Origin of the sequence: Microcoleus sp. Pol1C5, assembly GCF_036701115.1 — a bacterium.
In the GTDB taxonomy this organism is placed as follows: domain Bacteria; phylum Cyanobacteriota; class Cyanobacteriia; order Cyanobacteriales; family Microcoleaceae; genus Microcoleus.
The window spans coordinates 1-114,011 of sequence record NZ_JAUBQE010000014.1 but is presented as its reverse complement, the minus strand read 5'-3'; the positions used below and the strand labels follow the sequence as shown (position 1 = coordinate 114,011).

The following is a 114,011-nucleotide window of genomic DNA, read 5'->3' as shown; positions in this document are numbered from 1 at the left end:
CCTGCATCTATTGTTTGAAATTAGTCATTGCCGCTGGAATTAGAGAAGTGTTTTACGAAACGACTTTTAACAGTGGAGAAAAAGCAGCTTTGAGAGATACTTTTATCAGTGAAGGTATTGTTGAGTTAAAACAAATTCAGCTATCTGAAGATACAGCAAAAAAGGCGGCTTTGTTTTTGTTGCATCCTACATCTGTGTCCAAAAAATTAGTAGAGGAGCAATCCTCCCCGTGGTTATGAAAGCCACAGGAAATAACTGTGCTGTGCCCCTATAAATGATTTTTATTTGCTGGCGATTTGTAGGGATACGGCATTGCCGTATCCTAAATCCCGCGCGATACAAATGATATTTATTTTACGCTTTGTAAACACACAGCACTGCCGTGTCCTTACACCAAACAGAGATGGCAATTAACTAAAAAACTGCCTGAAAAATTGTGAATACTCTGTAGTTCAATCAATCAAATTCATTCACCGCTTGCAAATAGTCGATCGCGGCATCTATCCTCGAAGAATACTTAAAAGCAAACTGATCGAACCAATATCCCTCATCGGAATTTTTATCCAACTTTTTCAGCCAAACCTGAGCTTGCCTAACTTTCTGCCTGCGCGTTTGTACGTCCAACTGTGGTTCCGCGACTTTTTCTGCGGGTTGCGGTTGCAGTGAAGCGACCTCCTGAGCTTTATTTTGCGCTTCGTGCTCAGCCTTAAGCGGTTGCAGTGCAGCCACTTCCTGAGCTTTATTTTGCGCTTCGTACTCAGCCTTAATTTGAGCTAAATCCTTATCCAAAGGACTAGCATACAAATTTATATCTGATGTTTTAAATGTTGGATTTGACGGCGCTTGTGCTTGCGCCGGCGCCTGACTTTTCAACTCAGCAATTTTTTGAGATGCTTGATACTCTGCCTTAAGTTCACCTAACAGGCGCTCGATCGATTCCATAACTTAAACCCCCTAAAAAATGCTGCTGGGCTAACTGGCCCCAATATAATCACGGAAACTTCGCCCGCCTCCTCAATCAGTTATTGCATTCAGCAATACCTCTGTCAGGGTCATTCCTTCAATATCATCCATCGTGACAGTATCAACGATATCGAATTTAGCCCCGGCGCTTTGCAGTTCGTCATCCAATATTTTGAGAAACTTAGTAGCTTCCGGCGCATCCCCTACTTGAATGAAAGAAATCGCCAACTCTTCATCTCGATCGAGCTTCCGAGAAGCCTCTATAATAGTTTTCATCACTTCTTTGCGATCGTCCGGTTCCCCGTCCGTCACCACTAATATTGTTTCCCCATTTTGCTTGGTCTTACCGGATGCTTTGCGATCAAAAAAACTGTTCAGAGCGTCTTGCAGCACTGCACCTAAATTCGTAGTTCCCGAAGGTTCGTTTTCTTGGAAAATTTGCACGACTTTAGCTGATGTTACGTTGTCGTAGCGCTTGAAGCGACCGGAAAACACATAAACTGTTATGCCATCAGGATCGAGTTCTTCGCATTTATTCGCTAATGCGATCGTCGATTCTTGCATGAGCGCCCACCGACTTTTACCGCCCATCTGGTCTTTTGTGTACATACTGCCGCTTTTGTCAATGATTATGGTATAATCGCGGTTCTGAAGCATAAGATTTTTCCTGTTAATTAAGGTTTTTCCAAAAATATCAAAACCAGCGAGCAGAAGCTGTTGAGCTTTAGTTGCTCGCTGCGTTTTTTTACTTAATTTGCGATCGCAAATACCCGAATTTAAGCTGCAACTAAAGCATCTTTAAGTGGCTTCCAGCTAAAAGCTCGATCGCCCCCCATCTCCACTGCTATTTTAACTCGCGGTTCTAACGTCGGCAAAACAGTCAAATACTCAATCTCCTGACTCGACAAAATTTGCCCTTCAATAATCCACAGCACCAATCCTTTTGCTTTCGGTGGCAAATTGTCTAATTGAGTTTGCAAAATCGGTGGCACGTAGTACGTATAACCCACAGCCGCTTCGTTGCCAGTAGTTTTCTTGCCCAAATGCGGCGGCCGCACGCCGTGAACCCCCGTTAAATACATCGCCAAATCGCCCAAACCCCGCGCCGAAATCGTGTGCCCACCGTAGCCCGCAGCCCTCAGCCTGCGGAGGTAGCGCCCCTCAAATCCTCCCTCTAAAGGAACGTACAGGGCCAGCGACCCCGACTTTTCCAAATCCCGAATCAGATCAGATCCCGTCGTAATCAGTCCCATAAATTTGTGTTTCCTGCTGTATCAAAATTTGGTCGATCGCTGCTTGCGAGCTGGAAATATTATAAATCTTAAAGTTGAGCCTAAAAATTCTCATCCCGGCCTTGACAAACGGCAAACACTTCATGTACTATTGTGAATTGTCGCCGTAAAGGATACTGAGTAGTTTGCTGCTCAAGTCCTGGCACAAACAAGCAAGACCGAGACAAAACTCGGAGATAGAGTCGGTAAAAAGCCGCGAATCTCAACCCTTGCAAGACTTCCACAAGCTCGCTCCCAAATTTAAAACTCAAATTTTAAACACCGAGGAAGGCTGTTGGTTGATAACAGTTAATTGCAGGAACACTGAAATAAATGTTTCTGCACAAGAGCAAGCGGATTGACGTAAATTTCGCAATCCGAAACCTCTTGCGTAAATAAAAGGAAAAAAATCCGTGTCTGTAGGCATTCTTGGCACTAAACTAGGCATGACTCAAGTGTTTGACGACCAAGGGAGAGCAATCCCTGTCACCGTCATACAAGCAGGGCCTTGTACAGTAACTCAAATCAAAACAAAACAAACTGACGGCTACGGTGCCGTTCAAGTTGGATACAACGAAGTCAAACCAAAGGCTCTCAACAAGCCAGAACTAGGACACCTTGCCAAGTCGGGGGCGAATCCACTGCGCCACTTGCAGGAATACCGATTGGAAGACACCAGTTCATTTGAATTAGGTCAACAACTAAAAGCAGATACCTTTACACCGGGACAAATAGTAGATGTCATCGGTACAAGCATCGGTAAAGGTTTTGCAGGTTTTCAAAAGCGCCACAACTTTAAACGAGGCCCGATGTCTCACGGTTCCAAGAACCACCGCGAACCTGGATCGATCGGACCTGGAACTACTCCGGGTCGCGTTTATCCCGGCAAAAGAATGGCAGGACGTATGGGCAACGTTCAAGTCACCGTCCGCAAACTAACAATTGTCCGGGTGGATACAGAGCAGAATTTGCTGCTAATTAAGGGAGCAGTTCCCGGCAAAGCTGGCGCCTTAGTCAATGTTGTGCCTGAGAAAAAAGTAGGACGTTAGTCAGTAGTCATTAGTCAGTAGTCAGCAGTCAGTAGATAGTGGTTGGCCGTTAGTAGCAAGCAATAACTAAGAACTAAAAGCTGAAAACTAAGAGCTGAAAACTAAGACCTGAGAACAGACAACAGACGACAGACAACTAACAACAGACAACTAACAACAGACAACTAACAACAGACAAAGGACAAAAGATATGGTTAACTGTGTAGTCCGAAATTGGCAAGGCGAAGAAGTTGGGGAAACAACTTTAGAACTGCGCGTAGCCAAAGAAGAAAATGCGTCTCACATCGTTCACAGAGCATTGACGCGGCAATTGAATAATGCCCGTCAAGGAAATGCTTGCACCAAAACTCGATCGGAAGTCAGAGGCGGTGGCCGCAAACCCTGGCGTCAAAAAGGCACCGGCCGAGCCAGAGCAGGTTCAATCCGTTCTCCGCTGTGGCGGGGCGGCGGTGTCATCTTCGGGCCAAAACCGAGAGACTTTGAAGTCAAAATGAACAAAAAGGAACGCCGTCTCGCTTTGCGGACAGCATTCCAAAGTCGCACCGAAGACATCATTGTGGTTGAAGAATTTGCAGAGCAATTTCCGAGACCGAAAAGCAAAGAATTGCTGAGTGCGATCGCCCGCTGGGGCATCGAACCCGATACAAAAGTTCTGTTAATCTTGCCAGAACCGCAACCAAACGTCTACTTATCAGGACGCAACATCGAATTAGTAAACGTCATCTTGGCAACCTCCCTGAATGTTTACGACGTTCTCGCGGCTGACAAAATTATCGTCACATCTACAGCCATAGCTAAAATTCAGGAGATTTACGGTGAGTAAAATCGACCCCCGCGACTACGCAGATTTGATCCAGCGTCCGATTCTCACCGAGAAAGCTACCCGAATGATGGAATTAAATCAATTCACATTCGACGTAGCCCCCAAAGCGACCAAGCCTCAAATCAAAGCTGCAATCGAAGAACTATTTAAGGTCAAAGTCATCGGCGTCAACACCCAAAACCCGCCGCGTAAAAAGCGTCGAGTTGGCAAATTCGTTGGCTTTAAACCTTGTTACAAGCGAGCAACCGTAACTCTGACCGACGGAGACTCGATCCGCAAACTCCTATTCCCAGAAGTTTAGCCAATTTTGGATTTTAGATTTTAGATTTTAGATTGCGGTTAACTGGTGAAAATACCAAACCCAGAAAGTTACCAAGTTAACTGATAATCCCAAATCTAAAATCCAAAACCGCCAAGTCCTTGCATCCCAAATCTAAAATCTAAAATCTAAAATCGATTATGGGCATCCGTTCTTACCGACCTTATACCTCCAGCACCCGAGAACAAACCGTCTCGGACTTTGCTGAAATTACCAGATCAGAGCCAGAAAAGTCTCTAACCAGCAATAAGCACACCAAACAAGGCCGCAACAACCGAGGCGTCATCACCTGTCGCCACCGGGGAGGCGGTCACAAACGGCTGTATAGAGACATCGACTTCCGCCGCGACAAACACAGCATTCCCGCTACCGTCAAGGCGATCGAATATGACCCCAATCGCAACGCCCGCATCGCCCTCCTGTTCTACAAAGACGGCGAAAAACGGTACATCCTGCACCCGCTCAACTTAAACGTCGGTACAGTAATTGTCTCAGGCCCAGACGCGCCGATCGAAATCGGTAACGCCCTCCCCCTGAAGAACATTCCCCTCGGTACCAGCATCCACAACGTCGAGCTAGTACCTGGAAAAGGCGGACAAATCGTTCGCTCCGCCGGCTCTAGCGCTCAGCTAATGGCAAAAGAAGGTAGCTACGTCACCCTCAAACTGCCATCCGGCGAACAGCGCAAAGTCCGCGCCGACTGCTACGCCACCATCGGTCAAGTCGGCAACACCGACGCCAGAAACATCAGCCTCGGCAAAGCAGGTCGCACCCGCTGGAAAGGCCGCAGACCCACCGTTCGCGGTAGCGTCATGAACCCGGTAGACCACCCGCACGGCGGCGGCGAAGGCAGAGCTCCTATTGGACGTCCGGGGCCTGTCACTCCTTGGGGTAAACCAGCATTGGGTGCAAAAACTCGACGCAAAAACAAGCGCAGCGACGCTTTAATCGTCCGGCGCCGCCGCAAAGCTTCCAAGCGCGGCAAGGGCGGCAGACAAAGCTAGTCATCAGTCAGCAGTCTTCAGTGCTTAGTTATTAACTGCTAACTAATGACTGAGGACTGATGACCAATGACTGCTTAATTCTGACTAATGACTCCTGAATTACTAAAAAAATCATGTCTCGATCGCTAAAAAAAGGCCCCTTTGTCGCAGATGCTCTGATGACAAAAATCGAAAAACTCAACGCCGCCGGCCAAAAACAAGTAATTAAAACTTGGTCGCGCTCTTCCACAATCCTGCCCCAAATGGTAGGTCACACGATCGCCGTTCACAACGGCAGACAGCATGTACCCGTCTACCTCACCGACCAAATGGTAGGTCACAAACTCGGAGAATTTTCCCCCACTCGCACCTTTAGAGGTCACGCGAAAAGTGGTGATAAAAAGGCGAAAAGATAGCCGAATTAGGTGACAGGTAATAGGTAGTCGGAAAAAAAATTACCAATTACCAATTACCTTTTGCCCAATTACCAATTACCAATTACCGAAATCGAAATGGCTATAGATACCACATCCGAAATTAAGGCGATCGCCCGTTACATCCGGACATCCCCCTTCAAAGTGCGCCGAGTCCTCGACCAAATTCGCGGCAAAAGCTACCAAGAAGCGCTGATTTTACTCGAATTCATGCCCTACCGCGCCTGCGAACCAATTGTCAAAGTTTTGCGATCGGCAGTAGCCAACGCCGAACACAATGCAGGATTGGATAAATCCAAGCTGGTAGTTTCTCAAGCTTACGCAGACCAAGGCCCAGTCCTCAAACGCTTTAGACCCCGCGCTCAAGGTCGCGCCTACCAAATCCGCAAGCCAACCTGTCACATTACCGTAGTAGTAGCTCCGCTCGTAGAAAACTAAACCAGGGAAAAACGTAAGAGGTAATAAACAGCTTAAAGTTGAAAAAAATGGGTAATCACCAATTACCAATTACCAATTACCAATTACCAATTACCAATTAACTCATCAACTATTATGGGCCAAAAAATACATCCAATTGGTTTTCGCCTCGGCATTACCCAAGAGCACCGCTCTCGCTGGTTTGCCGATCCCAAAAACTATCCAGAACTCTTGCAAGAAGACTATAAAATTCGCAAGTACGTTCGTAAAACCCTCAGCAATGCTGGCATTTCCTCGGTCAAAATTGAGCGGAAAGCCGATCAAATCGACCTAGAAGTGTTCACCGCCAGACCAGGCGTTGTCGTAGGCCGCGGCGGAGCAGGCATCGAAACCTTGCGCGTCGGTTTGCAGCAGCAACTCGGTAGCAACCGCCAAATCCGCATCAACGTCGTCGAAGTCCAGCGAGTAGACGCCGATGCCACACTGATCGCGGAATACATCGCTCAGCAACTAGAACGGCGCGTATCCTTCCGCCGAGTCGTCCGCCAAGCAATCACCCGCGCCCAAAAAGTCGGCATCCAAGGCATCAAAATTCAAGTCAGCGGACGCCTCAACGGCGCAGAAATCGCTCGTACCGAATGGACACGGGAAGGAAGAGTCCCCTTGCACACCCTGCGGGCCGACATCGACTACTCCTACTGCACTGCTCAAACCATCTACGGTATTCTGGGCATTAAAGTTTGGGTTTTCAAAGGCGAAATTATTCCCGGACAGGAACAAGAGGCTGCACCAAATGCAGCAGTGCCCCGCACAAAACAAAAGCGCCGCCGCCAGAACTTTGAAGATCGATCGAACGAAGGCTAGCTAATTGTTAACTGTTAGTTGTCATTTGTTAAGTGTGAGTTGTTCCAAACCAATTAGCAATTAGCAATCACCAATTACCAATTACCAATTACCAATTACCCAACTCCCAAAGCCATGTTAAGCCCTAAAAGAACGAAATTCCGCAAACAACAGCGCGGGCGAATGAGCGGTATTGCCACCCGCGGCAATACAGTTAGTTTTGGCGATTTCGCGCTCCAAGCCGTCGAACCCGCCTGGATTACTTCCCGCCAAATAGAAGCCGGACGCCGCGCCATGACCCGCTACATCCGCCGGGGTGGCAAAATTTGGATTCGCATTTTTCCCGACAAACCAGTCACCGAGCGCGCAGCAGAAACCCGGATGGGTTCTGGTAAAGGCTCACCAGAGTTTTGGGTGGCCGTGGTCAAACCGGGCAGGGTAATGTTTGAAATTGGCGGCGTAACTGAAGAAACTGCCCGCGAAGCAATGCGTTTGGCATCTTTCAAACTACCAATTAAAACCAAGTTCATCACTCGCGAAGAAGGCCAGTCATAGCGAAGAGCGAAGGTAGAATTAGGTCTGTATTAATCAGCATTTTAAACGGCTACAGCAATTTAAAATCTGGCTTTCATAACTTTTCTTTCCTTCGACCTTCAGCCTAAGAGACAATTCTGTCTTCTGTCATACCGCTCGCTAACGAGAAAGCACACAATTATGTCTTTGACCAAGATTAAAGAAGCTAGAGAATTAAGCGATGCTGCTGTAGCAGAGCAAATTTTAGCCGTCAAGCGCCAACTAATGGAATTGCGGCTCCAGCAAGCTACCGGCCGCATGGAAAAGCCTCACCTGTTTAAGCACGCCAAACACCGGCTAGCTCAATTGATGACAGTTGAACGCGAGCGCCAAATCGTTGCTGAGAAAGAAGCAGCAGAAAAATTAGCCGCATCTAAACAGGTAGCACAGCCTGCTGCAACCGCAGCAGCCGAGCCGACGATCGCACAGTAGCTAAAAAAAAGTCAATTGCACAACAAAAATAGGTAGCTATGGCAATTAAAGAACGAGTTGGCGTAGTAGTCAGCGACAAGATGGATAAAACCGTCGTGGTAGCAATCGAAAACCGCTCCTCCCACACCAAATACGGCAAAATCGTAGTCCGCACCAAGCGCTACAAAGCTCATGACGAAGAAAATCAGTGCAAATCTGGCGATCGCGTTCGCATCACTGAAACTCGCCCCCTGAGCAAAACCAAACGCTGGACGGTTGCTGAGATTTTTGGGACAAAAAATGGCTAACAGTTAATTGCCACATCGCGATCTCCCGATCGAAAATTAACAATCAACTAGCAGTCAAAAGTCAACAGTCAACAGTTAACAGTCAATAGTTAACACTCAACAATCACCATGATTCAACCCCAGACATACCTCAATGTCGCCGACAATAGCGGAGCCCGCAAACTGATGTGCATCCGCGTATTGGGAGGCGGCAACCGTCGCTACGGCGGAGTCGGCGATGTCATCATTGCCGTCGTCAAAGATGCCATCCCCAATATGGCCGTCAAAAAATCAGATGTCGTTCGGGCTGTCATTGTCAGAACTCGCAAAGGTCTGCGCCGCGACAGTGGCATGAGCATTCGTTTTGACGATAACGCCGCCGTTATTATCAACGTAGACGGCAACCCCAAAGGCACTCGCGTCTTCGGTCCCGTAGCCCGCGAATTGCGCGACAAAAACTTTACTAAAATCGTTTCCTTAGCCCCGGAGGTACTTTAAAATGTACGGAAAAAAGGGTAAACCAACTAGCGAACCGCAGCGCTACAGAATGCACGTCAAAGCAGGCGACACCGTGCAAATAATTACTGGCAAAGAGAAAGGAAAAGTCGGAGAAATCTTAAAGACATATCCTAAAGTCAGCAAAGTAGTTGTTAAAGGTGTAAACATCAGAACCAAGCACGTCAAGCCCCAGCAAGAGGGAGAGTCAGGGAAAATACTCACGTTTGAGGCTCCCATTCACAGCTCAAATGTCATGCACTATTCCGAAAAAGAAAAAATAGCTAGCCGCGTTTGCTATACATTTAGCGAAGACGGCCGGAAACTGCGACAGCTCAAAAAAACTGGAGAAATCATCGATAAATAGTGATTTGTTATCAGTCATCGGTCATTAGTCCGCCTTCTGACAAGTGACTTTTAAACTCATAACTAACAGCTAACATCGGTGGGACGGACAATCGACAAATTCCCTGACCAAGCCCAGGGACAGTTAACGAAACACAAAAACTATGCCGGACAAACTCAAGGTTCTTTATCAAGGAAAAATCGTTCCCACACTGATGGATCAGTTTAAATATACTAATATCCATCAGGTTCCCAAACTCGTCAAAGTCACAGTGAACCGCGGTTTGGGAGAAGCATCTCAAAACGCTAAGGCACTGGATTCGTCGATCAACGAAATTGGCATCATCACCGGGCAAAAACCAGTGGTGACGCGGGCGAAAAAAGCGATCGCAGGCTTCAAAATCCGCAAAGGAGTACCCGTCGGCGTTATGGTGACGCTGCGCGGCGATCGGATGTACGATTTTCTCGATCGGCTGATCAACCTCGCACTCCCCCGAATCCGCGACTTCCGCGGCATCAGCCCCAAAAGCTTCGACGGGCGCGGCAACTACAGCTTGGGTCTGAGAGAACAGCTAATTTTTCCAGAAATAGAATATGACCGCATCGATCAAATTCGAGGCATGGACATTTCAATTATCACCACAGCAAACACTGACGAAGAAGGACGCGCCTTGCTTAAAGAAATGGGAATGCCGTTCCGGGACAACTAAGCACTAGAGTAAGAAGCAAAAGATGGCAGCTAACGATACCATAGCAGATATGTTGACGCGCATTCGCAATTCTTGCATGGCGCGCCACCAAACAACGCAAATTCCAGCTACAAAAATGACCCGCAGCATCGCCCAAGTCCTCAAAAGTGAAGGCTTCATCGGCGAATTTGAAGAAGCAGAAGAAGGGGTCAAGCGACATTTAGTGCTTTCTTTAAAGTACAAAGGTAAAACTCGCAAGCCCATTATCACGGCACTGAAGCGAGTCAGCAAACCAGGACTGCGCGTTTACTCGAACCGTAAAGAATTGCCCAGAGTATTAGGCGGAATTGGCATAGCCATTATTTCTACCTCCAGCGGCATTATGACGGATAGAGAAGCTCGACGCCAAGGTTTGGGCGGTGAAGTGCTTTGTTATGTTTGGTAGTCATTAGTCATTAGTCATTAGTCACTGGTCGTTGGCAACAGACTCAAAAATCAATCACTAAGGACTAATAACTAAGCACTAATAATCAAGGACTAATAACTAAAAACAAAGGACAAAAAACTATGTCGCGAATTGGCAAGCGTCCGATTAGCATTCCCACTAAAGTCACCATCACCCTAGACGGTCAAAAAGTAGCCGTCAAAGGCCCTAAAGGTGAACTTTCCCGAGTAATCCCAGCCGAAATCCTCATGGGAATTGAAGGCGAGACTTTACTCGTTACCCGCCGAGACGAATCTCGCGTCGCCAGACAACTGCACGGCTTGTGCCGCACCCTAGTCGCCAACATGGTCGAAGGTGTATCCCAAGGTTTTCAGCGGCGTCTCGAAATTATCGGCACAGGTTATCGGGCACAGGTTCAAGGACGGAACCTGATTTTAAACGTCGGTTACAGCAAACCCGTTGAAATGCCCCCTCCAGAAGGCATCACAATGGCAGTTGAAGGCAACACCAACGTCATTGTCTCCGGCATTGACAAAGAACTCGTAGGCAATACAGCAGCCCGCATCCGCGCAGTGCGTCCGCCCGAAGTCTACAAAGGCAAAGGCATTCGCTACAGCGGCGAAGTCGTCCGGCGCAAAGCTGGTAAAACAGGCAAAACAGGTAAGAAGTAACAATGAAGCTTACTCGCAAAGAATCAGTCCAGCGCAGACACCGCCGTGTTCGGCGCAAGGTGTTCGGCACAGCCGAACGTCCCAGACTAGCGGTATTTCGTTCAGAGCAGCATATCTACGCTCAAGTAATCGACGATACCGCCCAGCACACTTTGGCCGCCGCGTCAACCCTCGATCCCGAATTGAAGTCAACTCTCAGTTCTGGCGGCAACTGCTCCGCGAGCGTGCAAGTCGGTCAGTTGATTGCCAAACGCTGTTCCAGCGCTGGCATAGTCAAAGTCGTATTCGATCGCGGGGGCAACCTCTATCACGGTCGTGTCAAAGCCCTCGCAGAAGCAGCTCGCGAAGCGGGGCTAGACTTCTAGAGGGGGTAATGGGTAGCGGGTAATGAGTAATTAAAAAGTAAAAAGTCAAAAGTTGAAAGTTAAAAGGCAAAATCCAGATTTCTTCTATTTTTACTTTTTACTCAAACAATTACCAATTGCCGATCGCCTTTCACCAATTACTAATTCCCACAGGACAAAACTATGGCAGAACAAAAAGAACAGCGCAACAAGAAAAAAAGCAGCAGTAACAAAACACGCGAAAAAGAATCCGAATGGCAAGAACGGGTCGTTCAGATCCGGCGCGTTACTAAAGTAGTCAAAGGTGGTAAAAAACTTAGCTTCCGCGCCATAGTCATTATCGGCAACGAACGCGGTCAAGTTGGAGTAGGAGTCGGCAAAGCTAGCGACGTAATCGGTGCCGTTAAAAAAGGCGTCGCTGACGGCAAAAAGCACCTAATTGAAGTCCCCCTCACCAAATCTAACTCCATCCCTCACCCCATCAACGGTGACGGTGGCGGAGCTAAAGTCATGATGCGGCCGGCCGCTCCAGGAACCGGGGTAATTGCAGGGGGAGCAGTGCGAACAGTTCTCGAACTAGCAGGAGTCCGCAACATCTTAGCCAAACAGCTAGGTTCTGGAAATCCCTTAAACAACGCCCGAGCCGCAGTCAATGCCCTCTCCACCCTCCGCACCTTGTCCGAAGTTGCTCAAGAGCGCGGAATTCCAGTAGAAAATCTCTACGGTTAGGGCACGCGAGAATGGGAAACTGTAAGTTTTGAGTGTTAAGTGCTTGCGGTGAAAATAAAAAAATCCGCAACTTAAAACTCACGCACTCAAAACTACTGCGTACCCGCTCTCTAAATACCAATTACCAATTACCAATTACTAAAACTATGAGATTGCAAGACGCCCGACCCAAAGCAGGCTCCCAAAAGCGCCCCCGACGCTTGGGCAGAGGTATTTCTGCCGGTCAAGGCGCGAGCTCCGGCAAAGGGATGCGCGGTCAAAAATCTAGAGCCGGTAGCGGCACTAGACCGGGTTTTGAAGGAGGTCAAAATCCTCTCTACCGCCGTCTCCCCAAGTTGAAAAGCTTCCCTCTAGTGAACCGGAAAGAGTACACTACCATTAATGTAAGTAAATTAGCATCACTGCCAGCAAACACAGAAGTTACTCTCACCTCTTTAATGCAAGCGAAAATTGTCAATACTGACAACGGGCCGCTGAAAATCTTAGGAGATGGCGAACTGAATGTACCTTTGCAAGTGCGCGCCTCGGCTTTTACCGCAGGTGCTCGCACCAAAATTGAAGCCGCCGGCGGAAGTTGCGAATTAGTTGCGTGAAGATTTGGGGTTTGAGAGTTTGTCCTAATCTCAAATCCTCAAGCTTGCTATCAGAAAATGATTTAGTCGAAAATCGCAAATCTAAAATCCAAAATCGTAACTATGGACGTTAGTAGAGAAAAAGCGCCAACTGCACAAGAGACGTTCATGCAGATGGCTCAAGCTGCTGGTTTGCGGGGCCGCATCCTCGTAACCCTTGGCTTACTGATTTTAGTACGCCTGGGTGTCCACTTGCCCGTCCCCGGCATCGATCGAGTCGCCTTTGCCCAAAACGTCCAAAATAGCCCTTTAATTGGCTTTTTGGATTTGTTCTCAGGAGGCGGCTTGTCAGCTTTGGGGATTTTCGCGCTGGGGATTTTGCCCTACATTAATGCTTCAATTATTGTGCAACTTCTAACTGCGGCTCTGCCAAGCTTAGAAGACTTGCAGAAAAATGAAGGAGAAGCAGGGCGGCGCAAGATTTCTCAAATTACTCGCTACGTTTCTTTGGGCTGGGCAATTCTGCAAAGTATTGGCATTGCGATTTGGGTCAGCCCTTTTGCTCAATCTCCATCGCCTTTATTCATAGCACAAACTGCTTTGGCTCTGACAGCCGGCTCAATGTTTGTAATGTGGATATCGGAAGTGGTGACGGAACGAGGTATCGGGAACGGAGCGTCGCTACTGATTTTTATCAATATTGTGTCGGTATTGCCGCGCTCTTTGGGACAAACTTTTGAATTGGCTCAAAGCGGGGACACGCAAGTTGTAGGCCGTGTAGTCGTTCTGCTGCTGGTCTTTTTGGTAACGATTGTCGGGATTGTTTTTGTTCAGGAAGGTACTCGCCGCATTCCGATTATTTCGGCCCGTCGCCAAGTCGGTCGCAAAGTATATCGGGAGAGCCGGAGTTATCTGCCCCTGCGCTTGAATCAAGGCGGAGTGATGCCGATTATTTTTGCATCTTCGGTGTTGATTGTGCCTTCTTTCCTCGCTCAGTCTCTCAATAACCCGTTTTTGGTTCAAGTTGCTAATGTTTTGAGTCCGAACGGCCCTGCCCCTTGGGCTTACGCGCTGTTTTATCTAACTTTGATTCTGTTCTTCAGCTATTTCTACGCTTCGTTGATTGTCAACCCCGTAGATATGTCTCAGAACTTGAAGAAAATGGGCGCTAGCATTCCTGGAATTCGTCCGGGTCAGAAAACCAGCGATTATGTGGAGAAGGTTTTGAACCGTTTGACTTTCTTGGGAGCGATTTTTCTAGGTCTGGTGGCAATTGTACCAACTGCTGTAGAAAGCGCGATCGGTGTGCAAACTTTTAGAGGTTTTGGCGCAACTTCCCTACTGATTCTAGTAGGTGTGGCGATCGAAACTGCCAAGCAAATTCAAACTTACGTCATCTCCCAACGATATGAAGGAATGGTGAAGTAATCGCAATGAAATTGATTTTTATGGGGCCTCCAGGGGCGGGAAAAGGAACTCAGGCTCAGATATTAGCCGCTCACTGGAAAATACCCCACATTTCTACGGGCGATATCCTGCGCGCCTGCGTGGTTGCCAAAACTGCCTTGGGTCTAAAGGCGAAAGCCTACATGGATGCTGGTGAGTTGGTTCCCGACGAGTTATTGAGGGATATCGTGCAAGAACGCATGAATCAACCAGATGCTAGTGCTGGTTGGATTCTGGACGGCTTTCCCCGCACTGTGGCACAGGCAGCGTTTTTTGACAAACTGCTTTGTGATGTTAGCGGTGCTGGGGGAAGTACGTCTGGTAAGGACTGCGATCTCAGAGCTGTCAATTTGGAGGTGCCTGACAACATTTTGGTGGCTCGCCTGCTGTCGCGGGGCCGCCTCGATGACAATGAGGAGACGATCCGCCGCAGGTTGCAAGTTTATCGCGAGCAAACTGAGCCTTTGATTGAGTTTTACAGCGCCCGCCAACAGTTAGTTGCGGTTGATGGCGATCGCGACATGGAATTAATCACCGCAGAACTGCAGCAAGCTCTCTCTGGCGACTCTTGAACCCTCTCAATACAGCTTGTTACTCACAAGCTTTTGCTAAGATATGTTAACTAGGAGCTTTTTGTGCTATCAGGTTTTGTGAGGGTTGCTAGAGACCGGATTGAACTCGATACTAATTGCCACAACTTTACTCAAGTAAAGCTAAAACAAGCGGTTGGTTGAGTATTAAAGTCGATCGAGTCGCCCGAATTATTGCCCCCCGTTCGCGTTTGACTCCTACCAGTAAATAGGTTTTGAGACCAACGCCGGGACACTCCTAGTTAATCAAATGTAGAGTTGAGGTAAATACCAAATTGTCTAAGCAAGATTTAATTGAAATGGAAGGGACAGTGACGGAATCCCTGCCCAATGCGATGTTTCGCGTTGACCTAGATAATGGGTTTAACGTGCTGGCTCACATTTCCGGCAAGATCCGCCGCAACTACATCAAAATTCTGCCTGGCGATCGCGTCAAAGTCGAATTGACTCCCTACGATTTGACCAAAGGCAGGATTACTTATCGCCTTCGGAAAAAATAGGCTTAGATAAAACTTTCTAAAAACTAATTCTAAGTTTAATTTAGAGAGAATTTGGTAAAAAGCTTCAAATTTATGCTATAATGCTACGTTTGTAGTGTTGCCGAGAAGGGCGTCAACAACCCACCGGTGTACCGGGTTAAGTCATTGTTACACCGTAAAAGTATCGCTCGGCCAACACTCTGGCGCAGGCGAACTTTACCCAGCAATGGGAGTGGGTGCAAGCGGGCTCCTTCATGAAACAACCCGCACTTTATACAATTTAATCGAGGAGAGGCCTACACCTTGCCCAGCCTCTCCTCCCACCGCTCTACGGGCAGTCCCAGCGTGCCTGCTCTCCGGTAGAGCGGGGTTCTCCAGGCAGGAAGAAAGATGAAAGTTCGAGCATCTGTCAAAAAAATTTGTGAGAAATGTCGCGTCATCCGCCGTCGCGGTCGAGTGATGGTGATATGCACTAACCCGAAACACAAACAGCGCCAAGGTTAGAAAAAAAAGGAAGATTGGGCAATGCACGCAGGTGCATCCTAATTGAACATTGTAGCCAAATAGGAAAACTAGGGAGACAAAAAGTGTGGCACGGATTGCCGGGGTAGACCTTCCACGCGATAAGCGCGTCGAAATAGGTCTGACATACATTTACGGAATAGGCTTGTCGCGGGCCCAAAAAATTATCGCTGCAACAGGCGTAAATCCTGACACTCGCGTTAAGGATTTAACAGAGGCCGACGTGACAGCTCTGCGGGCTCATGTAGAAACCACATACCAAATCGAAGGAGACCTCCGGCGCTGGGAGTCAATGAACATCAAGCGCCTGATGGACATCGGAACTTATCGCGGTCGGCGTCACCGTTTGGGTCTGCCGGTGCGGGGACAACGAACCCGTACCAACGCCAGAACCCGTCGTGGCGTCCGCCGAACAGTTGCGGGCAAGAAAAAGGCACCTTCCAAGAAGTAACATCTTTTTTGGAAAAATACGCTGGGGGCTGCTGGCTCCTAGCGCTTCGGGACATTAGTTGAGAGAAACGTTAAAGAGACTAATATGGCGCGACAACAAACAGGCAAGAAATCTGGTGCAAAAAAGCAGAAACGGAATGTACCCAATGGGGTAGGCTACATCCAGTCTACCTTTAACAACACGATTGTAACTATTACCGACCTCAACGGCGAAGTGATATCCTGGGCATCGGCAGGTTCCAGCGGTTTTAAAGGAGCTAAGAAGGGAACTCCCTTTGCAGCTCAAACAGCAGCAGAAAGTGCTGCCCGCAGAGCCAACGACCAAGGAATGCGCCAAATAGAAGTAATGGTGAGCGGGCCTGGAGCAGGTAGAGAAACTGCAATCCGGGCGCTGCAAGGGGCGGGACTGGAAATCACCCTGATTAGAGATGTTACCCCAATTCCTCACAACGGCTGTCGCCCTCCCAAGCGGCGTAGAGTCTAAAACGATTTGAGATTTTAGATTTTAGATTTTGGATAATGGCTAACTGCTTAAAGTCAAAAACTAATGGTTCTAACTGTTGCCCCGTCCATCCAAAATCCGAAATCCGTTCAGGGGTATGCTCTGCAATCTAAAATCCAAAATCAAAAATCCAAAGTGGAAAAGGGAGGTCACTCCGTGGCGCAGTTTCAAATTGAATGTATAGAGTCTAACACTGACAAAGACCGCAGTCAGTACGGAAAATTTGTCCTAGAACCGCTCGATCGCGGTCAGGGAACAACTGTTGGGAATGCGCTTCGGCGAGTTCTGCTTTCAAATTTGGAAGGAACAGCAGTAACTTCAGTCCGCATCGCGGGTGTCAATCACGAGTTTGCCACGATCGAAGGGGTACGTGAGGATGTTCTAGAAATTCTCCTGAACATGAAAGAGGTCGTCCTCAAAACTCATTCTCAGCAGCCGCAAATCGGTAGGTTGCGGATTGAGGGGCCTGTCACCGTTACGGCCGATCGATTCGATTTGCCCTCAGAGGTGGAATTGATCGATCGATCCCAGTACATTGCAACTCTCTCCCCAGGTTCAGTTCTGGAAATGGAATTCAGAATTGAAAAAGGCATCGGATACAGAGCAGTAGACCGCAGTCGGGATGATGGATCGGCTTTGGATTTTCTCCAAATTGACGCCATCTTTATGCCGATTCGCCGAGTCAACTACAGCGTTGAAGATGCTCGGGTAGGCGGTACGGTCGAAAAAGACCGGCTGATTATGGAAATCTGGACTGATGGCAGCGTGACTCCTCAAGAAGCTTTGAGTCAATCTGCCAACATCCTGGTAGATTTATTTGCACCTCTCAAAGACATCACCCAAGATTCTCTCAAACCAGAGTATCCAGGTGAAGCCGATCCTACTAGCCAAATTCCGATCGAAGAATTGCAGTTGTCCGTCCGGGCTTACAACTGTCTCAAGCGGGCTCAGATCAACTCAGTCGCAGACTTATTGGATTATACCCAAGAAGACTTGCTCGAGATCAAGAACTTCGGGCAGAAGTCTGCCGAAGAAGTGATTGAAGCTTTACAAAAACGCTTGGGCATTACCTTGCCACAGGAAAAATCAGCTAAAAGTTAATCAACGGGTAACGGGTAAAAAAGTTCTGAATTTTAAGTAGGTGAGTTTTTAAGTTAAAGAAATCACCGCTCAAAACTCGCGGACTATCCCGGCACCCAATTACCAATTACCAATTACCAACTGCTATGCGTCACCGCTGTCGCGTTCCCCAACTCAACAAACCGGCTGACCAGCGCCGCGCCCTGCTGCGCTCGCTGACCACCGAATTAATCCGCCACGGTAAAATTACTACCACTCTCGCCCGCGCCAAAGCGCTGCGCCCAGAGGCGGACAGAATGATTACCCTGGCAAAAGATGGCTCCTTGGCCGCTCGCCGGCAAGCTATGGGCTTTATCTACGACAAACAGTTAGTACACGCCTTGTTTGAAGCAGCCCAAGAACGGTACGGCTCGCGCAACGGGGGCTACACCCGCGTAGTGCGAACTGTCCCCCGTCAAGGAGACAATTCCGAAATGGCGATCGTTGAACTGGTTTAATTCAATTTTGGGTTGGAGATTTGTGATTTATGACTGACAATCCAAAATCCCCAATCGAAAATCCCCAATCGATACAGCGCGTTGCTCTAGTAATCCAATACCTCGGCACTAACTTTCACGGTTGGCAGCGACAGCCGAACCAGCGTACAGTACAAGAAGAAATTGAAACAGCAATATCGACTGTTCTGGAACGCCCGGTAACGCTGCACGCTGCTGGGAGAACCGATGCGGGAGTCCACGCTGCTGCTCAAGTAGCGCATTTTGATGCCCACGGCCCAATTCCGGCTCACCGCTGGGCAAGCGTTCTCAACTCTCGACTGGCAAAAGATATTTTAATTCGAGCTTCGGCAAAGGTGGAACCTACCTGGCACGCTCGGTTCTCAGCCAGTTGGCGGCGCTATCGCTACACCCTTTATACAGATCCGACCCCTAATTTGTTTGTGCGTCCTTTTGCTTGGCACTGCTATCACGCCCCTGTGGATGAATCTTTGATTCAGAAAGCTTTGACACCGCTCATCGGGCGGCATCACCTGGCTGCTTTTCACCGCGCGGGCTCAGCCCGCCCCCATTCCTGGGTGGACGTACAAGCGGCAGAGTGTCACCGTTCTGGGCCTCTTATCTATATTGAGGTTCAGGCGAGCGGGTTTCTATACGGGATGATGCGGCTGCTGGTGGGGTTGCTGGTGCAGGTGGGTCGCGGGGAAAGGCCGATCGACAATTTCACAGATATCTGGGTCAACGAACGCCGAGAAATGGTAAAATATGCCGCTCCCGCTCAAGGTTTGTGCCTGCTGCGGGTTGGCTATTCAGAATTTCCCTTTCCCCCAGAGGTCTGGTACGACACTCAGCCAAAATTAGTCATTAGTCATTAGTCATTAGTCATTAGTCATTAGTCATTAGGTAACTACTAATAAAAAACTAAGGACAACTAACAATTAAAAACTGACAACTGACAACTGACAACTGACAACTAACAACAGTTAACAGTTAATAGACAACTAACAACAAACAATGAACAAAACTTACGTCCCTACTCAAGACTCCCTAGAGCACAAGTGGTACGTGGTCGATGCCGCCGACCAGCGGCTGGGCCGTCTGGCAACTGAAGTTGCCATGTACCTCCGGGGGAAACACAAACCGACTTACACTCCTTCTATGGATACCGGCGACTTCGTAATTGTCATCAATGCCGACAAAATCGCTGTTACTGGCAAAAAACGTACCCAGAAAATCTACCGCCGCCATTCTGGAAGACCGGGCGGGATGAAAACAGAAACTTTTGCCAAATTGCAAGCACGTTTGCCCGAAAGAATCGTCGAAGAAGCTATACGGGGAATGCTGCCTCACACTTCTCTGGGCAGACAACTGTTCACTAAACTGAAGGTGTACGCTGGCCCCAACCACCCGCACCAAGCTCAAAAACCAGAAGAATTAATTGTTCACACGATTCCGGGAGGAAATGAGTAATGCAAGCAACAGATACATCGGGTCGCGCTGTTTACTGGGGTACCGGCCGCCGCAAGCGTTCCGTAGCGCGGGTGCGCTTGGTTCCCGGCACTGGCATACTGACTGTCAATGGTAAAGAGGGGGATTTGTACCTGCAATTCAACCCTACTTATTTGGCTCTCGCCAAAGCCCCTCTGGAAACTTTGGGTCTGGAAAATGAGTACGACATTTTGGTAAAAGTCGAAGGCGGTGGCTTGACAGGTCAGGCTGATTCGATTCGCTTGGGTGTCGCTAGAGCACTTTGTCAATTAGACCCGGACAACCGCAAGCCTCTTAAGACTGAGGGCTATTTGACTCGCGACCCGCGGGCCAAAGAACGGAAAAAGTACGGTTTGCGGAAAGCTCGCAAAGCTCCTCAATACTCGAAGCGGTAATCGAGGTTCGGCAACGGATTGTGTAACGGATGTAACGGATGTAATGAAAGTTCGGCAACGGATTTTTTAACGGATGTAACGGATGTTCGGATTGACGGATTGAGGGAAGAAGGAAAAAGGAAGAAAGAAAAGGCAAGAATCATTCAGATTTTATCTGCCTTTTTTTCAAGTTTATTTCCGATTCCTGATTCCGGGTTCCAAAAGGTATAAGACAAAATTGGTGCTGTTGTTGGTTTAGAAGTCCTGCGGCAGCTAAAATGGTTGTAAAGTCAAAAATTAGAGAGTAAAAAACAATGGCAAAAGATGGCATTCACCCTGAGTGGTATCCCGAATCTCAGGTTTATTGCAACGGGGAACTGGTGATGACTGTGGGTTCAACTAGACCAAAGCTTCAAGTTGATGTCTGGTCGGGAAATCATCCTTTTTATACTGGCACTCAGAAGATTATTGATACTGAAGGTCGTGTCGAGCGTTTTATGCGGAAATACGGCATGACCGAGGTAGAAATGCCGAAGGCAGATGCTTCCTCTGGGCCGCTGAAAATGGAAGATCCCAAAGCAGATGCTTCTAAGGCTGCTGCTAAAGGCAAAAAGAAGAAGTAGCCGGATTGTCATTTGTCCGCAGTTTGTTGAGAGTAGTTCTTTCTACTGGCAACTTACCGCCTTCGGATTTTAGATTTTAGATTGAAGACTTGCTAAGGCTGGCAGTTGAGTTCGATCGAGTTAAGTTCGATCGACATCTATCCTAACTGCTCTTGAGTTCTAAAATCTAAAATCTAAAATCTAAAATCGATCCGCCCTCGGATTGGAGAGTTTAGATTGAAGACTTGCTATGCAGGCAGTTGAGTTCGATCGAGATTCTATCCCAACTGTTCTTCAAATCTAAAATCTAAAATCTAAAATCTAAAATCTAAAATCGATTGACAAAGGACAACTGACAATGGCTGAATCTTATTTGCTGGATAAATTGAAGTCGGTAGAGCAAACTTTTAATGAGTTGACTCGCCGCATGGCTGACCCGGATGTCGCTAGGGACAATCAAGAGTTTCAACGGGTAGCAAAAGCTCGATCGTCCTTGGAGGAAGTGGTCGATACTTTTGCTCTGTGGAAAACTACTCAGGAAGATTTGGTGGGCGCGCGACAGGTTCTCAAGGAAGCCGCGGGCGATCGAGATATGCAAGAAATGGCTGCGCTGGAAGTTCAGGAACTTGAGGCGAAGCTGGAGAATTTGGAAAGTCGTTTGAAGGTTTTGCTGCTCCCTCGCGACCCGAACGATGATAAGAATATTATGTTGGAAATTCGGGCGGGTACTGGCGGAGATGAGGCTAGTATTTGGGCTGGAGATTTGCTGCGACTGTATTCCCGTTACGCTCAAACTCAAGGCTGGCAGGTGAAGTTGGTGAGCGAGTCGCTGGCGGAAATGGGCGGCTTTAAAGAGGTGATTCTGGAAATTACAGGCGACAGTGTTTACAGCAAGCTGAAGTTTGAGGCTGGGGTACACCGGGTGCAGCGGGTACCTGTGACTGAGGCTGGCGGCCGGGTGCATACTTCTACGGCGACGGTGGCTGTGATGCCGGAGGTTGATGATGTGGAGATTCACATCGATCCGAAGGATATTGAGATGAGCACGGCTCGATCGGGCGGCGCTGGCGGTCAAAACGTGAACAAGGTGGAAACTGCTGCGGATTTGTTTCACAAGCCGACGGGAATTCGGATTTTCTGTACTGAGGAGCGCAGTCAGTTGCAGAATAAGGAGCGGGCGATGCAGATTTTGCGGGCTAAGCTCTATGAGATGAAGTTGCGGGAACAGCAGGATGAGGTGAAGTCCCGGCGTTTAGCTCAGGTTGGTACTGGTTCGCGATCGGAGAAGATTCGCACTTACAACTATAAGGACAATCGGGCTACGGACCACCGTTTGGGGGAGAATTTCTCGCTCAATAGTGTTTTGGAAGGGGATATTGAGGGGATTATTCAAACTTGCATTTCTCAGGATCAGCAGGAACGTTTGGCTGAGTTGGCTGCTTCTACTAATTGATGGAGTGATGGGGGACTAGGCGCATTGTTTGCTCAGCCTCAGTTCCCTTGTTACGCGGGAGATATGGTTGAGTAGGGCTTCTCACATTGCATCGGCGATCGCCACTGGATATTTGATATGTTCGAGGTCGTATTGTACAATGACTTCTAGGGGTGCTAGAATTTGCTGGTTTCGACAACTGGCAATTGCTGCGATCGCCTCTTGTTCCCATCTGGCAAATAGTCTGTAGCTGAAAAAAGAACTGCATTTTTGTCCTTTCTTGTTCAGGTAAACAACTATTACCTGATGTTGTTTGGGGTAGACTTTGACTATGCGGTTGACGGGCATTCTCAAGGCTTCGGCTGCTTCTATTTTGGAGATTTGCCAGCATTGGGGTTTGAGCCAACCGGAGGCTGTAAGGCTTTGACGGGTGCGGCTTGTCTTGCTAGTTTTTTGAGTGCGTCTGTTGGTCATTGGTATTGCTCCCCAATCTGCTTTCACTAAAATTAAAGTTTTAAATATATTTAAAATCCTATCTGCTAAAAGTTCTGCTGTCAAGCAAGACAGACAAATTTGTTGGTAGACAAGTAAACTAGGAGTTGTGGTTATCTGGTGACTGATACTGTGGACGCAGAAGCTAGGAAAAAACTGAGTGAGGTTGTTAAATTAGCGCGGGGCTCGATGAGTCTGACTGCTTTTGGCAAGCTGTTGGGAGTTTCTGCTGCTTCTGTCTTGTATTGGGAAAAGGGGCAGGTACTTCCAGATACCAAAAATTTGACTCAGATTGCGACAAGAGCAGGATTTACGATGGAAGAGCTCATGGCTCATCTTGAAGGCAAGCCGGTGCAGGAACCTGTAGATACTAACGATCTGCTTAAAAAAATTCAATGTATACCAATTAGTGAGTTAGCCGTGGTTGGTAGAGCCGTGATGGATAGACTCGCGGCGGCGGCTGAGTCGTCTGGGAAATATAGTTGATGTATCACTTCGTAAGTAGACTGGTAGATACGGTTGAGTAACCTTCGAGTCGTGAACATCCAAAATAGACAAAAACTTAGTGAAATCATCAAAACAGCGCGCGGAACAATGAGTCAGCGAGCGTTTGGTAAGCTTTTGGGCGTTTCCGCTACCGCTGTTCAGCTTTGGGAAAGGGGCGATACGGTTCCTGATACTGAAAACTTGGCTAAGCTCGCTGCAAGAGCTGGTTATTCGCTGGAAGAGTTTCTCAGCTTTTTGGATGGCAATCCAGTCTCGCAAGCCCCAGAAATTAAAAATATTGTCAAAAAAATTCAGTTTTTGCCTCTGAGTCAGGTGGCGCTAATTGGCAAAGCTGTAGCGGATAGATTCGCTGCATCGGCTGAAGCTGCTGGGAAATGAGTATTAGATAAATTTATCTGTAAACTAGGAGTTGTGTTTATCTGACGAGTAATACTGTGGACGCCGAAGCTAGGAAAAAATTGAGCGAAGTTGTGAAGCTAGCGCGTAGCGACCTGAGTTTTAGCGCTTTTGGTAGGTTATTGGGAGTCTTTGGGGCTGCTGTTCAGTATTGGGAAAAAGGACAGGTTATCCCCGATATGGTGGCGGATGTACGCGGATAAATGTTGACAGGAGGTAGGGAGAGGGTGTGAGAGAAAGTATTTAAGCGGGATTTGGTATTACTTAACAATCGCCCTATCTAAGCTTGTTTTTCTTAAGTCTACTCTAGCTAAATTTACACCTCTTAAATCAGCACCTGTTAAGCAAACATTGCTTAAATCTGCATAACTCAGATCTGCACCTTTGAGATTAGCATCAGATAAATTTGCTCCTGATAAGTTCGCCCTCACAAGTTGCGATCCACTCAAATTGCTGCCACTCAAATTTGCTGCTGGCATCTGTGCTGCCATTAAGTTTGCTTTGCTTAAATTAGTGCCGCTGAGGTTAGCCAAATTTAATTTAGCATAACTCAAATCAATGTTTTCCAAGCAAAGTTCGCTCAATTGCGCGCATCGCAAGTTAGCATTAATAAAAAACCTGTCTCCAATCGCATAACGGCGCAAAAATTCGTCAACTTCCAGCCGAATTAAAACGGGTTCGCAAGTATTTTGGTAGCACCAGGATGTCTCCAGCAAACTGGCGGCTGCTTCAATTGCTACCTTGTCGCATTTAGGGAGCACCAAACTATTGCACCCATCCCACTCACCGTTGAGCATGAATGCCATCTCAGAAGCTGCTGCACTTGAGTCGCATAGCAAAACGGTTTCGGGTTTGGGTTGCAGCCCATTCATTAAGATGATCAAGCTGTTGTTTTTCACTGTTGATTCAGGATTTGTGCGTCTTTCTTAATTATAGGTAAAAATATTGAAAACAGTATGCACAAATTCGCTGCGGCTTCAGAGAATGAATTAATTGTGTTTGGTGCAGCCAGACCAGGATACCGCGATGCAGAAATTGCTCGGTGGATTGAATTTATGCAGCGGCATAATATCAAGCAAGTTTGCTGCTTGCTTGCTCAGACGCAACTCATCCGCTACACTGATTTACTGGGAACATATAGGAAAATATTTGGGTGCGATCGAGTTTGCTGGGCACCGATTCCAGACTTTGAATTGGTCGATCGCGATATTTTAATCGATCGAATATTGCCGTTTTTGGAATCTGCAAATAGCAAAGGCGAACGGGTTGTAGTTCACTGTTCTGGGGGGATCGGACGTACAGGACAGGTTTTGGCTGCTTGGTTGGTCAGCGGGCGGGGATTGTCTAACAAACAGGCGATCGCAGCAGTAAAAAAAACTGGCAGAAATCCCTATGAAGCAGCGATCGTAGCTTGTTTGAAAGGTCGAAACCCCTGGCTAGTCGTTGAAAAAGTTAATGCTCTCTTAGATGATTGTCGCCTTGCGAGAAATGATATATAGCACTATAGCAACTATATATATGTCCCAATTGCGTAAGTCCTAAAAGATTTAAAAGACTCGGCTTCCTGCGATCGAACTCAGGCATCGGCTAAATGGGTATTTTGGCTCTCACCGTTAGCCAATCCGCTGGCGTTTTTGCGAAGATTAGAGAACAAATAACGCAGTTATAGCAGCGCAAGATCCTTGAAGCAACGGCGCGTTAACTCGATTCTTGCAGATGCGTCATTTTCGTTGCGGATGTCAATGTTTGTAGCAAAAAAGTAAACGTTTTTATCTTTTTCTAAATAACCTACATACCAGCCAATTTGAGACTTTGTTTGTTCTCCAAAGTTTGCCCAGCCTGTCTTTGCCCTAATTGTGTAATCGGGAGTTTTTTCAACAATTATGATGTCTTTAACTAGAGACAGCGATCGCTCGGAAAAGGGTAAGTCGTTTTTGTAGAGACGGCGGAGAAATTGAATTTGCTCGTTGGGTGTGATTCGCAGTTCTCCCTCTAACCAGAATTTGTCAATATCGTCTTTGTTACCGATTTTTTGGTTGCCATAACCGACTTTAGCTACCCCTTTTTGCATTTGCTCGTGTCCGACTCGGCGGGCGAGAACTTGGTAAAACCAAACGGCGGAAAGTTTTATGGCTTCTCTCATATTCAAGTCTCGATTCCATGCGGGAATTTGCCTTTGAATTCCATCCCAAGTTAGAACGGCAATCTCATCTGAAATCACCCCTGTTTCTAAGGAAATCAGAGAGTTGACAATCTTAAATGTAGATGCAGGTAAAAAAGCTGTGGCGTTACGCTGCGGGTTGTGTTGATAAAGCCGATCGCTATTCAAATCGTAAATCGCGATCGAGCCTTCCACTCCTAGCTCTTGAAAGTGCCGTCCAAAATTAATTGTCTGAGCCAAATCTCCTCCGCTAGGTGAAGATTTTGGCACTAGAGGCGGCATGGTTAAGGCTGATTGCGGCGGCTGAACTAAAACTGAAATAGTGCAGCCTAATACAATTAAAATAACAGCGATCGCACGATATATTCTGTTCATAAACTTCAATAATTTAGCCAAATCACAGTTAGTAATGTTACAGGGGCATCGACTTGCAAGGTGCGTCAGACTGAGGCTGTGTACAAAACAATTAGAGTTTGCTGCTGAGGCACCCTACAATATATGTGCTCATTGCCTAAATCCTTAACTATAAAACTGCCATAAAAGTTAAGGCGACCAAGCAGCTTAACTGAATCGCTAAGCTCAATAGTCGAAACTTGGGATCGAGGCCAGCGATGTGAATCACTGAATGTACCAGCCGAAATAAGATGTACACAACAATCAGCAAATCTACTGCTGTTCCTGATACACCCCTAACGGTTAGAAGAAAAACAATTCCTAAATACAAAGGCAGGTTTTCTATCAAGTTGGATTGTACTCGAAATAGTCGCCAAAGCAAGCTGTCATCGTTCTGTGTGCCGAAATCTTTTACAGATCCACCCGCAGATAGATGCCGAATCCTGACTGTCAGCAGCATGACAACAACTGCGATCGTCCACAAAATGAAAATTGCTAAACCCCAGAGAGGGAAAGTCATATTTGTCGGTTCACTGTGCATCATCTTTCTACCTTGCGAAACTGCGGTTAAGACTTTAGAAAAGTTATATCAAATCCTGTAGCATGGGAATTGTCAAATCCAGCCAACAGTCAACGCTCACCGACAGTGTAACCGGAATTGATCTAATTCATCTGTATTAATCTGTCCTCATCTGCGGTTAAAAAAAGAGAATGTATAAACCGCAGATGACAAGAGATTGACGCAGATTCACGCAGAGGTCGAGAGGTGGAGAAGAGAGATATGAATAATTCGGATATTCTGAGTGTTTTCCGAAATGGATAGAGCCCCTACCAAGCTCAAAGCAGCATCTAACCGACAAGCTGACGCTAACTAGAGTGCGATCGCATCTCCTGAGTGTCAATTCCCGCCGCTAGCAACCGAGCGTTTACAGATGGTTTTCGGCAAGACGATCGCACCATTGTATCGAGCAGATGTTCGATCGCACTCGGTAAACTCTGGCAAAAACCAGTGTGTACGCGTGATGTCTGAACGATCGTGCTGCGGGGTGCTACGAGCCAGTGAAAGCGCTCTCTGTGGGGAAGTTGACCGATCGCACCAGATTCCTTGCCGCCTGCACAAATGATGGGAATGACTGCTAGGTGATTGCGAATCATTTCCAGATCCAACGTTGAGTCGATCGCCATCAAGCGCTGTTCATCTATTTCGATACGGGCATCGAGGAATTTTTTCGTACCGCAGGAAACGATCGCCCCCACATTGATAAACTCCTCGCGCTCAACTTTGGGAACGACACGGATAATGGCGTAATCATAAAGAAATCGATCTGGCACTAATCGCTTCCTCCAAAAAAATATGTGGTGATTCTAGCCGATTTAGCAGGTACTCAATATAAGCATTGCGATGTTGGTTGCTATCGCTGAAAGGAGAATCTCCCACCAGCCAAGCATCAGGAATTAGTTTAATGATATTGTGAATGATGTCAGGGGTTAGCGTTTGAGTCATCTTTGAATTTGCCGCTTCCAGGGTGCTGGCAAAACGCAGCAGAACGTGGTCTTTGATTGGGGGGAAACGATCGCGGCTGCGCGAGAGATAATCTTTCCAGGTGTGGTGGAAGTAGAGGGCCGCACCGTGATCGATCAGCCAAAGCCGGCGGTGCCATACGAGCATATTTGCATTGCGCGGCGTGCGATCGATGTTAGTCACAAAAGCATCGAACCAGACGATTTCTGAGGCCAAATCCGCATCGGACTTCCCCGCTATCGGGTCAAAAGTGATGGAGCCCGGGAGATAGTCGAGGGCGAGGTTGAGGCCAGCACTGGCTCGGATCAAGTCTTGAATTTCCGGGTCAGGCTCAGTGCGAGCCAGTTCGGGATCGAGTTCAACAAAGACGAGTTCGGGGATTGGGAGTCCGGAAGCGCGAGCAATCTCTCCCGCCACTAGCTCCGCGATCAGAGATTTGGCTCCCTGGCCGGCACCGCGAAATTTGAGCACGTACATACCGTCATCATCTGCTTCGACGATCGCCGGCAGCGATCCGCCCTCGCGCAAGGGAGTGACATACCTGGTAGCAATGACTGTTCGCAAGCTGGGACTCATGCTATTTTCGATTTGAGATTTGAGATTTTCGATGGGAAATCACTCATTTTATGAGGGTTTGGAGCGCGGACTTACAGTTGGATTCTTTCTTTTAACTGGGACTGATGTTAAGTAGTCTCTAATTATTTTTGCATTTGTTGGCTATTGCAGGCGATCGAAATCGAGATTTCAAGGGTTGGGCGATCGGCTACAAAGCCTTCAATTACCGCATCGGCACGCTGAGGGAGTATTTCGTGTTTCCCAATGCCAAGCTTGTTCTGAATGATTTGTACGGGATGGAACCCAAAATGCTGTCGGCTGTTGAGGTAGATGTCACAGGATTAAGAGTTTTTTGAGCCTATTATGAACAGCCTTCTATATACTCAACTTCAGGAAGTTTACCCGAACGGAACCTATCTACACGATTTTTGCTAGTCTCAAAAATTATGCGGTAGTTTTTGTCAGCGGCATCTTTAGGTACAAAAGTTAGATATTTTCCATTGTCAGGTGGGCGGCTTACATAAGGGTGAGGCGTTGCTTTAATTTGCCCAGGATATAAAGATAAAATTCGGTTTTCATTATCCCCGATTCTAGCTCCTTTGATGGTGGTGATGAGCTTGCTGCTAATATCCACTCTGGCAATGCGACCGTTTGTTATCATAAAGCTAATTCCTTTTGGCTCTCCTTTTGGTTGGACGTAGGAACACAGGTATTCGTCAATACCACCACTCCCACTTCTAATTAATCTAATCCCACCTGCTTTTGACGCTTCATCAACTGTCATACGTACCCGAATTGGCCCTATTCCATTAATTGCTAGTTTCGAGCGCTCTGTTAGTTTCGATTGAGCGCTAACTGATGTTACCAAAATCAAAAAAATGACTGCTGTGCCAATTAGTAGTGCGACCAACTTTGAACTGTTTAACTTTCCCATTGAGTGCTCTTCCTCGTTGATATCTGTAAATATTTATTTAATTCTGCTGTTATCTGAATATCCTTCGCCAGTCTACTGATTTATTGTGTACTTGTTCGCGGGAAATAGTCGCCTGACTTTTGCTCGCTCGATTCTCCCCTTGGGCCTTAGAAACCCGTTTTTAGGTTGCGGGATGCCGCCCCTATCTTACAGCGCAGACACAATCAATGGTGGTATTTTCGCAGGGCTTTTCTCCGCGTCCAAGAATCCCCAAGCTATATTTGTTTGTACGCGATCTTCCCAACGCAAAGAGCTTGTTCATCCTCCCATCCAATTGTGCGACTCAGTGATGCAGGTTTGTTTGAGTTATAGCTTTTCTGGGCGAAACAACCAACTGAAAAGAGATGTTGGCTCAATTATCCCAGCTAGTGCAGAGGTTAGAACAAAAGCCAGTGCTAGAATTGGTAAGAAAGCAGAGAGTTTGTGCGAGTTTTTATTCACAGTTAACATAAGTTCGGGAAGGAAGCGACTGTCAACCTTGGCGGATTCTCTTGTCACCATGACTAATGTATTACCAAACTTGTTGCCGATCGCCACCAACACCCCAATTATGGGATAACCCAACCCAAATCCCAACACCCGCGCCATGCCCCAAATCTCGAAGAGTGCGTAGGCGTGAGCCGGGGCGGAGCCATCGCTGCCTCTTGTATGCCCGCAACCCACACCTCTTAAGTGGCGTTCACCCAGTTAGCCTCAAATTAACAGCCGTTTTGTGCAGATGTCCGCTCAATACCCCACTAAAAATGATGAAAGAAGACACTATCGAAATTGTTGGTTTTCACGCACATATTTACTTCAACCCAGATAATCGCGATGTTGCAGCGCGTGTACGCGAAGGATTGACTCAGTTTGAGGTGCAACTAGGGCGTTGGCATGACAAACCCATCGGCCCCCACTCCCAAGCCATGTATCAAATTGCATTTTTACCCTCGCAATTTGGGAAAGTCGTTCCTTGGTTAATGCTGCATCGCGAGGGGTTAGATATTCTCGTCCATCCCGAAACAGGCGATGATCTAGCAGACCATACGAAACATTCTTTGTGGCTGGGAGAAAAACTAGAGCTGAATCTCGAAGTTCTGCGGCCTAGAACAGCCAACGCGAGTTTCTGAGCGATTACTCCGTAAAAAGTAGCAGTTATTTTGTCATCACCGTGAGCTCCCATGCCAACGCTCTGGTTGCGAACACCCGATCGATTGGGATGCAGTACCCCAAGCTTTAGATCGGGATATGGCGCTAAAAGCTATGGTTTTTTATGGCAGTTCTTCCCGATACAAAGGTCTTTTCTGGGAAGTCTTAAAAAGAAAAGCTCTTCTACCAAGTAAAGTATAGCTACCAGAGAATTTCAAATAGCTAGTTTTGATGGTGCACCTGAGTTGAGGATACATCGATTCATCCCGCTTTCCGAGGTGGACTAAGCATAAAGTTTTTGTAACGATTCCCTACCTAATGATGTTGCATAGCAAAGTTGGAACGATGCTAAAGATTGCGCGATTGCTGCCGTAGTAGCTCTAGGCATTGCAGCTATTTGTTGAGCGGGAGCGGGTGCACTCCCTAGTTTTTGGGCAATGTTTGGCGGTTGTATGCCCGCTAAAGGAATTAACCTGACGAGTGATGCCGTTAATTTGAGGTTTGAGACAAATCATGGCAGTTGGGGGTAAGCTAACCTTCATTCGTTAACTTGCTTTGGAGTTCAATTAACGTATCACGTAGTTAAGTCATTATAGATAGCCGTTGGCTATTGGTAATTGCCCGACTTAGTAATAAGCCGGGCGCTCATCAAGCTGTCCGACGGTATGAGTTAGAAGCGTCTAGGCTACCACTGCTCAATCTTCAACAATGGCGTTGTTGAATGTAACTGTGATGTCAGCATAATCTCCGCCCTCATCATCATTATTAACCCTTTCAGAATGGGAAGCATTCTTACCGCGCGGAACCAAAACAACAAAATCTCTCTGGCCATCTAGATCGCCTGTACTTTCGCTGGTTCCTTCAAAAAGTTTAGCAGTTCCATTGACTCGGACATCTCCATTATCCAAGGCCTGAGCGACTAAAGTAAGTTCAACGCGGCACTCTCCTCCCCATCGACACTCGAGAGAGAGAACATTTTGAGGTACGGAATCAGAGAGGATAGTTTCCCGAACGAGAGAGGCATTGCCATATTCATTCGACCCGAATGTCTCATCATCAACTCCAGAAATATAACCCGATGCGGTTAATCGCCTTGCCATGACTAATCTCCTTAATTTACAGCAGATTCCACATTTATGAAGTATACCCGCCTATAGTTAGCTCGCCGTAGGGACACGGCAGTGCAGTGTCCCTACACTTCACAAACCTGGAATACGCTGTAACTCTATGTGCTTTCTATCGAAATTTCTTTTACTCAACAGAGTAATAAACCACCACTCGCTCTACACCATTAATCCTAAACCTGCATCCATTTACTTTGTTAGGCTAAGTAAATCAGGAAAAAATAGAAAACTCAGAAAAGGTTTTTAGCTCACAATAGTTGTAGCGATCGCCAAATAAGCGTATCGTTAGTGTAGTATCGCGGTTGGATTTCGTGACGGGAATGTACGAAACAAAGCGTTCTCTGAAGCTGGCACAAAAGCTAGAAATATCGAGTTTATGCTGCCAAGTCGGACAAATAGGGCTTACAAGCGAACTCATTCAGATTTAGGAACTACTAAGCTTAGGAACTACTAAGCGTTTTTTATTAATGCGCCTAAAAGAATGGTCAATCTTTGCCGCTCATTAAGTACGGTTTTCGACAAAACTTTTTAGCTTAGAAGCGTTCCTCACTGCATTTCCCTCTCCGTCGTTGTTGAAGTAGACGAACACACTTCGCCCCTGACTTTCCCACTCATGGATGCGATCGGCCCACCAATGCAAATCATCATCCGAGTAGGAGCCACCGTAGAGATTGTTGGCGTCGGGGCCGTGGAGGCGCACATAGACGACTGACCCCGTTGCGCGCAGAATACACGGAAGGTTAGCCCCGCTCATCACGCAGTAAGCCGCTCCAGAGCGTTCCAGCAGCGAAAATACCTCTTCTGTGTGCCAGCTTGGGTGTCGGAATTCGACAGTTACTTTGATCCAGCGCGGCACCTGTTCTAGAAAGTAGGCTAGGCGGACCGAGTCGCAGCCAAACTGGGGAGGGAGTTGGACGAGCAGAATACCCAATCGTGAACCCAAGCATTGAAGTCCCTCACTCATCCGTTCCAACCACTTTTCGGGCGAGTAAAGACGCTTAGAGTGCGTTAGACCACGCGGCGCTTTTACCGTCATCAGAAATCCTTGGGGGAGGCGCTCTCGCCAGTTAGCGAAGGTAGTGTTTGGTGGCCAGCGGTAGTAGGTGCTATTAACTTCGACGGTTTGATAGTGCTGGATATAGCAATCTAGCCTAGAGCGCGGCGGTAGGTGGTGGGGATAAAGCACACCTTCCCAGTGGTCGTAACTCCAACCTGAAGTGCCAATATGAACACTCATCGCCTTTTTACTCCAATGCAGATTGTGTTTGTGTTTGAATTTAAGTTTAGTCGGCTGTCATCGCTACCGCACTCTATCAATCAGGTGACAATAGAGAGAGCAAGTTGAACTCTTAAGGGATCTTTTAAACGCTGAGCCTGACTTTACTGCTTTGGGCGATCGTTTCAGGCTTTTCTCTGTTGATTTTTTTGGGCTGGTTATGCAGATTTTCAGCATGAGTAATTAGCCGCTTGAGTTAGTCATATCCTAGATCTAATAGCCTTGTGGCTTATGAGAAATTTTTCTCTATATGTTCCCCAAGTTGACTCATGAAAGTGAAGCGACAATTCTTTGATAATATGGAAGCGATCGCACTCATAGTTAAATTGTTGGAGAGGTCTAATAGGGGAGAGCCTCTCACTTTTGGATGAAGCCAAGCTAGAAATTGGAGTTAGGACTTAGGAGCTAGGAGCCTGGAAACAGGAGTCAGGAGGCAGAAGAAGTATTTTTACAAATATGAGATGCTCCCTAATAGGGAAAGCGCCGATGCAACGCAGATGGTTTTCAATATAGGAGAGTGAATGCCTATCATTCAAATTTAATGACTGATGACTGATGACTAAAAGGACACAACAATGTTGTGTCCCTACGGAATTTTGCCAAATCTTGCTTTGAGACAGTCATTAGTCATCAGTCATTAATCAACTAATAACTCATGACTAACCACTAATCAGTTGTACTAACGTGGTCGATTCTCTCTAATTGCCAGAGAATTTGGTTGCCTTCGCGCCGCACCCGCGAAACTACCCAATTTCGCCAAACCCAGTTGTCTCCACGACTGGTGACAGCGCTGGCATTTACATCCATCAAATCAGCCAGTTCAGAACTGGTAATCAAGTAGCCTTTCGTCGCAACCTCGTCGGCGATGTGCAACGTTTCGATCAGATTGCGGAGGTCTTGAACCCTCACCTCGCGGGGCAAGTTCTCCAGGGTATCGGCAGTTGAATCCATCATGGTAGAGTGGGAGATCGGAAGGTCAGAAGTTATGACATAGGATTCTATCGTTTTGTTACCAGTTGTGTCCGTTTCTTCCCAAACAATTGTGTTTTCCGAACCTAGGGGCGATGTGACCGCGCTGACAAAAGTGTCCGCCTGAGTCTCGCCTACAGTTGGTTTGCGCTGTTGCAGTTCGGGAGTGAGATTGTGCGAGAAACTGCGGGCGATTTCATCGCATCTGTCGTTGTAGAAGTCCCCGGAGTGGCCGCGGACGTGTTCCCACTTGATTTGCCGGGAATTCAGCTTGTCTAGCAGATGCCAGAGGTCTTGGTTGACAACATCTTTTCCGGTTGAGGTTTTCCAGCCCTTATTTTTCCAGCCTTGAATCCATTTAGTGATGCCGTTTTTAACGTATTCGCTATCGGTGTAAACGGTGACTGGTTCGGTTTGACCGGAATTCGCAAAAAATTCCAGCGCAGCGACGGCGGCCTGCATTTCCATGCGGTTGTTAGTAGTTTGGGGTTCTCCACCCCCAAGTTCGTGACAGTTGCCGTCGGCGAAACAAACTACTGCACCCCAGCCACCTGGGCCTGGGTTGCCGGAACAAGCGCCGTCTGTGTAGAGGCTTTTGATTTTGGGAGTTGTCATGAGCGAATTAATTTGTTATTTAGGGGTAAGTTGTTTGCAAGTGCGATAATTAAGGCAATTGAGATAGTTTTAGTTACTGCTATGAAAAATGCCAACTTAAAGATTAAAAAGGTTGCGCTATTTATTTGTCCGTTTTCTTTGTTAATTTTTAATACTTTCGCGCAAGCACAGCCCATAGTGCCTGCTGCTGACGGTACGGGTACTGTTGTCACCCCCAGCGGCAACCGCTATGATATCAACGGTGGCAGTTTGTCGGGAGACGGCGCGAATCTTTTTCACAGTTTTGGGCAGTTCGGCTTGAATGAAGGTCAAATTGCTAATTTTCTGACAAATTCGGCTATTCAAAATATATTAGCTCGAATTGCTGGCGGGGACGCTTCGCTAATTAACGGTTTAATTACTGTCACGGGCGGCAATTCTAATCTGTTTCTAATTAATCCTGCGGGGATTGTGTTTGGCCCGAACGCGAGTTTGAATGTGCCGGCGGCTTTTACTGCAACTACTGCTACTGGTGTCGGTTTTGGTTCTAATTGGTTTAATGCTGCGGGTACAAATAATTTTAGCGCCTTGGTGGGTACGCCAAATGCTTTTAATTTTGGTGCGGGTGTACCGGGAAGTATTGTTAATGCTGGCAATTTAGCTGTGACTCCGGGGCAAAATTTGGCTTTGCTTGGCGGTACGGTTGTTAGTACCGGGCAGTTGTCGGCTCCGGGCGGGCAAATTACTGTTGCTGCGGTTCCGGGATCTCAGGTTTTGCGAATTAGTCAGCCAGGGCATCTGTTGAGTTTGGAAATAGCAACTGGTGGGAATGTTGGTAATTCTCAACAGACTTTGAATCCTATTTCTTTGCCGCAGTTGCTGACAGGTACGGGGCAAGATCAGGCGGCTGGTGTTGCGGTTGCTGATGACGGTTCTGTAAGGCTTGTGGGTTCTGGTTTGCAGGTGAATTCTGGGGATGTGGCGATTGCTGCTAATGTGTCTGGGCTTCCGCAGTTGAATGCGGGAAGTGCGAATTTATGGGCTGCAGAAAATCTCACGTTAGCGGGTGCTAGGCTGCAAATTACGGGGAATTTGAGTTTGCTGGGTGGGGATGCGGTGCGGGTCAGGGACAGCGCCCAGAATCCTTTTTTGGCGCAGGCTGGGGGGAATTTATACATTCAAGCCGATCGCACTATTGATATTCTCACTCAAAATGCGATCGGCGGCTCATCTCTTCCCCCGCAATTCCAAAGCGGTGGCAATTTGAGTTTGGTTAGCAACGGTATTATTTCGGGGGATTCTCACTTTGTTTCGAGGGGCAATTTCTCGGTGCGGAATTTGTCAGGAATGCCGGGAAATTTCGTGAGTTTATTTGACCCGATTATCAGTTCGGAAGGAGATGTTTTATTGGGAGATTATACTGGTGTTTCGCTGAAAGTCGAGGCGAAGGGGAGCATTGTTGCCGAGGATATTACAATTACCGGCCCTGATATTGCATTGGGTAGGGAAAATGTGAATCCCGACGATCCAGATATTGCTATTTTAACCAGCAGTCCCGCATTAATTTTGCGGGCGGGAGTGGCAAATTTGCTAAATCCTGTTAGTAACAGTTTAGGTGAAGATTCAATTTTTACAAATCCAATTTTATCAAACAATTTGATTTCAGTTGAAAATATTTCAGCAGGTGGGCCGGTAATTTTGTCAGCGCTGGGAAATATCGCAACTAGAGATATTAATGGCGGTCAAATTAGTCTAGAAAGTAGGGAAGCAGAAGTGCTAGTTGGGGGCAGATTAACGTCTAGTTCGACAATTAATATTCAAGCTAATGACAATATTATCTTGACAAGTGACATTTCTCGTGCTGATATCAACGGCAGTATTAGTCTGAATACTGTTCGGGGTAATATCGTCACAGGCTCGATCGATACTGGGACTTCCGGGGCGATCGAACTTAGAGCTTTTGGCAATGTGAATTTTGGGACTTTGCAGGGTTCTAAAGTTGATATTACCAGTAACTCCGGAGCATTGGGAGTTTTGACTGATGCCAATCTCATTGTTCCTAATACTATACCAGTCAATATTACAGCAACCGAGAATATCAATTTGACAGCTTTTAGGGACTTAACGGTTGGCAATCTAACCGCTGCGACTGTCAGTGCTAGCAGCAGCAATGGGAGTGTTAATACGGGTGCGATCGCTACTTCGGGAGATGTCAGAATTGTAGCCGGACAGGACATCAGCACAGGGGCAATAACTGTTAATCCTGTCGCCACAAATCCAGTTAATCCCATCATTCCCGTAGTCAATCTGGACGCCATAAATAATATTAGTGTTGATTCGATCAATGCTCCGGAGGCTACGATTGCTTTGAGAGCGACCAGCAACTTAAATTCAGGGAGTTTGCTGGGGGGATCAGTGGAACTCAAGAGCGATCGCGGAAATATTGCGATCGGTAATACTACATCTATTGGAAATATTAATATAATAGGATCGGGAAATGTAAATTCGGGGGATTTGCTGGGAACAAGAGTTAATGTAAATAGCTCTTCGGGAAGTATGGATATTGGAAGCGCTACAGCAACCGAAAATACTGTCAATTTAACAGCACCGCTGGATGTCAATTCAGGGGATTTGCGAGGAGTTGGAGTTAATGTAACTAGCAATTCTGGAAGTATTAATATTGGCAATACGGATGCTACAACAGGAAATGTCAATTTAACTGCACCGCTGGATGTGAATTCAGGGGAGTTACAGGGAGTTGCAGTTGATGTCGCTAGCACCAGGGGAACCGTCAGCACTGGTAATATAAGTGCTGTTGAAAGTGTCGGAATTTTAGCTGGCAACGAAATCCGAATTGGGCGAATAAATGTTAATCCTGTTGTTAGGGCCGATCGCACTTCTACAGTAAATCTTAACGCTCAAAATGATATTAGTGTTGCATCGATCGATGCTCCGGGCAGTAATGTTGAAGTTGCAACTCCGGCTTTAGTGCGAGTGACGGGTAGTTTTGACCAAAACGGCACTCCTGTTAGCATCTCGACTCTTGGCGACACTCAACCCGGTACAGTTACGATCCGCCACGGCGGCGGCGATGCCACTCCGCCGACGCCTTTTGCGGTGGGAGATGCGACGACTAACGGTACTGCTGGGGCGATCGCCAGTAATCCTGTGGGTACGATTACTCAGGGCCGATCTTTCATAAATTCTTACACTCAAGGCAATAGTGCGATCGTCACGACAAATCAACCCGGTACAAATCAACCCGGTACAAATCAACCCGGTACAAATCAACCCGGTACAAATCAACCCGGTACAAATCAACCCGGTATAAATCAACCCGGTACAAATCAACCCGGTATAAATCAACCCGGTACAAATCCTCCCGGTACAAATCCTCCCGGTACAAATCCTCCGCCACTATCGCCAAGCGGTAGATTTCCATTAGATAGAAACCGGGTTTTTCCCGATCGCAACCAACCCTTTAGTCGCGAACAGCGGCAGAACCAAAACAGAATATCGCGAGATATAGGAAAACCCGGACAAAGGATGCCCCCCGAAAGAATGCACTCTCCCAGAGAAATGAGAAATTTCCTCAATTCAAATATCAGAGATTCAGTTATTCAGTCAGCATTTCGCGGTGACATCGGCAGGAATTTGGAAACCGGCAATGTATCGGCCGCTTTGTCTCTAGTGGATCAATCTTTCAGCCAAGAATTCGGGGAATATTTAGGCATCAACATCAGCGACGAGTTGGTATCCCCAGAGGAAATTAAAACAAAGTTAGCATCCGTGGGCGCACAAACCGGCACAAAACCCAGCTTAATTTATCTATTCTCACAGCCCGAAGAATTAAATTTAATGCTGATCACTTCTTGCGGTGAAGTGGTTCACAAAAGTGTGCCAGCTGCGAACCGGGCAGAACTGCTGAAAGTTGTCACTCAGTTCCGGGATGAGATTACCAAACCGGGGGTGCGGGCTACTACGAGTTATCTACCATCTTCCCAACAGCTTTATAAGTGGATCATTGCGCCTTTAGAGGACAGTTTGAAAAACTGCGAAACGGATACTATTTCCTTTGTTGTCGATCGAGGTTTGAGAGGTATGCCTTTTGCTGCTTTGCACGACGGACAGCAATTTTTGGTAGAAAAGTACAATCTCAGCCTGATGCCCAGCATTAATTTAACAGAGACTCGCTACGTCGATCTCAGAAATTCTCAAGTTTTAGCAATGGGTGCCTCGGAATTTTCCGAGTTGAATCCTTTGCCTGCAGTTCCTGCTGAAATAGCAGCTATTTCCCGAGAGTGGCCGGGAGTTAGTTTTCTGAATGAGGATTTCACTTTGGAGAATTTGAAGCGACAGCATCAAAGCCGGCCTTTTGGCATTATTCACTTAGCTACTCACGGCGAATTTCGACCTGGATCACCGAATAATTCTTTTATTCAGTTGTGGAATAGTCGGCTGCGACTGGATCAATTGCGGGATTTGAGATTGAATGATCCGCAGGTGAATATGTTAGTTTTAAGTGCTTGCCGGACTGCGGTGGGAGATGCACAGGCGGAGTTGGGTTTCGGGGGTTTGGCGCTGCAAGCGGGGGTGCAAACGGCTTTGGGAAGTTTGTGGTACGTGAGTGATGAAGGTACTTTGGGATTGATGAGTGAGTTTTACCAGCAGTTGAAGACGGCGCGAATTAAGGGGGCGGCGCTGCGACAAGCGCAAATTGCGATGTTGCGGGGAGATGTGCGTTTGGAGGGTGGCCGATTGCGGGGTTTGAGTCGGGGTGAGGGGGTGGAGTTGCCGGCTTCGCTGCAAGGGTTTGCGGATTTAAAGTTGTCGCATCCTTATTATTGGTCGGCTTTTGTGATGATTGGGAGTCCTTGGTGATTGGTGATTAGTGATTAAGTAAGTCGAGGGAAATATTTAGAAGTATGTAACGAAGGATTAAGTAACTTGATAGGAGTTAAATTGAACAGGTTCTGTAGTATACTTTCCTTTTTCTGCTCTAACTTCTACCCCATGAATTACAGCAGAAGCGAGCTCTAATTCATCCTCAAACATTTTTCCGGCTAGTTGATTTTTTTTGATATATTGCCACTGCCATTCAATTGGATTCATTTCTGAACAATATTTAGGCAAAAAGAAGATGTATTAACCCAGAATTTCCTACTTCGACCATAATTGTTGTTGGACTTTGCCGACATCGGTGTATCGGACCGTTTTCATTTTCATAGCGACACGGCGATTGCGCTGCTGTTCAAATAATCCTAAGACGCTACCAAAAAGCAAGTCTATGCGAGTCATCATCCAGCGAGTAAAATCATCTCAAGTCGAAATAGAAGGTCAAATTGTCGGCAAAATTGGCCGCGGACTTAACTTGCTTGTAGGTATTGCAGACACCGACACCGAAGCAGAACTCGATTGGATGGCTCGCAAATGCCTAGAATTGCGTTTGTTTCCCGACTCTGCCACGGATACCGGGCGCTGGGACAAGTCCGTACAAGACATAGGTGGCGAGTTGCTGGTTGTCAGTCAGTTTACGCTCTACGGCGACTGTCGCAAAGGTCGGCGACCTTCCTTCGATCGAGCAGCAGCTCCTGAACGAGCCGAAATTCTTTATGAGAATTTTGTCGAAAAGTTGCGCCAGAGCGGCTTAAAAGTTGAAACAGGCTTGTTTGGAGCGATGATGCAAGTCTCGATCGAAAATGACGGGCCGGTGACTTTGGTATTAGAGAGAGAATCGGGGTGAGTTGGTTGACAGGCCTCTCTGTTCACCGGACCGCACCCTACTTTTTTTATCTTCCTACCCTTCGGGAACGGCTTCGCCGAACGTGTCCTTTGCGTCTTCGCGGTTCGTTCAAAAAAAGCCGTTGCCGTTACTAAGAGCAAATTTGCAGATTAACCGGGTTTCCTAACTGCTGTTGCGTAGGTTCAGAAGACATGGGTTTTCCCTACATTTTCTCCCATCCCGATTCCAGAACTTCAAACTCTTAAAAAACCAGTTTGTAAATCGTCCACTCAGCGGCCCCAGAACACCGTCAATCTTTTTCGCGATCGCCCCACACGAATAACAGCTCAGAATGCTTGTACAGTAAGGCTTTAACGGCAATAAAACCAATCTTCCACAGTCAGCGCTTAGAATCAGATTCAGCAGCCAAAAACTGTTGGATGAGAGAGTGGAACACTGGCATCACTGCGGTTATCTCTACTTCCGTAACATTCAATGTATAGAGAGTTGAATCAGCACAGCAAGCGAAACCGCCAGCTACTGCCGCCTCACTCTCTAACAAATGTCCTCGCACACCCGCTGTGCCCTACCACCCGATAAACGCCATGACTGTCAAAGCTGCCACCAACACCGTCAACTGCAACACCGCTTCTGACCTCAACTGCATTCCGGAACCAACCGCTGAAATCAATACTGTTCCCAGCATCGATATCCTCGCTTTGGCTAACTTCGCCCTCAAAGAATTGCAAGCCGAAATGAAAACTGCCAGCCGCAGCGCTCAAACAGTGGCGATGCGGATTGCTAAGGAAGTTGAACGGATTTGCCAAAAAAGCGATCGCATCCAAATTTCCGGTGAAGTTGAAGCTTGGCAAATCACCTTGGCCGAGCACCGGTTGCAAAAAATCCTGCAATACTACCGCCTCGGTTCCAAACAAGGCCGCGTCGAACTGCACTCTCACCTCGCGGCGATGATTTACCGCCATGTTGCTTCTTTCCGATCGAACTTGAACTTCCAAGCACGCTACAACATGATTGAAGACTTTTTGCAAGGCTTTTACATCGAATCTCTGCGAGCTTTCCGCCGCGAACACCAACTCGATGTCACCTACCAGCCCCGCACCCAGCTAGAATTGGCTGAGTACATGGCTTTCACCGAACACTACGCCAAGCGCCAAATCGGTTTGCCCGGCCGCAACCGCCAACGCCTGATCGTGTTGCGCGCTCAAGGATTTGCCAAGGGCCAGCCTCCGGAAACTGCGATCGACATTGAAATGGCTGTAGAATCCGGTAAGGGAGAAGAAGCGGAAATGTACAGCCGCTCTCCGGCGCTGCAACAAGTGCGCGAGCAAATGGTATCGGAAACTGTCGATCCGGCTGATGCTGTGCTGCGCGATCGAGTAGTCTCGGAATTGATCGCCTATCTGGAATCGCAAAATCAGCCAGAATGCGTGAATTACTTAACTTTAAAATTGCAAGACCTTTCGGCTTCGGAAATTGACCGCGTGCTCGGTTTGTCTTCCCGCCAGCGCGACTACTTGCAACAACGTTTCAAGTACCACGTCGAAAAATTTGCCCGCACTCAAAATTGGAAACTCGTCCACGAATGGCTGGGTGCTGATGTCGATCAAAAGCTGGGAATGACTTCGGACAAATGGGAAGCATTTCGCGCTCAACTGTCGCCTGAAATGCAGCAACTGTTACAAATGAAGCGGAATCAAGAAAGCGACAAGGCGATCGCCACCGCCCTCAAATGCACTCCCAAACAAGTCCAAAAACGCTGGGCGCAACTGTTGGAGCTGGCTAGCCAGACTCGCAACAGCAACCAAGCTTAATTGGTGCTCCAATATGAATGCAACTGTTTTCTTGAGACTGGAAAATGCGATCGGGTGCGGCACCTGCACAGGAATGCCCGCCCCGGCGTCCGCTCTCAAATCAACAAGGGCTGCTACTAAATTATCGCCGCTTTTTGGCATATTCAATTTATTAAAACAACATTACTTTTTTTAATATCTTTCGTTCCCTGGTTAGGCTGGGGAATTTGTTTTTATTAGTCATTATTACTTTTTTTAATATCTTTCGTTCTCTGGCTAGGCCGGGGAATTTGTTTTTATTAGTTATTAGTCATTAGTTCTCAGTTATGGGAAATTGCTTGCTGAAGAGGCGGCATTGCATATATTCATAATGATATTTAGGGCTTGCGGTCGAACGGCATAACACCGGAGTCCAGACATTATCTGGCGCGGGTTACATGGCAAGACCTTATGTTATTATTCCAACAAGTTTAAAGAGATGTTGCAACTTTCTATTCGTTTGTTGCTTTTTTAGCTAAAACACAAAAAGCCCATTTTTTTTTTGTTTTTCCTTGAGAATTATTAGTATATGTAATGCCCACACAACTCTAGTTTTAAAGTAATAAATTGGTCTATAAAATGTTTTATCTCCGTTAATTTAGCGTATTAAAAGATAACTGGTAATTTTATTTTTAGATAAAAATGTTAAAAACAGCTTGTGAAAATTGAGGGTGCGGAAGGTAGATAAAAAATGACAATTTATCTATCCCAAGACAGAAAAAAATTAAAATAAATATACTCATCGTACTATTTTGTTTCATTTAATCCTCCATAAGAAGGAAGCATCAAATTTGAGTTCTCTATAAAATGGGGGCATAAGTTGATGTAGATAGAAAGGGAAGGATTCCTATGTTACTTTACAAAATTGAAGATTTTAATCCCAACTACCGCGAAGCTGCTTTTAATGGCGAAGATATCAAAGGTCTGGATATCTATTCTGGAAATACAGATGAGAAGATTGGCTCCATCGATACCGCGCTAGTTGATGAGACAGGACGTTTCCGATATTTTGTTGTTGACACGGGTTTCTGGATCTTTGGCAAAAAGGTATTAGTTCCAGTTGCTCTTTGTCGAGTGGATGTTGATGCAGAGCGCATCTACGCGACGGGTTTGAGCAGTAAAGACCAAGCAGAAAGACTACCCAGGTATGAGGATGGGATGGTGGTTGATTACGATTATGAAGAACAGGTGCGGGGTGTTTATCGTACTCTACCTGTAGAAGCGTCTGCACCTGTAGAAGCATCATTGCCTTTAGAGGCATCTGCACCAGTTTCTATGCCGCGTTCTGTCTCTAACCAAGCTATGGTGGCTGGTTATGACCGCAACACCTACACTTACGAACAAGAGCCTCAATTGTATCAGATGAACGAGCGCGAGCATCACAAATTCCGACTCTACGAAGAACGACTGGTTGCAGAGAAAAGCCGTCACAAAGCTGGGGAGGTAGCAATTGGCAAGCGAGTAGAAACCCAAACGGCACGAGTTTCAATTCCCACAGAAAAAGAGCGAGTTGTAATTGAGAGTATAACTCCAGGAAATGCAGGTGCGCCAGTAACTCGGGATACTCCCTTCCAGCAGGAAAAGGTGATGCGTATGGAAGTTTACGAAGAGACTGCCGATCTCAAAAAAGAAACTTTTGTGCGCGAAGAAGTTAACATCAGGAAAGAAGTTGAAACGGAGATTGTTGAGGCAAGGGAAACACTGCGTCGTGAAGAGTTGGACGTGAAGACGGAAGGGCGTTAGAGTGCGAATGAATTGAACAAGGGTTTGTATTTGCGCTGTCTTCCACCAAATATGCGTTGAAGCGCAAATACGAACCTACAAAATTACTACACTTACAAAAAAAGAGGATCATTAGAATGTCTAATTGCTGGCGTTTGCCGCTAATTAAGTCCAGCATTTTTAGCTTTGTCGTTTAGCATCTATGCGACCAGTTTTTTAGTAAAATCTGAGCCAGTTGCAGCTCAACAAGCTCAGCAGACATTTGATATCGTTCTTGCCTTCAAAGATGCTGGCATCGGCTTGCGCGATCGTGATGTGCGAATGCTGATGCCGCGCCATCCCGATAAGTGGCGAACCCCATTGGATTTGGGAGATAGCGATCGCACTCAGGATTCTGACAATCCTAGTCGGTAAGTCATATCGATTCCAGTTGCACCGTCGGTGATAGTTGACTGTTGACTATGAGTCAAAAAACTGAAAATAGCGCCCTATATTTGTTGGCAGCTTGATTCGAGTTGACGCCCGACGATGAAGCGCGGATTTGATATCATTCCGGCAGCGCCGGAATGATATCAGTAGCATCATCATAATTACGACTCAACTTTTTGTCAGCGCTGGCACTACTTTTTCGCCAAACACCTCAATAAACTGCTCTTGTTCTCGGTTAACGTTGTGCAAAATTAGTTCATCAAACCCCAATTCAATATCTTTTTGCAACCACTCAATATGCTGCTCTTGGTCTGCCGAGATGCGGACGTGTTGATATAACTCCTCTGGTTGCACAAACTCCCCGGTGGCATCAAATTGATCGGGCGTTATCAGTTCTGTCAACATTTTGCTTTTGAAGATGTTACTGCGCCATTGATCGTGAGCGCCTTGTAGTGCTTTCTCTGCATTACTGTGATAGGAAAGCTGCACTTTCAAAATCATTGGTTTCCCTTCTCCGCCACCGCGACGAAACGCATCGACGACTTTTTTTAACTTTTCAGGTGGGCGAGAAGTCGTAATTAATCCATCAGCCCAACTGCCCACCCATTCTGCGGTTTCTGGAGTAACTGCCGCGCCGATAATTAATGGGAGAATTTCCGGGCGGGTATAGAGTTTTGCATCTTCTACGCACACTAAACCCCGATGGGTGACGGTTTCTCCTGCCCAAAGGGCGCGGATAATATCGACACATTCTTTGAGGCGTGTATTGCGATCGCTCTTAGTAGGCCACTTATCCCCAGTAATATGTTCGTTCAACGCTTGACCGCTGCCAACCGTGAGCCAAAAACGATTTGGAAACATTTCTGCTAAAGTTGCCGCAGCTTGGGCAATAATAGCCGGATGATACCGCTGTCCGGGAGCGCAAACAACTCGATAGGAAAGCCTCGGCGTTGCTTGCATTGCTGCACCCAACCAAGACCAAGCAAAACCGCTTTGTCCTTGCGCTTCACTCCAAGGATGAAAGTGATCGGAAGAAAGGGCATGGGTAAAGCCAGCTTGTTCTGCCATTTGGACATATTTCAGCAGTTCGCTGGGCTTAAACTGTTCGTGGGAAGCGTGATAACCAATTTGTGCCATAAGTTTTTAGGAGTTTTGAGTTGACTAGGGGCGGTACATCCTTACCCGCCCTGAGTTTTGAGTTAAAATATCCAGACTTAAAAGCAGGTGATTGAATCAGGACGCCTAGTAAAAGTTTTGAGTTTTGAGTTAGATAAGTTTTTAATTAACCCAAAATAATCTTGGACTCAAAATTCCTAACTTTCTGTATAACGGTTAAGCTTATGAGCGTAAAATTCGCCTATAGCGAGCTTCAATTACCGAGTAGATGCCATAGGCAATTAAACCCAAAGGTACTAGAGCCAAAATCACTGGACTAAAAGGCTGTTGTGCCACAATTGCCAACACCTCGCCCAATCCCTTCGTTTGACTGGCATCCGAGAGCCTTGCTGCTTGAATGAAGAAAAAACCGATTATAACGAAAACAACTCCACGGGCAGCAATTCCAAATCGACCCAACCGTGTCGCCCACTTTTGCTCGGTTGGACTCATTTCATCTAGCTTGAAATGGCGGCGAAATTTGGCTTTATATGCTTCGTAGAAATAAGAAAAGCCTACACCAATAACAATTGATCCTGCCAATCCTACCAGCCATTGTCCAAAGGGTTGCGCTAAAATTTGGGCTGTCAAATCTTGGGTTGTATTGCTATTACTACGACCCGAACCCATTATCAGTTTTACAGCCGTTAAAGCCAAACCTGCGTAACCTAAAGCACTTAAGGCGTAGCCAATGCGTTGGGCAATTCGCTTGGCATCCATTTTCTCTCCTTGGTGTTCTGGGTCGAGAATTGTCTGAACGATACGCCAAAGGGCATAACCAATAATGCCAATCGTTACCAGAAATAGTAGAAATTTACCGAACGGTTGGTTAACAATTTCTGATAATGCACCGCTAGTATCGGTTGTCCTGCCACCCATACTAAAGGCTGCTTGTGCTGCTAGAAAACCGACAATAAAGTAAACTAAGCCTTTGGAAGCATATCCCAATCTTGCCAGTCGCTCAAACCAGGGATGAGAAGCTGTCTGTCCAATTGAGTCTTTAATGCTGTCGGTGGGTGAGTTGTGCCGTTTCATATTTTTTATACTTTAGTTGTTAACGACTGCTGGCCTAGGTATATAGTGAATTCCTTTCCTGTTAACTTTAAACAAATAATTTGTATTATTATTTATTAATTCAATAATTACCTTGTTTAGAGATTTTTTTCATCTGTCTTGAGCGGGAGATTCAGAGGTTGATTGATTGATAAATCTCATATTGATTAGCCTTGACAAATCTAGCTTTATGGGATATGATATAGCTTCGCTGATGCAGCAGTCTGCCAGCAGTATGGTATATCCTTGGTTGAAAATTATTTAACCAAATTTTTGATAATAATTAGAATTGGTGCCGCTAAAAATAATCATACAAAACCCAATAATAATCTGAATAGTGTCTAGAGTTTCAGGGGTAATTGGGAAGCAAATATACCTGCTTTTTTATAAGGATAGGGCTGACAAAATTTCCTGCTGCAATTTGTTGGATTAGGAAATATAGCAGCAACAACACCTCCCCTGCTTTACAAGGCGAATCTAATAAAGGCAGCCGTGCTGAGCGTCCGCATCTCCCCTGCTTTACAAGGCGAATCTAATAAAGGCAGCCGTGCTGAGCGTCCGCTTAAAACTTCGCCAATAGACGAAATGAAAGCGAATATAAATACCACAATTTCGTTAACAAAAAGCAGTGGCACTTGCCAAGCAAACAAATCAATAATGCTCGTAATATTATAGCAAGCCTAAATTATTTGTGAATTTCTTACTCACTCCCCTTACTAAGAGGATCGTTGGGGTGGTTAAAAGATTTATGACTTCTGCAAAGATTGCTATAGCACTAAAACTCATGCTTTATGCAATGCCTGCCAACCAACCCATTAAACCCTCTTCGCATTTTGAGATAATTTCATCGGATCGCTGACGGTAAAAAGCGATAAAAAGTTTGATATTTGCGTGGCGGTATGGCATAGAATTTACCACCACTATGGTCAAAAATATAACTAATAAGCTATGGATAATCAGGCTTAGATAGTAGGAATACAACAGATAAATAGGCGAATTGGTTCACCTAAAAATAGTTTAAATTTGTTGGGTTAAATGGTCAATACTGGGAAGGGAGTCAAAAATTTGTCCGGGTAATCTTGCTTGCAACCAATAGCTCCCAACTTGCATATGAATAGTTGGGAATCTGCAATAACTGCCCTAACTAGCTTATGGACGTTGTAAGAATGGATGCGCCCCAGTGCCGGAGTTGGGAATCAAGCATCTATGGCCAATAGTCCGATCGCTCGCACTTAACTTAAAGCATTATCATAAATTTTTCCTCAATCATCTTCCATCAGATGGATATTTTCTTATAACATCAGACAGATGCCAAGGTTGGGCTAGTTAGATTAAATAGAGAATAGAAGCAAAATTTTGAGATGGTGAACAAAGACAATAGACGTTTTGTCTAAGGCGATTTTTAAGACTGTAAATTCCCATTGTCGCAAGAAGTTGATGGTTCAGAACCCGGAGGATTTGAGGAAAATCAAATCAACCACAACGGCAGTGCCGGTGTTGAGTTCAACCTTTTATTTACCGGAAATTGCCGAATTCGGTTCTCAAAGATCCGGCATCCTGTCCTGCCCTTAACTGACTTTTCAGGAAAACTCTAATAGCTAACCACAAGGCGATCGCTTGCGACAGGAAGACAAGCAGAACCTATTTCTTACGTCGTTTGCTTTCATGATCAATTCAGCAATAAGGTGTATATAATGAATCAACTGAATCAACCAGAACCCTTGTCGCAACCGCTGACGCAAACTGAATTCGTCGCAACTTTTCGCTTGTTTAGTAGATTTAGCTTCTGGATACAGTTATTCTTGGGTGCTATTTCCGGCATTGTTTTAGTATTTGCTATGTTGGGTCGCAACATGAGCGAGCAAACCAATAATAATGCAGGTATTGGATTCGGCATATTTTTAGCGGTAGTTGGTCTGTTATTGCTGTGCTTTAGAATTTTTTGGGATTTTCGCTATAGGCTTTTAGGGCGACTTTTGCACGCCGAAAATTCCCAGGTATATCCCAGCAAAGAACATATTACTCACACCTTACGGATTGGATTAGTTTCTAGTTTGGTGGGGGTATTAATCGCGTTTGTTGCTTCTGAAGAAACAGTTGCTGTAGTCCTAGCAAAAACTCTTAGTCAGCCCCAAGCGATGGCAGCTTATGCGCCAGAAAATGTGATTCGTTCCCTAGATATTTTTGTGACGATGGCCAACGTCAATCTGATTGGCGCTCACTTTTTTGGAGCTGTTACTTCTCTTGGGTTACTCAATTGGGTAGAAGAGTAGTTGGCAAAATTAGCGATCGCTAAAGGCAAACACAACTCCTATGCCGTCAGGACTTACGAGCGCTGACCGATTTAACTAAGGTTTATGCTGGTGTACTGTCTTGGCGAAAGAGAGCGAAGACAGTGCAGCTACAAACTAAACAAGTTGGCTATTTGGATGAACATCTAATCGGAAATTGGTTGGTAGCGATCGCTCCTGCTAATGGTGGTCAGCCCGATCGACCATTTTGTAATTAAAAAAACCTAACTTATTTATTATATTGATAATTATTTCATCTATTATATCTATTATATTGATATATTTTTAATTGGGACAAACAGAACTGATGCTCATATTCCGAAGAATGAGCTATACCCGTGGCATTCAGATTCCTAAACGATCTAGTGACCGGGTGTGTGAACAAAACAATGTTACACAGTTTCTATATTAAGAAATTTACTGCAATGAAAGACCTCTGGTATAAAAACGCAATTGTCTACTCCCTCGATGTTGAAACCTTCATGGACTCTGACGGCGATGGTGTCGGCGACTTTCAGGGACTTATCAACCGCCTAGACTATTTATCCGCGCTAGGAATTACTTGTTTGTGGTTGCTGCCGTTTTATCCTTCCCCTAACCGGGACAATGGTTACGACGTGATGGATTACTACAACATCGATCCGCGACTGGGAACCCTGGGAGATTTTGTCGAATTCATGCACCAAGCAAGGGAACGAGGAATTCGCGTGCTGATCGATCTGGTAGTAAATCATACGTCCAATCAGCATCCTTGGTTTGTTGCAGCCAAAAGCGATAAAAACTCCAAGTATCGCAATTACTACGTGTGGTCAGAAAATCCACCCCAAACTGCTCCTGAAATGCTGGTGTTTCCCGATGCCGAGGACAGTATTTGGGAGTACGACGAACAAGCAAACGCTTACTATTTGCATCACTTTTATAAAGAACAGCCTGATTTGAATATTGCCAATCCGGCGGTACGAGAAGAAATCTGCAAAATTATGGGTTTTTGGCTAGAACTGGGTGTGTCTGGATTTCGCATTGATGCTGTTCCCTTTTTAATTAAAGGAATTGGCATCGAAGGTGCAGACCCCGAAAGCCTGCGAGGTTTCTTGGAAGAAATGAGAGAGTTTGTGTCATCGCGTCAGGGTGATGCAGTGTTGCTGGCAGAAGCAAATGTCGATCGCGAGCAAATTCCTATCTACTTTGATAAGGGCGACAGAATGCACATCCTGTTCAACTTTTTGCTGAACCAGCATCTGTTTTTGGCCCTGGCGCGTCAAGAATCCACAGCATTGCGCGATGGACTAAAAACCTTACCGGATATTCCTGCTATTTGTCAGTGGCTTAATTTTGTGCGCCACCATGATGAACTGACGCTAGACCGCATTACTTCATCAGAACGAGAGGAAATTTTTGCAGCGTTTGCCCCTGAGAAAACTATGCAAATTTTCGGACGCGGGATTCGTCGTCGCTTACCACCGATGATGAAAGGCGATCGCCGCCGGATTGAACTGGTTTACAGCTTGCTTTTCACTCTTCCTGGTACACCCATGCTGCGCTATGGCGAAGAAATTGGCATGGGCGATGATCTTTCGCTGGAAGGTCGAGGCAGCGTCCGCACGGTGATGCAATGGTCAGATGCAGCGAATGGTGGTTTCTCGACGGCTGCAACTGATGCCCTTGCCAGACCTGCGATCGCCCACGGAGAATACGGTTACAAACAAGTCAATGTCGTCGCAGCGCAGCGCGATCCTGCCTCATTAATTAACTGGATGGAACGTGCAATCAGCATCCGCAAGCAATGTCCTGAGTGGGGTAGGGGCAAGTGGCACATTCTCGAAACCGACTCTCCCTCGGTGTTAGCCCACTGCTGCGACTGGCAAGGCAGGACGGTGATTGCTGTGCACAATTTAGCCGACAAACCTTGTACCGCTACGCTGAAATCTCACGAATACACCCCTCTGTTCGATTTATTTGGCGATCGCCTGTATGAACCTCTCGGTGCCGACTCGCCCTCTATTCCCTTAGAAGCCTACGGCTATCGCTGGTTTCGAGTCAATCGAACCCTGGGGTAAAAAAGTTAATGTTGATGAGAACACTAGCGACTCTAACGATTAGGAATGTACTTCGCAGATTAGGTAAACAACGCGGTTTCTGGCCCCCATCCGTAAGTCCTATATATAATTTTTAGGCGGGGATAAAAAATTTTTTCCTTTGAGGTGCGGCTGATGTTTCCAGTGTGGTTGCAGGCAGGATTTTGGGGTTTAGTGGGGGGTTCGGCCTTGCTACTGGGAGCGGCGGTGGGTTACTTTGTCAGAATTCCCCAGCGCGCGATCGCGACAATTATGGCTTTTGGCGCCGGTGTGCTGATTTCAGCGCTATCTTTTGAACTGATGGATGAAGCTTACAAGCGCGGCGGTTTCGACTCGACGGCGATCGGCTTTTTGGGGGGCGCTGGTGTCTACACAACCGCCAATTGGTTTTTGAGTCAACACGGAGCAAAACACCGCAAGCGATCGGGCACTTTGCACCCAGCTAAAAAAGAGTCAGGCGATGGCGGATTAGCCATCGCCCTCGGCGCGCTGCTAGACGGGATACCGGAGTCGATCGTCGTTGGTGTCAGCATGATTTCTGGAGGCGCTGTCAGTTGGGTGACAGTAGCGGCAATTTTCCTCTCTAACATTCCCGAAGGGCTCTCTAGCGCCGCCGGCATGAAAAAAGCAGGGAGATCGATCGGTTACATTTTTGGAGTTTGGGGCGCGATCGCAGTTATTTCCGGTATCGCATCATTGTTAGGATATACGGTTTTCAGCGGCTTTTCTGCGGAAGTAATAGCCGCTACTACCGCCGTAGCAGCAGGGGGTATTTTAGCCATGATCTCAGATACTATGATTCCCGAAGCATTCGAGGAAACTCACGATTTTGCTGGGCTAATTACTGTCTGCGGGTTTTTAGCTGCTTTTGTACTCAGTAAGTTAGCAGAAAGATAATTGATAATTAGCGGTCGCTCATCACTAATGTAGAATTGCTCATTACTGAGAGTTATAGTGTTTTTGATATAGACACAGATGAATTCGGTATTTTGCCAAGCTGTATCGAACCACAAAAAAGCTTATAATTCACATTAAAGGTCGCAGTCGGTCAAGAGGTGTTGGAAAATTTATGTGCGTCAACTTAGGGCAGATCCTGCACGAAAGCTACAAAATTATCGCTTTGTTGGGACAGGGAGGGTTTGCTAAAACCTATACGGCTGCACAAATAAACCAACCAAATCATCTTCTGTGCGTTGTTAAGGAAATTCCTTTTCCCTCATCGAACGATCGCCACGTCTTGGAGATGGCAAGAAAGCGATTTGAAAGGGAAGCTAGCGCTTTGCGCCGTCTAGGGAAGAACTCGCGCATTCCCGAATTATTCGATCGCTTTGAAGAAAACAACCATTTTTATTTAGTTCAAGAATACGTTCAAGGACATCCGATCAGTCAAGAACTCGCTGCGGGCGATCGGGGGAATGAGAAAAAAACCGTTGCTTTGTTGCGGGAAGTTCTAGAAATATTAAAATGTGTCCACCAAGAAAATATAATTCACCGCGATATTACACCTGCTAACTTAATGCGGCGGGAAACAGATAAAAAAATTGTTCTAATTGATTTTGGGGCGGTCAAAGAAATCAGCACTTTTACCTCAAACTCTACAGGTGAAATATTCACATCGCAGGCGATCGGCACCAGCGGTTATATGCCGGCAGAACAATACAATCCGCGCTCTCTCCCGCAACCCTACAACGACATTTACGCTCTCGGAATCATCGCTATCCAAGCTCTCACCGGGCAACGTCCCACCAATCTGCCGCAAGACCCCGAAACTGGGGAAATTGTCTGGGATTACTCGACGCCCGATCGTCCTGCGGTACAAGTTAGCGACAAGCTCAAAAATATTTTAACCAAGATGGTGCGTTTCCACTTTCAAGACCGCTACCAATCTGTGGATGAAGTTTTGCAAGACTTGGATTTGTCGATCGTCGCAGGGCCCGATTTACCCAAAACTTCGCGGAAGTTGCAATCGCGCTGGCGTTGGCTGCTGTTCGGCGTTGCCGGAATTGTGGCTTTTGGGGCGATCGTATTTTTAATCCCCAGAATTTCCCCGCAACCAACGTTGCCTACACCCTCCGCCGATGGTGTAAGTTCCGGCGAAAAACTCTTAGTGCAAACCTCCGCCCTGTGGTCAAAACAAAGGGGAATCAATGAGTTTGCAGACTCAAATTATCCCGAAGCTTTAAAATTGCTCAAACAGTCCTGGCGGGAAGACCGCAGAGATCCAGAAACTTTAATTTACATCAACAATGCTTTGCTGAAGGCAATAAATGCAGAATATTACACGATCGCAATTGTTGTTCCTATCCGCCGCAATCAGTACGGCAGCATTCTCAACGCAAATTTAGCCGAAGAACTGCTGCGCGGCATTGCTCAAGCTCAAACCGAAGTTAATTTAGGTCTTCTGGCTGCAAATGAGAACAATAAAGATTTTCCCGGTCAAGGCTTTCTTGAACCAAAAGCTATTAGGAAAAAAGGCATCAAAGTCATCATTGCTGATGATGGCAATATCAAATCCTATGCCGTTCAAAGGGCTAATTATCTGGTCGCTCAGCCCGATATTTTAGCAGTTATCGGACACTACACCAGCGACATGACTGTGGAAACAGTAGATATTTACAATCAAAATCAACTAATCGCCATTTCTCCGGGAAGCACAACAGAAGAACTGACGCGAAAACCTCGAAAATTTTTCTTTCGGACGGCTCCGACAACTAGCATAGAAGCTGAATCTTTAGTAAATCAACTGCTCTTGATAGGTGAGAAAAAAGTCGCAGTATTTTACAATCCCAACAGTCCGTTTAGCGCTTCTTTGTGGGAAGAATTCAAAAAGCAATTTGAAGCAAAAGGAGGCTCGACTTTTAGGCTAAGTAATTATTACGACTTATCTAAAAATAATTTTAACGCCGAAGCAGCCATCCAAAAAGTTGAGAAAGCCGGAAAAACAGCCTTACTTGTCATTCCCGACGGTCAAGTCACTGATTCCCTGGAAAATGCGATCGAAATGATAAAAGCTAACGGAGATCGCAATTGGATTGTCGGGCCCTGGACTCTGTACGAGCCGAGAACGTTAGAAGTAGCAAAAGAGCTAAAGTCTATTGAAAAACTGGGAATATCCCTGTTTTGGCATCCGCTAGTAAGCTTTGACAAAAAATTTCCTGTAAACGCGGAAAAATTATGGGGAGGCCCGGTGAATACTCGCTCTGCCTTAACCTACGACGCCGCCCGGACGCTGATTAAAGCCCTAGAAATGCAGGGGCAACCCACTCGCGAAGGAATGCAAAAAACCTTAGCAGATCCAAACTTTAAAGCCGAGGGAGCCACGGGTATAATTGAGTTTGACTCAAAGACTGGAAATCGGAAAAATCCTCCCAAACGAGTAGCGCATATTGTACCCTGTTCTACAACAACATATGGCCTTACCTTTGTGCCGATCGAATTTCCCACCGCCGCAGCCGCAGGTTTAAAGTGCGATTGAATTGATATGTTGTGGCATTGTCAACAAACCTTTTAAGGGCAGGCAGGATGCCCAGCCCGCAAGAAAAATTACTCTTTGTCGAACAGGCCGAAAAGCGTTGTTAAGCATCATGCAATATGTGGGAGTAATTGATATCTTGTGGGATTGTCAACAAACGGTCCGGGACGAGTTTTACCAAAAATAATTGCCTAAAACCAAAAATCTCATAAACCCGCCCCCACCCGACGATAAAATCCTGGATAGAGAATTGTGCAAGATGTGCGAGTGAATTGATATCGTGTGCCGAACGCAACAATCCGCCAGATCTTTCAATCTTACAGCCGACTATTGCCACAGGTGCAACATATCAATTTATTAGATATATTAAACAAGGTTAGTTTTTTCTATAATAACGCTTATGGCTGTCAATCTCGCTTCCCCAACAAGTTCTAGTCTCAAACCAGAAGCCCAAAATATCTCAGCACTCAAACAAGTCTTTCAGACAATTGATGCCGATAGCTGTCCGGGTTCCTATAATTTTCATATGCACACAGTCTACTCCGACGGGCGATTGCAGCCAGAGAAATTGATGGAACAAGCCATAGCCCGCGGCCTCAAAGGCTTAGCTATCACCGACCACCACAGCACCGAAGGCTACGTTAAAGCTCAAATTTGGCTGGACAATTGGAAATTAAACCATCCCGACAAAAATAGCGAAGCACCTAGTCTTTGGACAGGCGCTGAAATTAATGCCGAATTGCTCAACAATGAGGTACACATTCTCAGTTACGCCTTCGATCCGCAGCATCCCAGTCTCAAACCATACCTACGAGGTAAAAGCACTGAAGGCACTTATTGTTATTCAGCAGCCAGGGTAATTGAGGCTATTCATGAAGCCGGAGGTTTAGCAGTTCTCGCACATCCTTGCAGGTATCGATCGACTGCTGATAAACTAATCCCAGAAGCAGCCCGTTTCGGCATTGACGGTGTAGAAATTTACTATGCTTACGGTAATCCCAATCCTTGGAAACCCAGTCCCATACAAACTGCTTTAGTCAAAGATTTAGCAGAAACTTATGGTTTGCTGGGAACTTGTGGCACCGACTCTCACGGCCTGAGTCTTCTAGTCCGAATTTAGATAGTTCGGAAATAAGAAGTGCTTTATCCTGTCATTACCAGTCTAAGCGTTAGCGGATATATTTCTGATGAAAGCAATCACACTGAGCCGAAAACAAACAGTTTATCAGGTCATATTATGTCCGCTAAAATGACTACTATAAAATTGTTTGGTAGTGAGGACTTCAGTCCTCATAAAAATCTGTGAACTGAAGTTTTCACTACTTTCCTTATAACGGCTATTTGACGGGATGTGATATCATTTCGATCACAACGATGAGCTTTCGCCTTCCAAAATAAAGCAATTGCCAAACCAGGTAATATGGTTGCAACTCCGAGAGACATTGCGCCCTAAAAACCAGTCGCCCTTTTACCGTTCTGGGAACAACTGACAGGCCCGGTTAGTTGGCTGATTTGCCCAATCCAAGCGAGAATTCCCAAATCGATCCATCCAACCTTCCAAATAAGCCCGATTAGCCTTCTTTTCCTCTGGATCTGAGGTATTCATTGGATGAGGTGCTAAACCAAAAATAGTCGCCGTCGTCACGCAAAACATCGACTTTTGAAAACTCTGACAAATTTGCACCCGCACATCGTCTTCGCCGCGACAGCTAGTGCGATAAACTTCGTGCAAATACTCCGGCAAATAATGACGCATATCTTGCATCAATTGAGTTGGCGGAATCCCTGCACCTCCAATCGGTAAAGGGTCAGCAAACAAAGCCCCGTAGGCAAATTCTCTTTGTTCTTCCGGGATTTGATGAGCTTGAGCGTTGTAGGAAACTGTGCCAAAAAAAGCTGTTCCCCGAAAGAAAATTGATTCTACATAAGGCACTGCTACATCTGGTAAAAATGTCAAGTTAGCCGATGCGGGAATGATATCGTAGACTTGACCGCCAATCTTGACGCTGTAGGTAATTGGCAGACTCGCGGCGCTAACCAAACCTGCTAAGATAAAATCAACTACCTCAGCGATAGACTTAATTTTCCCGGCTTCGTAGGAATCAGATAAGTCGATAAACAAATCACTCATTACCCGCCAAAACTGACCGAGAGCAGTGTAGTAAGCCAGCATCCGCACTTGTTCCGGCAAAAAATCAGGAAATATTTTGTTGAGTCCCTGCATGAAAAAATTGCCTTTCAATTTAGCCGCGATCGCCTTTTCGACCAAACTGCTAAATTCCGGGGAATCCAAATAACTGTCCAAACCGCCGCCGCCGTGCCAAAGCATTGTTTTCATGCAATACTCAGCATACTCAAAATTAATGCGATCGTGCCATAAATAGCGCATTAATTTGGGCACAGTCACATCTCCGTTGAAATATTTAAAAAATGGGAAAAGCACTAAAAACTGTTCTTCTGCAATATAATTGAGATTGCGAGAATAGGCATCTAAAACAATACCATAACTTTTCAGAACGCCGACAACTTCAACTACATTTTCCGTAGACTCAGGCAGTAAAGCTTTGCCTGATTCTAAGAGGTCAATGTATGCGGCTAGGGGATGGGAAGAGGGTTTTAATACGGTACTTTTCATTTTTATTTAACCTTAATTGAAGGAAGGCACGACACGGATTTGAACACGGAGACACTGATGAATGGAAGAGGTAGGGACACGGCAGTGCCTTGTCCCTACAGCCGTCTGCTGTATTTCATGGGATTGAAAACTGCCATAGGACTAAAGTCCGATGCTACGAACCTATGGAATATTTTATTTCAAGTTTTGAGCAATGACTTTAACTTGGGGTGGCACATTAGCTACCATTCCGATCGCAGTTTTTTCGCTCAAAGCAACTAAAACTCCCGGCTGCACTCCCATGATGGCGATAATTATTGCTAAAACCAGCGAAGGGATGCGATCGCGCCAGCGGACTTGCGGCAAATTTACCACCACATCCGAAAGGCGGCCGAAAAAGGCGCGGTTGACCATAATTAAAAAGTAAACTGAAGTTAAACCAGTGCCGATCATGCAGAGCAAAGTTTGCACGGGAAACACTGGCAAACTGCCCCGAAATATCAAAAATTCAGCAATAAATCCAGCCAAACCCGGAATCCCCGCACTTGCCATCACGCCGAGGATCATTAAACTGCCAATCATCGGCAAACCGCGATCGGGATTGAATAAACCTTTGAGCACATCGATGTTGCGGGTGCCGGATTTTTTGTAAACAACGCCGACACTCAAAAATAGCAGCCCCGAAATTAAACCGTGGCTAACCATTTGCAAAACAGTTCCCAACATACTAATCGGAGTAGCTGCGGCGCTAGCTAACAAAATGTAGCCCATGTGAGCGATCGAACTGTAAGCTACAATTTTCTTCATATCTTTTTGGGCGATCGCGCAACTCGCCCCGTAAAGCACACTGACCACAGCCCAACTCGCCAACCAAGGTGCCGCCACCGCCCACGCATCGGGAAACAAACCCAAACCAAAGCGCAGCATCCCATAAGTTCCCAGCTTCAAAAGCACCCCCGCCAGCAGCACCGAAACCGGCGTCGAAGCTTCTACGTGAGCATCCGGCAGCCAAGTATGAAAAGGCACCAAAGGCATCTTAATACCAAAAGCCAGCAACACCCCTGCCAGCAAAACAATTTGCCTTACCAAAGGCAAGGGCAATCCTCCTTGCAAATGCGATGCGCCCGCTGCACCAACCATATCGAAACTCGAAGCACCGCTAAGCCAACCAGTGCCCAAGAAAGCAGCCAGCAGCACAATTCCCGCAAATGCAGTATAGATTAAAAACTTAGTAGCAGCATAACCCCGGCGCTCGCCTCCCCAAATCGCAATTAATAGGTAAAGCGGAATTAATTCTACCTCAAAAAACAGGAAAAATAGCAGCAAATTTTGAGATAAAAAAGCTCCTGTTACGCCGCCAGTAATTAACAGAATCAAAGAATAATAAAGTCGAGGTCTGCGGATCGACTCATCCGTAGCGTAAATAGCTATTCCTGTCAGCAGAGTATTTAAAATTACCAAAGGCAGAGCCAAACCATCAACACCGAGATTGTAATTCAATCCCAAAACATCTATCCAAGGAATGAATTCCGAAAACTGCAACTGACTGCTACTGGCATCAAACTGAACTGCCAAAATCACCGAGAGAATAAAAGTTATACCCGCAATGGCGATCGCGACATTCCGAACTATTTTAGAACTCACTGAACCGGGCCAGAGCCCAATCAGGGCAGCAGCCAACATTGGTATCCAGATTAAAGCACTAAGCATCAATTAAAACTTTCCTTTGTTACACAGTATTTAGAGCTATATTTAACATTAACGCAAAGCAACTACATATAAAAGCGATCGCCTGATTTTTTTTTTAACATAGCTTCAGATGTATTTGGAACCGTCCCATGACCTCAAGTCTTAAAGACCGGGAAGATTTACAAATTCGATCGGCTTATCCTTCCACCCGCCTAACAGTTGCCGACTTAGAACAACTACAAGGTATACTCTGCGAAGCAAATCTAGACTACCAATTAGAACTGGTAGAGGGGAAGATTATCATTATGGGCCCCTCAGACATTGTATCGAGCGAAATAGGAGCAGAGTTTGGCAGACTTTGGGGGAACTGGGTCAAACCTCGCAAACTCGGACGAGTATTTGAATCTAGCGGCGGGTTTATTCTCCCCAATTCCGATCTGAGAACTCCCGATGTTTCTTTTGTAATAGCCGATCGCCTCAAACAAAGTAAAAGGTATTTTGCCGAACTTGTTCCCGACTTAGTGGTAGAAATCAAATCTCAGTCGGATCGCCTCAAACCCCTCCGATAAAAAATTTTATCATTCATCGAACTCGGAGCCAAAGTAGGAATATTAATCGACCCAGACAAGCGCACAATAACAATTTATACTCCGACAGCCAAGCCAGTGGTATTGAGAGACGGCGACATGATTTCAATTCCCGAACTTTTGCCCGGTTGGGAAGTTCCAGTGACAGAATTGTGGCCGTTCGATTTTGAATAAAACTAGATAAAAAAGCAGACAAACCCAGACTAAAATCATCTGCGTTTATCTGCGTTCATCCGCCCTCATCAGGGGTTAAAAATTAAATAACATCAGACCAAAAGCAGACAAACTCCGAACAATCTGCCAACCTCTACAGTTTAAAACTGCCAAATAATCAACGCCAGCAACACAGCAACCCCCCCCGCAATAGTCAACACATAAAACTGCGACTGACCAGTGCCGGTGTACTTCAACCCTTCACCGCTGAAAATTGTGGCAAAACCGAACAAATTCACCGCCCCATCCACCACATACTTATCAGTCCAAGCGCTAATTTTAGAAATAAAAGCCACAACCCAAACGACAGTCAAGCGGTAAACTCGATCGATATAAAAATCGTAAGCAAACAAATCCTGCAACGCCGGCACCGGCAGCCGTACCGGTCGAGGTAATACCCCGTACCAATAAATCGCCACCCCAACCGCAACGCCAATCAACCCAGATAACAACAACAGCGGCGTATCCAGCGTCTTCAAAAGCAAATTTAAAGCATCAAAATCTCCCGTTTCCGCCCAAGGCCCAGTCCAACTAATTAATAGTTGCCACTCCTGCAACATCCAAGGCACTAATAGCCCCATTACCGTCAAAATTACCATCGGCAAAGCCATCGGCCAACCAACTTCTGGAGCTCTGCGAGTTTTCGGCTGCGGTTTTCCCACAAACACTAAACCGAATATGCGAGTTAAATTTAGCGCTGTCAAACCGTTAACTAAAAGCAGCACTATTACCAGCCACAAAGGCACAGTCCAAAAACCGTTGAGCCAGCGTCGCATCGCCCAAAAGTTGCCCAGAGGCAACAGCGCTACCATCCCCGCAGCGCCTACTAAATAAGCGGTAGTCGTGGCAGGCATCTTCGACCACAACCCACCCATTTCTGTTAAATCTTGAGTGTTAGTTGTGGTAATAATTGACCCGACGCTCATGAATAATAGACCTTTGGCGATCGAGTGGGCGAACAGCAACAGCAAAGCAATGTCAACTTGATTTAGCCCCACGGCGATAAACACCAAACCCAAAGAAGCGCTGGTAGAATGCGATAATGCTCTTTTGATGTCGATTTGGGCGATCGCCACCAAGGAAGCGCCAACAGCCGTTACCGCACCCAAAACCACGAGTACCGCATCTGCGACCGGGGAAAGCGCTAAAACAGGCTGAAGTTTAATCAAAACATAAGCCCCAGCGCCCACAACTACGGTATTCCTCATAATCGAAGCCGGGTTGGGCCCTTCCATCGCCTCGTCGAGCCACAAATGGAAGGGAAATTGAGCGCACTTGGCCGTAGGTGCGGAGATTAAAGCCAAACCTAAAAGAGTCGCCACTACGGGAGACAAAGTTGCTGTTTCAGCCCATGTTTCCAAATCGGAAAAATTCAAACTTCCGGCTAAAGTTGAAAGCGTCACTACTCCCATCAGCAGTGGCACGTCTCCTACACGCTTGGTTAAAAACGCATCTCTAGCCGCCGTTACTACCAGCGGTTGAGCGTACCAAAACCCGACTAGCAAGTAAGTTGAAAGCGTCAGCACTTCCAACAAAGCGTAAGTTATAAGCAGCGAGTCGCTAATGGCAATGCCGCTAATTGCCGCTTCAAAAAAACCCATCAGCCCAAAAAATCGAGCTAGCGCCCAGTCTTTTTCCATGTAGCCGAGAGCGTAAATTTGTGCTAGCAAACTCAGAAAACTAACTAACTCCATTGCTCCGACGCTGACGGTGGAGATTTCTATTGCAAAAGACAAATCTAAATCGGCTGCTTGCACCCAGTGCACGAGCAATTGTTGGGGGGGTTGATCCCAAGTCGCTGTAAAAATAACTGACCCGTGTATGAAAGCCAACACAGTCATCAGCAAATTGAAGTAAGCTGCCGGTCTCGGGCCTGTTCTGCGAACGGTTCCCGTAGACCACGGCAAAGTTAAAATTGCGCCTATCAAGCCATATAAAGGTACCCACCAACAGGCTTGGAGGAGAAATTGAGTCATTTAATTTATCCCTTAAACTTCAAATTACTGGCTGCCTTTATACAAAAACAGTCGCAGGCGATCGCGCGAGACCCTAAAACTTTGACTAAACCCGATCGTATAGTTGTGGCAAAATAATTTGCACTCCAGATTAACTATACATTAAAGCATCAAAACTGAGAATTCTCTCAATACAAAATTACTTGTTGAGTAGAAGAGGCACTCAAAGAAAAAAATGCCTGCCGATGGTCCAAGACTGCCTTTTTTGCCGATTTCCCCGCGATCCCCTTTTGGAATCCCCAAGTTTCCCGGCAGTGATCGGCTCCGGCTTTACATACCGAACTCTACTTTGTATGAGTATTATTACTTACTTTAATCTCCCTCGCCTTCGGCATCTACCCCTCTCTATATTAAGATTATTAAATAAATATTAAATTATTTTAAGTAACATAAAAAATTTTAATTTTTGTTATTAAACATTATGATGTTAGTTTATATTGTCAAGGTGGACAGCTTCCCCTATTCTTATAGGATAGGAAGCTTTACACTGCATTACTAAAAAATGTGGGCCTCCCCGTCCAAATTTTTAGATTTCTCAAAGATTTGTAACGGTAATTTCGCTCATCCTCAAAGGAGATTCAAAAATGTCAATTGCCGTGGGAATGATTGAGACAAAAGGTTTTCCCGCTGTTGTGGAAGCTGCCGATGCTATGGTCAAAGCTGCCCGCGTTACCCTCGTGGGCTATGAAAAAATCGGCAGCGCCCGCGTCACCGTAATTGTGCGCGGCAACGTGTCGGAAGTCCAAGCCTCAGTCGCAGCAGGAGTGGAATCCGTCAAGCGCGTGAACGGCGGAGAAGTCGTCTCTACCCACATTATCGCTCGCCCCCACGAAAACCTAGAATACGTTCTGCCGATTCGATATACAGAAGCAGTAGAACAGTTCCGAGGCTACTAAGTTCTTAGCGCACAAAAATTTCCTTAAACGAAAATTTGTGCGATCGTCAAAAATTAACTGTTTAGTTCCCCAAATATTCAATCAGGAGTAAAACCAATGGCAATTGCAGTTGGCATGATCGAAACATTAGGCTTCCCCGCAGTGGTAGAAGCCGCTGACGCGATGGTCAAAGCAGCCCGCGTCACCTTGGTAGGCTACGAAAAAATCGGTAGCGCTCGGGTTACGGTCATTGTAAGAGGAGATGTCTCGGAAGTGCAAGCTTCTGTCGCAGCCGGAGTAGAGTCAGTGAAGCGCGTTAACGGCGGACAAGTGATGTCCACCCACATTATCGCCCGCCCTCACGAAAACTTAGAATACGTGTTGCCGATTCGCTATACCGAAGCTGTAGAACAGTTCCGTGAAGGCGTCAGCGGCATTCGCCCTCTCAACAGATCATAAGATAGGCGATTCCCTACGGGATAGCTTCGCTTCACGGCTGTTAGGGGCGTTTGGTAATTAAAAATTAAAAATCGCGATGTTTTTGATTTAGCATTTTTAATTTTTAATTGAGGTGGGTATGGGATATTGGTTATTAGTCATCAGTCATCGGTCATGAGTGATTAGTTACTAGACGAAGCTCTAAAAGGCGGACAGCGGACTGAGGAAAGCTAATTAAAAAAAGACAAGTGACAGTGAAAAAATGACAATTACCAATTACCTATTACCTATTACCTAAAATGCAAATGGCCAAAGTTCTCGGCACAGTTGTCAGTACCCAAAAAGAGCCGACGCTGAGAGGATCGAAATTTCTACTGCTGCAATTCATTGATGAGGAGGGTTCGCCAGTTCCCGGCTATGAGGTAGCCGCTGACTGTGTGGGCGCTGGTATCGATGAATGGGTTTTAGTGACCCGAGGCAGCGCAGCCCGGATCGCGCCCGGAAGCGAAAACCGTCCGATCGATGCTCTGGTAGTAGGCATTATAGATACTGTCAATGTAGAAAACCGCCTCATTTACAGTAAAAAAGACGACCCATACGGCTAGTTGCAACCGTTAGCAGTTAGCAGTTAGTGGAAAAATAACTAACAACTAACACCTAACAACTAACAACTAACAACTAACAACTAACAAAAAGATTTTTCAGTTTAGGAGAACTTAATTTATGGCAGTCCGCAACGTTGCGGCTCCCCCGACGCCTTGGTCGAAAAACTTGGCTGAGCCCAAAATTCACGATACCGCCTTCGTACATTCCTTTTCTAACATTATTGGGGATGTGCAGATCGGTTCTAATGTGATGATTGCCCCCGGGACATCTATCCGCGCCGATGAAGGCACTCCGTTTTATATCGGACAAGGAAGCAACATTCAAGACGGAGTAGTGATTCACGGCCTAGAACAAGGCCGAGTCACAGGAGACGACGACAAATCCTATTCTGTGTGGGTGGGGAAAAATACTTCCCTCACCCACATGAGTTTAATTCACGGCCCTGCCTACGTGGGCGACAACTGCTTTATCGGCTTTCGCTCTACGGTGTTCAATGCCAGAGTGGGCAACGGCTGCATTGTCATGATGCACGTACTAATTAAAGATGTGGAGATCCCCCCCGGTAAGTACGTACCTTCGGGAGCCATTATCACTAATCAGAAGCAAGCCGATCGCTTGCCTGACGTTCAAGATTCTGACATTCAATTTGCGACCCATGTCATCGGCATCAATGACGCTCTGAGAACGGGTTATCGCTGCGCTGAGAACATCGCCTGTCTAGCACCAATTCGCAACGAGAAAAGTACCAACCCAAATATGAATCAAACCAAATATTCTACCCATGCCGGCACCCAATTGAGTCCAACTCTTGCCGATAGCATCCGCAATTTACTAGCCCAAGGATACAGCGTGGGAGCAGAACACGCCGACGCACGCCGCTTCCGTACCGGTTCTTGGCGTACTTGCGGCCCGATTTCCTCAACCCGCGACTCAGAAGTAATCGCGGCTTTGTCAGCTTGCATGGCTGAACACCAAGGAGAATACGTGCGCTTGATCGGGATTGACACCAAAGCCAAGCGCCGCGTACTAGAAGAAATCGTCCAAAGACCGGGAGACAACGGCTCTAACGGTTCTAACGGTGCGAAAACTCACCAATCTAACGGTAAAGTTGCACAAGCTTCATACCACAATAGCGGTTCCGTGTCGAATGGAAAATTGAGTGCCGAAACAGTGGCTCAGGTTCGCAGCTTGCTAGCTCAAGGCTACAAAGTGGGTACGGAACACGCCGACGCGCGCCGCTTCCGCACCAGTTCTTGGCAAAGCGGGGCTTCGCTGCAAGTCAGAAACGAATCTGAGGCGATCGCCGCTTTGGAAGCTGTGATGAATCAGTACCCGGGCGAGTACGTGCGCTTGATCGGGATTGACCCGAAAGCTAAGCGGCGTGTCGTTGAAGAACTTATTCAGCGTCCAGACGGACCCGTGGCTCAATCGGCTAAGCCGGCAGCAACTTCGGGATACAAAGCAGCTTCGACTGGTTCTGCCAGCAGCGGAAGTTTGACCGGCAAGACGATCGACCAAATCCGCAACCTGCTTTCCCAAGGCTACAAAATTGGCACGGAACACGCCGACGCGCGCCGTTTCCGCACCGGTTCTTGGAGCAGTTGCGCCCCGATCTCATCCAACCGCGAATCTGAAGTGATTTCTGCCCTCGAAAGCTGTCTCAAAGAACACAGCGGCGAGTACGTCCGTTTGCTGGGCATCGACTCCAAAGCGAAGCGCCGGGTACTCGAAGAAATTATCCAACGACCTTAATTTGCCTGGTAATTAGCTTGTTTCTCCCGTTAAGCCCTCACACAGGTGTCCACGGGAGAAATCCAAGCGGATTGAAGTTGGATTTGAGATAGTAAAAAAGCTCGATTGAGAAATGTTGGTCAAAATCTAGAATCTTCTGAAAGTTTCTATAAAACGTTAAAGCATCAAGCTTCTCAGTATTAGTAAATTATCGTTTCTTAGATTGACATGGTTAAATTTATCAGTCGAGAAAACCCATAATTTAAAGTCGTTTTATCGAAAAAAATAGCTCCTTTCATGGTGAAGTCGAATGTATTTATCGCCACTGCAATTAAGTAGCAACTCTCAGATTTTGATGAGTGGCGATGTAGTTGTGAATGAGGGTGCGGCGATCGCCCCTGGAGCAATCCTACTAGCAGACCCGGGCAGCCGGATATCGATCGCCGCCGGTGCGTGTATCGGCATGGGAGTTATCCTTCACGCCCGTGAAGGTACTCTGGAAATCGCGGCGGGCGCTATTCTGGGTGCAGGGGTGCTGGTGGTAGGTGCGGGAACGATCGGGGAAAATGCCTGTATTGGGGCCGGGACGACCCTAATCAATCCTTGTATCGACAAAATGCAAATTATGGCAGCAGGTTCTCTAATGGGAGATACCAGCCGCCAAGCCACCGCAGAAGAAGCAACCGCAACAGCGCCAACAGCAGCGCCAAGATCACCAGAAACCCCCGAAGCCACTACGCCACCAGTCGATCGACCGATCGAGCCGATCGAGCCGCCACAACCCGCCCAAACACCGCCTCAAACTGCGCCAGAGACTGCCCCAGACCCGCCGGAATCCACTGCTGCAGAGCCACCCCAACCAGGGGAAACGCCAACTATTCTGTACGGTCAAGCTCACATCAATCGGCTGTTGGGGACGCTGTTTCCGCACCGGCAAGCTTTTAATCGATCGGAGGAAAACGGCCAAACTCTATCGGGCGGTTCCGGGTAGCCGTCATTTCCGCAAAAGGCAGCTATGCTGAAGGCAGAAAGATCAAATATAAATAGGTAATCTCATATTATTGGTAGCTCAGCAATTTGTAAGGCCTTGCCGCAGCAATCTGTGTCTTGTAGCTCGTGCAGTCTGTCTTCTCATCTGAGAAACTATAAACTATCAACAAATTTTTATTTTGGGAAGTTTCTAAGGGTAATAGAAGATGGACGGACAAACGGATCGTAACAGTCACGAAGAACGATCGCAGCGCCAGGAATACTTCAAAGACACTGCTTTGGGTTTGGTATCCACCAAGAGTTTTCCGGCGATTGTGGGGACTGCTGACATGATGCTGAAGTCGGCAGGAGTGGTTTTAGTAGGATACGAAAAAATTGGTTCCGGTCACTGTACGGCGATCGTCCGGGGCAGAATTTCGGATGTGCGTTTGGCTGTGGAAGCTGGAGCTCAAACTGCCGAACAGTTCGGGCAGTTTGTTTCTAAGTTGGTGATTCCTAGACCTTTGGCTAATTTGGAAGTGGTTTTGCCGATCGGCTTTCGGCTGACTGAACTTTCCGAAAGTGGCAATTATTCTCGGCTTAGCAATCAGGCGATCGGTTTGCTCGAAACCCGGGGGTTTCCGGCAATGGTCGGTGCTTGCGATGCTATGCTCAAATCCGCAGACGTACACTTGGCAGCTTACGAGAAAATTGGCGCCGGTTTGTGCACGGCAATTATTCGCGGTGCAGTTGCAGATGTAGCAGTAGCCGTAGAGGCCGGGATGTACGAAGCTGAGCGAATTGGCGAGTTGAACGCGGTGATGGTTATTCCGAGGCCTTTGGAAGATTTGGAACAAACTTTACCGCTGGCGAGTTGCTGGATCGAGCAGCGTAAACCTGTGATGATGCCCGTCTCCGTTAAGGAAAAGGAACAAGAATTGATCGAACTTCCAGATTTGGAGAAATTGAGGGTTTATGTCGAAGAGGAAATCAATCGGTAATTGGTAATTAGGCAACAAAAGTTTGTAGAGGCGTGCTGCTGCAAATACTGAGACGAAGTTTGTCAAAAAAATATAGAGTTTACTCGGTGGGACTGCTGGCAACAATTTATACTGAGTAGCGGTCTCAAACTTAATTGCGCGATCGAGCCGATCGCAGCCGCATCAAGAAACACACAGCACCAAGTAAAACTAGACTTTTAAGCGAAAGTCGATCGGGTAAACAATCGAACTGACTAATAAGTCAATCCAGCCGACGTGCAGAGCCTTTCAACAGGATTTAACTACTGTTAAAATAAACCAAAAATCCTGTCTAAGGTAGATTGCCGGGAATCATTTAAGAGTTACTCTGACTGCGGGTGGATGCTCTTTCAACAGATTAACGGCTGTCGAACTCAAAACTGACTGCACAGGAATCACCCCCCAGCATCAAGCAATCCTGAAAGTTGACCTATGAACCTCAAACAATTTTACAAGCGTGGTTTGTACAGCGCTAAGAAAGGAAACTATGAAGCGGCACTTGAGGACTTCGATGAGATACTGCAAGTCAATCCCGCCGATGCCAAAGCCTACAACAATCGCGGCTTGGTTTACTATTACATGAAAGACTACCAAAAAGCGATCGCCGACCTCAGCAAGGCCCTAGATATCAATCCTAATTTCTTCGAGGCTTACTTGAATCGAGGCAATGCTTGGCGTCATCTCGGAGAACACGAAAAAGCCATTGAAGATCTCAACTGCGCTTTAGCAAATAAGCCTAACAACCACGCTATCTACAACAACCGAGGACTTGTACTTGCTAATTTAGGAAATTACGAAGAAGCAATAGAAGACTACGATCGAGCTATATCTATCAATTCCCACAATTATAAAACCTATTACAACCGGGGGCGCGCTTACTACCTTTTGGGAGAAAAAGAGGCAGCAACGGAAAATTTTAACGAAACGCTGCGGTTGAATCCTAAATATATCAAAGCTTACATAAATCGAGGTCTCTGTTACCACCAATTAGGAGACAATACGCAGGCGATCGCCGATTACAACACTGCACTCGGCATCGATCCACAAAATGTTTATGCCTATTATAACAGAGGTTGCGTTCGCTATAAATTAAGACAAATGCAGCTTGCAATTGAAGACTTTGATAAAGCAGTGGAACTCGATCCGAACTATGTTAAAGCTTATCTCAACCGGGGTTTAGCGCTGTATAAACTTGGAGATATTACGGCAGCCAATAAGGATTTCTACCATGTAATGTGCATTAATGCTGAAGCTTATTTATACTACCAAGCACAGAGGTGTACGCCTGATATTAATTCGTACTTCAAGGAAGCGCCACAGGTCGAACTTAATAATGCGGCCGAATACTACAACACAACATTAAATACGATGTCAACTTCCTTAAGTTCAGCAGCATTAAACGCGGTATGGAATCAAGAAGATTTGGAGAACAGAGACTCGATTATCTGTGAAGGTGAATTTATTAATGATTGATTTAGTCAGTAATCAAGGCTCTTCGGTACTTAGTAGGCTAAAATGTTATAATAAGATTCAATTGTAGCAAACTAAGTACCGAAGTACGGAAGCTCCATAAACATTAACTGAAACTAAAGGATTGCTATATCATTCTGATTGTTGATTATGCGTCTCTAGCCAACTGTTGGATAACTTGTAACTCTACATCCATTGCTATGCCTCACTTATAGCGTTTTTATCTTTTCACACTTTTATTTTAATACTCCGAGAGTGACAGAAAAGAGGTAAGGTTCGGTAACGCCATTCAAGATTTTAAGTTCAGCCGTTCTCCGGCAATGAGAACTTCAATTTCCGTTTAACACTTAAACAATTAAATCAGTAATACCAATTTAATATGAAGCTGCATAAAATAGGGCTTCAAGAATAAACTTGTAAGATGACAACGAACTAATTTGCGAGCGGGGTGATTTTTTCAAGAACTTGTTTCAATCGCTTTCGTAATTGCTCAAGTGTTGTAAAAACCTCTCCAACAAGTTTATGTTTGATATATTCCCAGACCCTTTCAATTGGATTAAGTTCTGGACTATGTGAGGGTTGACAGACAGGAATTAAATTTTCGGACCATGATAGTTCATTCGTGATATGAGCACCCGCTCTATCCATGTGAATAAGGGCCATATCTTCACCGAATTGTAGAGAAAGAGCGTCAATAAATTGCTAAAAATTTTCTCCGTTAAGATGAGTGTATTCTTGGCAAAAATGTTAGCCACTCAATGGTTCGACTACCCCATACAACCAAAAATTTTCACGTTTCCATAGTATGGGAGCAACTGGTTTTACCCCCCTGGCTGTAATTAATTTTCCTGTCAATGTTTTTCATCCCAACCGGGTTTCATCTTGACACAAATATCGTAGCTTTTTACCCTTAACAAAATATTTTTGCAACGTCAATACTGCTGGAATGATGTTTTTTTTAAAAGCTCCACTGCTTCTACGTCCTCTAAAGCACTTTGCGGACGTGGCACTTTCAGTTTTGCTTGGAGACGGTAATGCGCCCAGGCATAGACTGTTGCATAAGTCAGTTCTAAATTATACTCTGTTTTTAGCCATTCCACAATTTCCCCGTAGCTTTTGAAAGGGGCTCCTGTTGCTAAGCGTTCTTTAAGTCCTGCTAAGGCCTCAATACTCAAGTGTTGTACTTGTCCGGGGGCTTTTTTCACCAACAATAATTCCGATAATCCACCACGTCGATACTTTTGTAGCCAGCGGGTATCGTAGATTTGTCTCTACCCAAACGATGCGCTAATTCGGGCGTGTTCCTGTACTTGCCATGTTTTTAACCACCATAATACTTGTATTCGTTCTTTCTGACTCGCTGTACGAGTATTTTTTAGTTGTTTTTCTAAAAGTTTTGCACCTTCTTCAATTGTGATTTTTAAAAAACGAGCCATAAAACGCACCATAAACGCCATCTTTCTATTATATGCAACTTCACATTAAATTGGTATCACATCCTTTCCTTTGGAATTACCGTGTATCTGTCAGCGTGTCCCTGTTATTACCACAGGATTTTTGCTTCTGATACAATCCTTTTCTCGTATGCTATATAGCTAGCAACCTACTGGGAGTCGTTCACCCAGAAACATACAAGAGTTACTTCGTTCCGATTACACATTGATTGAGTATAACAGCGTGATGCTTTCGACCGGGTTTATGGGCGGTGCTTGTTAGTCAGAATATCAACTGCTAACGCCCTATCCTTGCGTTTTGGCTTGGTCTTAATCAGCCATTTGACCATTCAGATTAACGATGGTTCCAACACATCTTTACTTGCGTTACGCATACACTCTTGCTCAGCAGTTACCACATCTGGCTAGTAGTAGTTCTGCTTTTTACCCCCGCTTTACCCTAGAGGTTGCTGTTCTCTAAAGTAGGGGATATGCTTTCACCGCTCCACTTGCGGGGTAGGACTTGTCTCAGGGACTTCACCTACAAATGTAATCAGTTATCACTAGCTAATCAGCTAGGCTAGCTTTCTCATAAGCTTTTAAGCTTAATTTCTGCTAAACGAATCGCACGATATTACATCCGTTACATCCGTTACATCCGTTACACAATCCGTTGCCGAACTTCCTTCTTCTAGAGTTTCTGGCGCGAACTCAGGTGAGCTTCAATTTCCGATCACCATACAGGGCGCAATTCCTTGCGAGCAAAAAGCTGCAACTGATCGCCGGCGTGGGGCGAACCAGGTTGAGTGGCGTTACCGTAACGGTTTAGCGCCATCGCTTTCACCGAATTTGAGAACTCAATCGCAGCCACAAAAGAATCGCCCGCAACCGCTTGAAAGCGATCGTCCTTCCCAGGAGCGAACCATACTGAGCGAAATACACCCAAAGCACCGTCAGCTCCATTTGCAGGCAGATTCGCCACCCCAGGCAATCGGAAGACTTCCCCCCATGCCACATCTAACGCGCCATAAGTTACCTCCACTACCGATCGGCATCCATCGCTTCTTTCCAAAAGGCAAACAGCACCGCACCGCGACTCTCAGCATCGACTTTCCGATCCCAAGTCGCGAGAACTTCCGCAGCGCGGCGCGCTTTTTCACTGCCTTGGCGTGCGGCGGGAATTAAATCATCGAGGAGGCGATAGGCGAGTTCTAACTGAGTAGAATGTTTGTATTGCATCAATTCATCGAAAGAGATTTTGTCATCTTCTAAGAGCATTTTTGCCGATCGCTGCGATCGCAAATCCATTGGGCCGCGCGGTGCCATGTAGGCGGGATAATTATCGGGTGCGAGCGCGCTGGGAAACGTCGTCGTCCAAGGCGGATCGTTAGTATTTTGCAACCAACCGCTGGGCGGATCGACAACGCGCGGCAAATCCGCATAGGGATGATTTTTGCTCCACAAAGTCTCTGACGTATTGCCTGGAATCGTGCCTGACCAGTATTTAAAATCTCCTTTTTTGCGTATGGGGACTTGACCGTTAAACAAGTGCATGATATGCCCCTCACGATCGGCATACATGACGGTAAACATAGGAATTTCCAAGCGCTTTAAAGCAGCCTCAAATTCATTGAAATTCCTTGCCCGCGCCATATCCCACCACTCCTCTAAAGCACCGGACTGTTCGAGTCCGACAACGCGCCGGGCGATCGCTTTGCCCTGTTTTTCTGTGACAATCGGCCCGTGAACAGAACGCCGCACGACTATAGATTCCGATCGCAAGTTCCCATTCTTTTCTTTGACTTTTAAAACCTTCTCTTCTCTGTCAAATTTTCGGACTTCGCCATCGAAGCGATAGCCATCGTTAGCGAGGGGCAATTCATAGGCATCCCAGCCATCGTGAGTGTTGACAGTATGAGTCCATCCCAAATTGTCATTAAAGGCGATCGTTAATAAAGGAAATCCGACGAGAGTCGGTCCGTAAGCGTTAATTTCTGGGGCAATCAGTTGCGCTTCGTACCATAAATATAAATCCGACCAAGGAAGGTGAGGATTTGCCAATAGCATGGCATTGCCGCTTTCAAAGCGCGAAGGAGCGATCGCCCAACCATTAGAGCCTTTGGTGGTGTCATTTTCAGCAAGATTTTCAACGCTATCTGGCTCGACTATAAAAGTAAAATTCATGACACGTTGCTTGTGTGCCAATACATCTGCCGGTTTGAGGGGCAATGCTACCTTTAATTCTTCGGTTAGCGCCTCTGGGTGTTCTTTTGCATAGGCATTCATTCCGCCAACAAAAGCATCGTGATAGTTGCGAAAAATCGGATTTTGTAATTCATACCACGCCTTGGCGCGATTAGGAATTCCCATAGTTTGCACCCAGAAATCGGATTCCAGATAATCTTCGCCCCCAAATTCTGCCTCTTGCCCGTAAAGACGCAAAATCAGATTACCGTGACTTTGCATCTGCGCCACCCGAAAGCGTAGAAAAGGCTTTTACTATTCTATCCGTAAATGTGTGGAATTCCATAGGTATCCCAAAGAATTTGATTGCCAATTTTAGGCGCGGATTGAGTCCCATTATTGAGGAGCAAAACTAAAATAAAACTCATTAATAACGAGGCAATCCGTCGGCTTTGTTTTTTTAGTTGTAGAAACACTGGAAATTAATTTGCTAGGGTTAAACTTAGACATGGCAGCCTTTTCAACAAGCTGCACGAACAAAACGCCGAGGATTTCAAGCCCTTTTATGGAGAGAGAAAAAACTATACCAAATCCGATGCCCAGAAACGTAACCTATCTACGTCTATCTGCGTCCATCTGCGTCCATCTGCGGTTAAAAAATACCACCTCTTCGAGAAATCCAGAAAATCCGAAAAAACACTCTATGTAAATCGGATGTGAAAAAACAAGCCCTCCCCTACCCTCACCAAATTGAAAAGCGCTATAAAACGCCGGTGTGCCGACTGCAAAGCGCATTAATGTCATTGGTGAGGAGGGGAGGAAACAAGTAGGGGGAGATAGCTTATAAGCTTATTTTTGAAGCTGCCCCTGTTGCCAATTTCCCTCTACCTTCGTTCCGTCTGCATAGATGTACAAACCTTGACCGTGTTTTTGCCCCTTGAGGAATTCACCTTGATAGCGATCGCCATTAGCGTAAATGCAGGTACCTTTGCCGTTGAACTGACCATCGCTAAATTCGCCTTCGCAGCGATCGCCATTCTTAAAAATGTAAACTCCTTTCCCGCTCATCTTACCCTTGACAAAAGTGCCTTTATAGCTATCTCCATTGGCGAACTCGCGGACACCTTCACCACTAAACTCTCCATTGTCAAACGGCCCTTGATAACGTCCCCCTTCTTTAAAAGTAAACAACCCCTGACCTTGAGTATTGCCCTTGACAAACTCTCCTTCATAGCGGTTGCCGTTTGGATATTCGCGAACCCCTTTACCGTGAAACTGCCCTTCACTAAATTGCCCCTCATAACGACCTCCTTCAGCAAAGGTATAAATTCCCTGCCCGTGAGGTAGATTATTCAGCAACTCTCCTTCGTAGCGGTTCTTATTAGCATATTGACAGACGCCTTTGCCGCTAACTTTTCCTTCTTTAATATCTCCTTCGCAACGAGTGCCGTTACTCAACGTAAAAGCCCCGCGACCGCTGGGAGAACCATTGGTGAAAGAGCCTTCGTAACGAATGCCGTTAGTTGAGGTAAAAGTGCCTGTACCGTCGAACTCACCGTTTTTGAAACTTCCTTCGTAGCGGTTGCCGTTAGCAAATTCGCGGACACCTTGACCGTTGAATTCCCCATCCCCAAATTCTCCTTGGTATCGACCTTCTTCTTTAAAGGTATAGATGCCTTGACCGTGAGGTTTACCGTTGAGAAATTGGCCTTCGTAGCGATCGCCGTTGGCATATTGACAGATGCCGGGGCCGCTGAGTTTTCCCTCACTCAATTCTCCCTCGCAACGTCCGCCATCGGGTAAAGTAATTACTCCTGCCATTGCGCTGTGAGGGTTGGCAAACAACAAAGCAATTCCCAAGTTGGAACCAAGTAATAGAGCGAGTCCAACTCGCTGGAGTTTACTTAATATTACTGACGACATTCCCAAATTCATAATTCACAAAAAATTCAACTTTTAACTTTGCTATTCCTTGGACGGTGCTATAGAATTGCCAGCCAAATTGCTAGAGTCTCAAAAAAATCTCTAGTCATTGAGCCGGAAGGTAATAAATGCTGTTTTTCTTTGAATGCCACTCTCTGATGAGGCAAATTTCCATCTTTCTACTGTTTTAATCGCTGCGCGATCGAAGTCGTCGTACTTGCTCGAAGTCAAGATCGCGATGTTGAATGCCTTACCGTTGGGGTCAATGTCAAAAATGACTTCCACTCGGCCTTGTCGCCCTTCTTGTCTGGCTGCGCTCGGATATTCAGGTTTATCGCAGCTAATGCAAGTGCCCGGAGGCGGGCCGGAAGGGCGCGAAGGACTCCCCCCTCTTCTTGGATTTGTCGGTTTTGGCATCGACCCCGAACCGCTGCCAAATGGCTCTGACGAACCCCCGCCGCCATTTCCACCTCCACCGGGTGATGAGTTCGACGCACTTCCTCCAGGGCTTCCACCTCCAGGGCCTCCACCTCCAGGGGTACCAGATGAGGCGAGGTTTCCTAAACCTCCGATCGCATTTCCAGAATTGCCGCCGCCTCCTGGCCTGGTGGTCGTGACTGGCGAACCAGCCCCAGGCGTTCGGGCCGATCGCCCCGAACCAGCCGCAAATGGCTCATCCGAAGGTATGTCGCCATTTTTGCTGGCACCGGATGGTGAGTTCGACGCACTTCCTCCGGGACTATCAGAGGAGGCGAGGTTTCCTACATCCCCGATCGCGTTTCCAGAATTGGCGCGGCCTCCTGGCCTACTAGCTGTGACTGGCGAGCCAGCCGCGGGCGATCGCTGTATGGGCCCGGAAGAAGGATTTAATGGCTCTGAGGAAGGCTCCCCGCTACCCGCCGAAGCAGATGACGAGAGCGGGTTATTTTTTTCAGGGCTGTCTGAGGAGTTGGGATTTCCAGCATCATTTGTAAAGTCTGTGGAACTTGCAGCACCCTTGGGGCGGGAGGCGGCAACGGGTGGTTCGCTGGGAGGGGGGTCCTGGCTTGCCGTTGTGCTGGGGCGATCGATTTTTGGAGGATCGGGCGAGGGGGTTTCGGGTTCGGTGGCGATCGGGGTTTTAGGAGTTTCTGGGGAATTAAAATCCTGTTGAGGTGGGGGGGAAGGCTCCTCTGGAATCGGCGGTGGCGTTACCGCTACGGGTGGCTTCTCTGGAATTGGTGGTGGCGTTACCGCTACGGGTGGCTCCTCTGGAATCGGCGGTGGCGTTACCGCTACGGGTGGCTCCTCTGGAATCGGCGGTGGTGTTACCGCTACGGGTGGCTCCTCTGGAATCGGCGGTGGTGTTACCGCTACCGGTGGCTCCTCTGCGGGAGTTGGCTCTGGTGGCGGTTCTGGTTTGAAAGTCTCAGGTGGGGGAGATACCTTTTCTGGAATAGTCGGCTCTGGCTGGGTTTCCTCTACTTTGGGCTCATCAAGCACAACAACTTCAATGGGTTCCTCTGCAAATTCAGCAGGTTTGACCAAGTTAAGGCTCAACGGCAGCGCGACGCCGTGCAGTAAGCTTGAGGCTAACAGACTGATCGCCAGAGCTTTTTTGAGAGCTTCTTCTTGTTGTTGTCTTTGCGTCGCCGAAATATTTGAAAAACTCATGCCTTCTCAATCTCCTTTATGGATGACAACATCCTCGCTGGCTCCCCGACATAACCAGAAACAAGCTATCAACAGCCTGTTGAGCTTGCTATCAATGATGAACCTACCCATCCTATAAGAAGACTGTCACCCTGTTCAAGACTCTTGCAATTAATTTTCATTATTTAATTTTGAGATAGCCACTAGACGCTACCAATCAGCATTTCCTTTGGGGGCGTCTACCTTGCTCTTATGGGCGCTGTCAATGTTCTGATTCTGCTAGGGGAAGGTTCAAAAATGCCTTAATTGCAATACTCTAGCCCGTAATATACCAACAAATTTCCACATTCTCAAGCTTTTTATAAAAATTATTTAATAAGTAAAACTCATTATGTTTATATATTTCATATGTTATTTTTATTTAAAAAGGTGGAGCATGACTTGACAAACCCTGAATTTTGTGGAAACCTAGTTGAGAATCTTTTAAATTATTGAAGATTATTGTCAAGTCCTAACGCAAATAGTTAGCAAAGAAGCACTGGCAGAACAATCTGTCGCGATCTCGGTCGTGATCGCATTAGGAGCATTTTGGGTACAGACGAAGATAGTCACATACAGGTAGTGCGTTTGTGCGATCGCGATCGCGCTTGAGTGAAACAATTCGCAGCCTGAATCACTTGTGCTGACTTGACGCAGAAACTCTACCAGCCTTCGATCGGGCTAATTGCACCATTAGGCAGCTTGCGATCACTCAACACAGCTAACGAGAATACAAACTAATGGATAATTTCATTTACATTTTTCGCGCTGGGGGCATTGTTTCTTGGCCGCTGCTTGCCTCGTCAATCGCAGCAGTCGCACTGATTTTAGAGCGTCTTTTCTTTTGGTTTAAAGTGAATCAGCGACAGCGGCGGGTCGTCCGGGAAGTGCTAAGACTTTACACTCAAAACCCGGATTCCGCCATCAAAAAGTTACAAGTAAACGCTGATTTGCCGTTAGCCAGAATTTTTTTAGAAGCTTTAGAATTAGACTCGCCCAACATCGAAGAATTTCGTTTGGTCTTAGAAAGTGCAGCTCAGGCAGAAATCCCCGTTTTGAAGCGATTCAATACAATATTTGACACCATTATCACCCTCTCCCCGCTATTTGGGTTGCTCGGAACAGTTTTGGGCCTAATTACCACCTTTGACTCCCTCAAACTGGGAGATGCAGCAGGCACCAATGCCGCGGGCGTTACTGGGGGGATTAGCGAAGCCCTCGTTTCTACGGCAATGGGGTTAGTGGTGGCAATCTTTACACTCGTATTTGCTAATATGTTTCGTGGGTTTTACTTACAGCAGATAGCTTTTATGCAGGAAGCCGGAGGCCAGCTAGAGCTATTGTACCGTCACCACTACGAAAAACTACCAAGAGAGTCTAAGTATGCGCCTACCCGATGAACCTGATAGTATTCCCCAGATCAACATCGTGCCACTGATTGATGTAACCTTCGCCATATTGACGTTTTTCATTGTTTCCTCTTTGTCTTTATCCAAATCCGAGGGTCTACCCGTAAATTTACCGAAAGCAGCAACCTCTCAAGTTCAGGACTCGCCTGCTAAAATTACCGTCACCATTGATGCTCAGGGAAAATTAATGGTTGATAAAAAGTCAGTCAACTTAGAGCAGATTGAGAGTACAGTGCGACAGGTAATGGGGTCAAATCCGAACTCATTAATTGTGCTGAATGCGGATAGAAGCGTCAATCACGGAAATGTTGTGGAAGTTATGGATCGATTACGCCGAATTAAGGGAGCTAAGTTAGGGATAGCTACCGTAAAGTAGAGAGCTTCTATAATTACTAATTTGTAATTTCCTCACGCCTTTAAACTGAAATTACCCTGTGCAGATCTAGTAAAAAAGACTGTAAACCTGATTAAGAGCTAGTCCTGAATACTCAGTATACGATTCAGGACTTTATTTAATAAAGCAGTTAAAAATTAAAGTCCTTACTGCCAATAAACAGCAAGGACTTTAATTATTTATTCCTGAGTTTTAAGAACGAACATCCTTACTACACACGTTAAATATTTGCCATCACTTCACGCGCTGCCGCCAAAGTTCGATCGATATCTTCGTCAGTATGAGCCAAAGAAGTAAATCCAGCCTCAAACTGCGAAGGAGCAAGATAAATTCCGTGCTCCAACATTCCCCGGTGAAAGCGGCTGAACTTCGTCAAATCCGACTTCTTCGCATCCTCGTAATTGTGAACCGGGCCAGCCGCAAAAAACAAGCCAAACATCCCGCTAATTTGCCCGCCCCAAACCGCGTGTCCGGCTTCCTTAGCAATTTTTAGCAATCCGTCAGACAGTTTTTTGGTAATCTTATCCAACTGTTCGTAAGTGCCGGGTTTTTGCAGCAATTCCAAAGTCTTAATCCCAGCAGTCATCGCCAAAGGATTTCCCGACAGCGTACCCGCTTGATACATTGGGCCAGCAGGAGCAACCATCCCCATAATATCCCGCCTTCCCCCGTAAGCTCCCACCGGCAAACCGCCACCGATAACTTTACCCAAAGTAGTCAAATCCGGGGTGACACCGAATCTTTCCTGAGCTCCGCCGTAGGCGATGCGGAAACCGGTCATTACTTCATCAAAAACTAACAAAGCACCGTTATCTTTAGTAATTTCCCGCAAACCTTCGAGAAAGCCTGCATCCGGGGTAATAAAACCGGCATTGCCCACCACTGGTTCGAGAATTACACCTGCTATCTCGCCGGGATTTTCGGCAAATAAAGCTTTGACTGCTTCTAAGTCATTGTAGGGAGCGTTGAGGGTATTGGCAGTAGTGGATTTCGGGACGCCCGGGGAGTCGGGAAGGCCCAGAGTTGCGACGCCGGAACCGGCTTTTACCAAGAACATATCGGCGTGCCCGTGATAGCAGCCTTCAAATTTAATCAGTTTATCGCGTCCGGTGAAAGCTCGCATCAGCCGCAAAACGGCCATACAGGCTTCGGTGCCGGAGTTGACAAATCGCACCATTTCAATGCTGGGAACGGCATCGATGACCATTTCGGCCAGTACGTTTTCCAACACCGATGGTGCGCCGAAACTCGTACCTTTTTCTAAAGATTCGTGCAGGGCTTTGATGACTTCCGGGTGGGCGTGGCCGCAGATGGCTGGGCCCCAAGTGCCTACGTAGTCAATGTATTGGTTTTCGTCAACATCCCAAATGTAGGCTCCTTTTACCCTGTCAAAGACGATGGGCTGTCCGCCTACGGATTTGAAGGCGCGCACGGGGGAACTGACGCCACCTGGCATCAACTTCTGGGCTGCAGCGAAAATTTCTTCTGATTTGGTCGTTTTCAAGGTTGTGGAAACCAATGTTTTCTCCTTAGTGAACGTCTGTTGTTGGTAGAATAATTTTATAGCCAGTTCAACATAAAGGTTAGGTCGATTCAAGGAAACTATTCTAGTAGATTTTAGGGTACAAACCAATGAGTAGCAATACTAGCTTGGGTTTTTTAGGCTTTGTCGCACCCACATCGATCGCCCTAAAGTGTAATTTTTTGTAAAAGAGTTCTTGACAATTTACCCATCCCTTGCTCAATCTTCTCTCTTCCTTTGCGTCCTCTGCGTTCTCTGCGGTTAATTAAAAAAATCTCCGACAGGAAAGCGTTAATCTATCTTACCAAGTTGAAATAAAATTATGTCTACTACTGATTTATCAAGTTTGAGCCGATCGATCCCAATTGAAAAGATTCGTTACGACGATCGGGGTTTAGTGCCTGCGATCGTCCAAGATTATTTGGACGGTACAGTGTTAATGATGGCCTGGATGAATCGGGAGTCCCTGCAAAAAACGCTCTCTACTGGGCAAACTTGGTTCTGGAGTCGATCGCGCGCTGAATTTTGGAACAAAGGGGCGACTTCGGGACACGTTCAAAATGTCAAAGGGCTGCGTTACGACTGCGATAGTGATACTTTGCTAGTCACTGTCGAACAAGTCGGAGATATTGCTTGTCACACAGGAGAAAGAAGTTGTTTTCACCAAGTTGATGGGGAAATTTCACCGCCGCCAGGGGATATGTTATCTCAATTATTTGCCGTAATTTGCGATCGCCGCGACAATCCTAACGAAAGTTCTTATACTTGCAAGTTGTTCGAGGGCGGCGACAACAAGATTCTCAAGAAAATTGGCGAAGAGTCGGCGGAAGTTGTGATGGCTTGCAAAGATGACGACAAAGACGGGATTGCTGGGGAAGTTGCCGATTTATTTTATCATGCTTTGGTTGCTTTGGCTCACCATCAAGTTGATTTGAGAGAAGTTTACCGCAAATTGGGCGATCGACGAAAATAAATTAGTTAGTTGACGGTTAACAGTTGACAGTTGACTGTTAATGCTAACAACTAAAGTCTTGGACGCACGCGGGGTCACAAACCCGGTTTATCTGAAAAATCGTGGTATCGAACCGAGAGATATTGACGCAGAAACCGGGTTTTTTTTGTCTTAGTCCTAAACCAACAACTCAAGATTAGATTCTACTTTTCAACATTCGATCGAGCTTTTGCAAAATAACCACAGCCACAATCACACTCAAAGCCAAACCCAACCAAAAATTATCCGCGGCCCATTTACCTCTATCCAAAGCCAAACCGCCCAGCGGCGGCCCGATTAAATAGCCGATCGCCCAACACTGAGAACTAACCGCCAAATACACGCCGCGCAAAGACTCCGGCGCTAAATCCACCACCAAAGCCGAAGCAAAAGGCGTATAAGTAACAGTCGCCACCGACAAAAAGCTCAAGCCTAAAACAGCTAAAAATAGATTGCCAGTTGCAGCCATTCCCGTCAAGCCGATCGCGATAAATCCCATTCCCCATAGCAGCGCAGAAATCATCAAAGCTTTCGAGTGGGAAAATGGTCTCAAAGCTTTAACAACCGGCAGTTGCAAAGCCACAGTTAAAAACGTGCTAAAAGCAAATAAAACGGTAATTGTACCTGTTGAAAAGCCTTTTCCCGATGTCCCCACCGCGACAAACTTGCTAAAGTACAGCGGCATTGTGGTTTGGATTTGGGAAATATATAATGTGAACAGAGTATTTACTAAAGCATAAACTAGAAGACTTCGATCTTTCAGCGCCACCATCCAGCCATTTTCCCGATTTTTTTTGCCTCTATCCGCTGGATTAGCTGGTTTGTAGGTTTCGGCGATCGCGATCGCCACCACCGCAAACAGCACTAAAAATGAGATACCATCAATAATAAAGAGCGATCGATAGTTCCCCGTTACTGCAATCAACAAACCGCCCAAAATAATCCCAACTTGCAAACCCAAATTATCAGCCAGCCGCGTCAAAGCAAAAGCTTCCTGTCGCTGTTCGCCCTCCGTTAAATCCGCCACCATCGTCTCGGTTGGAGGCCAATACAAACCCACACCCAAACCCATCAGTAAATTGCCCGCAATTAAGCCAACGAAATCATTAGTCGCCGCCAGTACAAAAGAAGCCGCCGCCGAAATAACTGCCGCCAGCAGTAAAGTTCGCCGCCTTCCCCAAAATTTTGAATCACAAAAAGAACCGCCCAAAATTCTGCCGAATATTCCCGAAACTGAACCGCTACCCAAACCAATCCCAACAGCAGTAGCAGATAAACCGACGCCATCGACAAAAAATATCGGCGCGTAAAATAAAGTAAAACCGGTGCCGCTTTGGGAGAGGAATCTGCCGGCGGCAAGAATCCAGACTTGAGGGGGGAGACGGGGCAACCAAGAGGATAATTGAAATTTAGGCATATACAGTTAAATTAGGAGTTATTTCTGGACGCAGAAACCTGCTTTTATACAAAAAATACGTTACCGTGTTTAATCAGAGTCAAAAACAGGTTTCTTTGGTCGCAGTGCATAAGTACTGTGAGTAATTATTAATTTATTCCGTACTTTTTCCGAATTAGTATTAGTTAACCGATGTGATGACAAACATAAGTGAGCTTAACAATTCTTCAGGCTATGTTACACAAAAGTTACCATTAATTTAAAAATACTTAACAGAATTTTAGAAAAAAGTTAGTTAAACTCTAGAAAAGGCCGAAGAAAATTTTAGAGGGTCTAATTATATGACAGCTATTACAACATCAAGAGTGGAATCAATCAAACCGCGATGGCAAGCAATTGTCATGGTGGCCCTAATTTTCTGGCTCAGCGGTAGCCTGATTTTGGATTTAGTAATTATGCCCAGTCTCTACGTATCTGGCATGATGACATCTCCCGAGTTTGCAACAGCCGGAAATTTAATGTTCTGGGGATTCAACCGCGTTGAGTTAATCTGTTCAGGCCTGGTGGCAACGGGTTTGATGGTTTTGAGCAATTTAGTCAGTGACTTCGGCAAGCGCAGCCGCACAGCAATTTTATTATCATTGGTACTTCTAGCGATCGCCCTGATTGACACCTACGCCCTGACACCCCAAATGAGCGCCTTGGGAATGCAGCTAAATCTGTTCGATTCCGCAGCAGAAGTGCCTGCGGGGATGAATCTACTGCACCAAGGCTATTTTGCATTGGAAGCGCTGAAGTTGGCTGTTGCCGGTACCCTGATCGGCTGGTGCTACCAAAACCAAGCGTAATTGACACAATACTCAGAGGTTGAGTTGAGAAAAACTCAACCTTGAGCAGCGGGCATGAATTCACGCCCGCTGCTAATTTTTGAAATTTTGACGTGCTCGTAAACTAGGCTGGAATTGCAGGCATTCGCTCTCTTACGGATTTAATACTCATCGGCGTTAATCTGTGTTTATCTGCACTCATCTGCAGTTAAAAAAATAGAATGTATTAACCGCAGATGACAATGGATTGACGCAGAGATCTAGAAGAGAGATAGGAATAATTCCGCTGCTAACAAATTTGAGATAACTATATTTACGAGTTTTTTTACCGCACAAAAACGGATACTTGCGAACGACTCCTGTTGTGGAGAGAGCAAAAATTTAGACTCTTGTTCAAACTCCCAGATTCATCTGTGGAGTAAATCTAAAATCTAAAATCGACTGACGCCACGCCCTACTCGGATGCTTCCGGTAAATCTGCTTTTGGCCACAGCAAGCGCAAACCCATTACCGCAAATCCGATCGCCGCGAGTCCCTTTACCAGTCGTTCCGGCAACACCTCTGCCGTGCTGAAGCCAATGCCCACGCCGATTAAACTCGCCAGCAGCAGCGCCGACGCCGTACCGAAAAATACAGCCCGCGGCGAGTTACAACTGCTGCCCAGGGCGATCGCAGCTAATTGACTTTTGTCTCCCAGTTCTGACAAAAACACTGTAATAAAACTTAGTCCCAAAAGTTGCCAGTCCATGTTTTTTTTAGTTCTTAGTTAGCTATTGTAGAAATCTAGGACTTACCGACAAAGCAGACAATTAACCCAGCACTTCCCACAGCAAAACCGCCGAAATTGCCAGCAAAATCACTCCGGCTGCTCTCTCCAAAGTTCTCGGAGCAATCCGACTAGCCAGCCACCTTCCCAGCAGCACCCCCAGCAAACTGGTTGCTATCAAAGCCGAACCCGCACCCGCAAAAACGATCCAAGGATTTCGAGATTCAGCCGTCATCAACAAAACTGCTAGCTGAGTTTTGTCTCCAATTTCAGCTAAAAAAATAGTTGCAAAAGTCGAAGCAAAAATTGCCCAGTGCTTCGACTTTAGTTTCTTTTGTTCCTGACAAATATCGGGATTTACAGTCACTGAGAGTTCAGCGGGCTCCGGGGTTAAAGCAGCACAAATATCAGTAACCTCTTTTATTTGTAGTTGTACCTGTTGTGGCAAATCATAATTGAGGTTTACTGAGTCAGAAGCAGACAAGCTTGGCGGAACAGAATCAAGTTTCACAGGCAATGAGTGCTAAAAGCTATTTATTTTTGACTTGTACTTTTGATTCTAACTTTCTCTGTGCGTGCTTTTACCAAACCAGGGTCATCTTTTTTGCCACTGATTTGAGCAACTGATTCCTGGAACAACTCACCGCACCCAAAAAGGGATACAAGCCCCCAGATCGATCTGTCGAGTCAATCTAAAATCTAAAATTGGCTGACGCCTACAAGCCCCCAGACTTATCTGTCGAGTCAATCTAAAATCTAAAATCTAAAATTGACTCACTGACTGGTTTATGTGCCGTAAGTTCGATCGCCCGCATCTCCCAAACCAGGTACAATAAAGCCCTGTTCGTTGACTATTTCGTCGATCGTGGCCGTGTAAATCATCAAACTCGGGTACTCTGCACTCAGCCTCTTCAAAGCCGGAGGAGCAGCCACCACAGAGATAATCCGAATCAAGCTCGGGTCAATTCCCCGCTTCGTCAATTCCTGCATTGTCGCTATAATCGTGCCGCCAGTCGCCAGCATCGGCTCGCTAATTATCACCCGCGTTTCCGGGTTAAACTGCGCCGGCAATTTGTTCAAATAACAAGTCGGTTGCAGCGTCTCCTCATTTCTTGCCATGCCTAGGTGGTAAACCGAAGCCAGCGGTACAACCGTCTGAATTCCTTCGAGCAGAGCCAAACCCGCCCGCAAAATCGGTACCACAACTAACGGAGCTTCCGGGTTGATAAAAGCCGCCGGACATTCTGCCAAAGGCGTCTGCACTGTGGTTTCCACTGTCGGCAGCCATTCTCGAATCGCCTCGTAAGCCAGCCACCTTCCCAATTCCGTCATCGCAGAACGAAAAAGTACCGATGGGGTGGCGGCGTCGCGGGCAACAGCCAGCCAGTGTTTAATTAACGGATGTGGAGGAACGTAAACGCGCAGTTGCAGGGACATTAGGAAATTGGGGAGATTGCTAGGTTTGAAGGATTTTATGGGGTGCGATCGATCTTCTTCGAGGGCTTCCCCAACGGGCGATCGATCGCTCTGTGCAACTTATCACATCCTTGAGGGCGCATACAAGCCAGAGATGGAGTTAGAACCCATTCGCCGATCCACCTCCATGAGCTTATTGAAATATTTTTCTAATAGTATTGACATAAATTAGCAATAAGATTATAGTGATTTTTAGTGTTCTCCTCTCAAAGGATCGGCAGACGGGGGCAGTCGGCAATGGTAGACTGTTCCCGCATTTTTTTTTGAAGCTGGGGCATCGGGCGTTGGGAATCGGGAATCGGGAATCGGGAATCGGGAATCGGGAATCGGGAATCGGGAATCGGGAATCGGGTAATTAATATTCGTTCAACATCTGACGAATGCCTGACGATCGATAATTAATCCGTGTATCCGTATCAAAATCCGTGTCGTGCCTTCTTCCTTCTAGAGCGATCGACTGTAATATTATGGAAATTATTAAGATTTTTAACCTAATGTCAGCTCCTACCCAATCCCAGTTATTTTCTCCCAACTCCCACCCTACACAGCAAGAGTTTGATGTGATTGTCATCGGTTCCGGCATTGGTGGACTCGTGACTGCCACCCAGCTAGCCGCTAAGAAAGTCAAAGTTTTAGTGCTCGAAAGCTATACAATTCCGGGGGGTAGCGCTGGATATTTCGATCGAGAAGGCTACAGATTCGATGTCGGCGCATCCATGATTTTTGGTTTCGGACAGCGTGGCACCACCAACCTCCTCACCCGCGCCCTGAAAGCAGTCAACGTCACCCTAGAAACCATTCCCGACCCCGTACAACTTCACTATCACTTACCCAGTGGCTTAGAACTTGAAGTTCCCCAGGCTTATGATAAATACTTGCAAGAATTAACAGACAGGTTCCCTCACGAACGCGAAGGAATCCACAAATTTTACGGCGAATGCTGGAACGTCTTTAACTGCCTCAACGGGATGGAATTGCTATCCCTAGAAGAACCTGGATATCTAGTCCGAGTCTTTTTTCAGAATCCTTTAGCGTGTTTGGGATTAGTAAAATATCTGCCTCAAAATACTGGCGACATTGCGCGGCGCTACATAAAAGACCCTACTTTGCTGAAATTTATCGACATGGAATGCTACTACTGGTCTGTAGTACCTGCGGACTTAACGCCGATGATTAACGCCGGAATGGTATTTTCCGACAGACATTACGGTGGCATCAATTATCCCAAAGGCGGAGTCGGTCAAATCGCCCAAAAATTAGTAGAAGGATTAGAAAAATGCGGCGGGAAAATTCAATACAAAGCTAAAGCGAAAAAAATTATTACAGAAAACGGCCGCGCTGTCGGAGTCGAGTTAGCCACCGGCGAAGTTTACCGGGCCAAGCGGATAGTTTCTAACGCCACGCGGTGGGATACTTTTGAAAAATTGCTGCCCGCAGAAGAGATGCCCGCTAGCGAGAAGAAATGGCAGCAGCGCTATCAAAAAGCCCCCAGTTTCTTGAGTTTGCATTTGGGAGTAGAAGCAAGCGTAATCCCTGCTGGTAGCGCCTGCCACCACATTTTGTTAGAAGAGTGGGATAAAATGGAAGCGCCAGAGGGAACTGTTTTGGTGTCAATTCCAACCGTGCTTGACGCAGATTTAGCTCCTGCAGGATATCACATAGTTCACGCTTTTACTTCGAGTTGGATAGAACAGTGGGAAGGACTTTCGCAGCATGAATATGAGGATAAAAAAGAAGAGGCGGCAGGGAGAATTATTGAAAGATTAGAAAAGATTTTTCCCGGTTTAGATGCCGGTTTGGATTATATGGAAGTGGGGACAGCGCGTTCTCACCGGCGCTTTTTGGGGCGCGAAGACGGAACTTACGGGCCGATTCCGCGACAGAAGTTAATGGGTTTGCTGGGAATGCCGTTTAATCGAACTTCTATGCCTGGTTTGTATTGTGTGGGTGACAGTACGTTTCCCGGACAGGGTTTAAATGCGGTGGCGTTTTCTGGGTTTGCTTGCGCGCACCGCATTGCGGTTGATTTGGGTTTTTAGGGCTAGTAAATGATTAGACAGAATTAATTACACACTGATTTTTGGCTAGTTTTTTACTAGACAAGGCTTGTAGCCCATAGTTTTGTGTAATTATTAATTGTGTCCTACTTCTTAGTAGGGTGCGTCAGACGGTTCGTTTGAAAGACGAGAGAAAATGCGAGGTTCCTGGCCACCCTACACAAAAACTAAAAACCCGGTTTTTGGGGAAAAACCGGGTTTTAAACTGAAAATTGGCAGTTTTCATTCTTTTACTGAGTTCACTGGTCGTAGCTACCGCCGACGCCGATTTGGGTATTGTAGATTTTGGCATCAGTGATGGTCATATCTTCCATTGATGCGCCGGATACGTCAGCGGTGTTAATGATGGCTGCAGTCAGATTCGCCCGATCGAGGTCTGCGTCATTTAAACTGGCATTAGTCAGGAAAACTGCGGTTAAGTTAGCACCCGTCAAGTTAGCACCCGTTAGGTCAGCACCTTCGAGGTTGGCCTTATATAGGTTTGCTCCTCGTAAATTTGCTTCTCTCAAATCAGCACCAATTAAATGTGCTCCCGTTAAATCTGCTCCAGACAAGTCGCACTTAAAACATTGCCCAGTTGACAGTAACTGTTTGACGTGAACGGGATTTTCAGCGCGCGCCGGGCCAGCTAACAGTAAGGGAGTAATTAAAAAAGTAGCGGCTAATAGATTGCGTTTCATAATCCTTTTTTCCTCACCAGACTCTGTATTTAACTTCTTGTGTTGATATCTACAATCTTACCATGGTTGTTTTCGCAAGTTGCGATCTAATTCACAGATGGGCTGTGATATCGATTGCCCTCAACAACGCCTAGATGGTTTCGACCAGCTAGCAAAACATAATTTCGCAAAACTTAACACTGCCGAACTTCATACAGTGCACTTTTGTAGTAACCTCTTCTAGGTTAGTTAATATAGCCAACCGATGCGTCTTTCTGAAGATGGAGATAATTCGCAATACGAGGGAGGATTTTAGGGATGATCCTATCGCAAAAAGTTCACATAAAATACTGTGTTTTTAATAAAAGTGTCACGAGACTGAAAAATTAATTTAAAATAAAGATAAGCTTATAACTTTATAGGTAGAGGAAAAGCAGTCACTGGCTTGATCCCCAGCCCAAGCTCGGCTGCATTTTTAACAATAAATTTTAATTAGGTCTCAGCAGCCCCGTAAAAATCCACCTAGTGCTTGGAAACCAGCACTTTTTTGGAATGTCGCAGAGTCCACGCGATCGCAAAACTCAATTAAATATGCTCAAAAACGATTCCTCCAAGTATCTGCCAACCTTAGCTCAAGTAATAGACCGCTACCCCTTGACCGTTGCCCCCGATACCCCACTAGCAGAAGTAATTACCCTGATGGGCCAACGGCGCGGAAGTTGCTCTCTAAACGCAGCCATTCCACCAACCGATATCTATCAGCCACTAACAGACATCGCAAATTCCCCCACCTCAAGTGCATTCAGAGACGCGACAGGTATCTGCGTCTTTGTCGTGGAAAAATCCATAGAAAAATTATCCTCGCACTCTGGTTCAAATTCTCAATTGCAAGGAATTTTCACCGAAAGGGATCTTGTCGATTTGATTGCCTCGGGCAAAAACTTAAAAGGTGTCACCATCGCAGAAGTGATGAGGCAGCCTGCAGCAACTCTGACAAAATCCGAGACTCAAGACATTTTCAGCGCCCTAATTCTGCTGGGGCAACGAAGAATTAAGCATCTGCCAATATTGGATAGTGAAGGTCAACTCTTAGGAGTAATCACCCCGGAAAGCATTCGCCAAGCCATGCTCAAACCGGCAAATATCTTAAAAATGCGCCGCGTGAAAGAAGTAATGACCGCACAAGTCATTCAAGCACCTCGCTCCGCGTCAGTTAGGAGTTTAGCTGAGTTGATGGCGCAGCACCGCGTTAGCTGCGTAGTAATTACCGAATCAACAGAATTATCGATGGATTTACCGTTCCCCATTCCAGTAGGTATCGTCACAGAACGGGATATTGTGGAATTTCAAGCTTTAGATATAGATTTGTCGCAAACGATCGCCCAAACTGTGATGAGTACCCCCTTATTTAGCCTCAAGCAAGAAGACTCGCTCTGGGTAGCTCATCAGGAAATGCACGAGCGTTTAGTCCGCAGGTTGGTAGTAACGGGGGAACAGGGAGAACTCCTGGGAATAGTTACTCAAACCAACATACTGCGCGTACTTGACCCGATGGAAATGTCCGGGGCGATCGATGTTCTGCACGATTCAGTGGCAGAAAGAACTAAGGAATTGGAAAAAGCGATCGCATCCCTCAGCTTGACTAACGCCAGACTAGAAAGCGAAATTGCTACCCGCGTGCGGGCAGAGGCCAGACTCCACCTTTTAGAATCTGCTGTAGTGAACGCTAACGACGCAATCGTGATTATGGATGCGGGAGACAGCGATATCTCCGACCCCACAATCATCTATGCCAACGAAGCTTTTACCCAAATGACGGGCTACCTACCCGAAGAAATCATCGGGAAAACCCCCAGTTGCTTGCGCGGCCCAGAAAGCGATCCAACCCAAGTCGCTAAAATTCGCCGTACTTTTTCTCGCCGAGAACCCCTACGCCTGGAATTGATTAACTACCGCAAAGACGGTTCAACATATTGGGTGGAACTCAACAGCGTACCCATTGCCGACACCTTCGGGAACGTTACCCACTGGGTGTCGGTGCAGCGAGATATTACCGATCGCAAGCGCATGGAACAAGCATTTTTTGAAGAAAAAGAACTCGCTCAGGTTACTCTACAATCGATCGGCGATGCCGTAATCACTACTGACGCCGACGGCTGCATTTCCACCCTTAATCCAGTTGCCGAACAACTCACGGGTTGGTCTACCTCGGAAGCTAAGGGTTTGCCCCTCGCCAGCGTGCTGAGAATAGTTGACGAAACTACCAGGCGGCCGACCGAAAATATCGCCGAAATTGCTTTGTGCGAAGGTCGGATTGTTGACCAAGGATACAACAGCTTGCTGATTGACCGCAACAACACCGAATTTGCGATCGACCACTGCGTCGCCCCCATCCACGCTAGCAGCGGCGAAATTGTCGGGGCCGTCGTTGTGTTCCGAGATGTCACGCAAGTGCGAACTCAAGCGCGGCAACTCACCTGGCAGGCAACTCATGACCCCCTGACGCAATTAGTCAACCGCCGGGAATTTGAGTACCAGCTAGAGCACGCCCTACACAGCGCTCAAGGTTACGGGCAAGAACACGTGATGCTTTACCTGGATCTCGATCGCTTCAAAATAGTTAACGACACCTGCGGTCATGCTGCTGGGGACGAACTGCTGCGCCAAATCAGCCAGCTATTTAAAAGCAGTATCCGCAAAACAGATATTTTGGCACGTCTGGGTGGCGATGAATTTGCCGTACTCCTGTACCACTGTCCCGTCGAACGAGGATTGAACGTTGCTGAAACGCTCCTGCGAAGCATTCAGGCATTCCGCTTTGCGTGGCAGGACAAAACTTTTTCGATCGGCGTCAGTATCGGTTTGGTAGCAATCAATCCCAAAACAGCCTCGACATCTGCAATTTTGAGCGCGGTCGATATGGCCTGCTACGCTGCTAAAAATAAAGGTCGCAACCGGGTACAGGTTTATCAAGCAGGCGATCAAGAATTAATCAAACAGCATGGCGAAACCGAGTGGGTGGTGCAAATTCATCAAGCTTTAGAAGAGAATCGCTTTTGCTTGTACTCTCAGCCGATCGTACCTTTGCTCAACTCTCCAACCACCGGAACCCACTGCGAAATCCTCCTGCGCCTCCAGTTGGAAACTGGTGAGTTGGTGTCGCCGATGGCGTTTATTCCGGCTGCAGAACGCTACAACTTGATGCACGCGATCGACCGCTGGGTGATTCGCACTTTATTTAGCCAGTTATCTAAAATTTTCACAGCAAATTTATTAGTCCAAAACCCCGGAGTAGACAGCGATAAAATAGTTACCTTCCCTGCTTGCTCTCTTTTGTCTGATCTGCAATCGTCATTTGGCAAATATCCCAACCTTTATTCAATCAACCTTTCTGGGGACAGCCTCAACGAAGAAAAGTTTATCGAGTTTATTCAGGAACAGTTTTCTATCCATCAAATACCGCCGCAAATAATTTGTTTTGAAATTACCGAAACCGTGGCGATCGGTAATCTCAGTAAGGCAGCTAGCTTGATTTGGCAACTCAAGGAACTAGGCTGCCAGTTTGCCTTGGACGATTTCGGCAGCGGGATGTCTTCCTTTGCTTACCTGAAAAGCTTGCCGGTTGATTATCTCAAAATAGACGGCAATTTTATTAAGCATATTGTCGATAATCCTATTGATGTCGCAATGGTGGAAGCTATTACCAAAATCGCTCACGTCATGGGAATTAAAACTATTGCCGAGTATGTTGAAAATCAAACAATTATGGATAAACTAAATGAACTTGGGGTAGATTATGCTCAAGGTTATCATTTGGGAAAGCCTCAACCTTGTAACTTCACATCTCCTCTTTTAGAGGAATTTTTGGGGGAGTTTCCTATTAATTCTTTGGCTTTTGAAGCTAAGCTGGCTTGTTGAAGAAGGAAGTTGGGCAACGAGCAAACAATGGGATTTAACGGATTTAAGAGAGGGATGTTGAGGGAAGAAGGAAAAGATAAATGTTAATTTCTCATAGGGTTTACTGTTGTTTCAGAATGATTTAACCGCAGAGAACGTAGAGGGCGCTGAGTCTCTTGAAGACAGAGAGGAATAATTCTGATACCAACGAATTTGATATCATATCAATTCCCTATTCCCATTACCCATTCCCCATTACCCATTACCTTCTACATTAGTTTCCGCTGCTTCAATGTACTGACTGTCTAACAGAAAAGCACCTTTTTCAAAGCGAATTCCCCAATAATTGCCGGGACGCCGATCGATCACAACGCCTTCAGCGCCGATCGCAATTAAATTTGCAGGCCGCAGCATCGGCATCGGTTCGGCAGTTTTGACGTAAGGCGGCATCGCCACAACTCTGACTTTTTGACCGATTGTAAATTCTTTTTCCATGAGTTTTATTTCTAAAAAAACACAGCAATAAAGGAATTTTGACAAGAAATTTTTCTGTTTAATTGATTGATTAGGGATGGATAATAAAATGGAGAATCATGAATCATAATCAAGGGAATTACGGCAAAATTATTAATATTTTAGGCTTCCATCTTCGTTATATTCAAGTTCATGATATTTTCCCCCTAACCCTAAGTCATGAAGACATCGTTGGTAGTTTTTGGCTCCCATATCGAAAGGGTTAGTCCTGTTCAATCTTGCCCATTCAGCTATCTTTAGCTGGTTAGTTGCCCCTGAAGCATCGGCTACGGTTTTGACAATCAAATCAAACATTGTTTTCCTTTAAGCTGTCTCTCACTCTACCTCTCTATATTAGCTATATATTCACCTATGGCAATCAAACATTTTTTTCCTCTAAGCTGTATCTCACCCCTAACTCGGACGATCGCCTGTAACACCCCTGACCGATCGCGCTACAATTGTCAATCGGGATGAAAATGGCTGATTAGGAAAGTAGAGGAGTAGGTGTTATGGCTACAAGTCGTCGCATTGAGCGTGTAGCTTCAATGATTAAACGGGAAGTCAGCCTGATGTTGCTGAATGGAATCAAGGACGACCGGGTAGGTGCCGGTATGGTTAGCGTTACCGATGTAATTGTTTCGGGAGACCTTCAGCATACAAAAATTTTTGTCAGCATCTACGGTACTGATGAGGCGAAGGCAGAGACTATGGAGGGTTTGAAATCTGCTACTAGCTACGTCCGCAGTCAGTTGGGCCAACGATTGCAACTGCGCCGGACGCCGGAAGTGATTTTTCTCGAAGACCGTTCTTTGGAACGGGGCGATAAAATGTTGATACTGCTGAATCAGCTTTCTGCCGATCGCAAACCAGGTATGTTTGATGACGAAGAATTGGCTGAGGGCAATGAAAATGATGATGATGATGATTTAGAAGCAGACGAGGATTAGTGTCTGAAGTTAGTCAACAGCTTTCCTGTCAACAGTCCACAGTCAACAGTCAACAATTCCTAAATTTCCCATGATTGACAATCTTTCCTTACCAGAACTGGTGGCCCAGATGTTCGTGGTGCGCGCTTCTGGCTGCTTGTTCGACCACCAAATTCGCTATCCCGAATGGGAACCAACTGCTAGCAAACTCCGCTATTATCTGGAAAAGTTGGGCGTCGGCGGGGTGATTTTGGTGGGGGGAAGTGCTGCGGAATTGGCAGTTCGATCGCACCAATTGCAGTCTTGGGCCAAGTTTCCGCTGCTGCTGGCGGCTGATATTGAGGAAGGTGTCGGTCAGCGGTTCGCGGGGGCGACTTGGTTCGGGCCGCCGATGGCGATTGCTGAAGTGGCGCGACACGATTCAGGTAAAGCCGATCGATATGCTGAACAAATGGGCGCTGTCACTGCGATCGAAGCTAGGGCGATCGGTCTAAATTGGATTCTCGCGCCGGTGGTTGATGTTAACAACAATCCCGACAATCCTGTGATTAATGTCCGCGCTTTTGGCGAGACACCGGAAATTGTCGGAAAATTAGCTGCTGCTTTTATTAGAGGCGCAGGTGAGCACCCGGTTTTGACCACCGCTAAGCATTTTCCCGGCCACGGCGACACGGCGGTTGATTCTCACTTGGAATTGCCGGTTTTGCCACATTCGCCAGCGAGATTGACTGAGGTTGAGTTGCCTCCTTTTGTTGAGGCGATGGCTGCTGGGGTCGATGCTGTGATGAGTGCTCACTTGCTGATTCCGGCTTGGGATGCGGAGTTTCCTGCTACTCTTTCTCGCAAAATTTTGATTGGGAAGCTGCGAGAAGAGTTGGGATTTGAAGGTTTGATCGTGACGGATGCTTTGGTGATGGGTGCGATCGCCAATAAGTACGGCGCTAATGAAGCTGCTGTTTTGGCTGCTGAGGCTGGTGCTGATGTTTTGCTGATGCCGCTTGACCCGGAAGGGGCAATTCTCGCTGTCTGCGAAGCTGTCACTCAAGGGCGACTTTCAGTTGAACAAATCAAGGAATCTGTCAAGCGCATTTGGAAAGCGAAAATAAAGGTGGGTATGTTGATTTCTGACCCCCCCCAACTTGCTAAGGGGGGGAGCAAGAATTTACAATCCCTGGAGTCGATCGACTTAAGTTTGCTGGCAAACCCACAGGCAAGGGCAACTGCTACCGATATTTTGCGAGATTCTTTGAAATTTGGTGGCAATCTACCTTTGCAGGTTGCAAAACCCCCAGAAAACCAGTGTTTGCGGAATTTGATTGTTGTAGATGATGTTTTGGGGTGCGAGTTTTTGGGCAACCACACTCCGGCTATCGCCCTTCCCGAACAGTTTGGTTACGAATTGCAACTGATTGACGATCGCACAGGGGCGATCGCTGATAATACAGGTGCAGAGCATTTTTCTCCGACACTGCTGCAAATTTTCATTCGCGGCAATTGCTTCCGAGGCAGTGCTGGTTTGACCGAAGCAGCTCAAGATTGGTTTAAGAAATTATTAAAAACGGGAGAACTGCAAGCTGTGTTAATTTACGGCAGTCCCTACGTTTTAGAGCAATTTTTGCCACACTTGCCTCCGAGTATTCCTTATGTATTTTGTTTTGGGCAAATGCCGGCAGCGCAATCTCTCGTTCTAGAAGTGCTATTCGGCATTGACGGAACTGGTAATGCTTGAGTTGCCGGACTCCTAAATCTTTCCTTTGCTATTTCCGTCAGGACTTAAATTCATCAACCCGGTTTCTCGCAGGAAATGTTGCCTTTGGTGGCAAAGCATCCAGAAACCGGGAATCCGATGCGGGTTCCTAAGTGCTGAATTGAGCTTTCCAGCAGATCCGCTTGCTAGTCGGGAAAATGTGCTGCTTCTCAACATCCTAAGACAGATCCCATCACTTACTGATGATTCGTATAATTTATTTTTATTTACAGCAGTCAATTGTATAGCTGGATACGGACAAAATTTAACTTCCATATTCGTAAGTTTGGACTATATTATTACCAGGGCCATAAAATTTTTTAGTAAAACATTGAGGGCGCATTATGATTCACTCCACTATTCCCCAAATCCAATACTCTTTAGATGTGATCCAAGATGAAGCGCGTCAGCTCGTGCATGAGGGCGTTCTCAGCCGCCAACAGCCGATCTACACCCTGTGCCAATTCATTCCTCCTCGGGAATGGGCTTGTGTAGAGTGCGAATTAGAAAAATGCGACTTCTTGCTGCGCGATCGGATCGCCGACCTGATAGGTTCTGAACAATGGGACAATGACTAAAGTTTGGTTTTCTTAAATAAGTTGGCAAGTAAACTCCGGCTGTGTTAAAGACTCTTGATTCTTTAATACTGGGAATTTTCGGCGCGCAAATTTTCCAACTCGGCCCTCAGCGCTGCCATGTGTGCAGTTAATTCTTGAATCTCTAGCTTTACGTTAGGCTGTACAACCGAATCGGGAGGAGCATCAGTCGCTGCATCTGATTGCTTGGACGAGACAGGCTCACTGTCTGCATTCTCCCGATCGCCCGGTTGAGAAAAAATAGTATCTACAAAATTCCGGGCTTCTCGCTCAGTTATTTCTCCTTTTTCCAGCAGCTCATCGGCTAGCTGGCCAAAATCTGACTTCAGTTTGTCAAGATTTTCTTCTCGCTTCAGAGGATCTTGCAATGTCTCAATTAAAAAGGAAGTTGCACCTAAAGTTAGGTGAAATCCTGTTTGCAGCATTTGAGGCAGGTTGTCGGGATTCATCTAAAAATGCCGCTAGAACGTTTTTCTGAGTTTTTGGTTCGCTAGTTGCTCCCAAGTCGGGGCGTAAAGCCGCTTCTTAGCGCGAAGATGCTGGCGTTGTGGGTCGCGATCGCCCGGAGTCAGGAAATATCAGCTTTTGGGGGGACGTTTTGTCATTGTGCCAATACTAATCGTATCATTACTTGGTAAATTAACAGATGTCAAGTGTAAAATTTTGTAACTACGAATCGAGACTTTCCCACTGGAAGGCTCAGTCTATTTTAGATTTTAGATTTTAGATAGAACAGGACTTAGGCACTGCGACTAAAAAAACCCGGTGGCTGATTACCCGTGCGTAAGTCCTGTTCTATCCAGTTAAGGATACAACGCTTCCCCGGTGGAAGGGTCAAATATAAATAGTCGATCGAAGTCAAGCTGTACCTTCAGCCGATCGCCCGATCGCAAGCGAACACTCGCAGGTATTTGTAACTGTACAGTAGTTTCAGCGCTCAACAACGGCAAACTCGCCCGAATTAAAGTTTCTCGGCCCAGAGGTTCCACTACTTTTACCTCTACATCAAGAGGGACTTTTTCTAAGGCCCAAACATCGGTTTTCAAATCATCTTCTTCTGCAGTTTGTGGCGTAAAGATTTCTATATTTTCTGGACGGATGCCTAAATCAAATCCTTGTCCTTCTCTCGCGTGCAATTTTTTCTGAATCGAGGGCGGACAGGCTAAATGTTGATTTCCTACTTGAAAAGATTCGTTAGTATATATTACAGGCAAAATGTTCATGGCGGGATTGCCTAAAAATGTCGCCACCATGCGGTTCGCTGGTTTGGCATAAATGCTTTGCGGGTCTCCAATTTGTTGAATTTTTCCCCCATTTAACACGACAATCTTATCAGCTAAAGTCATCGCTTCCACTTGGTCGTGAGTGACGTAAATTGTGGTAATTCCCAGCCGTTGATGCAGTTGTTTGAGTTCTGCTCTAGTGTCGTCTCGCAGTTGAGCATCGAGATTAGAAAGCGGTTCATCTAAAAGAAATACTTTCGGTTCGCGGGCGATCGCCCTTCCGAGTGCTACACGCTGCTGCTGCCCGCCTGATAGCTGTTTGGGCTTACGCTTGAGGAGGTGGTCGATCGAGAGCGATCGGGCTACTGTTTCGACTCGTTCTTGAATTTTAGTCTGGTCAACATTCCGCATCCGCAATCCAAATGCCAAGTTTTCGGCGACAGTCATGTGCGGATAAAGCGCGTAATTTTGAAACACCATTGCTACATCCCGCTGTCTCGCCGGAATGTTGTTAACTAAATTATCTCCGATGTAAAGATTGCCGGAAGTTGCGGTTTCTAAACCTGCAATTGTCCGCATAATTGTGGATTTCCCGCAGCCGGATGGCCCGACTAATACCCAAAATTCCCCGTCCGGAATTTTGAAGCTGATGTTTTCGATCGCGGTGACGTTTTGGTAGCGTCGGGTAATATTTTCTAAGCGAACATTTGCCATTTTGTGACTGTAATTGATAATTGATAATTAGTGATTTTTACCTTCAGTTTTCAGCCTTCAGAAAACTGTTCCAATTCTAAAACTGTGCGGTCTAATTCTTCAACTATAGGCGTTAACTCAGCTTGGCGGAATGCTTCTACTAAAGAACGATAATACCAGAGAGAACCCTCTTTGCCACCTTTGAAGCGTTCCCAAACAACGTCACCCAATTGACGGTAATCTTTCAGGATCGATCGAACATTATAAAGTTTATCAGCAGCCGAGACTAATCTGACGGAGCCAGAAGCTGTAGAAATGCGATCGATATAAGCTTGCTTTCGCTGACGCCAAGGGGGTTTCGGCGTCTCGTCACTGTCGGTACAGCCGTCTACAATCGCTGTGACGGTATCGCCAAAGCGGTGGCGGATGGCTTCGCGGGAGGTGGGGCCGCCTCGATCTTCGATCGCATCGTGAAGCAAAGCTGCGATCGCCTCATCTTCATTTGCCCCATATTCTAAAGCTATACTAGCAGTGCCCAACAAATGGGCAATGTAGGGAACGCCGGAACCTTTGCGAAGTTGGGTAGCGTGCAATTCCGCTGCATAGGTGAGGGCTTCAGAAAAACGGTTTGAGAGAATCATGAAAGTCACCTTTCTGAATTGCTATGATATATAAATTGTCGGGCTAAGTTGAAAAAACCAAATCTACCAATTTCAATCATGTCATTAAATGCGATCGAGAGCGATCGCTTGTAAAGTTATAATAGTTAAACAGAGGTTCCGAGCATGACAGCTACTATAATTATACCCAAAAATGCCGACCAAAACTCCGAGTTAGAATCACATCCTCAATTAGAAAATACACCAAAAATTTCCCACGAATCTGAGCCTAAAAAAGTCATATCTCTTGAAGATTTTTTAGTCAGACCTGCTGATAGAATGGAATGGGTTGACGGCAACTTAGTGGAGAAAACAGGAATGACATTCAAGCACGGTCTGGCTCAATCTAAATTATCGAGCTACTGGAGAAATTACAAAAATTCCAGCGGACAGGGAGGAAAAGTTGTTACAGAAGTCCTTTGCCGCACTAGCAAGCGGGGCCCCCGTCCCGATGTTGCTTATATTACTCCTGAATTGTTGCCAGAATCAGGCAATTTTACAGCATTTTCCCAAAGTTTTCCTTTGATAGCAGAAGTTGCTTCCCCCGAAGATAGCGGCGAAGAGTTATTTGCGAAAGCTCAGGAATATTTGGAATCGGGATGTTTAGAAGTTTGGTTGCTATTTCCTGAAGCTAGATTAATATTTGTGAATGCAGGGCAACGCTGGCGGTTGTTTAATGCGGATGAAGTGGTTAACACTCAAAGTGTGCTTGCAGGTTTTAGCGTAGCCGTCAGTGAATTGTTGGCTTGAGTAATGTGTTAAACTAATTTGTTATTAAAACCATAAAACTTAAATTTAAGGTAAAATTTTTCATATTAAGACTTGGTTTAATGAATATGTGGCAGGGTTTAAATCGAGTTTAAGATAGCTCCAACTAAAGGGAACGAAATAAGTATTGATACATTCGATCGCGCTCGATATATAAAGTTCCGCTTTTTCCAATCAACGTCAAAGACTTTTTTCGGGATTTTAAAGAGAGAGGGGGTGGAAAAATTTGCTGAACAATCTACGTTTAATTGTACAACAGGAGAGGGGCTTCTAAACTAATGCAATTTTGGCTCAAAGTATTTCTTCTTCCTGAGCTTTCTGTGGGCTTCAATCGATTAATTACTTTTATGAATCGGTTTCCGGCAGCCATTCCTGTAATTGAAGATGAGCCGGATTTTCACTTTTCCTCCGTCTACAGTGAGAAAAAAGCGATAGTTTTAATTATTGAGCTGTGTAAAATATTTAAATTTCAACTCTCAACTAAAACAGGGCGGTGGCTAACAACAGCCACCGCCCTCAAGATAGTATTGCGCTATCTAAGTCTGTGCTTACGCAGGAAGCAAGACTGAATCAATAATGTGGATGACGCCATTATCAGCAGCCACATCGGCTGTTGTAACGGTAGAATCATTGATTTTGACGCCATTGGAAGCATCAATTTTCACTTCTGAACCTTCAACTGTCTTGGCAGATTTCAGATTGACCACATCAGCGGCCATAACTTTGCCAGAAACGACATGATAAGTCAAGATTTTTGTGAGCTTAGGAATGTCCTTAAGCAGTGCTTCTACAGTACCTGCGGGAAGCTTAGCAAAAGCTTCGTCAGTAGGCGCAAAAACTGTGAAGGGGCCAGCGCCTTTGAGAGTATCTACTAAACCCGCAGCTTTGACAGCAGCAACTAGGGTTGTAAAAGATCCAGCCGAAACGGCGGTATCAACGATATCAGCCAAGTGAGTCACCTAGTTTTTGTAATCTATAAATCACTATAACGCTAAAAAGTTAATTTAGCTACATTAATTTTTTCTCTAGTTCTGTCTGGTTTTCTGATTATTTAAGATAACATTTTTTTATTTAACTAATTTCATAAAATACCTATCTAAAGGTAGATATTTTTTTGGATATTTTACTGTAGTTTAATTTATTTATGTAATCCTAAATACATTAGTAAGACGATCGCACAGGCGCGCTTTTTAAACTAAAGGCAGCGGGGAGACAGCATCACCCTGCTAGAGCATTTTGATTGACTTGGCAAAACATTCAACATTAAGCACAGCGCTAAGGCCCCGTAAAACCCACCACCCCGACAGATGGCAACAGTTTGTGAAATCCCGATCTAAACTGTTAACAACCATTAACTAGCGGAAGGGTGACATGAGATACAAACTACTAGGTCACAGCGGACTTCGCGTTTCCGAAATCTGCCTAGGAACCATGACTTTTGGGGAAGAGTGGGGTTGGGGGAGCTCCTACGACGAAAGCCGGAAAATGTTCGACGCCTTTGCAGAAGCGGGCGGCAATTTCATTGATACCGCGAATCTCTACACCAACGGTACTAGCGAAAAATATGTCGGTGAGTTGATCGCAGACGATCGCGAAAAATGGGTAGTTGCCACTAAGTATAGCCTCAACATGAAAAACGGCGAAATCAACGGTTTCGGCAACCACCGCAAAAATATGGTGCAAGCAGTAGAAGCAAGTTTGAAGCGATTGCAAGTTGAATACATAGATTTGCTGTGGCTGCACGCTTGGGATTTCACCACACCAGTCGAAGAAGTGATGCGCGCTTTTGACGATTTGGTACGCGCCGGCAAAGTTCTTTATATCGGCATTTCCGATACGCCAGCTTGGATTATTTCTCAAGCAAATACGATCGCCAATCTGCGCGGCTGGACACCATTTATCGGCTTGCAAATCGAGTATTCTTTAAAAGAGCGAACTCCAGAACGGGACTTGATCCCTATGGCAAAAGCCTTTGATATTGGCGTCACTGCTTGGAGCCCTTTAGCAGCCGGTTTGCTGACAGGAAAATACAACACTTCAGAAACAGCCAGCGAAGCTAAACGGCTGAATTCACCTGAATCGGGAAAAATTAACGAACGAGACCTAAAAATTGCTGACGAAGTTAGCAAAATAGCAGCCGAAATTGGCAAACCTGCTTCTCAAGTAGCCCTAAATTGGCTGATCCAACAGCCTGTCGAAGTTATTCCGATTGTAGGTTCGCGTAAACTCTCACAACTTCAGGAAAATCTCGCTTGTTTGGAGTTTGAATTAACTCCCGAACAAATGCAGCAGTTAGACCAAGTAAGTGCAATTGAATTGGGTTTTCCTCACGATTTCTTAAAGAGTTCGACGGTGCAAGATTTTGCCTTTGGAGGTGGAATCGCCAAGATTGACAGCCGCCGACTGTAAAGTTGCTGCCATTTTCTAGTCGCGGGTTTACGTTGATATTTTGCGTTTGATTGCAGATATCGGCGAACCCGCCTTTAGAGGGATGATTGGCATTTGTGCTGTGGGCGCGAGGTTAAACCGACACCCACAGCGCCAATGTCATCATCTTGGTTTCTTCCCACAGACTCGCGCAAAATCTTAGGTTTATCGTTGCGGTTGCCTGGTTTCTGTGATATTGTTGAGACAGGTGCTGTTCGGTGAGTTTAACCTCACTCCATAAACTGTCAATTGTTAATCTATCGGAAGTCAGAAATCTCTGGCGCGACTTGGTATATTAGGATACAAATTTGCCAAATTAGCGATCGGATGAGTTAAAAAAAAGCAAGGTTTGTCAAATCAAAAAGCAACATAAACTTGATGGCAAATTTTCTATCATCTCCAAATAAAGCAATTAAACTCGCTCTTTTTTCACCCCGTACGTGCCAGTAAAGAGTCATTTTACAAGGTCGATCGGCATTTTAACGGCTTTGGAACCCAGCCTGCAAGCTAGGTGTCTCCTGAGATAAAAGTCATCCTTCAGATAGAAGTTAGGGCAGAAAAATTGAGTTACATTTAACAACAATAGCAAGTCTAACAATATTAACTTATCTCTAAGTTTCAATTTTGTTTCAATTTTGAAAAAAGCAGATAAGCCTGTTTTTCCGCAGCTAAACAGTTTCTTTGTTTGGCTCACTGAATGCGGCGCTTGCTCGTCAATAAAAGTTCTCAGATTTATGCTTGCGACTTTCAGTAAGACATTGCTGAGAAATATATCCTATTGACAACTTTTAACGGACAAATTTTCCTTGACAAATTCCAGAGGCTAATATGTCGCCCCCACAAAACTCAGTAAACAATAATTATAGCAATAAAGAGCGAGCATGGGAGATCCGATTTACCTCTATAGATCCAGCAAAATCGCCCTCTGAATTCGCTGCGTCGCCCGCATTGCGCGCCAACTTATCAACAACTGAGGCGGTAGATACACCAGATTTAGTTTGCCTCTCTCATCTGCGGTGGAATTTTGTCTATCAGCGTCCGCAACATCTCTTGAGTCGCTGTGCCAAAACTCGTCGCGTATTTTTTGTAGAAGAACCTGTGTTTAGCGTGGCTACAGATTGGTGGCTTGATGTCAGCATCCACGAAAGCGGAGTCTGGGTAATAGTACCGCACCTGAGCGAAGGAATCAGCGAAGCCACAGCACAAACTGCTCAGCAAGCCATGCTAGATGATTTGTTTCGAGCTGCAGAAATTAGCCAGTACATCCTCTGGTATTACACACCAATGGCTGTCAGTTTTACCAGCCACTTAAAGCCGCTAGCTGTAGTCTACGACTGCATGGATGAACTGTCAGCATTCAAAGGCGCACACCCCGATTTAAAAGCCAATGAAAACCAACTATTAAAGCGCGCCAGCGTAGTATTTACCGGGGGACACAATCTTTACGAAGCCAAACAGCACCAGCACCCAAACATTCACCCCTTCCCCAGCAGCATCGAAAAAGAACACTTTGCGACAGCCAGGAATCTTTCAGAAGAACCGGCGGATCAAAAAGACATTCCTCACCCGCGTTTGGGATTTTATGGCGTCATAGACGAACGCATGGATCTCGAACTCCTAGCGGGCATGGCGCAAGCAAGGCCGGACTGGCATTTAGTCATCATTGGCCCGGTTGTGAAAATCGTTCCGGCAACTCTGCCAACTCACCCAAATATCCACTATCTCGGCGGCAAATCTTATCAAGAACTGCCAGGGTATCTTGGCGGATGGGATATCGCCATGCTGCCTTTTGCGATTAACGAATCGACTAAGTTTATTAGTCCCACGAAAACTCCAGAATACCTCGCTGCTGGCAAACCGGTGATTTCTACTCCTATCCGCGACGTGGTGCGGCCCTACGGAGAAAACGGCTTAGTTCGGATTGCTAGCAATTGTGAAGAATTCGTTGCTTGTGCCGAAGAAATCCTCGGCGAAAGTTCGGACGTTCGCACCAAGTGGCTGAGCGAAGTAGACGCCTTTTTAGCAGACAATTCTTGGGACAATACCTGGGGTGAGATGCTGGGGTTGATCGAAACTGCGATCGACGAGAAACGGCAGAAAGCAGAAGGCCGGATGAAAGTTTTAAGTTAGGAATGTTGAGGTTGAAGTTAAAGAGTTACACTTTACGGATTCAAAAACTAACACTCAATACTCCTCGCTGTATGTCCAATTACCAATTATTCCTTACCCTTACCCACACTCAGAGGTGTTTCAATGTTTGACTATTTAATCGTCGGAGCCGGATTTGCAGGTAGCGTCATTGCCGAAAGACTAGCAAATGAGGCCGGAAAAACAGTCCTGATAATTGATACCCGCAACCACATCGGCGGCAACGCATACGATCACTACGACAACCACGGCATCCTGGTACACAAATACGGCCCCCACATTTTTCACACCAATTCGCGCCAAGTTTTCGAGTATCTTTCTCGGTTCACCGAGTGGCGGCCTTACGAACACCGCGTCCTCGCCAGCGTTGACGGTCAACTGTTGCCAATTCCAATCAATCTCAACACCGTAAACAAACTTTACGGACTGAATCTCACGTCATTTGAAGTAGAAGATTTCTTCGCGAAAGTAGCAGAACCAAAAGATTACATTCGCACTTCCGAAGATGTCGTTGTCAGCAAAGTCGGTCGCGAACTTTACGAGAAATTCTTCCGCAACTACACCCGCAAACAGTGGGGAATGGACCCCTCGGAACTCGACAAATCAGTGATTGCCCGCGTTCCCACTCGCATTAACCGGGACGATCGCTATTTTACCGATACCTATCAAGCAATGCCTCTGCACGGCTACACTCGGATGTTTGAAAAGATGCTTTCTCACCCAAACATCAAGGTGATGCTGAATACCGACTACCGGGAGATTGAGGGCTTTATCCCTTACGGAGAAATGATTTACACCGGGCCTGTCGATTCCTATTTCAATTATTGCTACGGCAAACTGCCTTACCGTTCCTTGGAATTTAAGCACGAAACGCTGAACGTACCTGTACACCAAGAAGCACCGGTGGTAAATTACCCGAACGAGCATTTATATACTCGCTGCACCGAGTTTAAATATCTGACCGGACAAGAGCATCTAAAAACTAGCATTGTCTACGAATATCCCCAAGCTGAGGGAGACCCTTACTACCCGGTTCCCCGTCCAGAAAACGCCGAAATTTACAAGAAATATAAGGCTTTGGCTGATGCAACTCCGGGAGTTTCTTTCGTGGGAAGGCTGGCGACTTACAGGTATTACAACATGGATCAAGTGGTCGCTCAAGCTCTGACAACTTACACACAAATTACTACCAAGCCGGTAATTGAATTGGTAGAAAATGTTACCGGTTCAACCTCTAATGTCAGCTCATCCAATGGAGTCGCCCATCGCCCCGCCACAACTGCTTTAGAAGTCGCTGCTGTCAACCACGGCAATGGCAATGGCAACGGCAACGGCAACGGCAACGGCTCTGCTACCAAGTAGCTGGAAGTTGCGAGTTCCTGGTAAAAAGGTAAGGTGCCCCCGGAGCACCTTACTCGGTTTTCATCAAAAGTTATTTAATAATTCAAACAAGAATTGAGGTAAAAATGAACGTTTTAGTTAAAATTGTTTTGTCTCATGAGGTTTTGGAGAATTCTCAATTTGCTCAGTTTCAAAAAGAAATACAGCGTCTAATAGAAAGCGGGGGCAAAATTCTTATGCTGGATTTCTCAAAAATAAATTTTCTGAAAAATTCCGAGTTAATGGCTGTAGTCGCGATCGTGAAATTAGTTAGAGACAGCGACTGTATCCTTTTGATCTCTGCCATGAGCGAACAAGTTAGAATTCTATTTGAACTCACGGGATTACAGCAAATATTTCATTGTTTGCCGTTTGCGGAAGAATTTTATCTCAAAAGTGAGCCAACTGAACCGTTAGGAGGTTTGCAAAGTCTTGCTAGCTAGAGGGAGAGGGGCAGAGGGGGGATAGGAAAAATCTTCCTGGTTTTTTATTCCTGGTTTATTGTTCCTTCTCCTGACTAATGACTTCAGCACAAGAGAGCCTTCAGATGAGGCTGTTTTAATGGGCAGAACTTTTGCAAATTAATCAGCAAAAAACTTGTCAAAGTGGTGGTAATTGTAGCTAACCTATAAATATAACTTTGGGTAGATGTGCCGATGAGTTGGTTAGGTAGAGAACTAGAAAATTGCGAAATAGAAGAGTCTGCAACTCTTGATAGTAAGGTGACAGTTCAAGGACGGAAAACAGGTTATCCGCGCCCCCAACTGCGCCGGAGCAACTGGATCTGTCTCAATGGTCAGTGGAAATTTGCTTATGATGACGGCGGACGCTGTGTGCAGCCGATCGATATTTCTGAGTGGACTCACACTATAGAAGTGCCGTTTGCTCCAGAATCGGCAAAAAGCGGGATCGGCGACACGAATTTTCACCCTAACTGCTGGTATGAACGCGAATTTGACATACCCCACACAGAAGGCAGAGTTCTCCTCCACTTTGGGGCCGTAGACTACCGCGCCCGCGTCTGGGTGAACGGTCAGTTTGTCATCGAACACGAAGGCGGACACACTCCTTTCACCGCAGACATTACAGCAGTTGTGAATCTCAACGGGATGCAGCGGGTTACAGTCTGGGCCCACGACGACCCGCAAGATTTGGAACAACCGCGCGGCAAGCAAGACTGGCAAATAGAGCCGCACAGTATTTGGTATCCGCGCACGACTGGTATTTGGCAGACGGTGTGGGTAGAATTGGTGCCTCACACTTATATCGAGCGCATCCGCTGGACTCCGCAGTTTGAACGCTGGGAAATTGGTTTTGAAGCCTTTGTCGCGGGCGATCGCCAGTCGGGAATCCAGATTAAAGTTAAACTGTCGATCGGCTGTTTGCTGCTAGTCAACGACACCTACGAAGTCATCAACGGCGAAATCCACCGCCGCATCGCCCTCTCAGACCCTGGTATCGATGACTACCGCAACGAACTGCTGTGGAGTCCCGAAAAGCCGACCTTAATCAACGCTCAAGTGCAGTTGTGGGCCGACGGCAAACTACTCGACGAGGTTAAATCTTATACCGCGATGCGGACGGTCAGCATCCAGCGCGATCGCTTCATGCTCAACGGCCGCCCCTACTATTTGCGACTGGTGCTCGACCAAGGTTACTGGCCAGACACCATGATGACTGCCCCTTCCGACGAAGCTTTGCGACACGATGTCGAATTAGTCAAAGCAATGGGTTTCAACGGCGTCCGCAAGCACCAAAAAATCGAAGACCCGCGATTTTTGTACTGGGCTGACGTGCTGGGGCTCTTAGTTTGGGAAGAAATGCCCAGCGCCTACCGCTTCACACCCAAAGCCGTACAACGGCTGACGCGGGAGTGGACGGAAGTCATCGAGCGCGACGGCAGCCACCCCTGTATTGTAGTCTGGGTGCCGTTCAACGAATCTTGGGGAGTTCCGAATTTAGTCGAAGCGGCAGCCCACCGCAACTACGTGCAAGCGCTGTATTTCTTGACAAAAACCCTCGATTCGACTCGCCCCGTCATCGGTAACGACGGCTGGGAAAGCATCGATACCGACATCCTGGCGATTCACGACTACGACAACAATCCGCAAACCCTAGCCAAGCGCTACGGGCCCGAAGTCCAGCTAGCCGATTTGTTCGATCGCGGGCGTCCCGGCGGGCGAGTCCTCACCCTCGACGGCCACCCGCACCAAGGACAGCCGATGATGCTGACCGAATTCGGCGGCATCGCCTGCGCCGGTCGCGAAAACCCCGATTTTTTCAGGGTTTGGGGCTACGTGCGCGCGTCCGACACGCAGGAACTGCAAAGGCGCTACAGCGCGCTGTTGAAGGTGGTAAACCGAGTGGAAATGTTCAGCGGATTTTGTTACACGCAGTTAACCGATACTTTCCAAGAAGCTAACGGTTTGCTGTATGCCGATCGCACTCCCAAGTTTCCCCTAGAGGTGATCGCGGCGGCAACTCTCGGCTGGGATATTCCCGAAGAAAGTTCACAACCGCAAGCTATTACTCAATGCTAATTGGTGATTAGTCAAGGAAAAAGTAAAAATCTGAGATTTTTTTCTTATTTCATTTTGGCTTTTTGCCGATCGATATAGTTCTTACAAAAACACCCTTTGTAGTAAGGGCTTTAATCCTTTCTGATTCAGATTTAAGGACTCAAGTCCTGACTACAAACCTTAATGACCCATTACCCATTCGATTGATGTTTCAAAGTTTTTTCATGGGCGGATTTGAATGTTCCACCCACAGAGTGCAATCTGGAAAACGCCTCGATGTCACAGCCGCCACCGGTCACGATAAATTTGCAGCAGCCGACTACCAACGCTTGCAGGAGCAAGGCATTTACACAGTCCGCGAAGGCCTCCGCTGGCACTTAATTGAACAGACACCCGGAAAATACGATTTTTCCAGTTCCCTGCCAATCATCCGCGCCGCCCGCGACATGAAAATGCAGGTAATTTGGGATTTGTTTCACTACGGCTGGCCAGACGATATTGATATTTTCAGTCCCGAATTTGTGTCCAGGTTTGCCCAGATGGTGCGCGCTTTTATGGAAGTGCTAACTGAGGAAACAGACCAAACACCTTTCGTGACACCTGTTAATGAAATTTCATTTATTGCTTGGGCCGGCGGCGACGTCGCGTACATCAATCCGTTTGCAAAAGGGCGGGGAGACGAACTCAAAATCCAATTAGTCAAAGCTGCGATCGCCGCGATAGAATCTGTTTGGGAAGTCAATCCCCGCACTCGCATCGTTCAAATCGATCCCACAATTAACATTATTGCTGACCCTGACAAACCGGAGGATCGGGACGCAGCGGAAGGTTATCGCTTATCTCAATATCAAGCTTGGGATATGTTGGCTGGACGTTTTCGCCCGGAACTCGGCGGTAAGGAAAAATATCTCGATATTATTGGGGTGAATTATTACGATCGCAATCAGTGGATTCACAATGAAGACCCCATGAAATACACCGATCCGCTGTACCGCCCGTTTCGCGAACTGCTGCAAGAAGTGTTTGAGCGCTACCGTCGCCCCTTATTCATAGCAGAAACAGGCACTGAAGACGATTTTAGACCTGTCTGGTTTAATTATGTGTGTACTGAGGTAGTGGCGGCGATGAAAGCAGGAGTTCCGATAGAGGGAATCTGCTTGTATCCGATTGTTAACCATCCGGGTTGGGACGACGACAGGCACTGTTACAATGGTTTGTGGGATTATTGCAATGAATCGGGCGATCGGGAAATTTACCAGCCTTTGGCGGATGAATTGCAGTTTCAAAGGGAGCAGATTGAACCGTTGCTGAAGTTGAACAAATAACAATCGGGGCGATCGGCGATTTAAAAAGAGGCGATTTCAATCGGCGATTGAAATCGCTTCTATACAAGCGAAGTCCGCTTTCGCGGACTAAGAGATTGAGAGGGAATTTAAGCAGGATTTGGGATTAGATATAAATGGGCGAGCGTTTTTAGCTGACGTTGATTATACAGACTCAATCCAAGGTGGGAGTTTGCCATAATTCAGCCTTTCTATATATTTAAAAGCGCGATTGCCCTTGTTCCCAGAAACGATCGACTAAAATGTCAAATTATCAATGAATGCCTTGTGAATTAGACTCTGCCAGTAAATTTAAAAAATAATCGTCTAGGTTTTCTGTTATTCGGAGGGCGATCGCAATCTCGTTCGGTGCAGACACAGCCAAATCACAGCAAGCAAAATCACCTCTTGAAGTCAACGCGCGCGACCCTTGAATAAACTCTATTGTTTCATACTGACGGAGGAAGGGTGAACATCCTGGTTTGAGGATATCCCGAACAACTTCTAACTTTAGCGGTAGGCGACGTAGGTTAGTTGGGACAGACAGACTATTTTGGGCGATCGCTGACGGTTCAGACCGTGTTTCCTTTGGATTTTTTGGAGAGAATGGCTATTACTCTTCTAACGCATTTAATGCTTGTTTGGCTGATAATTTGAGTGCAGCTTCATCAATATCACATTCAGGATCGAATAAAGCAGAATCGCCGCAATAAGCATCTACGTCACCAAACAACTTGTCTAAAATTTGAAACTCTCTTTCTGAGTCGAAACGTTTTTCGTTTTTAAAAATCTCCAGAAATTGGGACTCAAATTCATCGCTGCTGATTTTATTATTAACAAAATTTTTTAGCAATCTAATATATTTCATATAAAGCACTTTTTTACAATCTACTACTCTTAAAAGGGCAGGAAACAAGTTCCCGCCCTTTTTATTTTTATGAGCCGCCTCCAATATTACCAGTATCTATAATCGCCTTAAGTTGGTCTTCATTAAGTTTCCAGCCACTTACAAAATATCCCTGATCATTAAGAATTACATTTAAAGCTGTTTTCGGGTCAAAATAATGAACTACTGACATTCGTCTGAAAGTTCCATTCCTCACTTTCGTAGTGCTACTTTGTAAATGATTTTCTATAGCGTTTCTAAATTTTCTTATATTCTCTAAACTATAACTTCCTCCAATGCCAAAATCACTAGCGTGCTTAAATTTGCTTTGAAGTTGCTTATCTTGAATAACATATGTGAGTACGTTTATATCCCTTCTCATTTAAGTTCCTCAGAAACTACTTTTAAACCTCTATTAAAAATATTAATTTTTTATTGCTCTACCATTTGGCAGTTTTTAGGCTTGCGGGCCATCGGAATAGTCTCCGGTGTCTGCGGCATTAGCAGTTTGCCCTCTGTCTATCCAGAGCGTGTTATTCAATTGTCTTTTATTAAGTTAGCCGACTTTTGCTGTTGGTGCGGGCTGTCACCCGCCTTCTCAGCAAAAACCCGGTTTCTGGCTACCCGTGCGTAAGTCCTAATAGCAATAAGGGCGGGCAAAATGCCCACCCCACATACTAGATATCAGTTTGATATCAGACTTAAATTTTCAATACCCCCAGGGGAATTCGAATCCCCGTCGCATCCGTGAAAGGGATGTGTCCTAGGCCTCTAGACGATGGGGGCGCGTTGCGTTTGCTTGTGTTCCGCACCTTTATTACCTTAACTAATCTTTCCCAATCTGTCAACTACTTTGCGAAAGTTTTTTTTCTACTCGTCCCAAAGCTCGTCACAGTAGGCTTTGAGGATGGCGGCGCAATTGCCGATCGCCCCGAGATGAGCAATTTCAAAGCCGTGGGTGTTCTGGGTGGGGAAAGCCAAACAAGCGGCGCGGGCTACGTGGCCGAACTTCATGGCGATCGAAGCATCGCTCCCAAAACCGCTAATTACCGCCAACTGCACCTCTACGTCGGCTGCTGCGGCTGCTGCGCGCAATTGGGCGTTCAATCCTTCATCGTAGACTCCGTAGCCGTCCTGAACCAGCAAAACCGGGTTTTCGCTGTCACGAATCGGGTATTCCGGCGCCAGAGGGCAAATTTCCAAAGCGATCAGCGCGTCCAACGGCTGGCGCTGCGTGAAATACAAAGCTCCGATCGCCCCAACCTCCTCCTTCGCCGACGCTACCAAATAAACATTCACCGCAGGCTCTTTCAAACATTCCGCCAGAGCCAGCAAAATCGCCACTGAAGCCTTGTTGTCCAAAGTGTAGCTAGCGATCCAGTCCTTCAACCGCAGCGGGCGCTTGCGGTGCTTTCCCACCACCATCCGCGTGCCCGGTCGAATTCCGGCCTCGGCTAATTCCTCGGCGGTACACTTAGTTTCGATCCAGGCATTTTCCCACTTTAATGAAACATCTTCCTGCTGAGCTTTCTGAGGAGATTCGTGAGAAACATGGCGGGAGCCGAAGCTGAGAATGCCGCTAATTGTTTGCTTGTCTCCGAGCAAATCCACCACGCCTTCGCCGTAAACCCAAGGAAATGCGCCGCCCAATCTGCGGACTTCCACGCGGCCACTCTCGCCTATTGTTTTAACTAGGGCGCCAATTTCGTCTTTGTGGGCGGTAATGGCGATCGACTTTTCGGGATTGCGGCCCTTAATTAGGGCGATCGCATTGTCCGCGCGATCGACCCAAGCATTCACTCCCAGGGCGGCGAATTTTTCTATCAACTGCTGGTTAATTTCCGACTCCGCACCGCTGGGTGAGTGCAGCATTACTAATTCTTCAATTGTTTGGAAAAGGCGATCAAATTCTAACATTTTTGATTTTCGATTTTAGGAGCGAATTTTGACATATATTAAAGCAGATTTACTCTCTATTTCCCCGGCGGTACACTTAGTTTTAATTCAGGCATTTTCCCACTTGAAAGCAACATCTTCCTGCTGAGCTTTTTGAGGAGCCTAGGAATGAAGCAATTGGACGCAGCAAAGGGGGATTGAGTAACAAGATTCATGGGAGGGCGTGGATACGTTGGGCAATCCGTTGGGGTTTCACCTCACCCACGGACAAGCTGGTGACGCGAGCAGGAGGCGACCAACTGCCGCCGTTACTGGTGGCAGATACACTGCTGCCTAACAAGGGCTATGATCCTGATCAGCGTGTGATTGACCGCCTCAAGGCCGAGGGGAAGACCACCGTGATTTCACCTCGTCACAATTGCAAGACCCTGGAAACTTACGATGCTCAATTGTACAAAGCCCGTCATTTGATTGAGAAATTTTTCCCCAAGCTCAAGCAGTATCAGGCAATCGCGACGCGCTATCACCCTAGGGCGGTGAACTTTCCGGCGTGCGATTCTTCTGGCTGCTGCGGTCATCTGGTTGAATTGATGACACCTCCTAAATTAACTTGACAGTGCCGTAAACTAATATGCCTGACCTCTTGAGCACCTTCTTTTCTAATAATTTCATTCCTCACGGGCATTGTTACCTCTGGAAACCGGGGTTAGTCTGGCTGCACTTAATGTCAGATGCCTTGACTACCCTCGCTTATTTCTCGGTGGCGGTTGCCATTGTTTATTTTACGAATGAGCGTAAGGATCTGCCTGCCCACACGGTGATACTGCTGGTGGGTTTCTTTTTTATCTTTGCCTTATGTGGCACGACGCACCTGATGGAAATAGTGACACTTTGGCACCCCATTTATTGGGTTTCAGGACTGATCAAAGCTGTCACTGGTGCTTGGTCTTTGTATACCTTCACCTTTTTACTGATTCCCTTAATTCCAGTGGCACTCGATACGCCGAGTCCAGCTCAACTTGCCCTTACAAACCAGGAACTAGAAGAGAGTCGCCGCCGTATCCAGGCGATTAATGTGGAGCTAGAGCAACGGGTGCAGGAACGCACTTCCCAACTCGAAGCGTCTAATCGCACCAAAGACGAATTATTGAGGCGTGAACAAATAATTCGGGCAGAGGCAGAGGCAGCTAACCGTGCCAAGGATGAGTTTCTCTCGATTCTTTCTCATGAACTCAGAACTCCTCTCAACGCGATCTTAGGGTGGTCAACTATGTTACGGCAAAAAAACCTGAGTGAGGATAAGGTGGCGCGCGCTTTGGAGACGATCGAGCGAAACGCGAAGTCTCAAGCCCAGCTCATCGAAGACATCCTCGATGTTTCTCGCATCATCACAGGTAAACTGCGCCTCCGAGTCCGTCCTGTCAACCTCGTGCCGGTGATTGAATCGGCTATTGAGTCTGTACAATTGGCGGCTGAGGCAAAGTCAATTCGCCTGCAAAGCGTACTCGATTCTGAAGCTGGTCCGCTCTTGGGTGATGCCGATAGGTTGCAGCAAGTTGTGTGGAATCTACTTTCTAACGCCGTCAAATTTACTCCTAAAGACGGGCGAGTCCAGATTCTTTTGCAGCGAGTTAATTCCCATGTTGAAATTACTGTCAGCGACACTGGAGCAGGCATCAGCTCCGACTTTCTACCGTTGGTCTTCGATCGCTTCAGCCAGCACGACAGCACCACTACTCGCAGTTATGGGGGTTTGGGTTTAGGGTTAGCCATTGTGCGTCAATTAGTTGAATTACATGGCGGGACTGTAACGGTAGTTAGTCCAGGGGTAGGACAGGGGACGACCTTTACAGTCAAACTGCCCGTGATGATTATCCATCTACCACCCAGCGATCGAGAGCCATTAAACTCTCTGGTCGAGGCGAATGGGAGGGTTGAGGCCTCGCCGACCCTTGAAGGCTTACAAATCTTAGTGGTAGAGGACGAAGCTGACGCGCTAGACTTGCTGAGCACGATTCTCGAAAAGTATGGTGCTGAGGTCATGGCTGTGGCTTCGGTCAAGGAGGCCTTGACCATTATCGAAACCGCAACCGATCGCAAGCTCGATGTTTTAGTGAGCGATATTGGGATGCCGGATGAGGATGGCTACTCCCTGATCCGCAAGTTGCGTCAACTTGAAGCGCAGCGGGGCGGTAGGCTACCCGCGATCGCCCTGACGGCTTATGCCCGGAATGACGATCGTCAGCAGGCACTATTAGCAGGTTTTCAGATGCATTTAACCAAACCCGTAGATGCTGCTGAGTTAGTGGCGGTGGTGGCCAGCCTCACCGGACGTACAAGCAGGTGCTAAAACCCAAGTGTTCAAGAACAAATGTTGCGTTTGAGAATCATGGGCTTCTTGTCAGCTTGGCGAGAAGGCTAGGGGAGAAGGCAAATCAAGCTTGTGGGTGTTGTCTCCAGCACAAACCTCTGTTAGTGATTCAGATAGCAGGTCTAGTGTATTTAGGATAGGAAGCACTGTGAGTAGTTGTCGAGTAGAGCCTGCATGAGTGCTATATTCTCTAATATCAATTCCGGTTGCACCGGAATGATATATTGAAAGAGCATCAAGAGTGCTACGAGGACAAGTCAGGCCTAAACGCCTCAAGTTAGAGCCTCATCAAACCTCCTCGCCCGTTTTCTAAACTTTATCGTCAAGCGTCAGACCCAATTGAACGGACACGCTACCAAATAATTTGGCTCTTAGCAACTCGACGAGTTACCGAAGATGTCGCGGATGTCGCGGGTTACTGCCGTAACTCTATATATCGCGAACGTTCGCCGCTACAATCAATTAGGTGCTAATGGGTTGAAAGACAAACGTCATCAAGATCCGGGTACTCAACCTTTACTTTCTGGGGTGGAACAAGCACAACTTTTGCAAACTTTACGAACTCCAACTGCTGATGGAGGATTATGGAACAGTCGTAAAGTTGCTGAGTGGATGAGTAATTTACGCTTAGCGTCCAGGAGCGCGTACAAAGGGGTTGGGACTATCTACGTTCGTTGGAGTTTCGCTTACGGATACCCAGATCGAAACACGACCTTGCTGACCTTGAAGTCCAAGAAGCTTGGAAAAAAAACTGCCAGGCCAAGCTAAACGAATTCAAAATTAGCATCCATTGGCAGCAGTAAAAGTGTGGGGAATGGATGAGCATCGTCTGGGATTAAAGCCCATAGTTCGGCGAGTCTGGGTAGGGTATGGGGAGCAGCCCATAGCTAAGGTAAATTGGCGCTATCAATGGCTATGGTTATATGGTTTTGTACACCCGTCAACGGGAGAAACCTACTTTTGGATTCTGCCAAAAGTTAACATCAAGCTTTTGAACTTAGTTTTAGAAGATTTTGCTAGAGAATTTGGAGTTGGTAAAAATAAATAGGGCTTGCTGAATAAGTCCAAAAAACTCAAAAAAGTTCGAGCGCGCTATTGCCCGCCCACGCTCAACATAAGTTT

General features: G+C 46.4%; 117 protein-coding genes, 1 tRNA gene and 1 pseudogene (1 of these 119 running past the window's edge). 77 read left to right on the top strand and 42 right to left on the bottom strand.

Features of this window, described 5'->3' with window-relative positions:
- On the top strand, positions 1-239 hold the 3' portion of the coding sequence (locus QUA23_RS10610; protein ID WP_333074859.1) for a dCMP deaminase family protein. 325 nt of this gene lie to the left of the window's left edge; 239 of the gene's 564 nt are visible here — the last part of the coding sequence; the start codon falls outside the window, past its left edge; it ends in the stop codon at positions 237-239.
- Between the two features lie 217 nt (positions 240-456).
- Here QUA23_RS10610 and QUA23_RS10605 read toward each other — a convergent pair whose 3' ends face one another.
- From QUA23_RS10605 to QUA23_RS10595, 3 genes are all read right to left on the bottom strand, one after another.
- Complete coding sequence (locus QUA23_RS10605; RefSeq protein WP_333074726.1) at positions 457-942, bottom strand: salt stress protein, Slr1339 family; 486 nt, start codon at positions 940-942, stop codon at positions 457-459.
- Positions 943-1,014: 72 nt separating this feature from the next.
- Complete coding sequence (locus tag QUA23_RS10600) at positions 1,015-1,620, bottom strand: VWA domain-containing protein (protein WP_333074727.1); 606 nt, start codon at positions 1,618-1,620, stop codon at positions 1,015-1,017.
- A 119-nt stretch (positions 1,621-1,739) separates the two neighbouring features.
- The gene (locus QUA23_RS10595) at positions 1,740-2,216 is read right to left on the bottom strand and encodes an NAD(P)H-quinone oxidoreductase subunit N (protein WP_333074728.1); all 477 of its coding nucleotides are present in this window, start codon (positions 2,214-2,216) and stop codon (positions 1,740-1,742) included.
- A 431-nt stretch (positions 2,217-2,647) separates the two neighbouring features.
- Between QUA23_RS10595 and rplC the strand changes: the two genes are divergently transcribed.
- The 31 genes from rplC (at position 2,648) to prfA (ending at position 22,143) form a co-directional block, all read left to right on the top strand.
- Positions 2,648-3,283, top strand: a complete 636-nt coding sequence (gene rplC / locus QUA23_RS10590) for a 50S ribosomal protein L3 (RefSeq protein WP_190657996.1) — start codon at positions 2,648-2,650, stop codon at positions 3,281-3,283.
- A 190-nt stretch (positions 3,284-3,473) separates the two neighbouring features.
- Positions 3,474-4,106, top strand: a complete 633-nt coding sequence (gene rplD / locus QUA23_RS10585) for a 50S ribosomal protein L4 (RefSeq protein ID WP_190657994.1) — start codon at positions 3,474-3,476, stop codon at positions 4,104-4,106.
- A complete protein-coding gene (locus QUA23_RS10580) occupies positions 4,099-4,407 on the top strand; it encodes a 50S ribosomal protein L23 (protein ID WP_006634999.1) in 309 nt (102 codons plus the stop codon). The genes rplD and QUA23_RS10580 overlap by 8 nt, the downstream gene beginning before the upstream one ends.
- A gap of 158 nt (positions 4,408-4,565) precedes the next feature.
- Positions 4,566-5,429: a 50S ribosomal protein L2 gene (rplB, locus tag QUA23_RS10575; RefSeq protein ID WP_333057787.1), complete on the top strand. Its 864-nt coding sequence runs from the start codon at positions 4,566-4,568 to the stop codon at positions 5,427-5,429.
- Positions 5,430-5,542: 113 nt separating this feature from the next.
- Positions 5,543-5,824 (top strand): 30S ribosomal protein S19, encoded by a 282-nt coding sequence (gene rpsS / locus QUA23_RS10570; protein WP_006634997.1) that lies wholly within the window; start codon positions 5,543-5,545, stop codon positions 5,822-5,824.
- Positions 5,825-5,920: 96 nt separating this feature from the next.
- Positions 5,921-6,280, top strand: a complete 360-nt coding sequence (gene rplV / locus QUA23_RS10565) for a 50S ribosomal protein L22 (RefSeq protein WP_190657986.1) — start codon at positions 5,921-5,923, stop codon at positions 6,278-6,280.
- Between the two features lie 114 nt (positions 6,281-6,394).
- Positions 6,395-7,123: a 30S ribosomal protein S3 gene (gene rpsC, locus QUA23_RS10560; protein WP_006634995.1), complete on the top strand. Its 729-nt coding sequence runs from the start codon at positions 6,395-6,397 to the stop codon at positions 7,121-7,123.
- A 114-nt stretch (positions 7,124-7,237) separates the two neighbouring features.
- The gene (rplP, locus tag QUA23_RS10555) at positions 7,238-7,657 is read left to right on the top strand and encodes a 50S ribosomal protein L16 (RefSeq protein WP_333059807.1); all 420 of its coding nucleotides are present in this window, start codon (positions 7,238-7,240) and stop codon (positions 7,655-7,657) included.
- A 159-nt stretch (positions 7,658-7,816) separates the two neighbouring features.
- Positions 7,817-8,107: a 50S ribosomal protein L29 gene (rpmC, locus tag QUA23_RS10550; RefSeq protein WP_333074729.1), complete on the top strand. Its 291-nt coding sequence runs from the start codon at positions 7,817-7,819 to the stop codon at positions 8,105-8,107.
- Between the two features lie 38 nt (positions 8,108-8,145).
- The gene (rpsQ, locus tag QUA23_RS10545) at positions 8,146-8,394 is read left to right on the top strand and encodes a 30S ribosomal protein S17 (protein ID WP_006634992.1); all 249 of its coding nucleotides are present in this window, start codon (positions 8,146-8,148) and stop codon (positions 8,392-8,394) included.
- Positions 8,395-8,502: 108 nt separating this feature from the next.
- Positions 8,503-8,871: a 50S ribosomal protein L14 gene (gene rplN / locus QUA23_RS10540; protein WP_006634991.1), complete on the top strand. Its 369-nt coding sequence runs from the start codon at positions 8,503-8,505 to the stop codon at positions 8,869-8,871.
- Position 8,872: 1 nt separating this feature from the next.
- On the top strand, positions 8,873-9,235 hold the full coding sequence (rplX, locus tag QUA23_RS10535; protein WP_333074730.1) for a 50S ribosomal protein L24: 363 nt from the start codon (positions 8,873-8,875) through the stop codon (positions 9,233-9,235).
- Between the two features lie 142 nt (positions 9,236-9,377).
- Positions 9,378-9,923 (top strand): 50S ribosomal protein L5, encoded by a 546-nt coding sequence (rplE, locus tag QUA23_RS10530; RefSeq protein ID WP_006634989.1) that lies wholly within the window; start codon positions 9,378-9,380, stop codon positions 9,921-9,923.
- 22 nt (positions 9,924-9,945) lie between these two features.
- Positions 9,946-10,347: a 30S ribosomal protein S8 gene (rpsH, locus tag QUA23_RS10525; RefSeq protein ID WP_190737227.1), complete on the top strand. Its 402-nt coding sequence runs from the start codon at positions 9,946-9,948 to the stop codon at positions 10,345-10,347.
- Positions 10,348-10,469: 122 nt separating this feature from the next.
- On the top strand, positions 10,470-11,018 hold the full coding sequence (rplF, locus tag QUA23_RS10520; protein ID WP_333074731.1) for a 50S ribosomal protein L6: 549 nt from the start codon (positions 10,470-10,472) through the stop codon (positions 11,016-11,018).
- Between the two features lie 2 nt (positions 11,019-11,020).
- The gene (gene rplR, locus QUA23_RS10515) at positions 11,021-11,383 is read left to right on the top strand and encodes a 50S ribosomal protein L18 (RefSeq protein ID WP_333039624.1); all 363 of its coding nucleotides are present in this window, start codon (positions 11,021-11,023) and stop codon (positions 11,381-11,383) included.
- A gap of 162 nt (positions 11,384-11,545) precedes the next feature.
- The gene (rpsE, locus tag QUA23_RS10510; protein ID WP_242719711.1) at positions 11,546-12,091 is read left to right on the top strand and encodes a 30S ribosomal protein S5; all 546 of its coding nucleotides are present in this window, start codon (positions 11,546-11,548) and stop codon (positions 12,089-12,091) included.
- Positions 12,092-12,237: 146 nt separating this feature from the next.
- Positions 12,238-12,684 carry a 50S ribosomal protein L15 gene (gene rplO, locus QUA23_RS10505; RefSeq protein ID WP_333070037.1) on the top strand — a complete coding sequence of 149 codons (447 nt, stop codon included), beginning with the start codon at positions 12,238-12,240 and terminating at the stop codon, positions 12,682-12,684.
- Between the two features lie 102 nt (positions 12,685-12,786).
- On the top strand, positions 12,787-14,091 hold the full coding sequence (gene secY, locus QUA23_RS10500) for a preprotein translocase subunit SecY (protein WP_333074732.1): 1,305 nt from the start codon (positions 12,787-12,789) through the stop codon (positions 14,089-14,091).
- A gap of 5 nt (positions 14,092-14,096) precedes the next feature.
- Positions 14,097-14,681, top strand: coding sequence for an adenylate kinase (locus QUA23_RS10495; protein WP_333074734.1), 585 nt, complete (start codon positions 14,097-14,099; stop codon positions 14,679-14,681).
- A 293-nt stretch (positions 14,682-14,974) separates the two neighbouring features.
- Entirely contained in the window at positions 14,975-15,199 is a 225-nt protein-coding gene (gene infA, locus QUA23_RS10490) for a translation initiation factor IF-1 (protein WP_006276978.1), read from the top strand.
- A gap of 369 nt (positions 15,200-15,568) precedes the next feature.
- A complete protein-coding gene (rpmJ, locus tag QUA23_RS10485) occupies positions 15,569-15,682 on the top strand; it encodes a 50S ribosomal protein L36 (RefSeq protein WP_015178722.1) in 114 nt (37 codons plus the stop codon).
- An 85-nt stretch (positions 15,683-15,767) separates the two neighbouring features.
- Positions 15,768-16,151, top strand: a complete 384-nt coding sequence (rpsM, locus tag QUA23_RS10480) for a 30S ribosomal protein S13 (protein ID WP_006634981.1) — start codon at positions 15,768-15,770, stop codon at positions 16,149-16,151.
- A gap of 84 nt (positions 16,152-16,235) precedes the next feature.
- Positions 16,236-16,634, top strand: a complete 399-nt coding sequence (gene rpsK, locus QUA23_RS10475; protein WP_006634980.1) for a 30S ribosomal protein S11 — start codon at positions 16,236-16,238, stop codon at positions 16,632-16,634.
- Between the two features lie 174 nt (positions 16,635-16,808).
- Positions 16,809-17,753 (top strand): DNA-directed RNA polymerase subunit alpha, encoded by a 945-nt coding sequence (locus QUA23_RS10470; protein WP_202798589.1) that lies wholly within the window; start codon positions 16,809-16,811, stop codon positions 17,751-17,753.
- 125 nt (positions 17,754-17,878) lie between these two features.
- Positions 17,879-18,229, top strand: coding sequence for a 50S ribosomal protein L17 (rplQ, locus tag QUA23_RS10465; RefSeq protein ID WP_190657966.1), 351 nt, complete (start codon positions 17,879-17,881; stop codon positions 18,227-18,229).
- Between the two features lie 29 nt (positions 18,230-18,258).
- Complete coding sequence (gene truA / locus QUA23_RS10460; RefSeq protein WP_333074735.1) at positions 18,259-19,101, top strand: tRNA pseudouridine(38-40) synthase TruA; 843 nt, start codon at positions 18,259-18,261, stop codon at positions 19,099-19,101.
- Positions 19,102-19,240: 139 nt separating this feature from the next.
- On the top strand, positions 19,241-19,696 hold the full coding sequence (gene rplM, locus QUA23_RS10455) for a 50S ribosomal protein L13 (RefSeq protein ID WP_015178725.1): 456 nt from the start codon (positions 19,241-19,243) through the stop codon (positions 19,694-19,696).
- Positions 19,696-20,109, top strand: coding sequence for a 30S ribosomal protein S9 (gene rpsI, locus QUA23_RS10450; RefSeq protein ID WP_006634975.1), 414 nt, complete (start codon positions 19,696-19,698; stop codon positions 20,107-20,109). Before rplM ends, rpsI begins: the two co-directional genes overlap by 1 nt.
- Positions 20,110-20,402: 293 nt before the next feature.
- A complete protein-coding gene (gene rpmE, locus QUA23_RS10445) occupies positions 20,403-20,711 on the top strand; it encodes a 50S ribosomal protein L31 (protein WP_333074737.1) in 309 nt (102 codons plus the stop codon).
- Between the two features lie 337 nt (positions 20,712-21,048).
- Positions 21,049-22,143 (top strand): peptide chain release factor 1, encoded by a 1,095-nt coding sequence (gene prfA, locus QUA23_RS10440; protein ID WP_333059813.1) that lies wholly within the window; start codon positions 21,049-21,051, stop codon positions 22,141-22,143.
- 81 nt (positions 22,144-22,224) lie between these two features.
- Here the strand turns inward: prfA and QUA23_RS10435 are convergent, their stop codons facing one another.
- Positions 22,225-22,596, bottom strand: coding sequence for a hypothetical protein (locus QUA23_RS10435; RefSeq protein ID WP_333074738.1), 372 nt, complete (start codon positions 22,594-22,596; stop codon positions 22,225-22,227).
- Positions 22,597-22,734: 138 nt separating this feature from the next.
- Between QUA23_RS10435 and QUA23_RS10430 the strand changes: the two genes are divergently transcribed.
- The 3 genes from QUA23_RS10430 (at position 22,735) to QUA23_RS10420 (ending at position 23,720) form a co-directional block, all read left to right on the top strand.
- Complete coding sequence (locus QUA23_RS10430; protein ID WP_333074739.1) at positions 22,735-23,100, top strand: helix-turn-helix domain-containing protein; 366 nt, start codon at positions 22,735-22,737, stop codon at positions 23,098-23,100.
- Between the two features lie 108 nt (positions 23,101-23,208).
- Positions 23,209-23,499 (top strand): helix-turn-helix transcriptional regulator, encoded by a 291-nt coding sequence (locus tag QUA23_RS10425; RefSeq protein WP_333074741.1) that lies wholly within the window; start codon positions 23,209-23,211, stop codon positions 23,497-23,499.
- 56 nt (positions 23,500-23,555) lie between these two features.
- Positions 23,556-23,720: a hypothetical protein gene (locus QUA23_RS10420; protein ID WP_333074742.1), complete on the top strand. Its 165-nt coding sequence runs from the start codon at positions 23,556-23,558 to the stop codon at positions 23,718-23,720.
- Positions 23,721-23,777: 57 nt separating this feature from the next.
- On the opposite strand, the gene QUA23_RS10415 is transcribed toward QUA23_RS10420, so the two are convergent.
- Entirely contained in the window at positions 23,778-24,416 is a 639-nt protein-coding gene (locus QUA23_RS10415) for a pentapeptide repeat-containing protein (RefSeq protein ID WP_333074743.1), read from the bottom strand.
- A gap of 57 nt (positions 24,417-24,473) precedes the next feature.
- Here QUA23_RS10415 and QUA23_RS10410 point away from each other — a divergent pair, with 57 nt between their 5' ends.
- Positions 24,474-25,016 (top strand): phosphatase domain-containing putative toxin, encoded by a 543-nt coding sequence (locus QUA23_RS10410; protein WP_333074744.1) that lies wholly within the window; start codon positions 24,474-24,476, stop codon positions 25,014-25,016.
- A gap of 164 nt (positions 25,017-25,180) precedes the next feature.
- Here QUA23_RS10410 and blaOXA read toward each other — a convergent pair whose 3' ends face one another.
- From blaOXA to QUA23_RS10390, 4 genes are all read right to left on the bottom strand, one after another.
- On the bottom strand, positions 25,181-26,053 hold the full coding sequence (blaOXA, locus tag QUA23_RS10405) for a class D beta-lactamase (RefSeq protein ID WP_333074746.1): 873 nt from the start codon (positions 26,051-26,053) through the stop codon (positions 25,181-25,183).
- Between the two features lie 148 nt (positions 26,054-26,201).
- Complete coding sequence (locus QUA23_RS10400) at positions 26,202-26,615, bottom strand: MAPEG family protein (protein ID WP_333074747.1); 414 nt, start codon at positions 26,613-26,615, stop codon at positions 26,202-26,204.
- A 323-nt stretch (positions 26,616-26,938) separates the two neighbouring features.
- Entirely contained in the window at positions 26,939-27,403 is a 465-nt protein-coding gene (locus tag QUA23_RS10395) for a DUF3037 domain-containing protein (RefSeq protein ID WP_333074748.1), read from the bottom strand.
- Positions 27,381-28,169: a HipA family kinase gene (locus QUA23_RS10390; RefSeq protein ID WP_333074749.1), complete on the bottom strand. Its 789-nt coding sequence runs from the start codon at positions 28,167-28,169 to the stop codon at positions 27,381-27,383. The genes QUA23_RS10395 and QUA23_RS10390 overlap by 23 nt, the downstream gene beginning before the upstream one ends.
- A 134-nt stretch (positions 28,170-28,303) precedes the next feature.
- Between QUA23_RS10390 and QUA23_RS10385 the strand changes: the two genes are divergently transcribed.
- Entirely contained in the window at positions 28,304-28,504 is a 201-nt protein-coding gene (locus QUA23_RS10385) for a hypothetical protein (RefSeq protein WP_333074751.1), read from the top strand.
- Positions 28,505-28,509: 5 nt separating this feature from the next.
- Here QUA23_RS10385 and QUA23_RS10380 read toward each other — a convergent pair whose 3' ends face one another.
- A complete protein-coding gene (locus QUA23_RS10380) occupies positions 28,510-29,082 on the bottom strand; it encodes a hypothetical protein (RefSeq protein ID WP_333074752.1) in 573 nt (190 codons plus the stop codon).
- Between the two features lie 345 nt (positions 29,083-29,427).
- Positions 29,428-29,784: a hypothetical protein gene (locus tag QUA23_RS10375; protein ID WP_333074754.1), complete on the bottom strand. Its 357-nt coding sequence runs from the start codon at positions 29,782-29,784 to the stop codon at positions 29,428-29,430.
- Positions 29,785-29,864: 80 nt separating this feature from the next.
- Here QUA23_RS10375 and QUA23_RS10370 point away from each other — a divergent pair, with 80 nt between their 5' ends.
- Positions 29,865-30,230 (top strand): DOPA 4,5-dioxygenase family protein, encoded by a 366-nt coding sequence (locus tag QUA23_RS10370; RefSeq protein WP_333074756.1) that lies wholly within the window; start codon positions 29,865-29,867, stop codon positions 30,228-30,230.
- A 714-nt stretch (positions 30,231-30,944) separates the two neighbouring features.
- Here QUA23_RS10370 and QUA23_RS10365 read toward each other — a convergent pair.
- The 3 genes from QUA23_RS10365 to rnhA all read right to left on the bottom strand — a co-directional run bounded on the left by QUA23_RS10365 (position 30,945) and on the right by rnhA (position 34,233).
- Positions 30,945-31,349 (bottom strand): hypothetical protein, encoded by a 405-nt coding sequence (locus tag QUA23_RS10365; protein ID WP_333074757.1) that lies wholly within the window; start codon positions 31,347-31,349, stop codon positions 30,945-30,947.
- Between the two features lie 526 nt (positions 31,350-31,875).
- On the bottom strand, positions 31,876-32,610 hold the full coding sequence (locus QUA23_RS10360) for a DUF72 domain-containing protein (RefSeq protein ID WP_333074758.1): 735 nt from the start codon (positions 32,608-32,610) through the stop codon (positions 31,876-31,878).
- Positions 32,611-33,315: 705 nt separating this feature from the next.
- Positions 33,316-34,233: a ribonuclease HI gene (rnhA, locus tag QUA23_RS10355; protein WP_333074759.1), complete on the bottom strand. Its 918-nt coding sequence runs from the start codon at positions 34,231-34,233 to the stop codon at positions 33,316-33,318.
- An 81-nt stretch (positions 34,234-34,314) separates the two neighbouring features.
- Here rnhA and QUA23_RS10350 point away from each other — a divergent pair, with 81 nt between their 5' ends.
- Entirely contained in the window at positions 34,315-39,093 is a 4,779-nt protein-coding gene (locus QUA23_RS10350) for a CHAT domain-containing protein (RefSeq protein ID WP_333110362.1), read from the top strand.
- 57 nt (positions 39,094-39,150) lie between these two features.
- Here the strand turns inward: QUA23_RS10350 and QUA23_RS10345 are convergent, their stop codons facing one another.
- A complete protein-coding gene (locus QUA23_RS10345; protein WP_333074765.1) occupies positions 39,151-39,324 on the bottom strand; it encodes a hypothetical protein in 174 nt (57 codons plus the stop codon).
- 175 nt (positions 39,325-39,499) lie between these two features.
- On the opposite strand from QUA23_RS10345, the gene dtd reads away from it, so the two are divergent.
- The 4 genes from dtd to QUA23_RS10325 all read left to right on the top strand — a co-directional run bounded on the left by dtd (position 39,500) and on the right by QUA23_RS10325 (position 43,920).
- Positions 39,500-39,955, top strand: a complete 456-nt coding sequence (gene dtd / locus QUA23_RS10340) for a D-aminoacyl-tRNA deacylase (RefSeq protein WP_333074766.1) — start codon at positions 39,500-39,502, stop codon at positions 39,953-39,955.
- A 584-nt stretch (positions 39,956-40,539) separates the two neighbouring features.
- Positions 40,540-41,766, top strand: coding sequence for a HetZ-related protein (locus QUA23_RS10335; protein WP_333074768.1), 1,227 nt, complete (start codon positions 40,540-40,542; stop codon positions 41,764-41,766).
- An 867-nt stretch (positions 41,767-42,633) separates the two neighbouring features.
- Positions 42,634-43,527, top strand: coding sequence for a DUF2382 domain-containing protein (locus tag QUA23_RS10330; protein WP_333074770.1), 894 nt, complete (start codon positions 42,634-42,636; stop codon positions 43,525-43,527).
- Between the two features lie 165 nt (positions 43,528-43,692).
- Positions 43,693-43,920, top strand: a complete 228-nt coding sequence (locus tag QUA23_RS10325; protein WP_333074771.1) for a hypothetical protein — start codon at positions 43,693-43,695, stop codon at positions 43,918-43,920.
- Between the two features lie 183 nt (positions 43,921-44,103).
- Here QUA23_RS10325 and QUA23_RS10320 read toward each other — a convergent pair whose 3' ends face one another.
- Both QUA23_RS10320 and QUA23_RS10315 read right to left on the bottom strand, forming a co-directional pair.
- A complete protein-coding gene (locus tag QUA23_RS10320; protein ID WP_333074772.1) occupies positions 44,104-45,072 on the bottom strand; it encodes a TIGR03885 family FMN-dependent LLM class oxidoreductase in 969 nt (322 codons plus the stop codon).
- Positions 45,073-45,273: 201 nt separating this feature from the next.
- Positions 45,274-46,125 carry a DUF1206 domain-containing protein gene (locus tag QUA23_RS10315; RefSeq protein ID WP_333074773.1) on the bottom strand — a complete coding sequence of 284 codons (852 nt, stop codon included), beginning with the start codon at positions 46,123-46,125 and terminating at the stop codon, positions 45,274-45,276.
- 1,712 nt (positions 46,126-47,837) lie between these two features.
- Between QUA23_RS10315 and QUA23_RS10310 the strand changes: the two genes are divergently transcribed.
- The 5 genes from QUA23_RS10310 (at position 47,838) to QUA23_RS10290 (ending at position 55,101) form a co-directional block, all read left to right on the top strand.
- Positions 47,838-48,416, top strand: a complete 579-nt coding sequence (locus QUA23_RS10310) for a DUF3611 family protein (protein WP_333074775.1) — start codon at positions 47,838-47,840, stop codon at positions 48,414-48,416.
- 443 nt (positions 48,417-48,859) lie between these two features.
- Entirely contained in the window at positions 48,860-50,491 is a 1,632-nt protein-coding gene (locus QUA23_RS10305; RefSeq protein ID WP_333074776.1) for an alpha-amylase family protein, read from the top strand.
- 153 nt (positions 50,492-50,644) lie between these two features.
- Positions 50,645-51,406, top strand: a complete 762-nt coding sequence (locus tag QUA23_RS10300; protein ID WP_333074777.1) for a ZIP family zinc transporter — start codon at positions 50,645-50,647, stop codon at positions 51,404-51,406.
- Between the two features lie 172 nt (positions 51,407-51,578).
- Complete coding sequence (locus QUA23_RS10295; RefSeq protein WP_333074778.1) at positions 51,579-53,984, top strand: bifunctional serine/threonine-protein kinase/ABC transporter substrate-binding protein; 2,406 nt, start codon at positions 51,579-51,581, stop codon at positions 53,982-53,984.
- Between the two features lie 397 nt (positions 53,985-54,381).
- A complete protein-coding gene (locus QUA23_RS10290) occupies positions 54,382-55,101 on the top strand; it encodes a PHP domain-containing protein (protein WP_333074780.1) in 720 nt (239 codons plus the stop codon).
- Between the two features lie 348 nt (positions 55,102-55,449).
- Here QUA23_RS10290 and QUA23_RS10285 read toward each other — a convergent pair whose 3' ends face one another.
- On the bottom strand, positions 55,450-56,616 hold the full coding sequence (locus QUA23_RS10285) for a CO2 hydration protein (RefSeq protein WP_333074782.1): 1,167 nt from the start codon (positions 56,614-56,616) through the stop codon (positions 55,450-55,452).
- Positions 56,617-56,790: 174 nt separating this feature from the next.
- Positions 56,791-58,305: an NADH-quinone oxidoreductase subunit M gene (locus QUA23_RS10280; RefSeq protein ID WP_333074784.1), complete on the bottom strand. Its 1,515-nt coding sequence runs from the start codon at positions 58,303-58,305 to the stop codon at positions 56,791-56,793.
- Positions 58,306-58,433: 128 nt separating this feature from the next.
- On the opposite strand from QUA23_RS10280, the pseudogene QUA23_RS10275 reads away from it, so the two are divergent.
- Positions 58,434-59,045: pseudogene (locus QUA23_RS10275) on the top strand (Uma2 family endonuclease).
- A gap of 140 nt (positions 59,046-59,185) precedes the next feature.
- Here the strand turns inward: QUA23_RS10275 and QUA23_RS10270 are convergent.
- Positions 59,186-61,060 (bottom strand): NAD(P)H-quinone oxidoreductase subunit F, encoded by a 1,875-nt coding sequence (locus tag QUA23_RS10270; RefSeq protein WP_333074786.1) that lies wholly within the window; start codon positions 61,058-61,060, stop codon positions 59,186-59,188.
- A 623-nt stretch (positions 61,061-61,683) separates the two neighbouring features.
- On the opposite strand from QUA23_RS10270, the gene QUA23_RS10265 reads away from it, so the two are divergent.
- The 7 genes from QUA23_RS10265 to QUA23_RS10235 all read left to right on the top strand — a co-directional run bounded on the left by QUA23_RS10265 (position 61,684) and on the right by QUA23_RS10235 (position 68,210).
- Positions 61,684-61,995, top strand: a complete 312-nt coding sequence (locus QUA23_RS10265) for a carbon dioxide-concentrating mechanism protein CcmK (protein ID WP_006635059.1) — start codon at positions 61,684-61,686, stop codon at positions 61,993-61,995.
- Between the two features lie 96 nt (positions 61,996-62,091).
- Positions 62,092-62,433 carry a carbon dioxide-concentrating mechanism protein CcmK gene (locus QUA23_RS10260; protein ID WP_006635058.1) on the top strand — a complete coding sequence of 114 codons (342 nt, stop codon included), beginning with the start codon at positions 62,092-62,094 and terminating at the stop codon, positions 62,431-62,433.
- A 278-nt stretch (positions 62,434-62,711) separates the two neighbouring features.
- Positions 62,712-63,017: a EutN/CcmL family microcompartment protein gene (locus tag QUA23_RS10255; protein ID WP_006635057.1), complete on the top strand. Its 306-nt coding sequence runs from the start codon at positions 62,712-62,714 to the stop codon at positions 63,015-63,017.
- 118 nt (positions 63,018-63,135) lie between these two features.
- Positions 63,136-64,770 carry a ribulose bisphosphate carboxylase small subunit gene (locus QUA23_RS10250; protein ID WP_333074788.1) on the top strand — a complete coding sequence of 545 codons (1,635 nt, stop codon included), beginning with the start codon at positions 63,136-63,138 and terminating at the stop codon, positions 64,768-64,770.
- Between the two features lie 289 nt (positions 64,771-65,059).
- Positions 65,060-65,740, top strand: a complete 681-nt coding sequence (locus tag QUA23_RS10245) for a carbon dioxide concentrating mechanism protein (protein WP_333074790.1) — start codon at positions 65,060-65,062, stop codon at positions 65,738-65,740.
- Between the two features lie 205 nt (positions 65,741-65,945).
- A complete protein-coding gene (locus QUA23_RS10240) occupies positions 65,946-66,719 on the top strand; it encodes a BMC domain-containing protein (RefSeq protein ID WP_333074791.1) in 774 nt (257 codons plus the stop codon).
- A gap of 450 nt (positions 66,720-67,169) precedes the next feature.
- Positions 67,170-68,210 (top strand): tetratricopeptide repeat protein, encoded by a 1,041-nt coding sequence (locus QUA23_RS10235; protein WP_333074793.1) that lies wholly within the window; start codon positions 67,170-67,172, stop codon positions 68,208-68,210.
- Between the two features lie 429 nt (positions 68,211-68,639).
- On the opposite strand, the gene QUA23_RS31040 is transcribed toward QUA23_RS10235, so the two are convergent.
- The 7 genes from QUA23_RS31040 to QUA23_RS10205 all read right to left on the bottom strand — a co-directional run bounded on the left by QUA23_RS31040 (position 68,640) and on the right by QUA23_RS10205 (position 75,400).
- Complete coding sequence (locus tag QUA23_RS31040) at positions 68,640-68,903, bottom strand: transposase (protein ID WP_445243488.1); 264 nt, start codon at positions 68,901-68,903, stop codon at positions 68,640-68,642.
- 236 nt (positions 68,904-69,139) lie between these two features.
- A complete protein-coding gene (locus QUA23_RS10230; RefSeq protein WP_333074795.1) occupies positions 69,140-69,412 on the bottom strand; it encodes a hypothetical protein in 273 nt (90 codons plus the stop codon).
- Positions 69,413-69,478: 66 nt separating this feature from the next.
- The gene (locus QUA23_RS10225) at positions 69,479-69,655 is read right to left on the bottom strand and encodes a hypothetical protein (RefSeq protein WP_333074796.1); all 177 of its coding nucleotides are present in this window, start codon (positions 69,653-69,655) and stop codon (positions 69,479-69,481) included.
- A 718-nt stretch (positions 69,656-70,373) separates the two neighbouring features.
- Complete coding sequence (locus QUA23_RS10220) at positions 70,374-70,712, bottom strand: penicillin acylase family protein (RefSeq protein ID WP_333110360.1); 339 nt, start codon at positions 70,710-70,712, stop codon at positions 70,374-70,376.
- Entirely contained in the window at positions 70,682-72,106 is a 1,425-nt protein-coding gene (locus QUA23_RS10215) for a penicillin acylase family protein (RefSeq protein ID WP_333074799.1), read from the bottom strand. Before QUA23_RS10215 ends, QUA23_RS10220 begins: the two co-directional genes overlap by 31 nt.
- Positions 72,107-72,673: 567 nt before the next feature.
- Complete coding sequence (locus QUA23_RS10210) at positions 72,674-73,747, bottom strand: hypothetical protein (protein ID WP_333074801.1); 1,074 nt, start codon at positions 73,745-73,747, stop codon at positions 72,674-72,676.
- Positions 73,748-73,849: 102 nt separating this feature from the next.
- On the bottom strand, positions 73,850-75,400 hold the full coding sequence (locus tag QUA23_RS10205; protein WP_333074802.1) for a TonB family protein: 1,551 nt from the start codon (positions 75,398-75,400) through the stop codon (positions 73,850-73,852).
- Positions 75,401-76,158: 758 nt separating this feature from the next.
- Between QUA23_RS10205 and QUA23_RS10200 the strand changes: the two genes are divergently transcribed.
- Positions 76,159-76,818 carry a MotA/TolQ/ExbB proton channel family protein gene (locus QUA23_RS10200; protein ID WP_333074804.1) on the top strand — a complete coding sequence of 220 codons (660 nt, stop codon included), beginning with the start codon at positions 76,159-76,161 and terminating at the stop codon, positions 76,816-76,818.
- Positions 76,802-77,203: a biopolymer transporter ExbD gene (locus QUA23_RS10195; RefSeq protein ID WP_333074805.1), complete on the top strand. Its 402-nt coding sequence runs from the start codon at positions 76,802-76,804 to the stop codon at positions 77,201-77,203. Before QUA23_RS10200 ends, QUA23_RS10195 begins: the two co-directional genes overlap by 17 nt.
- A gap of 238 nt (positions 77,204-77,441) precedes the next feature.
- On the opposite strand, the gene hemL is transcribed toward QUA23_RS10195, so the two are convergent.
- Positions 77,442-78,740, bottom strand: coding sequence for a glutamate-1-semialdehyde 2,1-aminomutase (gene hemL, locus QUA23_RS10190; protein ID WP_333074807.1), 1,299 nt, complete (start codon positions 78,738-78,740; stop codon positions 77,442-77,444).
- A gap of 325 nt (positions 78,741-79,065) precedes the next feature.
- On the opposite strand from hemL, the gene hisIE reads away from it, so the two are divergent.
- On the top strand, positions 79,066-79,716 hold the full coding sequence (gene hisIE, locus QUA23_RS10185) for a bifunctional phosphoribosyl-AMP cyclohydrolase/phosphoribosyl-ATP diphosphatase HisIE (protein WP_333074810.1): 651 nt from the start codon (positions 79,066-79,068) through the stop codon (positions 79,714-79,716).
- A gap of 175 nt (positions 79,717-79,891) precedes the next feature.
- Here the strand turns inward: hisIE and QUA23_RS10180 are convergent, their stop codons facing one another.
- A complete protein-coding gene (locus QUA23_RS10180) occupies positions 79,892-81,151 on the bottom strand; it encodes an MFS transporter (RefSeq protein WP_333074812.1) in 1,260 nt (419 codons plus the stop codon).
- A gap of 320 nt (positions 81,152-81,471) precedes the next feature.
- On the opposite strand from QUA23_RS10180, the gene QUA23_RS10175 reads away from it, so the two are divergent.
- Positions 81,472-81,978: a hypothetical protein gene (locus tag QUA23_RS10175; RefSeq protein WP_333074814.1), complete on the top strand. Its 507-nt coding sequence runs from the start codon at positions 81,472-81,474 to the stop codon at positions 81,976-81,978.
- A 433-nt stretch (positions 81,979-82,411) separates the two neighbouring features.
- Here QUA23_RS10175 and QUA23_RS10170 read toward each other — a convergent pair whose 3' ends face one another.
- The 3 genes from QUA23_RS10170 to upp all read right to left on the bottom strand — a co-directional run bounded on the left by QUA23_RS10170 (position 82,412) and on the right by upp (position 84,160).
- Positions 82,412-82,705 carry a TMEM165/GDT1 family protein gene (locus tag QUA23_RS10170; protein ID WP_333074815.1) on the bottom strand — a complete coding sequence of 98 codons (294 nt, stop codon included), beginning with the start codon at positions 82,703-82,705 and terminating at the stop codon, positions 82,412-82,414.
- A gap of 61 nt (positions 82,706-82,766) precedes the next feature.
- Positions 82,767-83,234, bottom strand: coding sequence for a TMEM165/GDT1 family protein (locus QUA23_RS10165; RefSeq protein ID WP_333074817.1), 468 nt, complete (start codon positions 83,232-83,234; stop codon positions 82,767-82,769).
- 275 nt (positions 83,235-83,509) lie between these two features.
- Positions 83,510-84,160 carry a uracil phosphoribosyltransferase gene (gene upp, locus QUA23_RS10160; protein WP_333074819.1) on the bottom strand — a complete coding sequence of 217 codons (651 nt, stop codon included), beginning with the start codon at positions 84,158-84,160 and terminating at the stop codon, positions 83,510-83,512.
- Positions 84,161-84,185: 25 nt separating this feature from the next.
- Here upp and QUA23_RS10155 point away from each other — a divergent pair, with 25 nt between their 5' ends.
- Complete coding sequence (locus QUA23_RS10155; RefSeq protein ID WP_333074820.1) at positions 84,186-84,371, top strand: hypothetical protein; 186 nt, start codon at positions 84,186-84,188, stop codon at positions 84,369-84,371.
- A 322-nt stretch (positions 84,372-84,693) separates the two neighbouring features.
- Positions 84,694-86,238 (top strand): carotenoid isomerase, encoded by a 1,545-nt coding sequence (crtH, locus tag QUA23_RS10150; protein WP_333074821.1) that lies wholly within the window; start codon positions 84,694-84,696, stop codon positions 86,236-86,238.
- Between the two features lie 257 nt (positions 86,239-86,495).
- Here crtH and QUA23_RS10145 read toward each other — a convergent pair whose 3' ends face one another.
- Positions 86,496-86,936 (bottom strand): pentapeptide repeat-containing protein, encoded by a 441-nt coding sequence (locus tag QUA23_RS10145; RefSeq protein ID WP_333067914.1) that lies wholly within the window; start codon positions 86,934-86,936, stop codon positions 86,496-86,498.
- 531 nt (positions 86,937-87,467) lie between these two features.
- On the opposite strand from QUA23_RS10145, the gene QUA23_RS10140 reads away from it, so the two are divergent.
- On the top strand, positions 87,468-90,833 hold the full coding sequence (locus tag QUA23_RS10140) for an EAL domain-containing protein (protein WP_333074823.1): 3,366 nt from the start codon (positions 87,468-87,470) through the stop codon (positions 90,831-90,833).
- A 234-nt stretch (positions 90,834-91,067) separates the two neighbouring features.
- Here QUA23_RS10140 and sipA read toward each other — a convergent pair whose 3' ends face one another.
- On the bottom strand, positions 91,068-91,307 hold the full coding sequence (sipA, locus tag QUA23_RS10135; protein ID WP_333067909.1) for a regulatory protein SipA: 240 nt from the start codon (positions 91,305-91,307) through the stop codon (positions 91,068-91,070).
- A gap of 530 nt (positions 91,308-91,837) precedes the next feature.
- Here sipA and rbfA point away from each other — a divergent pair.
- From rbfA to QUA23_RS10120, 3 genes are all read left to right on the top strand, one after another.
- Positions 91,838-92,275 (top strand): 30S ribosome-binding factor RbfA, encoded by a 438-nt coding sequence (gene rbfA / locus QUA23_RS10130; protein WP_333074824.1) that lies wholly within the window; start codon positions 91,838-91,840, stop codon positions 92,273-92,275.
- A 70-nt stretch (positions 92,276-92,345) separates the two neighbouring features.
- Complete coding sequence (locus tag QUA23_RS10125; RefSeq protein WP_333074825.1) at positions 92,346-93,983, top strand: glycoside hydrolase family 3 N-terminal domain-containing protein; 1,638 nt, start codon at positions 92,346-92,348, stop codon at positions 93,981-93,983.
- A gap of 362 nt (positions 93,984-94,345) precedes the next feature.
- Positions 94,346-94,579, top strand: a complete 234-nt coding sequence (locus tag QUA23_RS10120; protein WP_333074828.1) for a DUF4327 family protein — start codon at positions 94,346-94,348, stop codon at positions 94,577-94,579.
- A gap of 62 nt (positions 94,580-94,641) precedes the next feature.
- Here the strand turns inward: QUA23_RS10120 and QUA23_RS10115 are convergent, their stop codons facing one another.
- The 3 genes from QUA23_RS10115 to QUA23_RS10105 all read right to left on the bottom strand — a co-directional run bounded on the left by QUA23_RS10115 (position 94,642) and on the right by QUA23_RS10105 (position 97,154).
- On the bottom strand, positions 94,642-95,046 hold the full coding sequence (locus QUA23_RS10115) for a hypothetical protein (protein ID WP_333074829.1): 405 nt from the start codon (positions 95,044-95,046) through the stop codon (positions 94,642-94,644).
- Positions 95,047-95,400: 354 nt separating this feature from the next.
- A complete protein-coding gene (locus tag QUA23_RS10110; protein ID WP_333074831.1) occupies positions 95,401-96,534 on the bottom strand; it encodes an ABC transporter ATP-binding protein in 1,134 nt (377 codons plus the stop codon).
- 50 nt (positions 96,535-96,584) lie between these two features.
- Positions 96,585-97,154, bottom strand: coding sequence for an HD domain-containing protein (locus QUA23_RS10105; protein ID WP_333074832.1), 570 nt, complete (start codon positions 97,152-97,154; stop codon positions 96,585-96,587).
- A gap of 144 nt (positions 97,155-97,298) precedes the next feature.
- Here QUA23_RS10105 and QUA23_RS10100 point away from each other — a divergent pair, with 144 nt between their 5' ends.
- On the top strand, positions 97,299-97,922 hold the full coding sequence (locus tag QUA23_RS10100; RefSeq protein WP_333074833.1) for a Uma2 family endonuclease: 624 nt from the start codon (positions 97,299-97,301) through the stop codon (positions 97,920-97,922).
- Positions 97,923-98,488: 566 nt separating this feature from the next.
- On the opposite strand, the gene QUA23_RS10095 is transcribed toward QUA23_RS10100, so the two are convergent.
- Entirely contained in the window at positions 98,489-98,890 is a 402-nt protein-coding gene (locus QUA23_RS10095) for a fasciclin domain-containing protein (protein ID WP_333074860.1), read from the bottom strand.
- A gap of 421 nt (positions 98,891-99,311) precedes the next feature.
- On the opposite strand from QUA23_RS10095, the gene QUA23_RS10090 reads away from it, so the two are divergent.
- From QUA23_RS10090 to QUA23_RS10065, 6 genes are all read left to right on the top strand, one after another.
- Positions 99,312-100,349 carry an aldo/keto reductase gene (locus QUA23_RS10090; RefSeq protein WP_333074836.1) on the top strand — a complete coding sequence of 346 codons (1,038 nt, stop codon included), beginning with the start codon at positions 99,312-99,314 and terminating at the stop codon, positions 100,347-100,349.
- A gap of 846 nt (positions 100,350-101,195) precedes the next feature.
- Positions 101,196-102,497, top strand: a complete 1,302-nt coding sequence (locus QUA23_RS10085; protein WP_333074839.1) for a glycosyltransferase family 1 protein — start codon at positions 101,196-101,198, stop codon at positions 102,495-102,497.
- A gap of 123 nt (positions 102,498-102,620) precedes the next feature.
- Positions 102,621-103,877: a UDP-galactopyranose mutase gene (gene glf / locus QUA23_RS10080; RefSeq protein WP_333074841.1), complete on the top strand. Its 1,257-nt coding sequence runs from the start codon at positions 102,621-102,623 to the stop codon at positions 103,875-103,877.
- A gap of 104 nt (positions 103,878-103,981) precedes the next feature.
- Complete coding sequence (locus tag QUA23_RS10075) at positions 103,982-104,338, top strand: STAS domain-containing protein (RefSeq protein WP_333074843.1); 357 nt, start codon at positions 103,982-103,984, stop codon at positions 104,336-104,338.
- A gap of 213 nt (positions 104,339-104,551) precedes the next feature.
- The gene (locus QUA23_RS10070) at positions 104,552-106,435 is read left to right on the top strand and encodes a glycoside hydrolase family 2 TIM barrel-domain containing protein (RefSeq protein WP_333074844.1); all 1,884 of its coding nucleotides are present in this window, start codon (positions 104,552-104,554) and stop codon (positions 106,433-106,435) included.
- Between the two features lie 203 nt (positions 106,436-106,638).
- On the top strand, positions 106,639-107,739 hold the full coding sequence (locus tag QUA23_RS10065; RefSeq protein ID WP_333074845.1) for a beta-glucosidase: 1,101 nt from the start codon (positions 106,639-106,641) through the stop codon (positions 107,737-107,739).
- A 610-nt stretch (positions 107,740-108,349) separates the two neighbouring features.
- On the opposite strand, the gene QUA23_RS10060 is transcribed toward QUA23_RS10065, so the two are convergent.
- From QUA23_RS10060 to QUA23_RS10045, 4 genes are all read right to left on the bottom strand, one after another.
- Positions 108,350-108,604, bottom strand: a complete 255-nt coding sequence (locus tag QUA23_RS10060; RefSeq protein WP_333074846.1) for a colicin immunity domain-containing protein — start codon at positions 108,602-108,604, stop codon at positions 108,350-108,352.
- 67 nt (positions 108,605-108,671) lie between these two features.
- Complete coding sequence (locus QUA23_RS10055) at positions 108,672-109,004, bottom strand: colicin D domain-containing protein (RefSeq protein WP_333074847.1); 333 nt, start codon at positions 109,002-109,004, stop codon at positions 108,672-108,674.
- A gap of 331 nt (positions 109,005-109,335) precedes the next feature.
- Positions 109,336-109,408: transfer RNA gene (locus QUA23_RS10050), tRNA-Glu, on the bottom strand.
- Positions 109,409-109,492: 84 nt separating this feature from the next.
- A complete protein-coding gene (locus tag QUA23_RS10045; RefSeq protein ID WP_333074849.1) occupies positions 109,493-110,539 on the bottom strand; it encodes a M42 family peptidase in 1,047 nt (348 codons plus the stop codon).
- Positions 110,540-110,715: 176 nt separating this feature from the next.
- Between QUA23_RS10045 and QUA23_RS10040 the strand changes: the two genes are divergently transcribed.
- From QUA23_RS10040 to QUA23_RS10025, 4 genes are all read left to right on the top strand, one after another.
- Entirely contained in the window at positions 110,716-111,132 is a 417-nt protein-coding gene (locus QUA23_RS10040; protein WP_333074851.1) for a hypothetical protein, read from the top strand.
- A gap of 17 nt (positions 111,133-111,149) precedes the next feature.
- Positions 111,150-112,868 (top strand): ATP-binding protein, encoded by a 1,719-nt coding sequence (locus QUA23_RS10035; RefSeq protein ID WP_333074853.1) that lies wholly within the window; start codon positions 111,150-111,152, stop codon positions 112,866-112,868.
- 695 nt (positions 112,869-113,563) lie between these two features.
- Positions 113,564-113,692 carry a hypothetical protein gene (locus QUA23_RS31035; RefSeq protein WP_445243487.1) on the top strand — a complete coding sequence of 43 codons (129 nt, stop codon included), beginning with the start codon at positions 113,564-113,566 and terminating at the stop codon, positions 113,690-113,692.
- An 11-nt stretch (positions 113,693-113,703) separates the two neighbouring features.
- The gene (locus QUA23_RS10025) at positions 113,704-113,937 is read left to right on the top strand and encodes a hypothetical protein (protein WP_333110357.1); all 234 of its coding nucleotides are present in this window, start codon (positions 113,704-113,706) and stop codon (positions 113,935-113,937) included.
- Positions 113,938-114,011: the final 74 nt, after the last annotated feature.

Bases quoted from the DNA above. Each gene is read 5' to 3' on its own strand.
- QUA23_RS10495 (WP_333074734.1), top strand. From the start codon at position 14,097: ATGAAATTGATTTTTATGGGGCCTCCAGGGGCGGGAAAAGGAACTCAG.
- crtH (WP_333074821.1), top strand. From the start codon at position 84,694: ATGTCAGCTCCTACCCAATCCCAGTTATTTTCTCCCAACTCCCACCCT.
- QUA23_RS10170 (WP_333074815.1), bottom strand. From the start codon at position 82,705: ATGGACTGGCAACTTTTGGGACTAAGTTTTATTACAGTGTTTTTGTCA.
- dtd (WP_333074766.1), top strand. From the start codon at position 39,500: ATGCGAGTCATCATCCAGCGAGTAAAATCATCTCAAGTCGAAATAGAA.
- QUA23_RS10240 (WP_333074791.1), top strand. From the start codon at position 65,946: ATGGACGGACAAACGGATCGTAACAGTCACGAAGAACGATCGCAGCGC.
- QUA23_RS10215 (WP_333074799.1), bottom strand. From the start codon at position 72,106: ATGCAAAGTCACGGTAATCTGATTTTGCGTCTTTACGGGCAAGAGGCA.
- rpmJ (WP_015178722.1), top strand. From the start codon at position 15,569: ATGAAAGTTCGAGCATCTGTCAAAAAAATTTGTGAGAAATGTCGCGTC.
- QUA23_RS10120 (WP_333074828.1), top strand. From the start codon at position 94,346: ATGATTCACTCCACTATTCCCCAAATCCAATACTCTTTAGATGTGATC.
- QUA23_RS10365 (WP_333074757.1), bottom strand. From the start codon at position 31,349: ATGGCAAGGCGATTAACCGCATCGGGTTATATTTCTGGAGTTGATGAT.
- rnhA (WP_333074759.1), bottom strand. From the start codon at position 34,233: ATGACAACTCCCAAAATCAAAAGCCTCTACACAGACGGCGCTTGTTCC.
- QUA23_RS10210 (WP_333074801.1), bottom strand. From the start codon at position 73,747: ATGTCGTCAGTAATATTAAGTAAACTCCAGCGAGTTGGACTCGCTCTA.
- rplF (WP_333074731.1), top strand. From the start codon at position 10,470: ATGTCGCGAATTGGCAAGCGTCCGATTAGCATTCCCACTAAAGTCACC.
- rplM (WP_015178725.1), top strand. From the start codon at position 19,241: ATGAACAAAACTTACGTCCCTACTCAAGACTCCCTAGAGCACAAGTGG.
- QUA23_RS10595 (WP_333074728.1), bottom strand. From the start codon at position 2,216: ATGGGACTGATTACGACGGGATCTGATCTGATTCGGGATTTGGAAAAG.
- rpsK (WP_006634980.1), top strand. From the start codon at position 16,236: ATGGCGCGACAACAAACAGGCAAGAAATCTGGTGCAAAAAAGCAGAAA.
- QUA23_RS10235 (WP_333074793.1), top strand. From the start codon at position 67,170: ATGAACCTCAAACAATTTTACAAGCGTGGTTTGTACAGCGCTAAGAAA.
- QUA23_RS10435 (WP_333074738.1), bottom strand. From the start codon at position 22,596: ATGACCAACAGACGCACTCAAAAAACTAGCAAGACAAGCCGCACCCGT.
- QUA23_RS10075 (WP_333074843.1), top strand. From the start codon at position 103,982: ATGAACGTTTTAGTTAAAATTGTTTTGTCTCATGAGGTTTTGGAGAAT.
- QUA23_RS10035 (WP_333074853.1), top strand. From the start codon at position 111,150: ATGCCTGACCTCTTGAGCACCTTCTTTTCTAATAATTTCATTCCTCAC.
- QUA23_RS10600 (WP_333074727.1), bottom strand. From the start codon at position 1,620: ATGCTTCAGAACCGCGATTATACCATAATCATTGACAAAAGCGGCAGT.
- glf (WP_333074841.1), top strand. From the start codon at position 102,621: ATGTTTGACTATTTAATCGTCGGAGCCGGATTTGCAGGTAGCGTCATT.
- QUA23_RS10115 (WP_333074829.1), bottom strand. From the start codon at position 95,046: ATGAATCCCGACAACCTGCCTCAAATGCTGCAAACAGGATTTCACCTA.
- QUA23_RS10125 (WP_333074825.1), top strand. From the start codon at position 92,346: ATGATTGACAATCTTTCCTTACCAGAACTGGTGGCCCAGATGTTCGTG.
- QUA23_RS10100 (WP_333074833.1), top strand. From the start codon at position 97,299: ATGACAGCTACTATAATTATACCCAAAAATGCCGACCAAAACTCCGAG.
- QUA23_RS10060 (WP_333074846.1), bottom strand. From the start codon at position 108,604: ATGAAATATATTAGATTGCTAAAAAATTTTGTTAATAATAAAATCAGC.
- QUA23_RS10300 (WP_333074777.1), top strand. From the start codon at position 50,645: ATGTTTCCAGTGTGGTTGCAGGCAGGATTTTGGGGTTTAGTGGGGGGT.
- QUA23_RS10260 (WP_006635058.1), top strand. From the start codon at position 62,092: ATGGCAATTGCAGTTGGCATGATCGAAACATTAGGCTTCCCCGCAGTG.
- rplV (WP_190657986.1), top strand. From the start codon at position 5,921: ATGGCTATAGATACCACATCCGAAATTAAGGCGATCGCCCGTTACATC.
- QUA23_RS10085 (WP_333074839.1), top strand. From the start codon at position 101,196: ATGTCGCCCCCACAAAACTCAGTAAACAATAATTATAGCAATAAAGAG.
- rpsI (WP_006634975.1), top strand. From the start codon at position 19,696: ATGCAAGCAACAGATACATCGGGTCGCGCTGTTTACTGGGGTACCGGC.
- rplB (WP_333057787.1), top strand. From the start codon at position 4,566: ATGGGCATCCGTTCTTACCGACCTTATACCTCCAGCACCCGAGAACAA.
- QUA23_RS10045 (WP_333074849.1), bottom strand. From the start codon at position 110,539: ATGTTAGAATTTGATCGCCTTTTCCAAACAATTGAAGAATTAGTAATG.
- hisIE (WP_333074810.1), top strand. From the start codon at position 79,066: ATGTCTACTACTGATTTATCAAGTTTGAGCCGATCGATCCCAATTGAA.
- rbfA (WP_333074824.1), top strand. From the start codon at position 91,838: ATGGCTACAAGTCGTCGCATTGAGCGTGTAGCTTCAATGATTAAACGG.
- rplE (WP_006634989.1), top strand. From the start codon at position 9,378: ATGCCGGACAAACTCAAGGTTCTTTATCAAGGAAAAATCGTTCCCACA.
- rpmC (WP_333074729.1), top strand. From the start codon at position 7,817: ATGTCTTTGACCAAGATTAAAGAAGCTAGAGAATTAAGCGATGCTGCT.
- QUA23_RS10370 (WP_333074756.1), top strand. From the start codon at position 29,865: ATGATGAAAGAAGACACTATCGAAATTGTTGGTTTTCACGCACATATT.
- QUA23_RS10330 (WP_333074770.1), top strand. From the start codon at position 42,634: ATGTTACTTTACAAAATTGAAGATTTTAATCCCAACTACCGCGAAGCT.
- QUA23_RS10285 (WP_333074782.1), bottom strand. From the start codon at position 56,616: ATGAAAAGTACCGTATTAAAACCCTCTTCCCATCCCCTAGCCGCATAC.
- QUA23_RS10305 (WP_333074776.1), top strand. From the start codon at position 48,860: ATGAAAGACCTCTGGTATAAAAACGCAATTGTCTACTCCCTCGATGTT.
- QUA23_RS10245 (WP_333074790.1), top strand. From the start codon at position 65,060: ATGTATTTATCGCCACTGCAATTAAGTAGCAACTCTCAGATTTTGATG.
- sipA (WP_333067909.1), bottom strand. From the start codon at position 91,307: ATGGAAAAAGAATTTACAATCGGTCAAAAAGTCAGAGTTGTGGCGATG.
- truA (WP_333074735.1), top strand. From the start codon at position 18,259: ATGACTGACAATCCAAAATCCCCAATCGAAAATCCCCAATCGATACAG.
- QUA23_RS10350 (WP_333110362.1), top strand. From the start codon at position 34,315: ATGAAAAATGCCAACTTAAAGATTAAAAAGGTTGCGCTATTTATTTGT.
- QUA23_RS10140 (WP_333074823.1), top strand. From the start codon at position 87,468: ATGTCGCAGAGTCCACGCGATCGCAAAACTCAATTAAATATGCTCAAA.
- QUA23_RS10400 (WP_333074747.1), bottom strand. From the start codon at position 26,615: ATGATGCACAGTGAACCGACAAATATGACTTTCCCTCTCTGGGGTTTA.
- QUA23_RS10055 (WP_333074847.1), bottom strand. From the start codon at position 109,004: ATGAGAAGGGATATAAACGTACTCACATATGTTATTCAAGATAAGCAA.
- QUA23_RS10255 (WP_006635057.1), top strand. From the start codon at position 62,712: ATGCAAATGGCCAAAGTTCTCGGCACAGTTGTCAGTACCCAAAAAGAG.
- QUA23_RS10175 (WP_333074814.1), top strand. From the start codon at position 81,472: ATGACAGCTATTACAACATCAAGAGTGGAATCAATCAAACCGCGATGG.
- QUA23_RS10065 (WP_333074845.1), top strand. From the start codon at position 106,639: ATGGGCGGATTTGAATGTTCCACCCACAGAGTGCAATCTGGAAAACGC.
- rpsH (WP_190737227.1), top strand. From the start codon at position 9,946: ATGGCAGCTAACGATACCATAGCAGATATGTTGACGCGCATTCGCAAT.
- QUA23_RS10425 (WP_333074741.1), top strand. From the start codon at position 23,209: ATGAGTCAGCGAGCGTTTGGTAAGCTTTTGGGCGTTTCCGCTACCGCT.
- QUA23_RS10310 (WP_333074775.1), top strand. From the start codon at position 47,838: ATGAATCAACTGAATCAACCAGAACCCTTGTCGCAACCGCTGACGCAA.
- QUA23_RS10145 (WP_333067914.1), bottom strand. From the start codon at position 86,936: ATGAAACGCAATCTATTAGCCGCTACTTTTTTAATTACTCCCTTACTG.
- rplQ (WP_190657966.1), top strand. From the start codon at position 17,879: ATGCGTCACCGCTGTCGCGTTCCCCAACTCAACAAACCGGCTGACCAG.
- blaOXA (WP_333074746.1), bottom strand. From the start codon at position 26,053: ATGAACAGAATATATCGTGCGATCGCTGTTATTTTAATTGTATTAGGC.
- QUA23_RS10070 (WP_333074844.1), top strand. From the start codon at position 104,552: ATGAGTTGGTTAGGTAGAGAACTAGAAAATTGCGAAATAGAAGAGTCT.
- QUA23_RS10280 (WP_333074784.1), bottom strand. From the start codon at position 58,305: ATGCTTAGTGCTTTAATCTGGATACCAATGTTGGCTGCTGCCCTGATT.
- rplR (WP_333039624.1), top strand. From the start codon at position 11,021: ATGAAGCTTACTCGCAAAGAATCAGTCCAGCGCAGACACCGCCGTGTT.
- QUA23_RS10320 (WP_333074772.1), bottom strand. From the start codon at position 45,072: ATGGCACAAATTGGTTATCACGCTTCCCACGAACAGTTTAAGCCCAGC.
- QUA23_RS10360 (WP_333074758.1), bottom strand. From the start codon at position 32,610: ATGAGTGTTCATATTGGCACTTCAGGTTGGAGTTACGACCACTGGGAA.
- QUA23_RS10110 (WP_333074831.1), bottom strand. From the start codon at position 96,534: ATGGCAAATGTTCGCTTAGAAAATATTACCCGACGCTACCAAAACGTC.
- QUA23_RS10270 (WP_333074786.1), bottom strand. From the start codon at position 61,060: ATGACTCAATTTCTCCTCCAAGCCTGTTGGTGGGTACCTTTATATGGC.
- QUA23_RS10250 (WP_333074788.1), top strand. From the start codon at position 63,136: ATGGCAGTCCGCAACGTTGCGGCTCCCCCGACGCCTTGGTCGAAAAAC.
- QUA23_RS10390 (WP_333074749.1), bottom strand. From the start codon at position 28,169: ATGAGTCCCAGCTTGCGAACAGTCATTGCTACCAGGTATGTCACTCCC.
- QUA23_RS10205 (WP_333074802.1), bottom strand. From the start codon at position 75,400: ATGAGTTTTTCAAATATTTCGGCGACGCAAAGACAACAACAAGAAGAA.
- prfA (WP_333059813.1), top strand. From the start codon at position 21,049: ATGGCTGAATCTTATTTGCTGGATAAATTGAAGTCGGTAGAGCAAACT.
- rplP (WP_333059807.1), top strand. From the start codon at position 7,238: ATGTTAAGCCCTAAAAGAACGAAATTCCGCAAACAACAGCGCGGGCGA.
- rplX (WP_333074730.1), top strand. From the start codon at position 8,873: ATGTACGGAAAAAAGGGTAAACCAACTAGCGAACCGCAGCGCTACAGA.
- QUA23_RS10025 (WP_333110357.1), top strand. From the start codon at position 113,704: ATGGATGAGCATCGTCTGGGATTAAAGCCCATAGTTCGGCGAGTCTGG.
- rpsQ (WP_006634992.1), top strand. From the start codon at position 8,146: ATGGCAATTAAAGAACGAGTTGGCGTAGTAGTCAGCGACAAGATGGAT.
- QUA23_RS10315 (WP_333074773.1), bottom strand. From the start codon at position 46,125: ATGAAACGGCACAACTCACCCACCGACAGCATTAAAGACTCAATTGGA.
- QUA23_RS10335 (WP_333074768.1), top strand. From the start codon at position 40,540: ATGACTGTCAAAGCTGCCACCAACACCGTCAACTGCAACACCGCTTCT.
- QUA23_RS10410 (WP_333074744.1), top strand. From the start codon at position 24,474: ATGCACAAATTCGCTGCGGCTTCAGAGAATGAATTAATTGTGTTTGGT.
- rpsS (WP_006634997.1), top strand. From the start codon at position 5,543: ATGTCTCGATCGCTAAAAAAAGGCCCCTTTGTCGCAGATGCTCTGATG.
- QUA23_RS10290 (WP_333074780.1), top strand. From the start codon at position 54,382: ATGGCTGTCAATCTCGCTTCCCCAACAAGTTCTAGTCTCAAACCAGAA.
- rpsC (WP_006634995.1), top strand. From the start codon at position 6,395: ATGGGCCAAAAAATACATCCAATTGGTTTTCGCCTCGGCATTACCCAA.
- upp (WP_333074819.1), bottom strand. From the start codon at position 84,160: ATGTCCCTGCAACTGCGCGTTTACGTTCCTCCACATCCGTTAATTAAA.
- rpsE (WP_242719711.1), top strand. From the start codon at position 11,546: ATGGCAGAACAAAAAGAACAGCGCAACAAGAAAAAAAGCAGCAGTAAC.
- QUA23_RS10195 (WP_333074805.1), top strand. From the start codon at position 76,802: ATGCGCCTACCCGATGAACCTGATAGTATTCCCCAGATCAACATCGTG.
- QUA23_RS10105 (WP_333074832.1), bottom strand. From the start codon at position 97,154: ATGATTCTCTCAAACCGTTTTTCTGAAGCCCTCACCTATGCAGCGGAA.
- QUA23_RS10090 (WP_333074836.1), top strand. From the start codon at position 99,312: ATGAGATACAAACTACTAGGTCACAGCGGACTTCGCGTTTCCGAAATC.
- QUA23_RS10200 (WP_333074804.1), top strand. From the start codon at position 76,159: ATGGATAATTTCATTTACATTTTTCGCGCTGGGGGCATTGTTTCTTGG.
- QUA23_RS10295 (WP_333074778.1), top strand. From the start codon at position 51,579: ATGTGCGTCAACTTAGGGCAGATCCTGCACGAAAGCTACAAAATTATC.
- rplO (WP_333070037.1), top strand. From the start codon at position 12,238: ATGAGATTGCAAGACGCCCGACCCAAAGCAGGCTCCCAAAAGCGCCCC.
- QUA23_RS10380 (WP_333074752.1), bottom strand. From the start codon at position 29,082: ATGGGAAAGTTAAACAGTTCAAAGTTGGTCGCACTACTAATTGGCACA.
- QUA23_RS10225 (WP_333074796.1), bottom strand. From the start codon at position 69,655: ATGGTGCGTTTTATGGCTCGTTTTTTAAAAATCACAATTGAAGAAGGT.
- QUA23_RS10265 (WP_006635059.1), top strand. From the start codon at position 61,684: ATGTCAATTGCCGTGGGAATGATTGAGACAAAAGGTTTTCCCGCTGTT.
- rpmE (WP_333074737.1), top strand. From the start codon at position 20,403: ATGGCAAAAGATGGCATTCACCCTGAGTGGTATCCCGAATCTCAGGTT.
- QUA23_RS10180 (WP_333074812.1), bottom strand. From the start codon at position 81,151: ATGCCTAAATTTCAATTATCCTCTTGGTTGCCCCGTCTCCCCCCTCAA.
- rplD (WP_190657994.1), top strand. From the start codon at position 3,474: ATGGTTAACTGTGTAGTCCGAAATTGGCAAGGCGAAGAAGTTGGGGAA.
- QUA23_RS10345 (WP_333074765.1), bottom strand. From the start codon at position 39,324: ATGAATCCAATTGAATGGCAGTGGCAATATATCAAAAAAAATCAACTA.
- rplN (WP_006634991.1), top strand. From the start codon at position 8,503: ATGATTCAACCCCAGACATACCTCAATGTCGCCGACAATAGCGGAGCC.
- secY (WP_333074732.1), top strand. From the start codon at position 12,787: ATGGACGTTAGTAGAGAAAAAGCGCCAACTGCACAAGAGACGTTCATG.
- QUA23_RS10605 (WP_333074726.1), bottom strand. From the start codon at position 942: ATGGAATCGATCGAGCGCCTGTTAGGTGAACTTAAGGCAGAGTATCAA.